Raw genomic sequence first — 115,343 nt, 5'->3', positions numbered from 1 at the left:
CGTTGTGGTTAAAAATGGCTAACCAACCGGGAAGTTTCAGGTTTTCGGCGTCATGCTTTTCCGGATCGCCGAATTTATGCGCGAATTTCGAGAAAAACCACAGTCCCAACATCTGGTTATGCGCGATGGTAAAACCGGCGTTATTGGTCACTTTGGCAATGGGTTTAACAATAAGCGTAGTTGAAAACGCCCAAAAAACCCCGGTCAATACCCCGGCAATCACAATGGATTGTACCCAACCGAACCCCAGCCAGAAGACAATTAACCACAGTACCGCCTGTGAATGTGAGACCCCGGTATTACCGGTAAGAAATATACCTTTTGCGCCGGTATAACGGCCAAATAAAACTAATATCAGGTTAGTAAAAAATGCCAGTACAAAAACGTATCCTACATAGCCGAAATTATCGCCCAGCGCTATTTGCGTCGCGGCTTTCATGGCATATGAATCCATTAAGTATCCATGCACGCCATAAGCCTTGCTGACTGCCTCTGCAACCGGTTTAAAAGTGGCTGAAAATTGAAAGCCGCCAAATAACACCATCATCAAACCGACCATCGCGCTGATCATACCGGTGATAATTTTTATAGGTGTCTTTTTATCCAGCGCATAGCCAACACCGACTAATATCCCAATTAATATTGCCGGTTCAGTTAAAAACGTTTGAATAACATCTATAAATTTGGCAAACATCGTCTGAACGCCCTCCATAAGCGTGCCTATTCGTTGTCATGATTGACCCCTTTACTGACGTTACGTATTGCTTCGCTGATGCTATTGAAATTTACCCGATAAACCACCTTGTCTAATTTTGCCTTACACGCACTGTAATAATCAAAATTAGTCATTAAAAGATTTAAAGTGATTATTTGTGATTTGATTTGCAAAAATAGGTTAATATATAACCATGATCGATCGGAGTTTTTTATCGATCGATCATGGTTATTATTATTTATGGATAATTAGATAGTTAATATAGATATTTTGTATGTCTGGCTTTTGGCGCTACAGCCTGCAAAGCAGTGTTAACACTTCATAATGCGCGGTATGCGGGAACATATCGAAAAGCTGAACACGTTGAATACGGTAGTTCGGCAGATGACGAATATCCTGCGCCATCGTCTGCGCGTTACAGCTTGAATAAATAATAAAACGCGGCGCCATTTGTGCAAGGTAATCGCACAACGGCTTGCCAATGCCACGGCGGGGAGGATTCACCAACACCAGGTCGGGCGTTTCGCCTTGTGCGGTGGCGAATTGGGTGGAATCCAACGCCTGGAAATGAAGGCGGGTCAATCCCAGCTCGGCAGCGGATTGCTTCGCGCAGGCAATCGCCTCCGGCGCGATCTCAATACCGATTAATTGCATCTGCGGCGTCGCGCAGTGCAGGCCGAATCCGCCCACTCCGCAAAAAAGATCCCACATATGGCGTACCGGCAGTTGCCCTACCCAATCGCGCGCCGTTGCATATAATCGGCTGGCGACCGTAGGGTTGGTCTGAAAGAAACTTTGCGGACGAATCCACAGCGGCACATCGTTAAAACGTTCCGCCAGCGCCTGCTGATCCGTCAGGTAGATTTCCGTCTCCCCTTCCATAATCGCCATATGTACCGGCTGGATATTTGCGGTGATCACCCTGAGCTGCGGCAGTTGCGCACGCAGCCACGGTAACGCCGCGCGAAGTTGCGTAAGTTTGGTTTCTGAACGCAACACGAAGCGTAGCATCATGCCGCCATCGAACTGACTTTCCGTCAGCAACAGGTATTTCAGTTCGCCACGTTTTCGCGCCACGTTATAAGGCGTGAGTCCGGCACGGGCAATAAAAGGTTTTAGCGCGCTGAATACGGGGGCAAAGGAGGCGGGATACAGCGGGCAGCCGCAAAGATCGACTGGCGTACCGTCGCGATGCAGCATCCCGAAGAGCGGTTTTTCTACACTACCGCTCACGACCATTTTCGCTTTGTTGCGGAAATGCTGTTCCGGGCCGCCAGTCGGCGCGCACCACTGTTCAACAGGCAGCCCGGTCAGCAAACGATGTAAATCGGCTGTTTTTGCGGAAAGTTGTTCGTTAACCGACTGCGTAATCCATTGACAGGAACGGCAGCGACCCGCGTCATAGAGTGCGCACTGCATACCAAAAAACCTTCATATTATCCGGGGCGACGATTATACACATTATTGCAGCCGGAAGAACCGACGGCTGGGAGCGGGAATAAACAGCAGAAACAGAATTAAAAGATCGGGGAGTTTTTGCATGACCAGGGAATGCAGGATATCACGCTTCGATTCTCCCGCGATGCTAAACAACTCCGGATACCCGTAGCCTAACGACGCCGCCCACAGATATCCGCTCACAATAATTTGTGTCGCCAGGTACACCCAGCGCGCCCAGCTACGGCCTTTCACCAGCGAAAACGCACAATAAATTTCAACAAAGACCAGCACTAAGCTTGCCAGAAAGACCAGGGTTAAGCTCCACGTCTGCACACTGCGATGAATAAACTCGCCCATCCCACGTATGCCGAGGGTATTCATAATCATCAGCACATCGAGACCGCGAATCAAAATAATCGCCATAGCCGCAACCTGCACCAGCGTAGGCACATTTAAACGGGCATGTGATGAGGTTGATTGCTTTATAAATCCCAATGAATGTCTTCCCTGAAAATGATGCCGCGACCCGCGCGGCAACGCATTGCCATAGTGGAAGATTTTAGTGGCTTCAGCCGCGTCTTGCACGCTGGATATCGCGAATCCGCTGTTTTTCCGCTCGCGCCATCAGGTACCAGGCAATAAATCCGACGATTCCTACCACGCCGAGGATTAACGTCGCCAGCGCGTTGATTTCCGGGTTCACGCCCATGCGCACACTGGAGAAAACCAGCATCGGTAGCGTGGTGGCGCCGGGACCGGAAACGAAGCTGGCAATCACCAGATCGTCAAGGGAGAGCGTAAAGGCCAACAGCCAGCCCGAGATCACCGCTGGCATGATCATCGGTAACGTAATGACAAAAAAGACCTTCAACGGCGCCGCGCCAAGATCCATCGCCGCCTCTTCAATCGAACGATCCAGTTCGCGTAATCGCGAAGCGATCACCACTGCCACATAGGCGGTACAGAAAGTGACGTGCGCCAACCAGATGGTCAGCATTCCGCGATCGGAGGGCCAGCCGATAGCATGACCGAGCGCGACAAACAGTAGCAGCAGCGACAGCCCGGTAATCACATCCGGCATCACCAGCGGCGCGGTGATCATAAACGCAAAGCCGTTTGCGCCGCGAAACCGTCCAAATCGCACCATCACCACCGCGGCAATGGTACCGAGCACCACCGCCATCGTCGCCGCGCAGGCGGCAATTGTCAGGCTTAGTCCCACTGCGCTCATCATGGCGGTATCCCGAAAGAGCTCGCCATACCAGCGCGTCGACCATCCCGCCCACACCGTCACCAGCTTCGAACTGTTAAACGAGTAAATCACCAACATTAACATCGGCGCATAGAGAAAAGTAAACCCCAGCACCAGAATCAGAATGCGCCAGGGCGAGCGAGCGACCGGTAAGTTATTCATCCGTGCTCCCCCACACTTTTTTGCTGATGTTTATGGAACCACATGATCGGTACTATCAGCAGCAGCAACATAATAATGGCGACCGCAGAAGCCACCGGCCAGTCGCGGTTATTGAAAAACTCCTGCCACAGGACGCGACCAATCATGATACTGTCCGGCCCGCCAAGCAGTTCCGGGATCACAAACTCGCCCACCGCCGGGATAAAAACCAGCATCGAGCCGGCGATGATTCCGCCTTTGGTGAGCGGGACAATGATGCTAAAAAATGTTTTCAGCGGTCGGGCGCCGAGATCCAGCGACGCTTCCACCAGCGAATAATCAATACGCGTTAATGCGGTATAAATGGGCAGAACCATAAACGGCAGATACGCATAAACAATGCCGATATAGACGGCCAGGTTAGTGTGCAGGATCGTCAGCGGCTGATCGATAACCCCTAGCCACAGCAACACATTGTTCAGCACACCGTTGTTTTTCAAAATGCCCATCCAGGCATAGACGCGTATTAAAAAAGACGTCCACGAGGGCAGAATCACCAACAGCAGCAGGATATTGCGCGTGGAGGGCTTGCTGTGCGCCACCGCCCACGCCAGCGGGTAGCCCAACAGCAGGCAGCAGATGGTGGAAATACCGGCAATTTGTAACGATTGCAGATAGGCTTCGAAATAAAGCGGATCGTCGGTCAGTTGCAAAAAATTGCCGAGGTTGAGCGTAATCGACAACTGACCGTCAGCCCATTCCAGCAGATCGGTATACGGCGGGATCGCCCGCGCCATTTCCGCCAGGCTTATCTTAAAGACGATAAGAAACGGCAGTAAAAACAGTAGAATGAGCCAGATATAAGGCAAAGCAATAACCAGCTTACGCCCATGTTTCATTTGCATTCGCGCCAACCATTGCGCCGCGCCGCCAGGTTTACTGATGCGTGCCGGAGGTTCAAGTGTGCTCATGTTTCCCCCTTATACCGTCAGGACCACGCAGCTATCCGCTTCCCAGCACAAACGCACTTCATCGCCCCAGGTCGGTAACCCTTTCCGGTAACGGTGCGCATTCTGCAGTTGAGCGCTGATCATCTGCCCGCTTTTTAGCCGCACATGATAAATAGACAGATCGCCGAGATACGCAATATGCGCCACTTCGCCGACGGCGAAATTATAGCCATCGGCAGGCGGCGACTCACACAGCATGATTTTTTCCGGACGTAGCGCCACATATACCGGCACATTATCAACGACAGAGGCATCTGCATCGACTTTTAACGGATGAACCAAACCAGGTGCGTCAATGACCAGACCATCCTCTTCACGCGCTTTCAGTAAGCCCTCAAAAACATTTACCGATCCGATAAATTCGGCGCTGTAGCGGGTCGTCGGATGCTCGTAAATCTCCTCCGGTTCGCCAATTTGCACAAATTTTCCACGGTTCATGATGGCAATGCGCCCCGCCATCGTCATCGCTTCTTCCTGATCGTGCGTCACCATGACGCAGGTCACGCCGACGCGCTCAAGGATATCCACCACTTCAAGCTGCATCCGGTCGCGTAATTTTTTATCCAGCGCGCCCATCGGTTCATCCAACAAGAGCAGCTTAGGACGTTTCGCCAGGCTGCGCGCCAGGGCCACGCGCTGACGCTGACCGCCGGAAAGCTGATGCGGCTTACGTTTCGCAAACTCCTGCATGTGCACCAGCCCCAGCATTTCATTGACGCGGCTGGTAATCTCCGCCTTCGGCAGTTTGTCCTGCTTCAGACCAAAAGCGATGTTCTGCTCTACCGTCATATGCGGAAACAACGCATAGGACTGAAACATCATATTAATCGGACGCTGATACGGCGGAACATGCGCCAGATCGACGCCGTCGAGCATAATTTGCCCGCTGCTCGGCGGTTCAAAACCTGCCAGCATCCGTAGCAGAGTCGATTTTCCACAACCTGACGCGCCCAGCAGGGCAAAAATCTCGCCTTTATAGATAGTCAGACTGACATCATCGACAGCATGTTGCCCGTCGAATGACTTCGTCAGGTTGCGAATTTCCAGAAGCGGCGTCAGCGCTTTACGGGTTTTCACCTGCGGGCGGTGGGGGACATCATTCACAAGGCGCTCTCCGGCATAACACAATCAAACGATACAAACGGTGGAATGCCCGATAGCGCACGCTTATCAGGCCATACCGTTAATAAATTACTTACCGCTTTTCACCTTCGTCCATGCGCGGGTGCGGACGCGATCAATCTTCGGCTCCTGCACTTTCAGGGTAAACAACTTGGCCCGCACATCCGCCGGCGGATAAATTCCCGGGTTATCGCGCACCTGCTGGCTGACCAGCGCCGTCGCCTCTTTATTCGCATTGGCGTAGAAAACGTGATCGGAAATATGGGCAATCACATCAGGGCGCAGCAGATAATTAAGGAACTGGTAGGCCTCGTCTTTATTTTTGGCGTCAGCCGGCATGGCAAACACATCAAAAAACGCCATTGCCCCCTCTTTGGGAATCGAGAAAGAGATATTGACGCCATTTTTCGCCTCTTTCGCCCGGTTAGCGGCCTGCCAGACATCGCCCGCCCAGCCGATGGCCACACAGGTATCGCCATTAGCCAGATCGTTAATGTATTGCGAGGAGTGGAAATAGCGAATGTTTGGCCGTAGCTTCAACAACAGATCGGTTGCCGGGCCGGTGTAGTCATCCGCTTTGCTGCTATTCGGATCTTTACCCAGATAGTTCAGCACGGTGGCAAAAATTTCTTCAGGCGCATCAAGGAAAGAGACGCCGCAGCTTTTTAGCTTCTCCAGATTTTCCGGCTTGAGGACTAAATCCCAGCTATTCACTGGCGCATCATCCCCCAGCACCGCTTTCACTTTATCAACGTTATAGCCAATGCCCGTCGTGGCCCACATGTAGGGCATGGCGTATTTGTTGTCAGGATCGTGCTTCGCTACCAGTTTCAGCAGTTCAGGATCGAGGTTTTTCCAGCCGGGAAGTTTGCTTTTATCCAGCGGCTGAAAAACGCCTGCGGTGAGCTGGCGCTCAAGAAAACTGGCCGATGGCACCACCAGATCGAACCCGGTACTGCCTGCCATTAACTTGCCTTCCAGCACTTCGTTAGAGTCAAAGACATCATAGATAACGTTAATCCCGGTCTCTTTTTCAAAGTTCGCCACCGTGTCCGGCGCGATATAATCTGACCAGTTATAAATGTGCAGCGTTTTTTGTTCGGCAGCGAGCGTGCCGACAGAGACGACCATCAGAGCACCCGCAACCAGACCCGATAGCCATTTTTTCTTTAAGGCGGTCATCATCGCTTTCCTTCTGAAATCCGTTAACAAATGAACCCATTAGGCGTGGTTTAAAACATGCCTGAAATGTGCATACCTTTTCATTTGATACAAATGAAGAAGAGAGGTCGCCCTCCCTGCCATCAAGCTCGCTATAGAAGCTTCGCAAGAATAACTTTAGCTAAGGTTTGAGGCTATAGCCCAGATTAAAAAACGCCTTTTATCAATTTTTTATGCAGGTTTTGTCTATGTGATAAAGCGAAATGGTCAGAAAGGAGGTGAATAATTCTTTAAATAAAGGTTAACGGCAGCATAAAAAAACGTAAACAGCAGCCGCGCTGGCAGCGACTGCCTGATTATCGGGAGGGATCAGTGAAGAAAATGGTCAACCGCGCTGGTTTTTTGCGCGTCTTCTTCCGCGTTAAACAGAAGCTGATGCGCCCCGGCCTCAAGGATCACCATAGAAATCTGCTCTTCACTTTGGCGAACAAACCATTCGAACTGTTCGTAGGTGACGCCTTGCATAACGGATAAAGACTGGCACACAACCAGTTTTGGCAGATTATCATCCTGCATATCGAGAAAGGCTTTTACCGTCAACGAACTGGCGTTAATAGCAGAGAGATCGGCCGCCAGCGGCAGCAACGCGGAAGGCCTGACCTCCGCCATCGCGGAAAAAAGAACGGTGTTGTCCACCAAATCGATTTTAGCATCGTAGACGCCGTCAAAATTCTGCATATGCGGCAAATGCAGCGCCTGGCAGGTATCACATTCGAAGAAATTCATGCCCAGGTCGTCGAGCCATTGACGCAACGTATCCAGAGTGGGAACGACCAGTGATATCATAATAATGTGCTACCTCTTACGATGACGATGAAAAAATTACCGGCACAGCTTACGCAAAAAGCGTGCTTCGTACTACGGCGGAATCCATGATTGCGATTAGCCGCCGATTTTAAGGCAAAATTCAGGCGTAGCGTGACGTTCTATCCACTGAATCATTCGCCCCGCGATATCCACGCCCGTGGTCTTTTCGATACCTTCCAGTCCCGGCGAGGCATTCACCTCCATCACCAGCGGCCCGCGCGCGGCGCGTAAAATATCGACGCCCGCCACATCCAGCCCCAGCGTTTGTGCGGCTTTGATGGCGATATCCCGTTCACGGGGCGTGATCGTCGCGATGCTGGCCACCCCGCCACGATGAAGATTGGAGCGAAAATCACCGGCTTTCGCGCAACGCTCAATCGCCGCCACAACCTCATTGCCGACGACCAGACAACGAATATCGCATCCTTTAGCTTCGGCAATGTATTCCTGAACCAGGATATGGGCATTCAGCCCCCGAAACGCATCAATAACGCTTTCAGCAGCCTGACGCGTCTCCGCCAATACCACGCCGATCCCTTGCGTGCCTTCTACCAGCTTCACGACCAGCGGCGCCCCGCCAACCATCTTAATAAGATCGCTGGTATCATCCGGCGAATGGGCGATCCCGGTAATGGGGAGATCGATCCCCTGGCGCGCCAGGAGTTGTAGCGATCGCAACTTATCGCGCGCGCGGGTAATGGCGACGGATTCATTCAGCGGATAGCTACCCAGTAGCTCAAACTGACGTAGCGCAGCGGTACCATAAAAGGTAATGGCCGAACCAATACGGGGAATAACGGCGTCAAAATGGGGCAGACGACGCCCCTTGTAATGGATCGACGACGCAGCCGGATTAATATTCATATAGCAGGAAAGAGGATCGAGTATCTCGACCAGATGGCCGCGCCGCATCGCCGCTTCGCGCAGACGTTTGCAAGAATAGAGCGTTCCATCCCTGGACAATATGGCAATTTTCACCCTGCACCTCGCTGAAAACCCTGAAAAGCCCGCGTATCATACACTGGCCCGCAGGTTTTAGCGCGTCGCCCAGCCCTGTTTATGCAAATATTCAAGGATAAATGGGCGATTTTCTTTAATCAGGGTGCGACGGATATGATCGCTCCAGGTATCGCGTCGCGTATTACTGCCTCGGGTCAGATAATACTCAGCCAACTGCTCGTCATAGCGCGCCAGCAGCTTTTCATCAAGCGGTTGATACTGGTTCTCATGAACCACAAGCTCTGCAGGCAGGCGCGGTTTCAGATCCGGATTATCCGCAGGCCATCCCAAACACAGGCCAAAGAGCGGCAATACATGCTTCGGCAATTTTAACAGTTCGGTAACAGATTCAATATTGTTACGAATACCGCCGATATACACGCCGCCTAACCCCAGTGATTCCGCCGCCGTCAGCGCATTTTGCCCCATCATCGCCGTATCGACGACACCGAGCAGCAGTTGTTCGGCAAGCCCCAACTGCGCGTCAGGGCAGATCTGCAAATGACGATTAAAATCGGCGCAAAATACCCAGAACTCAGCGGCCTGCGCCACATGCTTTTGCCCGCCCGTCAGGGGCACTAACGCCTCGCGCAGCGCCCGATCGGTAATACGGATAATAGAGCTGCACTGTAAAAAACTGGAACTGGACGTGCTGCGCGCGGCGGCAATAATGGCCTCTCGCTGCGCGTCAGTCACGGGTTCATCGGTGAAATGGCGAATAGAACGATGGCCACAAAGAAGTTCAATGGTCGGACTCATTATGCTTTTCTCTATCTGAACGGGAAGAAATGTCGGGTGGACGTTTCATCAACTGCGGCGCCAGTAACTGCGCAATACGCCACATCATCGCCACCGCGGCGGGGAGGATCAACACGACGCCGAGGAAAACCATCAATACGCCAGCCAGCGGCGTATTGAACGGCGCGGGCAGCGTAAGGTAATGATTAAGCGATAGCAGAGCAAGCGCCAGCAAAATCATACCGAGGCATTCCAGTATCAGTACGCTTTTGGGTAACACGCCAATCGTGCGCATATCAAGCCTCCCGGTAAACTGACGCACAGTGTAGAACGTTCTGGTCCGGCGTGCTTAACAGATATAGCCCTGGGTTATCAAAGGAACAGGCGTAACCTGCTTTTCATCTGCCGTAAATCGCGGCATGATAACACCTGTTCGCCGTCTGGCTTTATGTTCGAGGAGAGATATGTTTACTGTTATTTTTGGCCGCCCAGGGTGCCCTTATTGCGTGCGTGCAAAAGAGTTGGCGGAAAAACTGAGCAAAGAACGCGACGATTTTAACTACCGCTATATTGATATCCATGCCGAAGGCATTACTAAAGCGGATTTGGAAAAAACCGTAGGTAAACCTGTAGAAACCGTACCGCAGATTTTTGTCGATCAAAAACATATCGGCGGCTGTACGGATTTTGAAGCATGGGCAAAAGAAAATCTGAATCTTTTCGCCTGATTGCTCTGGCAACGCCCTCTACCGGAGGGCGCTACCGGCGTTTTTTTCGCCGGTGGCTAAACAGGCTGCTAATAAACAAATAACAGAGCGCGCCTAACGCACACCAGAATACGGCGCTAAATAACCACGCCAGTTCTTGCCAAAACGATCGGGTAGGCATAAATACCACGCGCATTAACACCAGGCAAAACGGCGCCGCCAGCATCGCCCCGATCAGCGGTCGGATCACCTCGCGTCGGTGAGAACAAAAACTGGCCACCGCACCAGGCAACGTAAAAAATAACAGTCCAATCTCAGGATGCCCTGCCGCGCGAAAAGCGCCTTGTACATGCATAGTTAATGAAAGACACACCACAATAAAGAGTACAAAGCAGCAGACAACGCTTGCCCACCCGTGTTTATGTTTCAATCGTTCCTCCTGACACTCTCTATCGAACACGCTTTCCGCCGTGAGGCATCCAGTCAGATAAAGTCATGTGGCATTCCATGCCAAAAACACACCTGCACGATTCTTATAGCCGTTAGTACGCAATAAGCTTAAACTAGCAGGATATATTGTTGTGTTGTTTTTATTTGGATGCTGTATGCAATACGATTGCACCCTTAATTCATGATAAAAACAGTAGCGTAAATTACCATTTCTTTCAACAGCTTACTCGTAAACAAGAAGTTAGTCTCCGTGAATATAAACGTCGCAGATTTGTTAAATGGGAATTACATCCTGTTATTATTTGTGGTCCTGGCTCTTGGCCTGTGTCTTGGCAAGTTACGTCTGGGTTCAGTCCAACTTGGTAATTCCATTGGCGTTTTAGTGGTCTCTCTATTATTAGGGCAGCAACACTTTAGTATTAACACCGACGCGCTAAATCTGGGATTTATGCTGTTTATTTTTTGTGTCGGCGTCGAGGCTGGCCCCAACTTTTTTTCGATTTTTTTTCGCGACGGTAAAAACTATCTGATGCTTGCCCTGGTCATGGTCGGTAGCGCTCTGCTAATCGCCTTAGGCCTTGGTAAGCTATTCGGCTGGGATATCGGCCTGACGGCCGGTATGCTGGCCGGCTCAATGACATCCACGCCCGTGCTGGTTGGCGCAGGCGATACCCTGCGACATTCCGGCATCGCCAGCACCCAACTCTCCTCCGCTCTTGATAATCTGAGCCTGGGCTATGCCCTGACCTATCTGATTGGGTTGGTCAGTCTGATCGTGGGCGCGCGCTACTTGCCTAAACTACAGCATCAGGATTTGCAAACCAGCGCCCAGCAAATTGCTCGCGAGCGCGGTCTGGATACCGATGCTAATCGCAAGGTTTATTTGCCGGTTATCCGCGCCTATCGGGTTGGCCCGGAGTTGGTGGCCTGGACTGACGGCAAAAACCTGCGCGAGCTGGGTATTTACCGTCAGACAGGCTGCTATATCGAACGTATTCGCCGTAACGGTATTCTGGCGAACCCGGATGGCGATGCGGTGCTGCAAATGGGCGATGAGATTGCGCTGGTCGGCTATCCGGACGCGCACGCCAGGCTCGATCCCAGCTTCCGTAATGGTAAGGAAGTGTTTGATCGCGATCTGCTTGATATGCGCATCGTGACGGAAGAAATTGTGGTGAAAAACCACAATGCGGTCGGTCGCCGCCTCGCTCAGCTCAAGCTGACCGATCATGGCTGTTTCCTTAACCGCGTCATCCGCAGCCAGATCGAAATGCCTATCGACGATAACGTCGTGCTGAATAAAGGCGATGTGTTACAGGTGAGCGGCGACGCCAGACGCGTAAAAACCATCGCCGATCGCATTGGTTTTATTTCGATCCATAGCCAGGTGACGGACCTGCTCGCCTTCTGCGCTTTTTTTATCATCGGGTTAATGATCGGGATGATTACCTTCCAGTTCAGCAATTTTAGTTTCGGCATCGGCAACGCGGCCGGATTGCTGTTCGCCGGGATCATGCTCGGTTTCCTGCGCGCTAACCATCCTACCTTTGGTTATATTCCGCAGGGCGCGCTTAACATGGTGAAAGAATTCGGCTTGATGGTATTTATGGCAGGCGTTGGTTTAAGCGCCGGCAGCGGTATCAGCAACGGTCTGGGCGCGGTCGGCGGACAAATGCTGATCGCCGGGCTTGTCGTCAGCCTGGTACCGGTGGTGATCTGCTTCTTGTTTGGCGCTTATGTGCTGCGCATGAACCGGGCGCTGCTGTTCGGCGCCATGATGGGCGCGCGTACCTGCGCCCCGGCGATGGAAATCATTAGCGATACGGCGCGCAGCAATATTCCAGCGCTGGGTTATGCGGGGACTTACGCCATCGCCAACGTTCTGCTAACGCTGGCGGGGACGCTTATTGTCATCATCTGGCCGGGGTTAGGATAAAACTGAAGTTTGCCTTTAAGTGAAAAAATTTTGCCAATAGGTCGAACTTTTCGTTAAAGCATCAGTCATACCTATTGCCACTGCTTTTCTTTGATGTCCCCATTTTGTGGAGCCCATCAACCCCGCCATTTCGGTTCAAGGTTGGTGGGTTTTTTGTTGCCTGACGCAGAGTGACACGACATTGACTCTCCGGCGATTCGCTTTACCATCTGTAAAATCGCTTCACGCGCCAGCGGCGTTCGATCCGTTACAAAATGCAGCGTCATCCCCTCGATAAACGCATCCAGCGCGCGGGCAGTCTGCGCGTCAAACCACTGCGCCAGCGTATTCTGGCTACGCTGCATCCAGTTTTGCATGACTATTTTTAACGCTGGCTTATCGCTGGCATAGGCATATAACTGATACATTAACGTCATATTATCCGGCGTCGTAACCTGCGAGCCGTAAATCATTTCCGTTATCGCCTGGCACGCCCCCTCCGCATCCGTCACCTGCGCAAAAAAGTCCTGGTATTGACGCGACATGTTCTCGGTGAAAAGTGTAAAAGCTTCACTCAATAACGCATCCATACCGGCAAAATAGTAGGTCATCGAGCCAAGCGGCACCTGAGCGATAGCGGCGATTTTCCGGTGCGTCACGGCATGAACGCCATAGGTCTTTACCGCTTCCAGTGTGGCCTGAATTATTTTTTCCCGTCGCTTAGGATCATTGGCGCGTCTTACGGCATTTTCTTTCATGATGAGTTCCACATCTCATTCAGGATGCAGGCTATAGTAGCCTGCCGCTTACGCTGAAAAAACAGACAGTAAAAACTGTCTGCACAACGAAGTATGACGACGATATGTACAAATGTACACAAGCTTGCTAATGTTTACCTCTCGCTTCTATTTTCTGGCCTGACGCTATGACCGTCCTCTCCTCACGTAACGCCTTAAAACGCCGTACCTGGGCGCTGTTTATGTTCTTCTTTTTACCCGGACTGCTGATGGCCTCCTGGGCAACCCGAACGCCTGCTATTCGGGATATTCTTTCCGTCTCTACCGCGGAAATGGGGGCGGTCTTATTCGGGCTTTCTATCGGTTCAATGAGCGGTATTCTTTGTTCCGCCTGGCTGGTGAAACGATTTGGCACCCGAAAGGTTATTCGCACGACGATGACCTGCGCAGTAACCGGGATGGTTATTCTTAGCATCGCGCTGTGGTGCGCCTCGCCGCTGATTTTTGCCCTTGGATTAGCTGTTTTCGGCGCCAGTTTTGGCGCCGCCGAAGTGGCGATTAATGTCGAAGGCGCGGCGGTCGAACGCGAGCTGAATAAAACCGTTCTGCCGATGATGCATGGTTTCTACAGTTTCGGCACGCTGGCGGGCGCTGGTGTCGGCATGGCGTTAACCGCATTAAGCGTCCCGGCTAACATCCATATCATCCTCGCGGCTGCCGTGGCGATCGCGCCCATTTTTATCGCCATTCAGGCGATCCCTGACGGTACGGGTAAAAACGCATCGGAAGATGCTCACCTTCAGGAAAAAGGATTACCTTTTTATCGGGACATCCAGCTTTTGCTTATTGGCGTGGTGGTGCTGGCAATGGCATTCGCCGAAGGCTCTGCGAATGACTGGCTGCCGCTACTGATGGTAGACGGACACGGTTTTAGCCCAACCTCCGGCTCTCTGATCTACGCCGGTTTCACGCTAGGTATGACCGTTGGCCGCTTTACCGGCGGCTGGTTTATTGACCGCTATAGCCGGGTGACGGTTGTTCGCGCCAGCGCGTTGATGGGAGCGCTGGGCATTGGTCTGATTATTTTTGTCGATAGCGACTGGGTTGCCGGCGTCTCGGTCATTCTTTGGGGCTTAGGCGCTTCGCTCGGCTTCCCGCTGACCATTTCCGCCGCCAGCGATACCGGTCCCGACGCGCCGACGCGCGTGAGCGTTGTCGCCACGACCGGCTATCTGGCGTTTTTGGTCGGGCCGCCGCTGTTGGGCTATCTGGGAGAGCATTATGGATTACGCAGCGCCATGATGGTTGTGCTGGCGCTGGTTATTCTGGCGGCGCTGGTGGCGAAGGCCGTCGCCAAACCTGTATCGACTCCGCAACCGGTGATGGAGCATAACGCATGAGTATCAAATTAATCGCCGTCGACATGGACGGCACTTTTCTGAGCGATCAAAAAACCTATAACCGTGACCGGTTTATGGCGCAGTACCAACACATGAAGCGGCAAGGCATTCGCTTTGTCGTGGCCAGCGGCAACCAGTATTACCAGTTAATCTCCTTCTTTCCGGAAATTGCGCACGAAATCGCTTTTGTCGCGGAAAACGGCGGCTGGGTGGTCAGCGAAGGAGAGGATATTTTTAACGGCGAGCTGACAAAAGCCGACTTCCAGACGGTTGTCGAACACCTGCTCACACGCGCCGATGTGGAGATTATCGCCTGTGGAAAAAACAGCGCCTACACGCTGAAACGGTACAACGATGCGTTAAAAGCCGTTGCGGCAATGTATTATCATCGTCTGGAGTTTGTGGATAATTTCAACAATATCAACGATGTTTTTTTCAAATTCGGCCTTAATATTACCGATGAACGGATACCGGAAGTACAGGCGGCGCTGCACGACGCCATTGGCGATATCATGGTCCCCGTTCATACCGGCTATGGCAGTATTGATTTAATAATTCCCGGCGTGCATAAAGCCAACGGCCTGCGTCTGTTACAGCAGCGCTGGGGCATTCATGATAGTGAAGTGGTGGTATTCGGCGACGGCGGCAACGATATTGAGATGCTGCGTCAGGCCGGGTTTAGTTTTGCCATGTCGCACGCCAGCGAGGCGGTCGCGGCGGCGGCGAAATACTGCGCCGGATCGAACAACCAGGAAGGCGTGCTGGATATCATCGACAGCGTATTAAACAACGAGCCGCCGTTCAACGTCTAGCGGATGCCTCTCTATGCCTGATAACAGAAAGCTTATCAGGCGTAGCCGCTCTCTCAGACTGTTTGCAAATTCCCCGTCCGCTTATCTTTTAAGAAGACCAGCATCAGCAGTAGCCAAAGAATACCGTTTGCCAGATTAAACAGGCTAAATAGCCCATTGCCGCCGCTTAACCAGGCGTGTTTACTGACTTCAATGCCAACGGTAAAAATCAGCATTTGTAGCATTCCCATCGCCGCCGAGACCGTTCCTTTACTCATATCGCTGGAAAAGAGCGTCAGACGCACCAGTCCGGCATTCGCCAGCCCAATGCCAAAAGCGTATACGCTTAATCCCGCCGTCATCCATAAATAAGCATGGGATGAAACCACCGTCGCCGCCGCGGCGATGATCAGCCCCGCGACGATAGGCCAGCCGCCCATCACGATCAGCGAGCGAACCGTACGTCGGGAGGTTAAACGCGCCAACACCAGATTACCGGCAATGAGCGCGCCAAAAACGGGCACCTGCAGCAGACCATATTCATAGCTGCTGAGCTGTTCGCCGCTAATGATGATAATCGGCGACTGCGCAATCCAGGCCAACAGCGGCAGGCTGACAAATCCCAGCGCTAACGCCCCTGCGACGAACCGCCGGTTTTTTATCACCAGCCGATAATCCCGGCCCAGCGCCTTAAATGACAACGTTTCGCCCCGCCGCGTGGCGGTCTCCGGCATTGCGCGCTGTAGCCCGAAAAAGGCGATAGCGGCCAGTGCGGCAAATAAAATAAACATTCCCTCCCACGGCAGAACATGCACCCATGCCGCCCCAACCAGTGGTCCCAGTAGCGGCGCGATTAACGCCACGTTCGCCATCAGCGCGGTAATTTTTATACACACCGCTTCCTCAAAGGATTCCTGAATCGCGGCATACCCTACAGCGCCGATAAAACACAGGCTAATCCCTTGCAAAAAACGCAGGAATGTAAATTGTTCGATGTTTTTCGCCAGTAACGTCGCCAGGCAGGTGACAATAAACCACACGACGCCCGCCAGCATCACGGGACGACGGCCAATCCGGTCAGACAACGGGCCAAGCAGCCACTGTAAGAACATACCGCCCGCCAGATAAGCGGTCATGGACGTCGGAACCCAGTCCAGGCCCGCTTGATACTGCTCAACCACCGCCAGCATACCCGGCTGGATCATGTCGTTGCCAATATAAGTAGAAAACTCGTACAGCACCAGACAGAGAGGAAAAAGCAGCGCCTGACGTCCCAGCCTGCCGCCTGATTGTAAACGATTCTGCATACCATCTCTTCGCCAATAAAAACCGCGCAGAGTGTAATGAAAGTCGGGGAACTGAGATAGCGAATTATGAGGCTGCAAGGGAAATAGCGCACATTTTTACAGAAAGCCGCTTAGCGCTTGCATACTTTAAGGTTAATTTAAGTTTGCGCCGTTATCATCAACGTTATTTTATGCCATTGTCTTAAATCTCTTCATGTTGCCGCCAAATAAGACAATACTGCTTTTCCTCTCTGTTACGCTGCATTTATGCTCAGTTTACACGGGGATGAGCTGGCTATCCCTTTTGATTTCATTGCTCCGAGCCTGGATGTTATGCTGGAAAACCTTAACAACTCGCTGTTTAATTTTATTAACGCCACGCCTGATTCCGCGCAGTGGACAATTTCGCTCGCTATCTTTATCGCCAAAGATCTTATCAACATCGTCCCGCTCTTAGCCGTTGTACTCTGGCTGTGGGGTCCCCGCGATCGGGTCTGCGCCCAACGTCAGCTGATCGTTAAAATCGGCATCGCGCTGATTATCAGTCTGGCGGTATCCTGGACAATGGGACACCTTTTCCCGCACGACCGTCCATTTGTCGATCATATCGGCTATAACTTCCTGCATCATGCCGCCGATGACTCGTTCCCCAGCGATCACGGTACGGTGATTTTTACCTTTGCGCTGGCGTTTTTGTTCTGGCACCGCCTCTGGTCAGGCATCGTGATGATGGCGATAGCCATTACCATCGCCTGGTCGCGCGTCTATCTCGGCGTACACTGGCCGTTAGATATGATTGGCGCGCTGCTGGTAGCGATGCTTGGCTGCCTGAGCGCACAGCTGATCTGGCAATGGTACGGCGCGCCGCTCTACCAGGCGCTGCAACGTTGTTACCGTTTCTGTTTCGCGTTGCCCATTCGAAAAGGCTGGGTACGTGACTAAACAGCGAAAAAAAGAGTAATATTAAGCGCTCTGTATGGTGCGGAGCGCTTATTTAACTCTCCAGGGGAACTATGGAAACGCGACGCGACGAGCGTATTGGTCAATTGCTGCAGGCCTTAAAACGCAGCGATAAACTTCATCTTAAAGAAGCCGCGACCCTGTTGGGCGTCTCTGAAATGACCATTCGTCGCGACCTGAACCATAAAAGCGCGCCTGTCGTGTTGCTGGGCGGCTATATCGTACTGGAGCCCCGCAGCGCCAGTCATTATCTGTTAAGCGATCAAAAATCTCGTCTGGTGGAAGAAAAACGCCGAGCCGCTCAGTTGGCTGCGGGCCTGGTACAAGCGCATCAGACGGTATTTATTGACTGTGGCACCACCACGCCGTGGATCATTGAAGCCATTGATAATGACCTTCCCTTTACGGCGGTGTGCTATTCACTTAATACCTTTCTGGCGCTGCAGGACAAACCCCATTGCCGCGCCATTCTCAGCGGCGGGGAGTTTCACGCCAGCAACGCCATTTTCAAACCGCTTGATTTCCATGAAACGTTAAACAATATTTGTCCGGATATCGCGTTTTATTCCGCCGCCGGCGTTCATACCAGTAAAGGCGCTACCTGCTTTAATCTGGAAGAGCTGCCGGTAAAACATTGGGCCATGACAATGGCCCAGAGCCATGTACTGGTGGTGGATCACAGTAAATTCGGCAAGGTACGTCCGGCGCGGATGGGGGAATTATCACGCTTTGATACGATTATCAGCGACCGCCGTCCCGATGAGGCTTTTGTGGCCTACGCTAAAGCGCAACAAATTACTCTGATGTATTAACCGCAGGTTGCCGGATGCGACGCGCACCCGGCAACGGGGTTATTTTACGAGAACCAACTGCCAAACCACTGATGGAGTTTCATCAGCACAAAATCCCACATCCGGCTGAAAAATCCCCCCTCCTCGACGTTTTCCATCACCATTAACGGGCGTTGCTCAATGGATTTTCCGTTAAGCTGGAAATCGATGGTGCCGACAACCTGCCCTTTCTTCAACGGCGCCGTGAGCTGTGGTTCGTTCAACGTAAAGCTGGCCTTCAGGTTTTTAAGCTGCCCACGCGGAATCGTCACAGACCCCGCATCGCCCGCCCCCAAATTGACCTCACGCTTATCGCCAAACCAGACCCGTTGCGTCACGAATGTCGCGTCAGGTTTAATCGGCGTGACCGTTTCAAAGAAGCGGAAACCCCAGGTCAACAGTTTTTCTGACTCATTAAAACGAATACGGTCCGTTTTCGCCCCCAGCACGACAGAGATCAGGCGCATATCGCCCTGGGTGGCGGAGGCGACAAGGTTATACCCAGCGCCAGCCGTTGTCCCCGTTTTCATGCCGTCGACATGCAGATTGGTGCTCCACAACAGGCGGTTGCGGTTCGGTTGACGAATATTATTAAAAGTAAATTCTTTCTCTTTATGAATGGCGTATTCGTCAGGCACATCGTGAATCAGGGCCTTGCCGAGTAGCGCCATATCGCGAGCGGTACTGAACTGCCCTGGAGCATCAAGGCCGTGTACCGTCTGGAAGGTTGTATTGGTTAACCCCAGTCGTTTCGCATAGGCGTTCATCAGGCCGATAAAGGACTCCTGGCTTCCGGCGACGTAGTCGGCAAGCGCGATACAGGCATCATTACCTGACTGAATGATGATGCCTTTATTAAGATCCGCAACCGACACCTGATCGCCTGGCTTCAGAAACATCACCGACGACCCACGTAGCGCCGGGTTCCCCGTCGCCCAGGCATCTTTGCCCACCGTCACCATATCGGTCAGCTTGATTTTCCCTGCCTTCAGCGCCTGGCCCACCACGTAGCTGGTCATAATTTTTGTCAAACTGGCAGGGTCGAGTTTCTCATCGGCATTGCCTTCCGCCAGTACTTTACCGCTGGCGTAATCCATTAAGATCCAGGCTCGCGCATCAACGCCCGGCGGCGCGATCGTTTGTTCCTCTGCCTTTACAGGCGAAGCGAAAAGGAATAAGAGAACCGAACCTGCCGCGAGGCTACGAAGGGAAGAAGCGTATTGCGTCATAGTACCACCCGAGTATCCATTCCAAAAACACACGTCACACCACCGTGTAATAAGTGCGGTGAGTAATAACGCACTCACGACGTTAAAGAAACCGTAACTTGGTAAAGTTTTTAAAGTTTATGCAATAACATCCCGTTACGCTTCCTTCATAACGATTTTTTTACAGACCATTGTGTAAATGTTAGGTTTATCTCACGGTAGGCCGATTACTGTCATCATCCTGATAAAACGGAAGGGGTTAATATGATTACGCTGTGGGGCCGGAACAACTCGACTAATGTTAAAAAAGTGTTGTGGACGCTTGAAGAGCTGGAACTGCCATACGATCAAATTCTGGCAGGCGGAAAATTCGGCGTTAACCAGGATGCCGACTATCTGGCGATGAATCCTAATGGGCTGGTGCCGCTGCTTAAAGATGATGAAACCGACCTGTTATTGTGGGAATCCAATGCCATTGTCCGCTATCTGGCGGCGCAATACGGCCAGAACCGGCTATGGGTTGATAATCCGGCGCGGCGTGCGGAGGGCGAAAAATGGATGGACTGGGCGAATCAGACGTTAAGCCCGGCGCACCGCGTGATCCTGATGGGACTGGTCAGAACCCCGCCGGAAAAACGCGATCAGGCGGCAATTGAAGCCGGTATCGAAAAGTGTGACAGCCTGTTTGCGCTGCTTGATGATGCGCTGGCCCACCAGCCGTGGTTCTCCGGGGATAACTTTGGCACCGGCGATATCGCTATTGCGCCTTTCGTCTATAACCTGTTGAACGTGGGTCTGAAGTGGACGCCGCGCCCGAATCTGGAGCGCTGGTATCAGCAGCTTACCGAGCGCCCTGCTTTTCGCAAAGTGGTGATGATCCCGGTGACCTAACGCGTGGCTGCAGGACTTACCTTGAGTAACTGCCCGTCGGACTCATCGGTTAACACATATAAGTAGCCGTCAGGTCCGACACGCACATCCCGAATACGCTGCTTTCTGTCACCCAGAATACGGCCTTCTTCCGTCACCGTATTGCCATCGACGCGCATCACAATGACCTCTTTATCTTTTAGCGCGCCGATAAACAGTTTGTGCCGCCACGGCGCAAAAACGTCGCTGGCATAAAAAGCCATCCCGCTGATCGCCGGAGAATCCTTCCAGTAGTAAACCGGTTGCTCCGTTCCCTCGACAATTTCACCTTTGGCTTCCGGCACTTTCAGACCACTATAGTTGACACCCCATGTGGCCAGCGGCCAGCCATAATTTTTGCCTTTTTCCGGGATGTTAATTTCATCGCCGCCGCGCGGACCGTGTTCATGCAGCCATAGCGCGCCGCTCCAGGGATTGATGGCCAGCCCCTGCGGATTACGAATACCGTAAGACCAGATTTCCGGACGCGCGCCCGCCTGATGCACAAACGGATTATCCGGCGGAATTTCGCCCTGCCCGGTCAGGCGCACCAGCTTACCCTGTAATTTATCCAAATCCTGCGCGGTAGCGCGCTGGTTATTTTCACCCAGGGCAATAAAAAGAAACCCTTGCGCATCGAATACCATACGTCCGCCGAAATGGTTGCCGGTAGACAGCTTAGGCATCTGGCGAAACACGGTACGAAAATGCTCCAGACGCTGAAGATCGTCGCTCAGCCGTCCAAAACCGACTGCCGTACCGGCGTTTCCTTCGCGGTCAGCTTCAGCATAGCTCAGCCAGACGCGGCGCGACTGGGCAAAGTCAGGCGCCAGCACGACGTCCAGCAAACCTCCCTGCCCGTTTGCCCACACTTTCGGTACGCCAGCCAGCGGATCGGAAAGTCCCCGCCCCGCCTGCCAGTGGCGCAGTTGTCCCCCTTTCAGGGTAATGAGCATCCCACGGTTATCCGGCAAAAAAGCCAGCGACCACGGGTGATCGAGTCGGGTTTGCAGCACCTCAACGTTCACCGGCGCAAGATTGGCGTTCGCCCATGAAGAGAAAAGAGAGAATGAAACTATCGCGAGAAGTATTCGACGCATACCGCCTCCTTCAGGGCTCTGCGTTAAAGCGTAGTCAGCATCGCAAGAGGTCGGGTTTATTTTTACAAAACATTAAGCGGCGCGGTCCGGTAAAAAGGGGGAGTCGCCTCCCCCTTATTCAGACCTGTGTAAGCGGTGAATGTGCTTTCAGACTCTGAATACTCAGCGTCAAAGTTGTCAGACAGTTTTCAAGTTTATCTGCGTTGACGGCAATAAAGGTCGGACAATCATGGTGTCCGCTCATTAAACAAACGGCGGCGGCTGCAAGCGCGCCTTCGGCACGGCGCAGCGCGTTCCACTCTTCCTGATCGAGATGCAGTCCCTGCCGTAAAGCGTGATCGTGGAGCTCGCGATTCAGTTCAAAAAAATTGTCACGCAGAGTGTCACTTTCGCTGACTGACATATACCCCTTCGCTTTTCGCAATTGCAGATAAGCGGCAAGATCGATACGCGCGTTTATCAGCTTGTTGAGAAGATCGGTTCTCAGTCTGTCAACGACCATACCTTTTTTCCTCCTCTTTTCTACCAGGGTTCAACTTAATAGTATGGTCGTTTTTTAGACAAAGGGGTGTCAGAGATCAAGAATTTTCTTAGAATTGCCCTTTTTCACCTTTTGCTGACAACCACAACGGTTGATGCCGCCGCTCCTGATGAGATTGCGATACAATTTTTGTTCGGATATCTGTAGAATCCCTGCCCTGACCATTCCAATAAATGAACACTTTTTAAGCTATGAGTAATGTAACCCACCAGCCAAAGATCGGCTTCGTTTCCCTGGGCTGTCCGAAAAACCTCGTTGATTCGGAACGCATCCTGACTGAGCTGCGTACCGAAGGCTATGACGTTGTGCCACGCTATGACGATGCGGATATGGTTATCGTTAATACCTGTGGCTTTATTGACAGCGCGGTACAAGAGTCGCTGGAAGCCATTGGCGAAGCGCTGAACGAAAACGGTAAGGTAATCGTCACCGGCTGCCTGGGCGCAAAAGAAGATCAGATCCGCGAAGTGCATCCGAAAGTACTGGAAATCACCGGGCCGCATAGCTATGAGCAAGTTCTGCAGCACGTACATCATTACGTACCGAAGCCGAAGCACAATCCATTTTTAAGCCTCGTACCGGAACAGGGTGTAAAACTGACGCCGCGCCATTATGCGTATCTGAAAATTTCTGAAGGCTGTAATCACCGCTGCACGTTCTGCATCATCCCGTCGATGCGCGGGGATCTGGTCAGCCGTCCGATTGGCGACGTATTAAGCGAAGCGAAACGTCTGGTTGATGCCGGGGTCAAAGAGATTCTGGTGATTTCGCAAGATACCTCCGCCTACGGCGTAGATGTGAAGCACCGCACCGGATTCCATAATGGCGAACCGGTGAAAACCAGTATGGTGAGCCTGTGCGAACAGTTATCAAAACTGGGCGTCTGGACACGTCTGCACTACGTCTACCCCTACCCACACGTTGATGATGTGATTCCGCTAATGGCGGAAGGCAAAATCCTGCCCTATCTGGACATTCCGCTGCAACATGCCAGCCCGCGGATTCTTAAACTGATGAAACGTCCCGGTTCCGTTGACCGCCAACTGGCGCGCATTAAGCAGTGGCGTGAAATCTGCCCGGAACTGACCCTACGCTCCACCTTTATTGTCGGCTTCCCCGGCGAAACAGAAGAAGACTTCCAGATGCTGCTCGACTTCCTGAAAGAGGCGCGCCTCGATCGTGTAGGCTGCTTCAAGTACAGCCCGGTGGAAGGCGCAGGCGCGAATGACCTGCCGGATCAGGTGCCGGAAGAGGTGAAAGAAGAGCGCTGGAACCGCTTTATGCAACTGCAACAGCAAATCTCCGCTGAGCGCTTGCAGGAAAAAGTGGGCCGCGAAATTCTGGTGATCGTCGATGAGGTTGACGAAGAAGGCGCTATCGGGCGTAGCATGGCGGATGCGCCGGAAATTGACGGCGCGGTCTATTTGAACGGCGAAACCAACGTCAAGCCGGGCGATATCGTGCGCGTGAAAGTGGAAAACGCCGACGAATATGATTTGTGGGGCAGTCGGGTTTAACGCCACCTCCCCCGGCGCGGGTGCCGGATGTGTTACCCCACCTGGCGAGCCCGTTCCAGGCCCGCCAGGCGTCAACGCCACCGGGCTGGCTTACCCCTTAATCTTCGGGTCCAGCGCATCGCGCAACCCGTCGCCTAACAGGTTAAACGCCAGCACAGTCAGGAAAATCGCCACCGCCGGGAAGAGCGCTACGTGCGGCGCGATGACCATATCCGCCCGCGCTTCATTGAGCATCGCTCCCCACTCCGGCGTTGGCGGCTGCGCGCCTAATCCGAGAAATGACAGGCTTGCCGCGGAAATAATTGACGTACCGATACGCATCGTAAAGAAAACCACAATTGACGAGACCGTTCCCGGCAAGATATGGCTAAACAAAATCGTCGTGTCGCTGGCGCCGATACTGCGGGCAGACTCAATAAACGTCTGCTGTTTTAAGACCAGGGTATTTCCGCGCACCAGACGTGCAAACGCCGGAATAGAGAAAATCGCCACCGCAACGATCACATTAGCAATACCGCTGCCTAACACCGCCACAACGGCAATCGCCAGCAAAATGCCGGGGAAGGCGAACAGCACATCGCAAATGCGCATAATGAAACGATCCCACCAGCCTTCATAATATCCCGCCAGCAATCCCAACACCGTGCCGATTATCGCGCCGATAAATACCGCGAACACGCCCGCCGCCAGTGAGATCTGCGCCCCAACGAGAACCCGGCTAAAGATGTCTCTTCCCAGCGAGTCAACGCCAAACCAGTGCTGCAAAGAGGGGCCATTGTTCAGGCTATCGTAGTCAAAATAGTTTTCCGCATCGTAGGGCGTCAGCCAGCGGGCAAAAATCGCCACCAGAATTAACGCCAGTACGAATCCCCCGGCGACCAACGCGACATGCTGGCGGCGAAAACGACGCCAGAACTCCCGCCATGGCGTGCGTATCTGGTCGGGTTTTACCACCGGCATAGCATGTAAAATCGCCTGACGGCGCCAGTTAAATAATCGCATCCTTACTTATACCTGATAGCCGGATTAATGGCGGCATAGAGGACATCCACCACTAAGTTGATAAGAATAAATTCCAGAGAAAACAGCAGCACTTCCGCCTGAATCACGGGGTAGTCGCGCATGTCGACCGAGTCGACCAGTAATCGCCCAAGCCCCGGCCAGTTAAACACTTTTTCGACGACGATCGATCCGCCAAGCAGAAAGCCAAATTGCAGTCCCATCATGGTGACGACCGGGATCATCGCATTGCGCAGGCCATGTTTTAACACCACCCACGTTTCACTGACGCCTTTCGCCCGCGCGGTCCTCATGTAATCCTCGCTCAGGACATCGACAAACGAGGAGCGCGTAAAACGCGCCATGACTGATGCCACCGCCGCGCCAAGCGTCAGGGAGGGTAAAATATAATGTTGCCAGCTATCCGCCCCCACGGTCGGTAGCCAGCCCAGATCCACGGAAAAAATCTGCATTAACAACATTCCCAGCGCAAAAGCCGGGAAAGAAATGCCGGTCACGGCAAGCGTCATTCCTACCCGGTCAGGCCAGCGATTACGCCACACGGCGGCGGCGATGCCGATCGCCATGCCAAACAGAACCGCCCATATCATACTGGTTATCGTCAGCCACAGCGTCGGCAAAAAGCGGCTGGCGATCTCCTCAGAAACCGGGCGGCGGGAAACCATTGACGTACCGAAATCGCCTTGTAAAACATGGGTGATGTAACGCCAAAACTGGACATGAAGCGGCTGATCAAGCCCCAGCTGCTGACGAACCAGCGCAATCACCTGCGCGTCGGCTTCTGGTCCGGCTATCAGCCGCGCCGGGTCGCCGGGCAACAAATGAACAAATAAAAACACCAACACTGCCACAATCAACAGCGTAGGAATTAATCCCAGCAGGCGCTTGAGAACATAGTTAAGCATCACACGAACCTTTTACCGGATGGCGGACAACGCGCGCGCCATCCAGCCCCATCGCATTACTTACTTCAAATCCGCATCGTCAAAGCTGAAACCGGTATCCGGCATAATCCAGAAACCGGTCAAATTTTTACTGTGCGCAGAAACCAATTTCTCCACCACCAACGGTATCCAGGGCGACTCTTTCCAGATAATATCCTGCGCCTCTTTGTATAATCGTGTTTTCTCCTGCGGATCGTTGGTCTTTAAGGCCGCCGCCAAATCGCTGTCGACCTGCTTGTTGCTGTAAAAAGCGGTATTAAACTGCGTCGGCGGCCAGTTTTGTGATGCGAAGAGCGGCGATAACGCCCAGTCAGCTTCGCCCGTCGACGCCGACCAGCCGGTATAGAACATTCGCACGCCGCTCTCTTTTTGCCCTTTGCCCTCAACTTCCGCGGCGCGCTGGCCGGCGTCCATCGCGGTTATCCGGGCTTTAATGCCAATCTGCGCCAGTTGCTGTTGGGTAAACTGCAACACTTTTTGCGCGGTGCTATGGTTGTGCGATGACCACAGCGTGGTACTGAAACCGTCTGGATACCCCGCCTCTTTCAACAGTTCGCGCGCTTTAGCCGGATCATAGGGCCACGGCTGATAGCTTTGCGCATAGGCTATCGACGGCGGCACCACGCCCGTCGCCGGCGTGGCGTATCCGGCAAACGCCACTTTAACCAACGCCTGACGATTGATAGCGTAATTCAACGCCTCACGCACCTTAGGATTATCAAACGGTTTCTGCGTCACATTCATACTGATATAACGCTGCATAATGGACGGGCTGGCGACCAGTTCGAGGTTTTTATTTTTCGCCAGTAACGCGGCCTGCTCATAAGGGATAGGAAAAGCAAATTGCGCTTCGCCGGTTTGCAGCATCGCCGCGCGGGTATTGTTGTCAGTAACCGGACGCCAGGTAATAGAATCCAGCTTGGGTAAACCCTGCTGCCAGTAACCGGCGAACTTTTTCACTTTGACAAAGTCGGTCTGATTCCAGGTTTCAAGCTGATATGGACCAGTGCCGACCGGATGAAAACCAATATCCTTGCCATATTTTTCCAGCGCTTGCGGCGAGATCATCGCCGTCGCCGGGTGCGCCAGAATATTAATGAAAGCGGAGAACGGCTGTTTCAGGGTAATTTTTACCGTTGCCGGATCGACGACCTCCGTTTTTGCGATATTTTTATACAGGTTATAACGCTTGAGGTGGTTATCCGGATTGCTGGCGCGATCGAGATTCGCTTTCACCGCCGCCGCATCAAAATCCGCGCCGTCCTGAAATTTCACCCCCTGCCGTAGGGTAATGGTGTAGGTCAGACCGTCATCAGAAACGGTGTAGCCCTCCGCCAGGACGTTTTTTACCTTCATGTCTTTATCCAGGCCAAACAGCCCCTGATAAAATGACTTCGCCACCGCCTGCGAGAGCGTATCGTTGGCGTCATACGGATCGAGCGTGGTGAAATTAGACCCTACCGCCACCACCACATCTTTGGCCGCCAGGGCCGGAAAAGCCGCAATGGATGAGGCCAGTCCCAGCGCCGCCAGCCATTTATGCGTAATAAATTGCGTCATGTTGTTCTCCTGAAACCCTGCCTGTCTGAATGTTATAAGCGCGAGAGCGCATTATCCTGCAGCGGCCGCGCAACATAATGTCCCGGCCCGACCAACTGTAATGAAACGGCGGGCGTCTCTTCGCCACGTTTATGAATATTGCTGGGTATATCATCTGATAGCAGAACGCGCCGCGGCCGGTGTCTGGAAGGATCGGCAACCGGCACCGCCGCCATCAATTTACGCGTATAAGGATGCTGCGGATTTTCAAAAACGGCGCGCCGCGGCCCCATTTCAACAATTTGACCAAGATACATCACCGCCACGCGATGGCTAATTCGCTCCACGACCGCCATATCATGCGAAATAAACAGGTAGGCTATCCCCATTTCCCGTTGTAAATCGAGCAGTAAATTAATGATCTGTCCGCGAACGGAAACATCCAGCGCGGATACCGCCTCATCAGCAATAATCACTTTAGGATTCAATGCCAGCGCGCGAGCAATGCAGATGCGCTGACGTTGACCACCGGAAAACTCATGCGGATAACGCCAGGCATGTTCAGGACGTAATCCGACACGCTCAAGCAACCAGGCCACGCGCTTTGCCGCAGCGTCCCCCTGCCCCAGACCATGAATCCGTAAAGGTTCCATAATGGAATACCCCACGGTCTGGCGCGGGTCGAGCGAGGCGTAAGGGTCCTGGAAAATACACTGAATATCGCGGCGCAACGGCTGGAGTTTACCCGCAGACAGCGTGTCAATGCGCTGGCCGTTAAAGATAATCTCCCCCTGCCGGGATTCAACCAACCGCAGCAGCGCGCGTCCGGTCGTCGATTTTCCGCTACCGGACTCGCCCACCAGCGATAGCGTTTCGCCCGGCCAGAGATCGAAACTGATATTCTCAACGGCATGAACTTCACGCGTAACGCGGTTAAAGAGACCGCTACGCAGCGGGAATCGCGTCACCAGTCCCCGCACCTGGAGAATAGGCTCGCCTTCCACCACCGTGTCTTGCTCAATCTGCGATTCATAAAGGGCTGGTTCGTCAGCGGAAATCAACGGGAAACGGCGTGGCAGCGAGTGGCCGCGCATCGCGCCAAGCTGAGGGACGGCGGCCAGTAACGTTTGGGTATAAGGATGCGTCGGCGCATGGAAAATCTGCTCTACGCTGCCGGTTTCCACGGCCTCGCCCTGATACATCACCAGTACGCGATCGGCGATATCCGCCACGACGCCCATGTCGTGGGTGATAAAAATCACGCCCATCGACATCTCTTGCTGCAACACTTTGATAAGTTGCAAAATTTGCGCCTGGATAGTGACATCCAGCGCCGTGGTGGGTTCATCGGCAATCAATACCGCCGGACGGCAGGATAGCGCCATCGCGATCATGACTCGCTGGCGCATCCCGCCGGAAAGCTGATGCGGATAACGCGATAAAATCGCCTGCGACTCCGGGATCCGTACCTGATCGAGCATACGTTTCGCTTCCGCCAGCGCCTCTTCGTGGCTGGCGCCCTGATGCAAACGAATAGATTCGGCAATTTGCTCGCCGACGGTAAATACCGGGTTGAGCGAGGTCATTGGCTCCTGGAAAATCATGGCGATATCCGCGCCGCGCACACGCCGCATCTGCGCGTCACTCTGCTCAGACAGCTCAATCACCTGGCGATTACGCCGACGCAACAGCATTTCGCCGCAGCGCACGTTCGCGCCCGACTGCTCAATCAGCCGCATTAACGCCAGCGCCGTCACCGATTTTCCCGATCCCGACTCGCCGACAATCGCCAGAGTCTCTCCACGCTTCAGGCGTAATGACACATTACGCACGGCGTCTATCTGTTGCCCTTCGTGGTGAAACGCGATATTCAGGCCACTGACGGACAGAACATCGCGGCTATCCAGTTCATCGCTGTGCGGCACCTGCGGCTCCTTATTCCCGGTAAATTCCTGTGGTAGGCGTATCCCCGGCATATCCCCAGGCGCGATACATCCCTTCGCTGTTAAACGGCAACGCGACATTACCTTCGTGATCAACAGCGATTAATCCACCGCTGCCGCCCAGCGCCGGTAATTTTTCCATCACCACGCGCTCACAGGCGTCGGCAAGGCTGAGTCCGCCATATTCCATCAATGCGGCGATATCGTAAGCCGCGAGCGTGCGAATAAAGACCTCTCCCGTTCCGGTACAGGAAACGGCGACGCTGGCGTTGTTGGCATAACACCCGGCGCCGACCAGCGGGCTGTCGCCGACGCGCCCGGGCAATTTATTGGTCATCCCGCCGGTAGACGTTGCCGCCGCCAGATTGCCGAATTTATCCCGCGCCACCGCGCCGACTGTACCCATTTTTTTCGTTTCGTCCAGCGGCGCGCCGCTGTGATCGAGCGCCATTTCGCCCGCCGCACGCGCGGCCAGTAATTGCTCGTAACGCGCCGGGGTGGAAAAGATATCCGGCGAAACGCGCGCCATCCCCTGTGAAAAGGCAAAGTTTTCCGCCCCTTCCCCCACCATGAGTACATGCGGGCTGCGCTCCATCACCAGTCTGGCGGCGAGCACAGGATGGCGAACATGACTCACGCCCGCGACGGCTCCGGCTTTCAGGGTATTGCCGTCCATCACGCAGGCATCCAGTTCATGAGTTCCGTCTCGGGTATAGACCGCGCCGATACCCGCATTGAAGAGCGGACACGCTTCCAGCAGGCGCACCGCTTCCGTCACTACATCAAGCGCGCTGTCACCCGCTTCCAGCATCTTTTGCCCGCTTTCGACAATCTCTGACAGCGCCTGGATATAGCGTAGCTCCTGCTCATGGCTCATTTGCGCGCGAGCAATCGCGCCTGCGCCGCCGTGAATCGCAATCACTGCTTTATTCATTTTTAGGGTCCATTAACGGTGGCACACAACTTTTACTATAACTATCAGAATTGTTGTGAGTTATTCATTCGATTTTTGAATATAGAAAGATGCGTAAGGTATGTAAAGGCGCAAGGCCGTCTCTAAGACCGAGGTAGCATACTGCCCGCCACTGTTTTCTGACATAATAGCCGGATTCGATTTTGCCTCGCAGGAGTATGTTCATGGAATTTTCCGCCGGATTGATGCCGCTTGAAACGGCGCTGACCCAGATGCTTTCACGTATTACCCCGCTCACCGCCGTAGAAACGTTGCCGCTGGTGAACTGCTTTGGCCGCATCCTGGCGACCGATATCGTTTCTCCCCTCGATGTCCCCGGCTTTGATAATTCAGCTATGGATGGTTATGCGGTACGCGTGGCGGATTTGTCCGCCGATAAGCCGCTGCCCGTCGCCGGCAAAGCATTTGCCGGTCAGCCCTACCAGGGAGAGTGGCCTGCGGGAACCTGCATTCGCATTATGACCGGCGCCCCGGTACCGGCAGGTTGCGAGGCGGTAGTCATGCAAGAGCAGACGGAACAAACCGATGACGGCGTGCGTTTTACCGCCGATGTTCGTTGCGGACAAAACATCCGCCGCCGCGGCGAGGATATTCGCCAGGATGCGGTGGTCTTTCCGGCCGGTACGCGCCTGACTACTGCCGAACTGCCAGTGCTGGCGTCGCTGGGAATTGCCGATGCGCAGGTTGTACGTAAAGTGCGCGTAGCGCTGTTCTCGACCGGCGACGAGCTCCAGCTTCCGGGCCAACCGCTGGAGGCGGGACAAATTTATGACACTAACCGTCTAACTATACATTTGATGCTGCAACAGCTTGGCTGCGAAGTGATCAATTTAGGCATTATTCCTGACGATCCCGGTAAGCTTCGCGCCGCGTTTATCGACGCCGACAGCCAGGCCGATGTAGTGATAAGCTCCGGCGGCGTCTCGGTTGGTGAAGCGGACTATACCAAAACCATCCTTGAGGAGCTGGGCGAAATCGCCTTCTGGAAGCTGGCTATCAAGCCAGGCAAACCGTTTGCCTTCGGCAAACTCAGTAATAGCTGGTTCTGTGGCCTGCCGGGGAATCCAGTCTCTGCGGCGCTCACGTTTTATCAACTGGTTCAGCCTTTACTGGCGAAGCTTGGCGGCAACACGGCAAGCGCTGTACCGCCGCGCCAGCGTGTACGCACAACATCTCGCCTGAAGAAAACGCCGGGGCGTCTCGATTTCCAGCGCGGCATCCTGCAACGTAGCGCCAACGGCGAACTGGAGGTCACGACCACCGGACACCAGGGCTCACATATTTTCAGCTCGTTTAGTCTGGGCAACTGCTTTATTGTGCTGGAGCGTGAACGCGGCAATGTTGAGCCGGGAGAATGGGTGGAAGTCGAGCCGTTTAATGCTCTGTTCGGAGGCCTGTAATGGCGGAACTTAGCGACCAGGAGATGCTGCGCTATAATCGACAAATTATTCTGCGCGGCTTCGATTTTGAAGGGCAGGAAGCGTTAAAAGATGCGCGGGTATTAGTGGTCGGGCTGGGCGGACTCGGCTGCGCGGCAACGCAGTATCTGGCCGGCGCTGGCGTCGGGCAACTGACGCTACTCGATTTTGATACCGTTTCCGTTTCCAATCTCCAGCGTCAAACCTTGCACAGCGACGCCACGGTCGGGCAGCCAAAGGTTGAGTCCGCCCGCGACGCGCTGGCGCGAATCAACCCGCATATTACCATTACGCCCGTTAACGCGCGGCTGGACGACGACGCTATGACCAGCCTGATTGCCGGGCATTCGCTGGTACTGGACTGTACTGATAACGTTAGCGTACGTAATCAACTTAACGCCGGGTGCTATACCGCGAAAGTGCCGCTAATCTCCGGCGCGGCAATTCGTATGGAAGGACAAGTTACCGTCTTTACATATCAGGAAAACGAACCCTGTTACCGCTGCCTGAGCCGTCTGTTTGGCGAAAACGCTCTGACCTGCGTAGAGGCAGGGGTGATGGCGCCGCTGATTGGCGTGATCGGTTCGCTACAGGCAATGGAGGCCATTAAGCTGCTGGCGCATTACGGTCAGCCCGCTAGCGGAAAAATCGTCATGTACGATGCGATGACCTGTCAGTTCCGCGAAATGAAGTTGATGCGCAACCCCGGCTGTGAGGTCTGCGGTCAGTAGCCACTTTACGGATAAACATACCGAAGCACGGTTTATGGCCGTGCTGTATCAACAGATAATTACTGTCATCAGACGCAAAGCCAGCTTACCCAAGCTCCGACTGACGATCGGCTCAAGCAGCGCGGCATCATCTTAAACGCCATATCACAGCCTCAAACCGTGATGTTGTACCTCATTTAACGCCTCTTTATCAGAACCTCTCCATTCGTTGACGCACATCAAGATAACTTTCATTCGAAAGTAATTTAATCTTTATATGAAATAAGAGAGGCCGTTTATGATCTTCAATATTCAGCGCTATTCTACCCACGATGGCCCCGGTATCCGTACCGTAGTATTTTTCAAAGGCTGTTCGTTGGGCTGTCGCTGGTGCCAGAACCCGGAAAGCCGCGCCCGCGCTCAGGATCTGTTATACGACGCGCGGCTGTGTCTCGAAGGATGCGACCTGTGCGCGCAAGCCGCGCCGGACGTCATTGAGCGCGCGCTAAACGGCCTGCTCATCCATCGCGAGAAACTGACCGACGCCCATTTTTCCGTCCTGGCGCATTGCTGCCCCACACAGGCGTTAACCGTGTGCGGCGAAATAAAAAGCGTGGATGAGATCATGGCGACGGTACTGCGCGATAAACCTTTTTACGATCGCAGCGGCGGCGGTCTTACGCTTTCCGGCGGCGAACCGTTTATGCAGCCGGAACTGGCGGCAGAGCTGTTTAAAGCCAGCCATGACGCCGGTATTCATACAGCGGTTGAGACCTGTCTGCATGTTCCATGGAAATACATTGCGCCCTCACTGCCTTATATCGATCTGTTTCTGGCTGATTTGAAACATGTCGCCGACGGGCCGTTTAAGCAGTGGACCGATGGTAGCGCCTCGCGGGTGCTGGAAAATCTCAGGAAACTCACCGCCGCGGGCAAAAAAATGGTGATTCGCGTCCCGCTGATTCAGGGATTTAATGCCGATGAGGAGACCATTAAAGCCATTACCGACTTTGCCGCCGACGAACTGCACGTCGGGGAAATTCATTTTCTGCCCTACCACACGCTGGGCATCAATAAATACCACTTACTCAGTCAGCCCTATCATGCCCCGGATAAACCACTGGATGCGCCGGCGTTACTTGATTTTGCCCAGAAGTACGCCTGTCAAAAAGGTTTAACCGCGACCCTACGAGGATAATTATCATGACCCAACTGAAACTGGACACGCTCAGTGACCGCATTAAGGCGCACAAAACCGCGCTGGTACATATCGTGAAACCGCCGGTCTGTACCGAACGCGCGCAGCATTATACCGAAATGTACCAGCAGCATCTGGATAAACCGATTCCGGTACGCCGTGCGCTGGCGCTGGCCCATCACCTGGCGGAACGCACTATCTGGATAAAACACGATGAACTGATCGTCGGCAACCAGGCAAGTGAAGTCCGCGCCGCGCCGATTTTCCCGGAATATACCGTCTCGTGGATTGAAAAAGAGATCGACGACCTGGCGGACCGGCCCGGCGCAGGTTTTTCCGTAAGTGAAGAAAACAAACGTATTCTGCACGACGTCTGTCCGTGGTGGCGAGGTCAAACCGTCCAGGATCGCTGCTACGGCATGTTTACCGATGAACAAAAAGGGCTTCTGGCGACTGGCATTATCAAAGCCGAAGGCAATATGACCTCCGGTGACGCGCACCTGGCGGTGAACTTCCCGCTGCTGCTGGAAAAAGGGCTTGATGGCCTGCGCGATAAAGTCGCCGAGCGCCGCTCACGCATCAACCTGACCGTGCTGGAAGATCTGCATGGCGAGCAGTTCCTGAAGGCGATTGATATAGTGCTGGACGCGGTAAGCCAGCACATCACGCGCTTTGCCGCGCTGGCGCGCCAGATGGCAGGCGAAGAGTCCCGTGAAAGCCGTCGTAAAGAGCTACTTACCATCGCGGAAAACTGCGAGGTGATCGCCCACCAACCGCCGCAGACCTTCTGGCAAGCACTGCAATTGTGCTACTTCATCCAACTGATTCTACAAATTGAGTCTAACGGGCACTCGGTGTCTTTTGGTCGTATGGACCAGTATCTTTATCCCTATTATCGTCGCGATGTCGAACTAAACCAGACGCTGGATCGTGAGCACGCCATTGAACTGCTGCACAGCTGCTGGCTGAAACTGCTGGAAGTAAACAAGATCCGTTCCGGTTCGCACTCTAAAGCTTCCGCGGGCAGCCCGCTGTATCAAAACGTCACCATTGGCGGTCAGAATCTCATCAACGGTCAGCCAATGGACGCAGTGAATCCGCTGTCTTACGCCATTCTGGAGTCCTGTGGACGTCTGCGTTCTACCCAGCCCAACCTCAGTGTGCGTTATCACGCCGGAATGAGTAACGATTTCCTTGACGCCTGCGTCCAGGTCATCCGCTGCGGCTTTGGGATGCCGGCGTTTAACAATGATGAAATCGTCATCCCGGAATTTATCAAGTTGGGGATCGAACCGCAGGACGCTTACGATTACGCGGCGATCGGCTGTATCGAAACCGCCGTCGGCGGGAAATGGGGTTATCGCTGCACCGGCATGAGCTTTATTAACTTCGCCCGCGTCATGCTGGCGGCGCTGGAAGGCGGTCGCGACGCCACCAGCGGCAAAGTATTTCTGCCGCAGGAAAAGGCGCTCTCCGCAGGCAACTTTAACAATTTTGACGAAGTGATGGCCGCCTGGGATACCCAAATTCGCTACTACACGCGCAAATCGATCGAAATTGAGTATGTGGTCGACACCATGCTGGAAGAGAACGTCCACGATATTCTCTGCTCAGCGCTGGTAGACGACTGTATTGAGCGAGCGAAAAGTATCAAGCAAGGCGGCGCGAAATATGACTGGGTATCCGGTCTGCAGGTCGGTATCGCCAACCTGGGCAACAGCCTCGCCGCCGTGAAAAAACTGGTCTTCGAACAGGGCGTTATCGGTCAACAGCAGCTTGCCGCCGCGCTGGCCGATGACTTCGACGGTCTGACTCACGAGCAGTTGCGCCAGCGTCTGATTAACGGCGCGCCGAAGTACGGCAACGACGATGACAGTGTCGATACCCTGCTGGCGCGCGCTTATCAGACCTATATTGATGAGCTGAAGCAATATCATAACCCGCGCTATGGTCGTGGCCCTGTCGGCGGCAACTATTACGCCGGTACGTCCTCTATCTCAGCAAACGTGCCATTTGGCGCCGCGACCATGGCTACCCCGGACGGTCGCAAAGCGCATACACCGCTGGCGGAAGGCGCAAGCCCTGCATCAGGTACGGATCATCTCGGCCCGACGGCGGTGATTGGTTCCGTAGGCAAATTACCTACCGGTTCCATTCTCGGCGGCGTGCTGCTCAACCAGAAACTGAACCCAACGACGCTGGAAAACGAATCCGACAAACAGAAACTGATGGTTCTGCTACGGACGTTCTTTGAGGTGCATAAAGGCTGGCATATTCAGTACAACATCGTGTCACGCGAAACGCTGCTGGATGCGAAAAAACATCCGGACCAGTACCGCGATCTGGTCGTGCGTGTGGCAGGCTACTCCGCCTTCTTCACCGCGCTGTCGCCGGATGCGCAGGACGATATCATCGCCCGTACCGAACATATGCTGTAATTTGCCCTGGCGCCATCGGCAATATGTCCGAATTGCCTGATGGCGCTACGCTTAACAGGCCTGCGCAGGCCTGTTAATCAGAAGGGATCGGTGCCGTCAAGCACGGCCTGAATGACGTTGAGCGCGCCTTGATGGTTATTATCATCAGTGTGATAGCGTGAAAGCGCTTTGATATTGTCTGCAGCATTGCCCATGGCAAAAGAGTAATGCGCCATTTTCAACATTTCCGCATCATTACCGCTGTCGCCAATGGCGACGACATTCTGTGGCGACCTGTTCCAGCGCTTTAACAGACGACTGATGCCATTCGCTTTATGCAGTCCCGGGATAATCAGGTCGATAAAACCGAAGCCGCTGGTGACGGGCTTCATGATGCCATCCAGAGATACGTGCAGTTTGTCGATAACCAGCGGAATTTGTTCATCAGGCAAATTCAGGGAGAACTTAAACAGGATATCGTCAATGTCGTGATAATCGTTTACCGGCTGCAGGCGGTGATAATGTTTGGCCATCAGCGCCACGAAAGTCTCGGGAGCGTTTTTGCTGACATAAGCGCTTTTCAGACCACAGGCGACAAAATTAAGTTGCTTATCCTTCAGCAGTTCGCCAATCACAATACGCGATTCATGTTGGGTTAGCTCCCCGTGAAACAACTGCTTGCCATGTTCATACACCAGCGCGCCATTTTCTGCGACAAAGGAAATTTCGTCTTTCAGCTCGGGGAAGAAGGAGATCAACTGGTAGTACTGATTACCGCTGGCGACTACAAATTCGATATTACGTTTTTTCAGTTCCTGGTATTGCGCCATGAAGCGTACACGATCGTACTGCTTGGCATCGTCGAGAAAAGTGCCGTCCATATCGGTAACGACAACGTTAACGGTCATACTTAAGCTCCTGGCTGTAACTGCGACCAGAAACATTTTAATAACAATGTGAGCAGAACCACAAATTTATTTCGAATGAAAAGTGGCTGAACGAAAGGAATAGCCGCATAAGACATTAAGGCGTCCTGGCCACCTTACGTTTTCCTCTCGCTTCCCTCTTTGTGCGCTCCTGCAATATTTTAAACTTGCATTAACCTTATTTTAACTTAAAGTATCAGATGTAACTAATTTTACTTTCGAACGAAAGATGGTGAGGTTGATATGACAACTCCTTTTACCCACGAAACGCTGCCCGCCGACCCAAAAGCGGCCATTCGTCAGATGAAGCAGGCGCTACGCGCGCAAATCGGCGACGTACAGGCGGTGTTCGACCGTTTGAGCGCCACCATAGCAGCCCGGGTGGCGGAAATTAACGATCTGAAGGCGCAGGGACAGCCGGTATGGCCAATTATCCCTTTTAGCGAACTGGCGATGGGCAACATTAGCGATGCCACCCGCGCCGAGGTTAAGCGCCGCGGGTGCGCGGTGATTAAAGGTCATTTTCCACGCGAACAGGCGCTGGCATGGGACCAGTCGATGCTCGACTATCTGGACAAGAACCATTTTGACGAGGTGTATAAAGGACCGGGGGATAATTTTTTCGGTACGCTGAGCGCCTCCCGGCCTGAAATCTATCCTGTCTACTGGTCGCAGGCGCAAATGCAGGCCCGCCAAAGTGAAGAGATGGCGCTGGCGCAGTCGTTCCTCAACCGTCTGTGGCAGGTAGAGCACGACGGCAAGCGATGGTTTAATCCGGATATCAGCATCATTTACCCGGATCGCATCCGTCGCCGCCCGCCGGGCACCACATCCAAAGGACTGGGAGCGCATACCGACTCCGGCGCGCTGGAACGCTGGCTGCTGCCAGCCTATCAGCAGGTATTCGCCAGTGTGTTTAACGGCAACGTCGAGCAGTACGATCCGTGGAATGCGGCACACCGTACCGAAGTTGAAGAGTATACGGTGGATAACACCACAAAATGCTCGGTATTTCGCACTTTCCAGGGCTGGACCGCGCTCTCCGATATGCTGCCCGGTCAGGGGTTGCTTCATGTCGTCCCTATCCCGGAGGCGATGGCGTATATTCTGCTGCGCCCGCTGCTGGATGATGTCCCGGAAGATGAATTATGCGGCGTCGCGCCGGGCCGGGTGCTGCCGATTTCTGAACAGTGGCATCCTTTACTGATGGCGGCGTTAACCAGCATTCCGCCACTGGAAGCCGGGGATTCCGTGTGGTGGCATTGCGATGTCATCCACTCCGTCGCCCCCGTCGAAAATCAGCAGGGCTGGGGCAATGTGATGTACATTCCTGCCGCGCCAATGTGTGAGAAAAATCTGGCCTATGCGCGTAAGGTGAAAGCGGCGCTGGAGACAGGCGCATCACCGAGCGATTTCCCGCGCGAGGACTATGAAACCACCTGGGAAGGGCGCTTCACGCTGCGCGATCTGAATATTCACGGCAAGCGGGCATTAGGTATGGACGTTTGACGGTCGTACCGCCCTTCCCGCTCACCTGCGGTGTGCCCTTTGCCTGGGCGCACCCGTCTTACCGAACCTACGCGCCAGGATACGTAGGCCCGGTAAGCGCAGTGCCACCGGGCGTCAGTGTTTAGCTTTCAATCCCTTTACTACGCAAATAATCGTCGTAGTTGCCGCTGAAGTCCACCACGCGCTCCGGCGTAATTTCAATGACGCGGGTTGCCAGCGAGCTGACGAACTCACGGTCGTGCGAAACAAAGATCAGCGTGCCCTGATACAGCTCCAGCGCCATATTCAGCGATTCGATCGACTCCATATCCAGGTGGTTAGTCGGTTCGTCCATAATCAGGATATTCGGCTTTTGCATCATCAGTTTGCCGAAAAGCATACGGCCCTTCTCGCCACCGGAAAGGACTTTCGCAGGCTTTTTGATATCATCCTGGCTAAATAGCAGGCGGCCCAGAATACTGCGCACTGCCTGCTCGTCGTCGCCTTCCTGCTTCCACTGACTCATCCATTCAAACACCGTCAGGTCATTTTCGAATTCATATTCGTGGTCCTGCGCGTAGTAACCAATACGCGCGTTTTCCGACCATTTAACGGTGCCATGATCGGCGTCCAGATCGCCAACCAGCGTCTTCAGCAGCGTAGATTTACCCACGCCATTGGTGCCGAGTACCGCCAGCTTCTCGCCGACTTCGAGCAGCAAATTGACATTTTTAAACAGCGGACCGTTATCAAAACCTTTCGTCAGCGCTTCCACTTCCAGAGCGTTACGGAACAGTTTTTTATCCTGCTCAAAACGGATGAACGGGTTCTGACGGCTGGAGGCTTTCACCTCTTCCAGCTTGATTTTATCAATCTGCCGCGCGCGCGACGTTGCCTGACGCGATTTAGAGGCATTGGCGCTAAAACGGCTAACAAAAGATTGCAGCTCGGCAATTTGCGCTTTTTTCTTCGCATTATCGGCCAACAGACGTTCACGCGCCTGAGTCGCCGCCGTCATATACTCATCATAGTTACCCGGATAGACGCGCAAGTCGCCGTAATCCAGATCCGCCATATGCGTACAAACCATGTTCAGGAAGTGACGGTCGTGCGAAATGATGATCATCGTGCTATCGCGCTCGTTCAGCACCTGCTCCAGCCAACGGATAGTATCAATATCCAGGTTGTTGGTCGGTTCGTCGAGCAACAGGATGTCCGGATTAGAGAATAACGCCTGCGCCAGCAGCACACGCAATTTCCAGCCTGGCGCGACTTCACTCATCAGACCGTAATGCTGCTCCAGCGGGATGCCCACCCCCAACAGCAGTTCGCCCGCGCGCGCCTCAGCGGAATAACCGTCCATCTCGCCGTATTTTACTTCCAGATCGGCGACTTTATAGCCGTCTTCTTCGCTCATTTCCGGCAAGGCGTAGATACGGTCGCGCTCCTGCTTGACTTCCCACAGTTCGCCATGCCCCATAATGACAGTATCAAGTACGGTGAATGCTTCAAAAGCGAACTGGTCCTGACGCAGCTTACCGATGCGCTCATTCGGATCGAGGGAAACGTTGCCCAGCGTCGGCTCCAGGTCGCCGCCGAGGATTTTCATAAAAGTGGACTTTCCGCTACCGTTGGCGCCGATCAGGCCGTAACGGTTGCCGCCGCCAAATTTGACGGAAATGTTTTCGAACAGCGGCTTACTGCCGAACTGCATGGTAACGTTGCTGGAAACTAACACAGGCTTATCCTGAAAAAAGATGTGACAAACCGCTTATTATGCCACAAGTCTGAAATAAGATCGCGCCCTGTACAAAGGGCTACACTGAACCGTAAGGGAAAAAAACGTGATTTCGTACACATCTGAATTCCCTGTTTACTGGAATGCACCTATAATGCGCTCCCAACATGACAGAATTCTCAACCTACTAGCCTGCTTGGCACAGAATCTCGCATAACATGAATATGAAATTAACAACGCTTTTCGCGGCGGCTTTCGCTGTAGTTGGTTTTTGTAAAACAGCCTCAGCAGTCACTTACCCGCTGCCTACCGATGGTAGCCGTTTAATTGGGCAAAATCAGGTCATCACCGTTCCGGAGGGCAATACCCAGCCGCTGGAGTATTTTGCCGCGGAGTATCAGATGGGGCTCTCCAACATGCTGGAAGCCAACCCGGGCGTGGATACCTTCCTGCCGAAGGGCGGTACCGTGCTGAATATTCCGCAGCAGCTGATCCTGCCGGATACCGTACACGAAGGCATTATCATCAATAGCGCGGAAATGCGCCTCTATTACTACCCGAAAGGCACAAACACCGTTATCGTCCTGCCGATTGGGATCGGTCAGTTAGGTAAAGACACGCCTATCAACTGGACGACCAAAGTTGAACGTAAAAAAGCCGGTCCGACCTGGACGCCTACGGCAAAAATGCACGCTGAATATCGCGCCGCCGGCGAGCCGCTGCCTGCCGTCGTGCCTGCGGGCCCGGATAACCCGATGGGCCTGTACGCGCTGTACATTGGTCGCCTGTATGCTATTCACGGCACCAACGCCAACTTCGGCATCGGGCTTCGCGTGAGCCACGGCTGCGTGCGTCTGCGCAACGACGATATCAAATTCCTGTTTGAAAATGTGCCGGTCGGCACCCGCGTGCAGTTTATCGATGAACCGGTAAAAGCCACCACCGAGCCGGACGGTAGCCGTTACATTGAGGTGCATAACCCGCTGTCAACGACGGAAGCGCAGTTTGAAGGTAAGGAAGCGGTGCCGATCACGCTTAATAAGAGTATCCTGGCCGTCACCAACGAGCCTGACGTTGATCAGACCGTCGTACAACAGGCAGTTCAGGATCGTTCCGGGATGCCGGTTCGTCTGAACTGACAGACTCTGCCTGCGAAGCCCGATAGACACTATCGGGCTTCTCTTACGGCATCAGTTGCAATAATCCATATCCCACCAGCGCCGCCCATGCCAGCATCGGCAGTGAATAGAAATGAAATCGCCACCAGATTCGGCGATCGTTCGCCATCCGTAAAGCAATAAGATTTGCCAGCGACCCCGGCAGCAGACCAAACCCGCCGATATTCACCGCCCACGCCAGCAGCGTCGAGGCCGGTACATAGTTCAGCAGGAGAATGGTACTGGGCACATTACTGATAACCTGAGACAAGCCGATAGCGGTTAGCCAAAGTCCCAGGTGAGACAGTGCGCCAACCTGGTTGAAAACGCCCTGCAACGCCGGCAATTGCGTTAGCAGATGGACATCAATAAACATCGCCATAAATACCAGCAGCAGCGTCCAGTCCACGCTGACTATCACCCTGCGCGCCAGCACAATAAACCCAGCCGCCACCAACACCAGTCCCCATAACTCTTGCCTGAGCTCCAGCGCGGTAAGAAAAACGACATATAATCCCAGGCAACTCCACACCAGACGGGGCTGCCACTGCGGCGAACGCGTACCGGTATGGTACTGTAACGCCCTACCCGGAAAACAAAACCAGCACAGGAGCAGTAACGTCAGCATCATCATGACGGCAAGCGGCGCCATTTGCCCGCTAAATTCAGCAAAGGTTAAGCCGGAGCGTCCCCACAACAGAATATTTTGCGGATTACCGACAGGCGTCAGCAGCGAACCGGCGTTCACCGCCAACGCCTCAAAAATAATCAATCGGTTGACCGGAATCGCACACAGTTTTTTCAACGTTATCGTCAGCGGCACAACGATAAACAGCGCGACATCGTTTGTCAGAAAGGTCGACAGCACCGCCGCAGCCAGCACCAGGAACATCGCCAGTTGCCGCTCGGTATGAAATCGGCGCGTCATCTTGCGTCCCAGCACATCGAAATAGCCGCTCAGCTCAACGCCTTTAGTGAGCAACATTAACCCACTGAGGGTAATAATGGTGTGCCAGTCAATCGCGCCAGGCCAGGCGCGGGGCGCAAAAGGAACAAACAGGCTTAACGCCATCCCCACAATGATCAACAACTGAAAAAAACGGTCACGCCGCAGCGCCCGTAAAAAGGCCAGATTCATTCTACAGATGTTCCATGCTGCTGCGTGAAGGCCAAAAAGGCATCCAATGTCTCCTGGCTGACATGGTGTTCCATCCCTTCCGCATCACGACGCGCGATCTCCGGACTTACGCCTAATACCAGTAAAAAATTTTCGACAATTTGATGCCGCTCGCGGCTTTCCTGCGCCAGCTTCTCCCCTTCCGGCGTCAGAAAAACGCCGCGCCAGGGGATCATTTGAATAAATCCTAACGATGCCAGGCGCTTAAGCATTTTGGCCACAGTCGGCTGGGAGACGCCGAGCCGCGCCGCCATATCCACCTGACGCGCTTCCCCTACCTCAATAATTAAATCGGAAATCAGCTCAACGTAATCGTCTATCAACTCACGGCGATGCGCCTCTCTGACCTGACGAAATCCTTCAACGTGTTCTTCTACGTTCACCAATTGCGTCACTTTTTTTGTTGTTGGCGTACCTGCGCGACGACCCATTTTGCTTCCTCGTTTCTGTGACGCGTTAACGCGTCAGCTGACAGAGCGCTCATTGTAAACCAGAGTTGTCCGGGCACAAAAAATTAACGTTTTAGCAATAGCTATAAAACATAGCCTGTGCTATATCTGTATGTAATGCAGACATCCCTCACGGATCGATGGGATAGAAACATCAGGAGGTTTATATGAACGAATTTAAGAGGTGTATACGCGTGTTCAGTCACTCTCCCTTTAAAGTCCGGTTAATGCTGCTCTCTATGTTGTGCGATATGATCAACGGCAAACCGGAACAGGATAACCCTTCCACGAAATAACGCGGCAGTGCGGTACGCCGCTTTATTTTGCATCCTCAACGGAAATGGCGCCCATTTCCCCTGTTTTTTGTGGTTTTGCTATTCTCTTCGCAAAACATTTTCTTTCCGGCGGTTGACCTTCTTACCCGCACGCTCTATCTTCTGGCAGCCCTGAATATTTTGCGACTCGCCGTTGCGAACCCAATACCTTTTTTACGCATAATCAGGCAGGTAATGACCCTTCGCGCCAGGGTTAGCACATGGCGTTTTTGCAATAGTGGCATATGAATTCAACCCTTATCGATTCACTTCTCGCCCGTCGTCGGGCTGTAAGCCCGTGGGCGGGCCTCTACTTTTTACAGTCGCTGCTGATTAACCTCGCGCTCGGCTACCCCTTTAGCCTGCTTTATACCGCGGCGTTTACCTGCCTGTTGCTGCTGCTCTGGCGCTACCTGCCCCGCGGACAAAAAGCACTGCTCGGCATTTGTTCGCTGGTAGCCGCTTGCTATTTTCCCTTTGGCCAGGCTTACGGCGCGCCGAACTTTAATACGCTGCTGGCGCTGCACTCCACCAATATGGAAGAGTCGAGCGAAATCCTGACCATCTTCCCGTGGTATAGCTACCTGACCGGACTTTTTATTTTTGCGCTGGGTATTATTGCGCTTCGCCGCCGAAAAGAAGAGGCCAGGCCGCGCTGGAATAGCCTCGACAGCCTGTGCCTGCTGATTAGCGTCGCGGCATTTTTCGTAGCGCCGGTACAAAATCTGGCCTGGGGCGGCGTTTTTAAGGTTATTGATACCGGCTATCCGGTTTTTCGCTTCGCTAAAGACGTTATCGTCAATAACAACGAAGTCATTGAAGAGCAGCACCGTATGGCGCAGCTATCCGGCATAAAAGATAGCTGGACGGTTACTGCGGTGAAACCCAGATATCACATCTATGTCGTGGTGATTGGTGAAAGCGCGCGACGGGATGCCATGGGCGCTTTCGGCGGCCACTGGGATAATACCCCCTTCGCCAGCCATGTGAATGGCGACTTCTTTATGGATTACATCGCCGCCAGCGGCTCAACGCAAAAATCGCTTGGTTTAACGCTCAATCGCGTGGTGGATAACAAACCGCAGTATCAGGATAACTTCGTCACGCTGGCTAACCGCGCCGGTTTTCAGACATGGTGGTTTTCCAATCAGGGGCAAATCGGCGAATACGACACGGCCATCGCCAGTATCGCCAAACGCGCCGATGAAGCGCATTTCCTGAAAAACGGCGATTTTGAAGCAGATAAAAATACTCGCGACGACGCGCTGTTAACCATGACGGCGCAGGTATTGGCGACAGAACGCACGCAACCGCAGTTGATTGTGTTGCATTTAATGGGGTCGCATCCCCAGGCCTGCGACCGCACTCAGGGAAAATACGCGACGTTTGTCCAGTCGAAAGAGACGTCTTGTTATTTATACACCATGACGCAAACCGACGATTTGCTCCGTCAGCTCTATACTCAGCTTCGTCATAGCGGCGACAGTTTTTCGCTCGTCTATTTCTCCGATCACGGGCTGGCGTTTAAAGAGCGCGGCAAAGCGGTACAGTACCTGGCGCATGACGACAAATTCCAGCAAAACTTCCAGGTGCCGTTTATGGTGCTATCCAGCGACAGTAAAGCGCATCGGATCATTAAAGCTCGCCGTTCCGCGAACGATTTCCTGAGTTTTTTCTCGCAATGGACAGGAATTAGCGCTAAAGAGATCAAAAATCGCTATCGTTTTATTTCGGAGCAGAAAGCCGGGCCCGTTTATATCACCAATTTCAAATTACAGAAAGTGGACTATAACCATCTGGGCAGCGATATTTTTTCACTAAAATAATGCACGTTTCAGGCAAAAAAAATCCGCCCCGAAAGGCGGATTTTTCATTTTCACCGACGTGATTAGAAGCGGTAACCCACGCCAGCAATCCAGGTGCCAACGTCAACGCTACGAATACGGCTCTGCTCGTAAGAGAAGTCCAGAGCAACATTTTCCATCGGGTTGAATTGCAGACCAGCGCCATAGGAGAAGCCATAATCGCTGGTGTCATGTTTGTAGGTTGGGTAATCGGTCGTCTGGAATTTACCGTAACCCACACCGACTACACCGTAGATGCTCGCCCAATCGTTCAGACGGTAAGCCGGGCCGGCAGTGATGCCGTAGTACTGACCTTTGTTGTAATCGCCCGCACCGTTAGTACGATCTTTTTCGGTGTAGGTGAAGGAACCGATTACGCCCAGCGGGTTGTCGTCCTGCTCGTAACGATACTTCAGGTTGAAACCGCTCATTTTATTCGCTACGCCCTGCGCGTCGCTCTGAGCGTAACCACCGGTAACGGTAGAAGTAGCAGCTACTGCAGTACCTGCGGAAAAGGCCAGAACAGCGGCCAGTGCTGAAAGACATGCAATTTTTTTCATAACCACCTCAAATGTGCTTCAAGTAAGTCCTAAGTTTTAAATATATCAAAAATTAATGGGAAACTCTTTGCGATTCACGGTGTCTAAGGGCGCCTTTCATGTAACAGAACGTTTCCATATCGCGCTATCTTATTCAATTAACATCACTTTTCCGGCTGATTGCACCAATAATGCGCGTGCGGCGCGATACATTCATCCAGATTATTCCTAAACTAACAGTCTATTTATCCATCAATTTAAGTTCATTTTATGGAATCCTGGAAATTTTTTTTCAACGAATCCTCAACCGCCGCGGGGAATTTCCATTACACTGCCACCTTTACTCGTACTGACATTTTTGACAGGAGAAAGGATGCCGGGGTCAACACGTAAACTACCAGTCTGGTTGCCCATTTTGGTTTTGCTCATTGCCATGTCCTCTATTCAGAGTGGCGCTTCACTAGCGAAATCGTTATTTCCTCTTGTCGGCGCGCCGGGCGTAACGGCGCTTCGTCTGGCGTTGGGAACGCTTATCCTTATCGCCTTTTTCAAACCCTGGCGTTTGCGTTTTGCCAAAGAGCAGCGGCTGCCTTTACTGTTTTATGGTCTGTCGCTGGGCGGGATGAACTATCTATTCTATCTGTCGATTCAGACGGTGCCGTTGGGTATTGCGGTCGCGCTGGAATTTACCGGTCCTCTGGCGGTCGCGCTGTTTTCATCCCGGCGGCCGGTAGATTTTATTTGGGTCGTACTGGCTGTACTTGGACTCTGGTTCCTGCTGCCATTAGGACAAGATATGTCTCACGTCGATCTTACCGGGGCCGCGTTAGCGCTCGGCGCTGGCGCCTGTTGGGCTGTCTATATTCTTACCGGCCAGCGAGCAGGCGCGGAACATGGTCCGGCCACGGTGGCGGTAGGCTCGCTGATTGCCGCCATCATTTTCGTGCCGATTGGCGCAGTTCAGGCTGGCGACGCGCTATGGCACTGGTCGATTCTTCCCTTAGGGTTAGCGGTCGCTGTGCTTTCTACGGCGCTGCCTTATTCACTGGAAATGATTGCGCTGACGCGTCTGCCAACCCGCACTTTCGGTACGCTGATGAGCATGGAACCCGCGCTGGCCGCCGTTTCCGGGATGATTTTTCTGGGCGAAACGCTTACGGGCATACAAATCATGGCCCTGTGCGCCATCATTGCCGCCTCAATGGGTTCTACCCTAACGATTCGCCGCGAACCGCAAATTAAACAAGTTGACGTAAAATAGTTTCTTATTCTGCATGATGTGCATAATCATGCAGAATATCACCTCGTTATTCACCTTTTATTATCGCGCTATTACTTCGTCATTTTTTGTCATATTTTTTCTCATTTTTTACATTAAAATGAGAATTATTACCCATCAAACAGCAAACCAGTCTAACTAATTGATTTTTAATCATAATAAATATTAAATCTTGTCTGTACTATTAAAGTGATAGGTAAATTCAAAAAAGCAAAGTTAAAAACCGGTGCTATACTTATTTTCGTTAATTACCTGGGACACAAACATCAAGAGGATATGAGATTATGAGTACCGCTAAACTGGTAAAAACAAAAGCGTCTAATCTGCTTTATACCCGTAACGATGTATCAGAGAGCGATAAAAAAGCGACGGTTGAGTTGCTTAATCGTCAGGTGATCCAGTTCATTGACCTGTCGCTGATCACGAAACAGGCCCACTGGAACATGCGCGGTGCTAACTTTATTGCCGTTCATGAGATGCTGGATGGCTTCCGTACCGCACTGACCGATCATCTGGATACTATGGCCGAGCGCGCCGTACAGCTTGGCGGTGTGGCGTTAGGCACCACGCAAGTTATCAACAGCAAAACTCCGCTGAAAAGCTATCCGCTCGATATCCATAACGTGCAGGATCACTTAAAAGAACTGGCCGATCGCTACGCTGTTGTCGCTAATGATGTTCGTAAAGCTATCGGTGAAGCCAAAGATGAAGACACTGCCGATATCTTTACCGCCGCATCACGCGACCTCGATAAATTCCTGTGGTTTATCGAATCCAACATCGAATAAATCTATCTCTACCCTGAATACTTCGAGTTGCAGGAAGGTACAAACGCAGCGAATCCGCAGAAGCCTGACTTCCGTCGGTAACTGAAGCAAACGCACCTGCAACTTGATGTACACAAGTATATAAGTCATCCCTATACCCCTGCCTGGCACAGGGGTTTTGCACTTAAATAGTGCACACGTCTTGTACTCCCCTCCGATAAAAGTGAATCATTTGTAATAATTACATCACACAATCGTTAATTAAAGATTGTTTTAACAACAATTTTTACGCTAAATAGACCCTGTATCTCTACTTTGTTATTCATGCACTAAATCAGTGCCCCAAAACGGTGCGGCATACTGGTTTTGCCCGACTTATTGTGCACAGGAATGATTCACGCTTCTGTTAAAACAATGAGTTACATAATTGGCATGATTTTTTCATTACGCTACATGTTCTCGCAGGGGATCGCCCCGTGGATAGAAAAGGAAATGCTATGAAGTCTCTATTAAAAGTTTCACTGGCTGCACTTACCCTGGCTTTTGCGGTGTCTTCGCACGCCGCGGATAAGAAACTCGTTGTGGCAACCGATACGGCGTTCGTTCCGTTTGAATTTAAACAGGGCGACAAATACGTCGGTTTTGATGTTGATCTGTGGGACGCTATCGCGAAAGAACTGAAGCTGGACTACACCCTGAAACCGATGGATTTCAGCGGCATTATTCCGGCATTACAAACCAAAAATATCGATCTGGCGCTGGCGGGTATTACGATTACGGACGAACGTAAAAAAGCGATCGACTTTTCCGATGGCTATTACAAAAGCGGTCTGCTCGTGATGGTGAAAGCCAACAATAACGATATTAAAAGCGTTAAAGACCTCGATGGCAAAGTCGTTGCCGTGAAGAGCGGAACCGGGTCGGTGGATTACGCGAAAGCGAATATCAAAACCAAAGATCTGCGTCAGTTCCCGAACATTGATAACGCGTACATGGAATTAGGCACCAACCGCGCAGACGCCGTTCTGCACGATACGCCGAACATCCTGTACTTTATCAAAACCGCAGGCAACGGCCAGTTCAAGGCGGTAGGTGAATCGCTGGAAGCACAGCAATACGGAGTTGCCTTCCCGAAAGGCAGCGATGAACTGCGCGAGAAAGTCAACGGCGCGCTGAAAACGCTGCGTGAGAATGGCACCTATAACGAAATCTACAAAAAATGGTTCGGTACAGAACCTAAATAAAACGACCTGATGTTGGCTTGTGGCCCGGTAGTGAGGACGCTCACCGGGCCTACAGCTCTTTTCCGTGACGGATAAGACACTTTCACGCCATTTCCGCGCCGGATAGAACATTTGACTATTTACACCACGGTAACAGGAACGACATATGCAGTTTGACTGGAGCGCCATCTGGCCCGCCATTCCGCTTTTGCTTGAGGGCGCTAAAATGACCCTGTGGATCTCGGTCCTCGGTCTGGCTGGCGGCCTGGTTATTGGACTGGCGGCAGGTTTTGCCCGTACGTTTGGCGGCTGGTTCGCCAACCATATCGCCCTGGTTTTCATTGAAATTATTCGCGGCACGCCCATCGTTGTCCAGGTCATGTTTATCTACTTTGCCCTACCGATGGCATTTAATGATTTGCGTATTGATCCGTTCAGCGCAGCGGTCGTGACAATTATGATTAACTCCGGCGCTTATATCGCGGAAATTACTCGCGGCGCAGTACTATCCATTCACAAAGGTTTTCGCGAAGCGGGTCTGGCGCTGGGCCTTTCTCGCCGGGAAACCATCCGCCATGTTATTTTACCGCTTGCTCTGCGCCGTATGCTGCCGCCGCTGGGCAACCAGTGGATCATTAGCATCAAAGACACCTCGTTGTTTATTGTTATCGGCGTAGCCGAGCTGACCCGTCAGGGCCAGGAAATTATTGCCGGTAACTTTCGCGCCCTGGAAATCTGGAGCGCCGTGGCCGTCTTCTATTTGATCATTACGCTGGTGCTGAGCTTTATTTTGCGTCGTCTTGAAAGAAGGATGAAAATCCTGTGATTGAATTTAAAAACGTCTCCAAGCACTTTGGCCCCACCCAGGTGCTGCATAACATTGATTTAAACATCCGTCAGGGCGAAGTGGTTGTGATTATCGGCCCTTCCGGTTCGGGTAAATCCACGTTATTACGCTGTATCAATAAACTGGAAGAGATCACCTCCGGCGATCTGATTGTCGATGGTCTGAAAGTCAACGATCCTAAAGTAGACGAACGGCTGATTCGCCAGGAAGCCGGCATGGTGTTTCAACAGTTTTATCTGTTCCCGCATCTGACCGCGCTAGAAAACGTAATGTTCGGTCCTCTACGCGTACGCGGCGTAAAGAAAGAAGAAGCGGAAAAACAGGCGAAAGCTCTGTTAGCGAAAGTTGGACTGGCGGAACGGGCGCATCACTACCCCTCCGAGCTTTCCGGCGGTCAACAACAGCGCGTCGCCATTGCCCGAGCGCTGGCCGTGAAGCCGAAAATGATGCTCTTTGACGAGCCAACCTCCGCTCTGGACCCTGAACTGCGCCATGAAGTGCTGAAAGTCATGCAGGATCTGGCGGAAGAAGGCATGACCATGGTCATTGTCACTCACGAAATCGGCTTTGCCGAAAAAGTCGCCTCACGGCTGATTTTCATCGATAAAGGCCGTATTGCCGAAGATGGCAGCCCGCAGGCGTTGATCGAAAACCCGCCAAGCCCACGTTTACAGGAATTTTTACAGCACGTCTCCTGAGATATCGCCCTTCCTGCCCTGCGGCAGGGAGGGCATCATGGAATAGTCCCATTTCATTTTCCCTTCCCTGCGCCATCTATACTTAGTGTTTTGCGTCTCTTTTCTCACTGGAGGAGTCATGCGGTGGACCCTGTTCATCCTTTTTTGTCTACTGGGCGCGCCTGCCCATGCGGTCGCCATACCCGGCGTGACCACGGGGACATCAACCAGCCAGCAAGCAGCGCCAGAGCCCAGTCCTGAACAAAAAAAAGCGGCCTATGCGGCCCTGGCTGACGTACTGGAGAACGAGGCTTCACGTAACGAATTAATAGCGCAACTCCGCGAAGCCTCAACCACGCCGCCGACCGAGCCAGCGCCAGCGCTTGCGCCGCCTGCGGCCAAAGATGAGAAAACGGTACTGGAGAACGTCACCACCGTTACCCGTCAGTACGGCGATGCTTTCGCTACCCGTTTCGCCCAGCTTTATCGCAACATCACCGATGCGCCGCACAAGCCGTTTAACTCGCAAACCTTCACCAACGCGTTAACCCACTTTTTATTTCTGGCCGTCGCGGTATTTGGTTTTTATAGCGTGATACGGCTTTGCGCCCTGCCGTTATATCGAAAAATGGGCCTGTGGGCACGCAAGAAAAACCGTGAACGCAGCAACTGGTTACAGCTCCCGGCGATGATCGTCGGCGCGTTTATTATCGACCTCCTGCTACTGGCGCTCACCTTATTTATCGGTCAGATGCTCAGTGATAATTTCCATGCGGGAAGTCGAACTATCGCTTTTCAGCAAAGCCTGTTCCTGAATGCCTTCGCGCTAATAGAGTTCTTTAAAGCGATTCTGCGGCTTATTTTTTGCCCTAATGTACCGGAATTACGCCCATTCGCGATTCAGGATGCGACAGCGCGTTACTGGAATCGCCGTATGAGTTCGCTTAGCAGTTTGATTGGCTACGGGCTGATTGTTGCCGTTCCGATTATTTCCAATCAGGTGAATGTTCAGGTTGGCGCGATGGCTAATGTGGCGATCATGCTCTGCATCACCATCTGGGCGCTGTACCTGATCTTTAAAAACAAAGCGGAGATTACGCAACATTTATTAAGCCTGGCGGAACGATCATTAGCCTTTTTTAGCCTGTTTATCCGCGCCTTTGCGCTGGTGTGGCACTGGCTGGCCAGCGCTTACTTTATCGTGCTGTTTTTCTTCTCGTTATTCGACCCAGGCAATAGCCTGAAGTTTATGATGGGCGCGACCGTGCGCAGTCTGGCGATTATTGGCATCGCCGCGTTTATCTCCGGTATGTTTACCCGCTGGATAGCGAAAACCATCACCCTGTCGCCCCATACGCAGCGCAATTACCCGGAATTACAAAAGCGGCTTAACGGCTGGCTCTCCTCGGCGCTAAAAGTCGCACGCTTTTTGACCGTCTGCGTCGCCGTTATGCTGTTGCTCAACGCCTGGGGATTATTCGATTTCTGGCACTGGCTACATTATGGCGCGGGGGAAAAGATGGTCGATATCCTCATCCGTATCGCGTTAATCTTATTCTTCTCCGCCGTGGGATGGACGATTCTCGCCAGTCTGATTGAGAATCGCCTGGCCTCCGATATTCATGGCCGCCCGCTACCCAGCGCCCGCACGCGCACGCTGCTGACGCTGTTCCGCAATGCGCTGGCAGTGATTATCAGTACCATAACCATCATGATCGTGTTATCGGAAATCGGCGTCAATATCGCGCCATTGCTGGCTGGCGCGGGGGCGTTAGGTCTGGCTATCTCTTTCGGTTCGCAAACCCTGGTGAAAGATATTATTACCGGCGTCTTTATTCAGTTTGAAAACGGGATGAATACCGGCGACTTAGTCACCATAGGCCCGCTGACGGGGACGGTCGAAAGAATGTCGATTCGTTCCGTCGGCGTGCGGCAGGATACCGGGGCATACCATATTATCCCGTGGTCCTCGATCACCACTTTCGCCAACTTTGTGCGCGGTATCGGCTCAGTTGTCGCCAACTATGACGTGGATCGCCATGAGGATGCGGATAAAGCGAATCAGGCGCTGAAAGACGCGGTAACGGCGCTGATGGAGACGGAGGATATTCGCGGGCTGATTATCGGCGAACCCACATTCGCCGGTATTGTCGGTTTAACGAACACGGCGTTTACTTTACGCGTATCGTTCACCACCCTACCGCTCAAGCAGTGGACGGTGCGTTTTGCCCTTGATAGCCAGGTGAAAAAGCATTTTGATCTGGCCAATGTGCGCGCGCCGGTGCAAACGTATCAGGTTCTGCCCGCCCCCGCCGGCGGCCCGTCGCCTGATTCACTGCCGCCGCGCGAACCGACGATTTAGCGTTTACGGGTGATAAAACGGCGACGCTGGTCGTCATCCATAAAGGTCCAGGCAATAAAGCGGCTTTGCTTTTGCCCCTGGGCCATCTCTTTTTTCACCACTTTCACCGCGCCAGCCTCCGTCAACGCCCGGTAAAGCGGCGGTAAATTCTCGCCGCGCGACACCAACGTCGTAAACCACAACACCTGACGGCGGAAGGTTTGGCTTTCAGCAATCATTTTTTTAATAAAGGCGACTTCGCCGCCTTCGCACCATAGCTCCTGCTGTTGACCGCCAAAGTTCAGCGCATCATCTTTATTCTGCCCCAAATTGCGGCGCTTACGCTCGCTGCCCGCGCGGGCTGCGGCGGCGGAGTCGTGAAAAGGCGGGTTACAAAGCGTTGCGTCATAAAATTCATTTTTATGAATAATACCGGTAAAAATGGCCGCCGAATCTTTTTGCCGACGCAGACGAATGGCGCGGCTTAACCCCGTATTAGCCTGAATGATAGCCTGCGCGCTGGACATCGCTGCGTCGCTGACTTCACTACCGGTAAATCGCCAGCCATATTCATGGACGCCGATAAGCGGATAAATACAATTGGCGCCCACGCCCACGTCCAGAATAGTTGCCTGCGCCGGAATACTCCCTGTTGTTTCGCCAAGCAGATCCGCCAGATGATGGATATAATCCGCACGACCAGGCACCGGCGGACATAAAAACCCTGGCGGAATGTCCCAGTGTGTGACGGCATAAAAATGCGCCAGCAACGCCTTATTGAGCGCTTTTACCGCTTGCGGATTAGCAAAATCAACGCTCTGTTCACCTGCGGGCGTGCGGATAAGAAAGGACGTCAATTCCGGCGTGGTCTGACACAGTGCGGCGAGATCATAACGGTGTTGGTGGCGGTTGCGCGGGTGTAACCCCGGTTTCTGGGCGGACATGGCATTCTCCTTTTAGCAGCGGCGTAAGATACCCGTATAACGCCACGGGGTAAATATACCACCGCGAATTCCCTGCCTCGCTCGTTTGATCGGATATCTGAATGACATTGGTTCTGCTCATGGTCTGAAAAGATCGCGCGATGCGATTTTTTCACCTGACGGCGCTACACTTAACCTCAGGTACCCTAAAATCAGGAGAGCGTGATGGCATCCGGCTGGGCAAATGACGACGCAGTGAATGAACAAATCAACAATACCATTGAAGATGCCGTTGCCCGCGCTCGCGGCGAACTTCCTCACGGCGAAAGTCGCGATGAATGCGAATCTTGCGGCGACCCTATCCCTGAAGCGCGGCGTAAAGCCGTACCGGGCGTTCGGTTATGCATATCCTGCCAACAGGAGAAAGATTTACATAACGCAACATTTTCAGGATATAATCGCAGAGGTTCAAAAGACAGCCAGTTACGCTGACTTTTCTTTACCGAAACCGCCAGTATCATCCATTCCTTTACGCTCATGCTTTTTAGCGTTCTGCGTCGCAGAATGTGCCGTTAACCTCGACTCTGTAAAGCCAGATGACAAGAACGGTAAATTCCACCGTTGAATTAATTAATAATCAATAGGTTATTTGTCATTCAAAATTTTTGAGCAAGGCCGTCAATTCTATTCGATTTTATCTTTCGCAAAAAACCGTGATACTCATCACATCGACGGAACATCGTCCCATAAACAGAATAACCTGCGAGAGATTAATCATGAAAACCATTAAATATGCTGTTGCAGCCATCGCGCTTTCCACCCTTTCTTTTGGCGCTTTTGCCGCAGAACCGGTTAGCGCGTCTCAGACGCAAAACTTGCATAAAATCGGCGTAGTGTCTGCCGATGGCGCCACCACGCTGGATGGCCTGGAAGCTAAACTGGCTGAAAAAGCCGCCGCTGCTGGCGCAAGCGCTTATAACATCACCTCCGCCGTAGGTAATGACAAAATGAGCGGCACTGCGGTGATTTATAAATAATTTACCTGCCCGCCAGATTTCAGGCTGTAACATCGCTGTTGTTTGAATTCTGACGGGTATTACCCTCGTCTGTTTGCCAACAGACCCACTGCTCCAACCCTCATTAACCCTGTTTGTTACCCTTATTTGCCCGTTCGTCACTGGACGGGCTTTTTTTATTCGCTAAAAGCCTGTTCGACTCGCGCAAGCCCGTCTTCTAACGTCGCTGCCTCTCCCGTCGCAACCAGACAACAGGCCATTTGCGTTTTTAATGATTGCGGCACCGGCTCGCGGCCGGCAAGGCAGCGCTCAATCCAGCGCGCGGTGATTTCAGGATCTTTAGTCGCAGGCAGTGAAAGCGGCTCGTCGTGCGTGTCGCTCTGACGCTCATGCAGTACCTGCACGCCACGGCTATCAATCAGGCTGATTTGCGGACAGCGTTGCGGGTTGGCATAGACTTCGCCTTCGGTACCATGCATCAGCAAAGCCCGCCCGCCAATGCGGCTAAAAAAGGTCGCCACACGCGGGACATATTCAGGATGAGAAACGCTTGATAAACGCAGCGCGGCATCCTCAGCAAATGGCGTTGCCAGCTTGGCCAGTGAATGCGCGCTGTTGCGCACGCCCATCCGCCAGCGCATCGCCAGCTGTTTTTCCAGCGGCGGGCAGAGCGCGCTCACCGGGATAAACACCGGCTGGTGCCCGTCCAGTTTGGCCTGCGCTTGTCCGCCGTGTAGGGTGGGGACAATCCCCATCAGCTCAAATATTGTTTCCGTCAGTACGCGGGTCGGATCTTCACTGACGCCGTGTACTACAACTGGAAAGCCCAATTTATGCAGCAGGATAGCCAGCAGCGGCGTTAAATTCGCCTGTTTACGCGCGCCGTTATAGCTGGGAATAACGACCGGCAACGGCCTATCTGCGGGCGGTGTCAGTTTGATGGTATGATTCTGCATGGCTTCATAAAAGCCCAGCATTTCGGCTTCGCCTTCGCCTTTAATACGCAGCGCCATCAATATACTGCCCATTTCCAGGTCGGGGATGTCGCCATTCAGCATTCGGGTATACAAACCGCGCGCGGTATCCAGATCCAGATCGCGGGCGTGATTTTTACCTCGCCCGATCTCTTTGATGATCTTGCGATAATCCATTGAAAGCTCCTTGAAGTGTGCTCACAGCATTAACGCCGTCGGCGGCGTGCAGGTTTTGCTTTTGGTTTTACTATAACGTCTGGCACGGCAGGCTGCTCTATCGGAAAAACAGGTAAGGCATTCAGTAAACGCTGTCCGTAGTTTTTGGTCAACAACCGCTTATCATAAATGACCACTTCTCCCCGACAGGCATGGCTACGGATCAATCGCCCTACCTGCTGAATTAAATTAAAAGACGCGCTTGGTAAGCTTTGTACCTCAAACGGATAACGATTCAGGCTTTTTAGCCATTCGCCTTCGGTGATCACAACCGGGCTGTCGATCGGCGGGAAGGCAATTTTATGGATATGGACCTGCGTCAGCAGCTCGCCTTTAAGATCCAGCCCTTCGGCAAAAGACTGAAGCCCAACCAGCACGCTGCGTTCGCCGCTCTCCACCCGTTTACGGTGCAGCTCCACCAGCCGGTAACGCGGCTGGTCGCCCTGGACCAGGAGGAGTAAGCGCACATCAGCGACATGCTCCAGAAAACGCTGCATCGCCCGCCCGCTGGCGAACAGTACCAGCATACCATGATGTTTTTTGCTCTCCAGTTGCTCACGAAAATAGGCCGCCATTTCGGCAATATGCTGCTCTTCGTTATCAATGGTGGGTTCGTAGCGCATTTGAGGAATCACCAGTTTCCCCTGTTCCACATGATTAAACGGCGAATCCAGCGCCACAAAGCGGTCGCCGGCTTTTTCTTTTAAGCCGCTCATTTCCTGCAGACGCGAAAAGCTATTGAGCGAGCGCAGTGTCGCCGAGGTGACAATAATGTGCGGTACGCTGCGCCATAACAATCTTTCCAGCTGATCGCTGACGCGGATACCGACACAATGGAACCAGACGTGGAGTTGCCCTTCGCGTATTTCACGCGTCGCCCATTTGGACACCGGCGCGCCTGAAGACTGCGCCATCGAAGCCAGCCGCCATAATTTACTTTGCGCCTCGAACATTCCCAGCGCCCGGTTCATCTGTAAAATCACCCGATGCAAACGCACAATATCGTGCGACCCGGTTTTTTCGCTGAGATCGTTGAGAAAGGATTCCGCCAGCCCACGCAACGTCTCGGTCAGCTTCGCCAGTCGCTGGCAGATTTCCATGACCTCATCAGGCAACTCGCCCATTGCAAAACGGTGCTCCGCCTCCTGCGCTGCGGGCATATACAGATTAAGAATGGCATTGAGCGAGGCGATCAGTTCGTATACCTCCTCACAATGGGCATTAAGTCGCTCAGGATTCGCTAACGGCGGCGTGGTTTTAGGGCGAAATTGCTCCATGCAGGTCGCCACCAGTTTGCTGAACAGATCCAGTTGCAAGCGATACCAGGAGGCGGTAATTTCCGCGCTCATCTCCAGCGCATCGCGAGCGACATCGGGCAGATGATGACCTTCATCCAGTACCAACAGCAGATGCTTTGGCTCCGGCAGTACGGCTTCACTTTCCATCGCCGCCATTACCAGCGCGTGATTCGCCACCACGACTTCTGCTTCCTGTATTTCACGTCGGGCGACAAAGAATGGACATTCGCGGTAATAGTGACAGTTGCGGTTCAGACAACTGGCTTTATCGGTACTTAATCGCCGCCACAGATCGTCGTCAATAGCAATGTCGGTATGATCCCGCAGACCATCCCATTTGTAACCGTCAAGATCCCCTTTCAGCCTGGCGCAGCGCTTTTGCTCTTCCTGGTTGTTAGGCGTCAGTTCGTCATCAAGAAAGGCGAGCAGATCCTGCTGCGTAGGCTCGCTACTGGCTAGCGCCGCCAGGTTTCGCGGACACACGTAACGCCCGCGGCCAAAGGCGGCGGTAAAGCGCAGATCGGGGATGATTTTTCGTAGCAGCGGCAAATCTTTGCTAAAGATCTGATCCTGTAACGCCACGTTAGCGGTACTGACCACCAGTGTTTTTTGCTCTTCCCGGGCAATGGCGATACCGGGAATAAGATAGGAGAGGGTTTTCCCGACGCCGGTCGGCGCTTCAATAGCCAGATGTCTCCCTTCTTCCCCGGCCAGCGTTCTGGCGACGTCAGCAATCATCTGCCGCTGCGGCGCACGGGGAATAAAGTCGGGAATCTGGTCCTGAAGCGCCTTATACCAGGCGGCGATTTGCGCTTTCAGCGCAGCGGTCAATGCCATGAGAAAACCTGAAGTACTGTATAAACAGCCACTATTGTGTCACATTTCAGGGGCGGGAAGTACCTTTTTTACCGGTTCTGGAAGGCGGCTCGCAACGCGATGTGTATTTTGCCGGATGGCGGTGCAAGCACCTTATCCGGCCTACGTATTTGCATAGTCCGTAGGCCCGGTAAGCGTCGCGCTACCGGGCATGTTGCCGGATAAAATTTACTGAGCAGGCGTGATTCTGCGCGGGCGACGCGGCGGACGTGCTTTGTCGCCAGCGGGTTTCCCCTCGCCTGTGCGCGGTTTTGGTTTCGCCTTCGCCGCCCCGCTATCCTGACGTCGCGGCTGCTGACTGCGCCCCGCTCCCCCCTGATTTTGTCCGCGTCCACGACCGCCGCCGCCGCCGCGCTGCTGACGGCCATTCTGAATCGGCTCCGCTTTAATCGACGGGTCCGGCTCATAGCCCGGCGTCGTAATGCGTGGGATCTCTTTTTTCAGCAATTTTTCGATATCACGCAACAGTTTATGCTCGTCAACACAGACCAGCGACAGCGCCTCGCCAGTTGCCGCCGCGCGACCGGTACGGCCAATACGGTGTACATAATCTTCCGGCACGTTCGGCAGCTCATAGTTGACCACGTGCGGCAGCTCTTCAATATCCAGACCACGCGCCGCAATATCCGTCGCCACCAGCACGCGAATATCGCCGGATTTAAAATCGGCCAGCGCGCGGGTACGTGCGCCCTGCGATTTATTACCGTGGATCGCCGCGCTGCGAATACCGTCTTTATTAAGCTGTTCCGCCAGATGGTTCGCGCCATGCTTGGTGCGGGTGAAGACCAACACCTGCTGCCAGTTGCCCTGGCCAATCATTTGTGACAGCAGTTCGCGCTTACGTTTTTTATCGACAAAGTGCACGTGCTGCGTCACCTGCTCTGAGGCCGTGTTGCGGCGCGCCACTTCGATTTCCAGCGGGTTGCGCAACAGCTTTTCGGCGAGCGCTTTGATGTCGTCGGAGAACGTGGCGGAGAACAGCAGATTCTGACGCTTCGCCGGCAGTTTCGCCAGCACGCGACGAATGTCATGAATGAAGCCCATATCCAGCATACGGTCGGCTTCATCCAGTACCAGAATCTCAATCTGATCCAGCTTCACGGCATTTTGATGTTCCAGGTCGAGCAGACGTCCCGGCGTCGCCACCAGCACATCCACGCCGCCGCGCAGTTTCATCATCTGCGGATTGATGCTTACGCCGCCAAATACCACCAGCGAGCGAATATTGAGATATTTACTGTAATCTCTGACGTTTTCGCCAATTTGCGCCGCCAGCTCGCGGGTTGGCGTGAGGATCAACGCACGCACCGGGCGACGACCTTTAGCGTGCGGCTGATGGGTAATCAGATGCTGCAACAATGGCAGGGTAAAACCCGCCGTTTTACCGGTTCCGGTCTGGGCGCTGGCCATCAGATCGCGGCCTTCCAGCACGGCGGGAATCGCCTGTTGCTGAATAGGGGTAGGTTCACGGTAACCCTGCTCGGCAATGGCGCGCAGGATATCAGGGTTTAATCCCAGGGAATCAAAAGACATAACTACTCCGGACCGCCCCGACCGTTGCCGGTGTAGTTTTCAGGGAGATGCTCAAATTTGGAATGACAAAAACCACAATGTCATGAAGGGGCGGAGTGTAGCAGTTTTTGTGATGCGGCGCATAAATTATCCCGGAAGGTGGCAAAGACAAATTAATCGACCACACTGGACAAGTGCCATTATGAGTCATAGTCTTAATCAATCGATTGATTAAGAATTAGGGCGTGTGATGAATATTACCACCACGACCACCAAGGGCGAGCAGGCGAAAAGTCAGCTCATTGCCGCCGCACTGGCGCAGTTTGGCGAGTATGGCCTCCATGCCACCACGCGCGATATCGCCGCGCTGGCGGGGCAAAATATTGCCGCCATTACTTACTATTTCGGCTCAAAAGAGGATTTATACCTCGCCTGCGCCCAGTGGATTGCCGATTTTCTTGGCGAAAAATTTCGCCCCCATGCTGAAAAGGCGGAACGTCTGTTTCGCCAGCCTGTCCCTGACCGGGACGCCATACGCGAGCTCATTCTGCTCGCCTGCAAGAACATGATTATGCTGCTGACGCAGGAAGACACCGTTAACCTGAGCAAATTTATTTCACGCGAGCAGCTCTCTCCCACGTCGGCCTACCAATTGGTTCATGAACAAGTTATCGATCCGTTGCACACCCATCTGACAAGATTGGTTGCCGCTTATACCGGCTGCGACGCCAATGATACGCGCATGATTTTGCATACCCATGCCTTACTGGGCGAAGTGCTGGCGTTTCGTCTCGGCAAAGAAACTATTCTGTTACGTACCGGCTGGCCGCAGTTTGATGAAGAAAAAGCGGAGCTGATTTACCAGACGGTAACCTGCCACATCGATCTTATTCTGCACGGTTTAACGCAAAGGAGTCTGGACTGATGAAAAAACCTGTCGTTATCGGACTGGCAATCGCAGCGATCGTCGCTGTGATTGCCGGTGGAACCTGGTGGTATCAAAGTCGGCAGGACGATGGGCTGACGCTATACGGTAATGTCGATATCCGTACCGTCAATATCAGCTTTCGCGTCGGCGGCAGGCTGGCGTCGCTGAATGTTGATGAAGGCGATGCCATCAAAGCCGGACAGGTGCTCGGCGAACTGGATCACGCGCCATACGAAAACGCGCTAATGCAGGCGAAAGCTGGAGTGTCGGTCGCGCAGGCGCAATATGATTTGATGCTGGCAGGCTATCGCGATGAAGAGATAGCCCAGGCCGCCGCCGCCGTCAGACAGGCGCAAGCCGCCTATGACTACGCGCAAAACTTTTATAACCGTCAGCAAGGATTGTGGAAAAGCCGCACCATTTCCGCTAACGATCTGGAAAACGCCCGCTCATCGCGCGATCAGGCGCAGGCGACGCTGAAGTCCGCGCAGGATAAACTGAGCCAGTACCGTACCGGTAATCGTGAACAGGATATCGCCCAGGCGAAAGCCAGCCTGGAACAGGCAAAGGCCCAACTGGCGCAGGCGCAGCTTGATTTGCAGGACACCACGCTTATCGCGCCTGCCAACGGAACCTTGCTCACCCGCGCGGTCGAGCCTGGCAGTATGCTGAACGCTGGCAGCACGGTATTAACGCTCTCGCTGACCCGCCCCGTCTGGGTGCGCGCCTATGTCGATGAACGCAACCTCAGTCAGACGCAACCGGGGCGCGACATTCTGTTGTATACCGACGGTCGTCCTGACAAACCTTACCACGGCAAGATTGGTTTCGTTTCGCCCACCGCGGAATTTACGCCGAAAACCGTCGAAACGCCGGATCTGCGTACCGATCTCGTCTATCGCCTGCGCATTATCGTCACCGATGCGGACGATGCGTTACGCCAGGGGATGCCAGTCACGGTGAAATTTAATGACGAGGCACGGCATGAGTGAGGCCGTTATTACGCTGCACGGTCTGACGAAGCGCTTTGCGGGAATGGATAAACCCGCCGTCGCGCCGCTCGACTGTACCATTCATTCCGGTTATGTCACCGGGCTGGTAGGGCCGGACGGCGCAGGAAAAACCACGCTAATGCGTATGCTGGCGGGCCTGCTCAAAGCCGATGGCGGCAGCGCGTCCGTATTGGGCTTCGACCCGATACAAAACGACAGCGAGCTGCACGCGGTTCTGGGCTATATGCCGCAGAAATTCGGTCTGTATGAAGATCTTACCGTCATGGAGAACCTTAATCTCTATGCCGATTTACGCAGCGTTACCGGCGAGATACGGGAAAAGACCTTTGCCCGTTTGTTGGAATTTACCGCCCTCGGCCCTTTCACTGGCCGTCTGGCGGGGAAATTGTCCGGCGGGATGAAGCAAAAACTGGGGCTAGCCTGTACGCTGGTCGGCGAACCGAAAGTGCTGCTGTTGGATGAACCGGGCGTTGGCGTTGACCCGATTTCACGGCGCGAGTTGTGGCAAATGGTTCACGAACTGGCGGGCGACGGGATGCTGATTTTATGGAGTACCTCCTATCTGGATGAAGCCGAACAGTGTCGCGATGTACTGCTGATGAATGAAGGCGAGCTGCTCTATCAGGGCGAACCTAAAGCGCTGACGCAAACGATGGCCGGTCGTAGCTTTCTGATGAGCAGTCCACAGGAAAACAATCGTAAGTTGCTACAGAGAGCGCTCAGACTGCCGCAGGTGAGCGACGGCATGATTCAGGGACGTTCGGTACGCCTGATCCTGAAAAAAGAGGCGACCGCAGCAGATATTCGTCAGGCCGAAGGAATGCCGGAAATCACCCTCAATGAGACCGCGCCGCGTTTCGAAGATGCGTTTATCGATCTGCTTGGCGGAGCGGGAACCTCGGAGTCTCCGCTGGGTTCAATCCTGCATACGGTTGAAGGCACTGCCGGCGAAACGGTGATTGAAGCGCAGGAACTGACGAAAAAATTTGGTGATTTCGCGGCCACGGACCATGTTAATTTCGTCGTACACCGCGGCGAGATTTTTGGCCTGCTCGGCCCGAACGGCGCGGGTAAATCAACCACCTTTAAAATGATGTGCGGCCTGCTGGTGCCGACATCCGGCAAGGCGCTGGTGCTGGATATGGACCTGAAAGTCAGCTCCGGCAAAGCCCGTCAGCATCTGGGCTATATGGCGCAAAAATTTTCGCTTTACGGCAACCTGACGGTTGAGCAGAACCTGCGTTTTTTCTCCGGCGTCTACGGTTTGCGGGGCCGCGCGCAAAATGAAAAAATTCAGCGTATGAGTGAAGCGTTTGGTCTGAAAAGCATCGCGTCGCATCCCACCGATGCGCTACCGCTGGGCTTTAAACAGCGACTGGCGCTGGCCTGCTCGCTGATGCACGAACCGGATATTTTATTCCTTGATGAGCCAACGTCCGGGGTTGATCCCCTCACCCGCCGTGAATTTTGGCTGCACATTAATAGTATGGTGGAAAAAGGGGTCACGGTAATGGTGACGACCCACTTTATGGATGAGGCGGAATATTGCGATCGCATCGGACTGGTTTATCGCGGGAAGCTTATCGCCAGCGGTACGCCGGACGATCTCAAAGCGCAGGCCGCCGATGAGCAACAGGCCGATCCAACGATGGAGCAGGCCTTTATCACTCTCATCAATGACTGGGATAAGGAGCATACGCATGAGTAAGTCTCTCTCCTGGCGCCGCGTGCGTGCGTTGTGCGTCAAAGAGACGCGCCAGATCGTGCGCGATCCCAGTAGCTGGCTGATTGCGGTGGTAATCCCGCTGCTGTTGCTGTTTATTTTTGGTTACGGCATTAACCTCGACTCCAGCAAGCTGCGGGTGGGGATTCTGCTTGAACAGCAAAGCCAGGAGGCGCTGGATTTCACTCATGCGATGACCGGTTCACCCTATATCGACGCGACCATTAGCGATAATCGCCATGAATTAATTGAAAAAATGCAGGCCGGACGCATTCGCGGACTGGTGGTGATTCCGGTGGATTTCGCGCAGCAAATGGCGCGCGACGGTGACAGCGCGCCGATTCAGGTGATTACCGACGGCAGCGAGCCAAACACCGCCAACTTCGTTCAGGGTTATGTTGAAGGCATCTGGCAAATCTGGCAACAGCAGCGGGCGGAAGATCGCGGCGACACCTTTGAACCGCTCATCGACGTCCAGACGCGCTACTGGTTTAACCCGGCGGCGATCAGTCAGCATTTTATTATTCCCGGGGCGGTGACCATTATCATGACGGTAATTGGCGCAATCCTCACCTCGCTGGTCGTTGCCCGCGAATGGGAGCGCGGCACGATGGAGGCGCTGCTCTCAACCGAAGTGACGCGTGTTGAACTGCTGCTGTGTAAGCTTATTCCCTATTACTTTCTCGGTATGCTGGCGATGCTGCTCTGTATGCTGGTATCGGTGTTTATTCTCGGCGTGCCGTATCGCGGTTCGCTGGTGATTCTGTTTATCATCACCAGCCTGTTTTTACTGAGTACGCTGGGGATGGGGCTGTTGATTTCCACCATCACTCGCAACCAGTTTAACGCCGCACAGGTGGCGCTGAACGCCGCCTTTTTACCCTCGATTATGCTGTCCGGGTTTATCTTCCAGATAGACAGTATGCCTGCGGTGATCCGCGCGGTGACCTATATTATTCCGGCGCGCTATTTTGTCAGCACCCTGCAAAGTCTGTTTCTGGCCGGCAATATTCCGGTCGTGTTAGGCGTTAACGTACTGTTTTTAATCGCCTCGGCGGTGATGTTTATTGGCCTGACGTGGCTAAAAACCAAACGACGACTGGATTAAATATGTGTATGGATAATTGTCGTCGTAGGCCGGATAAGGCGTTCACGCCGCCATCCGGCATTATGCCTGATGCGCTTTGCTTATCAGGCCTACAAACTGGACTGAGAGGACGGACATGTTTCATCGTTTATGGACGTTAATTCGCAAAGAACTGCAATCGCTTTTACGCGAACCGCAAACGCGCGCGATCCTGATTCTGCCGGTGCTGATTCAGGTCATCCTGTTTCCGTTCGCCGCGACGCTTGAAGTCACTAACGCGACTATCGCCATCTATAACGAAGATAACGGCAAACATTCGGTAGAACTTACCCAGCGCTTTGCCCGCGCGAAAGCGTTTACCCATGTGCTATTGCTGAACAGTCCGCAGGAGATCCAGCCGACTATCGATACGCAAAAAGCGCTGCTGCTGGTGCGCTTCCCGGCGGATTTCTCGCGAAATCTGGATACCTTCCAGCCTGCGCCGATGCAACTCATTCTTGATGGACGTAACTCCAACAGCGCGCAAATCGCCGCCAATTATCTGCAACAGATCGTCAAGGAGTATCAGCAGACATTGATGGACGGCAAGCCAAAGCCCAACAATAGCGAACTGGTGGTACGCAACTGGTATAACCCGAATCTGGACTACAAGTGGTTTGTGGTGCCCTCGCTGATCGCCATGATCACCACTATTGGCGTGATGATCGTCACTTCGCTGTCCGTCGCCCGCGAGCGTGAACAAGGCACTCTGGATCAGCTGCTGGTCTCTCCGCTCACCACCTGGCAGATTTTCGTTGGTAAAGCGGTGCCGGCGCTGATTGTCGCAACCTTCCAGGCCACGATCGTGCTAGCTATCGGCATTTGGGCATACCAAATTCCCTTCGCCGGTTCGTTAGCGCTATTTTATTTCACGATGGTGATTTACGGGCTGTCGCTGGTAGGCTTTGGCTTGCTGATATCATCGCTTTGCGCCACGCAACAGCAGGCGTTTATCGGCGTCTTTGTCTTTATGATGCCGGCGATTTTGCTCTCGGGGTATGTCTCGCCGGTGGAAAATATGCCGGTCTGGCTGCAAAACCTGACGTGGATAAATCCTATCCGCCACTTTACTGATATTACTAAGCAAATTTATCTTAAGGATGCGAGTCTGGGAATTGTCTGGGGAAGTTTGTGGCCGCTACTGGTGATAGCGGCCACCACGGGTTCAGCGGCGTATGCGATGTTTAGACGCAAAGTGATGTAGCTTTTTATCTTTCGCCAGTAGCGAGACCACGGCGGGCCCGGCCAGGATAGCCAGCCCCGCCAGAGCCAGTAAGACATTGTTTTGCAATACGCGGGATAGCAGCCAGAGGACAATCAGCGCGGTGCCGAAGTACCAGGTGGTAGTCAGCTCTTCCAGCACATCCGCCACATCGCGCCAGCGTTGCTCATGATGGCGCTGCAACGCCAGCATCAGCAGTACCGTCACGCCATAAAGCACGCATAATCCCAGGCCGACGCGCACTAATGTGCCGCTCATCCAGCCTATTACCAGCATCGCCACTACCAGTAAATGCAACATAATCTGCCAACAACCGAGGCCGGTTGCGACACGAACGCGTTGTTGCCACTTCATGGCTTTTCTCCTGAAGCATTTTTCTCTCATTATTCAGAGTACCGAACTTTACGGAAAATTCCGTAAGACCGCATCTTTTTGTGACGACGACTACACTATTTCAATCAGGATAGTGACGCGGACAGGAAGAAAATGACTCAACACACGCGAAATTTTTCATTCAAAGTGCTCACAATTAATACGCACAAAGGTTTTACCGCCTTTAATAAACGCTTCATCCTGCCGGAGCTGCGCGACGCCGTCAGAACGGTCGGCGCCGATATCGTCTGTCTGCAAGAAGTGATGGGCGCGCATGAAGTACATCCGCTGCATATCGAAAACTGGCCGGACACTACCCACTATGAATTTTTGGCCGACACCATGTGGAGCGATTTCGCCTATGGCCGCAATGCGGTCTATCCGGAAGGCCACCACGGTAACGCGGTTCTATCTCGCTATCCCATTGAACATTATGAAAATCGCGACGTCTCGGTCGGCGGTAGCGAAAAACGCGGCGTGCTCTATTGCCGCATTACGCCGCCCATGCTCAACCGCCCTATCCACGTCATGTGCGTACATCTCGGCCTGCGGGAGAGCCATCGCCAGGCACAGTTAACCATGCTGGCGGGATGGGTGAATGCCTTGCCGGAATCAGAACCGGTGCTGGTGGCCGGAGACTTTAATGACTGGCGGCAAAAGGCCGGCCCGCCATTAAACGCAGCCGGGCTGGAGGAGATATTCACCCGTGCCCATGGCCGACCAGCGCGCACATTCCCGGTGAGTATGCCGCTGCTGCGACTCGATCGTATTTACGTCAAGAATGCGAACGCCAGTTCTCCTACGGCGCTACCGCTGCGGAACTGGCGACATTTATCAGACCATGCCCCCCTTAGCGCGGAGATCCATCTATGAAATGCGGCTGGCGTGAAGGTAATCAAATTCAGCTACTGGAAAACGGCGACCAGTTCTATCCTGCCGTGTTTGAGGCTATCGCTCAGGCACAGCAAAAAATCATTCTGGAAACCTTTATCTTGTTTGAAGATGAGGTGGGTAAAAAACTCCATGCCGCTCTGCTAAAAGCCGCACAGCGCGGCGTAAAAGCCGAAGTATTACTCGACGGCTACGGCTCTCCCGATCTCAGCGACGCGTTTGTCGGCGAATTAACCTCGGCGGGCGTGATTTTTCGCTATTACGACCCCCGCCCGCGTCTACTGGGGTTGCGAACCAATATCTTCCGCCGAATGCACCGCAAAATTGTGGTAATTGATGATCGTATTGCCTTTGTCGGCGGCATTAACTACTCCGCCGAGCATATGTCGGATTACGGCCCGCAGGCGAAACAAGACTACGCGGTACGGGTCGAAGGGCCTGTTGTGGCCGATATCCTGCAATTCGAAGTCGAGAATCTGCCGGGGCAAAGCCCCGCGCGCCGCTGGTGGAAGCGCCATCACCAGGCTGAAGAAAACCGTCACCCCGGCGAAGCGCAGGCGCTGTTTGTCTGGCGGGATAATGAAGAGCACCGTGACGATATCGAACGTCATTATCTGAAAATGCTGACCCAGGCAAAGCGTGAAGTGATTATCGCTAACGCCTATTTTTTCCCCGGCTATCGCTTGCTCCACGCAATGCGTAAAGCCGCCCGCCGTGGCGTGAGCGTAAAACTGATTGTCCAGGGGGAACCAGACATGCCGATAGTCAAAGTCGGCGCGCGGTTGCTCTATAACTATCTGGTGAAGGGCGGCGTGCAGGTTTATGAATACCGACGCCGTCCGCTGCATGGCAAAGTGGCGCTGATGGACGATCACTGGGCCACGGTAGGGTCGAGTAATCTCGATCCGCTCAGCCTGTCGCTTAACCTTGAAGCTAACCTGATCATTCACGATCGTACTTTTAACCAGACCCTGCGCGATAATTTACAAGGCATCATCGTGAATGATTGTAAGCAGGTCGATGAGTCTATGCTGCCGAAACGCACCTGGTGGAACCTGACCAAAAGCGTGCTGGCGTTCCACTTTTTACGCCATTTCCCGGCGCTGGTCGGCTGGCTACCTGCGCATACCCCGCATCTGGCGCAGGTTCCCCCGCCTGCCCAGCCAGAAATGGAAACCCAGGATCGCGTTGATCCAGAAAATACAGGAGTGAAGCCCTAATGGCTAAATCGCATCCGCGCTGGCGGCTGGCTAAAAAAGTGCTGACCTGGCTGTTTTTTATTGCGGTCGTCGTTCTGCTGGTGGTTTATGCTAAAAAGGTCGACTGGGGCGATGTCTGGACCGTCATCCGCGACTATAACCGCACGGCGCTTTTAAGCGCTGTGGGACTGGTGATCGTTAGCTATCTTCTGTACGGCTGCTACGACCTGCTTGGACGGCTTTATTGCGGCCATAAACTGGCGAAGCGACAGGTGATGTTGGTATCGTTCGTCTGCTATGCCTTTAACCTGACGCTCAGCACCTGGGTCGGCGGGATCGGGATGCGTTACCGACTATACTCTCGCCTCGGGTTGCCCGGCAGTACTATCACGCGCATTTTCTCGCTCAGCATTACCACTAACTGGCTGGGCTATATTCTGCTTGGCGGCATCATTTTTACCTTCGGCATTGTCCAGCTTCCCGACCACTGGTATATCGATGAAGGCACGCTACGTATTCTCGGTATCGTTTTATTGTTGATTATCGCGGTCTATCTGTGGTTTTGCGCCTTTGCGAAGCGGCGGCATATGACGATTAAAGGGCAGAAACTGGTGCTGCCGTCATGGAAATTCGCGCTGGCGCAGATGGCGATCTCCAGCGCGAACTGGATGGCGATGGGCGCCATCATCTGGCTGCTGATGGGTCAGGATGTGAACTATTTCTTTGTGCTGGGCGTACTGCTGGTGAGCAGTATCGCGGGCGTCATCGTGCATATTCCGGCAGGCATCGGCGTGCTGGAGGCCGTATTCATCGCGTTGCTGGCGGGCGAACATACGTCGCAAGGCACGATTATCGCCGCCCTGCTCGCGTACCGCGTGCTTTACTATTTTATTCCCCTGTTGCTGGCGCTGGTGTGCTACCTGATCCTGGAAAGCCGGGCGAAGAAGCTGCGGGCGAAAAACGAGCGGGCGATGGCGAAATAAATTTAAGCAGACGCGTTTTCGCTTTCCAGCACAACGCGTTTTATCCGGTAAAAATAAACATATGCTGAGAAAAAAGACGTATTCATCTGTAAGCGGGAAAAAAGCAGCAATGACCAGCTAAACAGCAGCAGGAGCACTTCGTGAAACTCGCCCATGAATACTGATGACAGGGTACAGAACTCTGCCAACGTAACGGAAATAATGGCCAGCAATAGCGCATAGCGGTAAATAATGGCCCCGATCATATTCCCATGACAATCCGTTAATAAAATGAGAAATCAGCGCTGGCGGGCATTTCTTATTAAAATCCTCGCCGCCATTTTTAATGGCGCGAGTGACGTCTTTAGCTTCACAAAACGCTAACCAAAATTGTTTGCCACATAATTTAATCATTATACCCATCATCACCAACCTGAATAAAAACCTGCAACGCCTACGGCCTGAAAAATAATAGTATTTCCACAATCATCAAAATGATATAACGACACAGCGTAACCACAGCATTAATAATGCCAAGGTAAAGCGTCAGCGCGCCAAGTAAAGCGCAACGAGGCAGCGATGAAAACTCGCCGTGGTATAACATGCGGGCATAACCGTGAAGTGTCGATTTTTCTAGTGCTGTAATCAATGTCCACACCAATACCGTCAGCACACTGACTATCCAGACCAGAGTGCTACTGGCCACCAGGCTATTGACAACTATCGCAGCGATGATCCCGCTTACCGCCATAAAAATTAACGGCCTGAATAGACCAGAACTGATATTCAGGTAGAAAATAAATAAAGCATTAAGACTAAACATGATTCCAACAATCACGAAAATGGTCGCGCCACCTGAGAAAAGGTAAGCTAATGACACGCCGGTAAGCGTAATGATGGCAATATATATCAACGTTACGGCAACAGTGCCAAAGCGGGAAAGACAGGTAACGGCCCCATACCCCAGGCCAAGCAAAAGTGCTGATACCCACAAAACAACAACAGGTTGAACGTGGGTTATCAAAAAATGAGTATACAACGTTAACCATATAATGCCGGCGGTACACCATAGTCCCAACGCAGTATACCAATAGGTAAGGGATAACATTGTCGCGGGAATAAATGCTATTTGCCGTATACGTATTGCAGCCAGAGGGCCCACTTGTCATTTATCACTCTTCACATGATCACGGTGATAAGAATGGCAAGCGCAGGAAAACATTTCTAAGATATTAATGCTGTTTCGCCCTAAATATATTCCTAAAAAAATCCTGGCGCAGGGCCAGGATTTTAAGAGATCGCGATAATTAGCGGCGATTGCCAAAAATACGCAGTAACATCAGGAACAGGTTGATAAAGTCCAGGTACAGCGTTAACGCGCCGAGAATCGAATATTTACGCAGATTAGCGCTATCGCGGGTATCTATTTGCTCGCCGATATTCTTCAGTTTCTGCGTGTCATAGGCCGTCAGACCGACAAACACCACCACCCCGATATAGGTTACCGCCCACATCAGCGCTTCACTCTTCAGCCAGAAATTGACCAGCGAGGCCAGAACGATACCAATAAGCGCCATAAACAGCATATTGCCGAAACCGCTAAGATCGCGTTTAGTGGTGTACCCGTACAGGCTCATGGCGCCAAACATTCCCCCCGTCACCACAAACGTGCTGGCGATAGAGGAGTAGGTGTAAACGATAAAAATACTGGATAACGTCAATCCGGTTAGCGCCGAATAGAGCATAAACAGCGTCGTCGCCATTCCGGCGCTAAGTTTATGCACCAGTCCCGACAGAACAAACACCAGCGCAAGCTGGGCAATAATTAAGCCAAAGAAAGTGATCTTACTGGAAAAGACAAACATCATGACGGCTGGCGTATTAGCCGCATACCACGCGATAAACGCGGTCAGTAACAGTCCGACCGTCATCCAGCCATACACTTGCGCCATATAGGTCTGCAGGCCGGATCGCGCCTGCACTATTGAATCAGATCGTGGAAATCTGTCCATGATGAACTCCTGTGTGGAAATGATACCCTAAAGCGTATCACATTCTGCTACCAACGTTTCGCCAACTGCTGGTCGCTGTCGCGCGCTTCGACCCAGCGATCGCCTTCCGGCGTGGCTTCACGCTTCCAGAACGGCGCACGGGTTTTCAGATAATCCATAATGAACTGGCCGGCGTCGAACGCGCTACTGCGGTGCGCGCTGGTGACGCCGACAAACACAATCTCATCGCCCGGCCATAATTCGCCAACGCGATGAATCACCGTGACCCGCCCCAGCGGCCAGCGGGAACGCGCCTTCGCGACGATCTCCGCCAGAGCTTTCTCAGTCATGCCGGGATAATGCTCCAGCGTCAGCGCCTTAACGCTATCGCCCAGGTTATGATTGCGCACTTTTCCAGTAAAGGTGACGACCGCGCCGTCTTCGTCGCGCGCCGCCAGCCAGGAATATTCCTCCCCGACGCTAAACGGCGCAGGGCCGACTACAATTCGCGTTTCACGCATGTTAGCCCCCCGTGACTGGCGGGAAAAACGCCACTTCATCGCCCGCCGTCAGCGGATGGTCAAAACTTACCAGCGTCTGGTTGACCGCCGCCAACAGCTTACCGTCTTCCAGCGCCAGCGCCCAACGATCGCTCTTTGTCGCCAGATGCTGTCGCAGCGACTCAACGGTGGAAAAATCTGCTGGAAGATCCAGCGCATCAGTTCCTGTAAGCTCGCGAACCTGGGCGAAGAAAAGCACCTTAATCATGCGTATCCACCTTAAAATCCCCCGATTTGCCGCCGCTTTTCGCCAGCAGGCGCACCGGACCAATTACCATATCTTTTTGTACCGCTTTACACATGTCGTAGATGGTTAACGCCGCGACGGACGCCGCGGTTAACGCTTCCATTTCGACGCCGGTTTTACCGGTCAGACGGCACAGAGACTCGATACGCACGCGGTTATGCTCCGGCTCGGCCTGAAGCTGAATCTCCACTTTACTTAGCAGTAGCGGGTGGCACAGCGGGATCAGCTCCCAGGTGCGTTTGGCGGCCTGAATACCGGCAATACGGGCGGTCGCGAAAACATCGCCCTTGTGGTGTTTGCCATCAACAATCATCGCCAGCGTTTCACTACGCATGGTAACGAATGCTTCCGCCCGCGCTTCACGAACGGTTTCCGCTTTCGCGGAAACGTCCACCATGTGCGCTTCGCCTGCGGCGTTTATATGGGTTAATTGCGACATCGTTATTTCTTTAAATGAGGGTGAAAATTACATGGGCGTGTACGGGCATCCAACTGCGGCGCAATGATATTCTCCCATGCGGTTCTGCACGCTTTTGTGGAGCCCGGCATGGCGAAAATCAAGGTGTTATTCGCCACGCCAGCTACCGCGCGCGACTGCAGAGTTGCGGTGCCGATCTCTTCAAACGAGAGCATGCGAAACACTTCGCCAAATCCTTCCACTTCACGATCGAACAGCGGCAACAGCGCTTCCGGCGCCTGATCGCCTTCGGTCAAACCGGTCCCGCCAGTTATCAATACGACCTGCACCTCATCACTGGCGATCCAGGCGGAAACCTGGGCGCGAATCGCGTAACGGTTCTCTTTAACGATGGCTTTCGCCACCACTTCATGCCCGGCCTCCTGCGCCGAATCACGCAGATAATGACCGGAGGTGTCGTCTTCTTCGCCGCGTCGGCTGGAAACAGTAAGAATAGCGATGCGGGTCGGGATAAATTCAGCGCTGACCTGACTCATCTGAAATCTCCTTATTAAGGATTAACCGCCAATGTAAGATAAATTTTGCGTAATACCAGTATTGCTCTGGTGAAGGAAATGGGTCTGCTTTTTCTCCCGCAACGCGTCGGAAATACGTTCCTCAAGCGCGTATTGCTGCGCATCATCCTGTAACAGGTCGCGTAAACTCACGCCGCCGTCGCCAAACAGACATAAATGCAGCTTCCCGACGGACGAAACACGCAGGCGGTTACAGGTGGCGCAGAAATCTTTTTCGTACGGCATAATGAGACCAATCTCACCGGCGTAATCGGGATGACAAAAAACCTGCGCCGGGCCATCACTGCGCTGGCGGAGCTGGTGGATCCAACCGCGCTTAATCAGCTCGTCGCGTAATACCTGACCCGAAATATGATGTTTGCGGAAGAGATCGCTCCCCTCGCCCGTCTCCATAAGTTCAATGAAGCGTAGCTGAATGGGGCGAGGCTGAATCCAGGCAAGGAAGGTATCCAACTGATGGTGATTCACGTCGCGCATCAGCACGGTGTTGACTTTCACCTTTTCGAAACCGGCGTCAAAGGCGGCATCGATGCCCGCCATCACCTGGCGGAATTTGTCCTGACCGGTAATCGCATGGAACTGACGCGCATCCAGACTATCCACGCTAACATTGACGCCCGTCAGCCCCGCTTCGCGCCAGTTCGCGGCATCGCGCGCCAGTCGATAACCGTTAGTGGTCACCGCGATCTGGCGAATAGCATCATTTTCACCCACGGCGGCAATGATGTCGGTAAAATCGCGGCGTAATGAAGGCTCGCCGCCGGTAAGACGCACCTTCTCCGTGCCAAGACTGGCAAAAGCGCGCGTAACGCGACGAATTTCATCGACGGTAAGGAAACCGTTGTTAGTGACGCCGCCAGGTTTGTAGCCATCCGGCAGGCAGTAGGTGCAACGAAAGTTGCACACATCGGTAATCGACAAACGCAAGTAGTAAAACTTACGCGCGAAAGCATCGGTAAGTTGTGAAGCCATGTACACCTTTCCAAATACGGGAGGCGGAGTCATTTCTTCCTGCGCCCTGGTGGCAAACGTTAAACGTTGTCACGGCCAAAGCACCGTATCAAAAATGACCCAGGTGCAGAGGCTAGAGTGTTTACTGTGGTTACGCCGATACTAGCGTGTAAATGACAATTTCGCCATCACGCTTTCGCTATATAAACATATACATAGCGATATGATCGTGCTATTTAGCGACAGAATACGTGAAAATCACACTTTTACATTGATATATATCATTTAGCCGTGGTAACGCCCTCGCTATAAAGGGGTAGTCGGGAATAATTAATTGTCTTTTAGCCGGTCGGCTAATTGCTGAAAACCCGCGACTTGCGCTACTGTAGCGCTGCTTATTTGACTTCAGGAATTTTTATGCGCAATCGTACGCTGGCTGACCTTGATCGTGTCGTTGCCCTCGGCGGAGGGCATGGATTAGGACGCGTCCTCTCCTCGCTTTCTTCATTAGGTTCGCGCCTGACCGGCATTGTGACTACCACAGATAACGGGGGGTCAACTGGCCGTATTCGCCGCTCGGAAGGCGGAATCGCCTGGGGCGATATGCGCAACTGTCTGAATCAGTTAATTACCGAACCCAGCGTCGCATCCGCTATGTTTGAGTATCGTTTTGGCGGTAATGGCGAACTTTCTGGCCATAACCTCGGAAATTTGATGTTAAAGGCGTTAGATCACCTGAGCGTGCGGCCTCTGGAAGCGATTAATTTAATTCGTAATCTGCTTAAAGTGGACGCGCAGCTGATCCCGATGTCGGAGCTTCCGGTAGATCTGATGGCGATTGACGATCAGGGGCATGAGATTTATGGCGAGGTGAATATCGATCAGTTAGCGACTCCGCCGCAGGAGATCATGTTAACGCCAAACGTTCCGGCGACGCGGGAAGCGGTACAGGCCATTAATGACGCGGATCTGATTCTGATTGGCCCTGGCAGTTTTTATACCAGCCTGATGCCTTGCCTGCTGCTGGATGAACTGGCGCAGGCGCTGCGGCGCACCCCGGCGCCAATGGTGTATATCGGCAATCTGGGCCGCGAACTAAGTCTGCCCGCCGCCAGTTTAACGCTGGTCGATAAGCTGGCGATGATGGAGCAATATATTGGCAAAAAAGTCATTGACGCGGTGGTGGTTGGACCGCAAGTTGACGTCAGTGCGGTGAACGATCGGCTGGTGATTCAGGAAGTGCTGGAGGCCAGCGATATCCCCTATCGCCACGATCGTCAGTTATTACACAATGCGCTGGAAAAAGCGCTACAGGCGTTGGGTTAAGCCCGTTTACCGACGACGCTGCGCTTATCAGAAGCCTGTTTACACCGAAGGGTAAACAGGCTCTCTCCCCCTTCTGATAAACTGCGTTCAGCTATCGCCAGTAGGCGCTCATGAGCGAGCTCACCTCTTTTTTCAGCAATATATTCTCCATGATCCCAGTAAAGTGGGTCTGATTGATCTCTTCCATTATCCGCATCCCAGCCATGCGCTCTGCGTCAGGATCACCCGCTATTCCTAACGCTTCCAGTTCAGCATTGACCCGGCTCTGATACTCATCCGTTTCAATATACTCAGCCCTTTTAGCCATCATTTCACGCCACTCTTCTGGCGCTATACGCTCCAGCACTTTATGCCACGGCCCCCACAGCGCAAACCATTTGTGAAACTCCCTATTTTCAGCAATTTTTATCCTTAATTCCGCCTCGTCAAGGTCAGACTCAGTGATACCCGAAACGTTATAAAATCGCATATCCTGGGTCATTGTTGTCAGCGACAGCGACTCTCGTAACTGATTCTGAAAACCCAGAAATACTTCGATTTCGTCAATAAAAAACAGCCGTTTTACCTTTTCTCTCGCGAGCGATTCTATTTGCTCCAGCCGAAAGATTTCACGCCCCGCCATAATCAGTTCCGCTAAGTGGCTATCAAAGACGCCTCTTTCAGCATCATGAACCAACGTCGCTTCCTGCATTTGGTGGTATGCCAGTGTGACCCGATCTTCACAGCTTATCGTTGCATCCATCGCTATAATAAATGCGGTTTCTCTTAGTGTGCTATCATCAGCCAGGCGCATTAGCCAGGCGGAGACTTGCTCCTTAAAATCCGAATGTCGGGTGTTCTGCGTATCGCCAAGACGATCCAGAAACATGCTGAAGGCTGCCGCGTTTACTTCCGTCTCAAACGCCCGCCATTGGTTGACGTCTTCCTCCTCAAGACAGGTTAGCCAACCCTGGACAGCTTCATGCAGTGGTCGAGTTACCCGAACAATTGAAAAGTCGCCCATGGCAAACAATACCCGGGGTCCCTGATAACCCGCAGAGGACATTAGCCGCTGCATATTCTGTATCGTTCGTTCTGAAAAAGGATTATATTCTACGATTATTCTTGTAGGTTGAGGTCCTTCACCACGAAAATGGGGTAACGACTCCGGGAGACGGACCAGGCGATTGCGAGAGGCCTGCATTATTTGTAATGCCGCCGGGAGGTTTTCCGGTAGATTAATCAAAGCATTATGGGAAACATCCAGCGTTGTTATCGTGGGAGGTAGTGTTTCAGGCAGAACAGTAATCTGATTTTTACTTACATCCAGGAACTGTAATTCTGGTGGTAACGATGCGGGCAGACTGGTTAAGACATTTTCGCCGGCCTCCAGATTCTTCAGGCCCGGTGGCAATGTTTCAGGCAGAGCGGTTAACGAATTACTCTGCACATTCAAATGGGTAATCCCTGACGGAAGATGTTCTGGCAGTGTCCTTATGCTATTGTCATAAACGCTCAGGTACCGAAGTTCCTCAGGTAGATTTTCAGGTAAGCAACTAATTTTATTATGAAAAAGATCCAGCGATTGAAGCGCTGAAGGCAAACGTTCCGGCAATTCAGTAATACGGTTAATGCTCAGCTCCATTTTCTGTATGGTATCCGGTAACGTGGCAGGGATACTGGTTAGCTGATTACTGCTGGCATACAGGGTCTTTATATTTCCCTGTAAATTTTCCGGCAAACTTTTCAGTTCATTGTTATCGAGCATCAGAGTAGTTATCTGCTCAGGAATACAGGCGGGTATAGTGGTAAGTCCTAATATTTTCAGACGGAGTTCCGTCTTATTATTTTTCAGGCAGTCACGCATCCGTTGTACGGCTTCTTCACGATTTGCTGCCTCTTCCGCTGGTGCCTCTTTTACCCACTCAGACCAGATTAACTCATAATTCACAGCAACTTTGGAGCCGGAAGCGCTACTCGCCTGCTCGCTTTCTGTTACACGGGTATAGGTGACTGACTTTCCCCCTCCCTCAACGGTATAGCCCTCTGTATTAAAAATTATAGACAGAATTTCCTGACTATTTTCATTCAAAATACAGTATTGGTCTGTCCCCCCTCTATTACTCTGAATATTATCCGCATACGCCGGGAAGGCTAACTCCCTCAAACATTCAAACTTGCTTTTGATCTCTTCTGGCGAGGCGGTTTCAGGTGGATGACAAAGATAAGCGATGCAGCTTTGTGCTTCAACCTGATGTTCTGAAGAGAAAAAGGCACTTATTTTATTCCATATCTCTTCTTTTAAAGGCACCTCTGTTGATGCCTCATTGCTAATACTTTGATGCCTTGCCGTAGATTGTATATTAGTAATATTAAACATATTTTCCCTACCTGATCTGAACGTAACCTAAAGTAACAGATAAGGATATTCTCAACTTTAAACAAGAGGCCATAGTCGTCATTATTTCGGACAAATTATTCAGTATTTGCAGCGCTTGACTTATAAATGCTCGCGCTTCCATCACCTCTTTTTTAAGTAGAATGATGTAATCTGTTGCCATGACACGCTTTCAACGAACTCACATAAGATTAAAATGACGATCATAAGGATAGCTATACCGATAATACGGGGCGTTTTTTTTCATAGCCGAGGAGAGAGGGAAAATTAGCGTTGGGTTCAGCCTCAACGCTAATTTTCTTCAGTTGTGATTAAACTAGCTACCCCATTGATGTTTTGAGTTTTTCGACAATCTCGTTAGTCAAAGCCTGTCACTGTTTTTCATTCCTGACTGACTTAGCCCTTACTATTGCACTGAAATTCTCAAAAGCGAGCCATGGTAACGATGACTCGCTGGCGATCGACACATTGTCAGGACGCCGCGATAAACAACTCGCGTAACTGGTGCAACTGGTCGCGAATTTGCGCGGCTTCTTCAAACTCCAGATTTTGCGCGTGCTGCATCATTTGCCCTTCCAGTTCATGAATTTTCTGCTGCAACGCTTTCGGCGTCATATCCAGTTCGACAATTCCGGCTTTCGCCGTAGAACGGCCCTTGCCTTTCCCCTTCGCTTTGGTTTTCGCAATGTTCTGCCCCAGCGCCAGGATGTCGACCACTTTTTTGTTCAGCCCCTGCGGAGTGATACCGTGCTCTTCGTTGTACTTCTGCTGCTTCTCGCGACGTCGCTCGGTTTCTCCAATCGCCTTCGCCATCGACGGCGTGATTTTATCGCCATACAGAATCGCTTTACCGTTAACGTTACGCGCCGCGCGTCCTATGGTCTGAATCAGGGAGCGCTCGGAGCGCAGGAAGCCCTCTTTATCAGCGTCCAGAATCGCCACCAGCGAGACTTCCGGCATATCCAGCCCTTCGCGCAGCAGGTTAATCCCCACCAGAACGTCAAACTCGCCCAGACGCAAATCGCGGATGATTTCCATGCGCTCCACGGTATCAATATCTGAGTGCAGGTAACGCACGCGCTCGCCGTGCTCTTCCAGATATTCGGTCAAATCTTCCGCCATCCGTTTGGTAAGCGTAGTGACAAGGACACGCTCATTAATGGCCGCACGCTGACGAATTTCGGACAGCAGATCGTCCACCTGGGTCGCCACCGGACGCACTTCAATAATCGGGTCCAGCAGCCCGGTCGGTCGCACGACCTGATCCACCACCTCATCACCAGATTTTTCCAGCTCATAGTTTCCGGGCGTGGCGGAAACATAGATAGTTTGCGGCGCTAAGGCTTCAAACTCCTCAAACTTCAGCGGACGGTTATCCAGCGCCGAAGGCAGACGGAAGCCATACTCGACCAGCGTCTCTTTGCGCGCCCGGTCGCCGCGGTACATGCCGCCTATCTGCGGGATGGTGACATGAGACTCATCCACCACCAGCAGTCCGTCGGCGGGCAGATAATCGAACAAGGTTGGCGGCGGTTCGCCCGGCCCGCGGCCCGACAGAAAGCGGGAATAGTTTTCAATGCCTGAGCAGTAGCCCAGCTCGTTCATCATCTCTAAATCGAACTGCGTGCGCTGGCTTAATCGCTGCTCTTCAAGCAGCTTATTATTCGCCAGCAAGACCTTACGCCTGTCCGCCAGCTCATCTTTTATCTCTTCCATCGCCTGCAGAATACGCTCGCGCGGCGTTACGTAGTGCGTTTTGGGATAGATAGTATAACGTGGCACCGTTGACTCTACCTGCCCGGTTAACGGGTCGAACAGCGACAGGCGTTCCACTTCTTCATCAAATAGCTCAACGCGTAGCGCGATGTCGTCAGATTCAGCCGGGAAGATGTCGATCACTTCGCCGCGCACGCGAAAGGTACCACGCTGAAAAGCTTGATCGTTACGGGTGTATTGCAATTCCGCCAGCCGACGCAAAATCGCGCGCTGGTCAATCAGCATTCCCACCGTCAGATGCAGCATCATTTTCAGGTAGAGATCCGGATCGCCCAGACCGTAAATCGCGGACACGGAAGCCACCACCACGACATCGCGTCGCTCAAGCAACGCTTTCGTTGCCGACAACCGCATTTGCTCAATATGTTCGTTTACCGAAGCGTCTTTTTCGATAAACGTATCCGAACTTGGCACATACGCTTCCGGCTGATAGTAGTCATAGTAGGAGACGAAATACTCCACCGCGTTTTCCGGGAAAAACTCTTTCATTTCGCCGTAGAGCTGCGCCGCCAGGGTTTTATTGGGCGCAAGCACCATCGTTGGCCGCTGCAAGTCCGCAATGACGTTGGCGATGGTGAATGTCTTCCCGGAGCCGGTCACGCCCAACAACGTCTGATGCGCCAGCCCGTCCTCCAGCCCCTCTTCCAGACGACGTATAGCGTCCGGCTGATCGCCAGAAGGTTTAAAAGCGGAATTCAGTTTGAACGGTTTACTCATGAGCGGCTACCTGAAGGAGTGAGCGGGCAGGGGTGTAATTTTACTCTCGACGGTGAATATTGCCAATAAAAAATACTGGATGAAAAAACAGTAACACTCCAGTGTATAATGGCTATCGGCAGATATCCCACGCTATTTAGAGGTAAAACATAGACAGTCGCGGGGTAAAATTCCAGCAGTGTGCTGGTTATCCCCAGACCAGAGTCTTTTTTAACATTTGTCAAGTCGGATGATGAAAGTTTTATGTCAACGTATCCCCCTTCCTTTACAACCATTGATTTTATATAACTTGCTGTCTAAAAAGGGATATTTTCTCAAGCCGTCTTTCGCGCCAATTTAGTCGCAGGCCGCGTCGCCTCTCGCTTACGTTGTGTTTTCTAACTCTAATACACAAGGTTATCCACAGGAATAGTGGATAACTGCTTCCAGCCCGTATCCCCTGCCGCCTGGCAAAATCAGCCCTTGACGTTTTCGCCGGGCGATAAAAAAAAATTATCGCTATTTTTGGCAGATTATTGGCTAACGAGAAGGGAAAAATTGAGGCGTAGACGCTCACATTTTGCACATTTTTAGCATGGCGACGTCAGGAGGGTCTGGCGAAAGAACAGCAGGATCGTCAGATCCTGCAAGAAGGCGATTTTTAAGCGCGGTCAGGCGCGTTCCAGGGGGCTGAGGTCCAGATACTGTCCTGTCGCCGCCTGCGATGGAGAAATGCCCAGCCACGGGATTTCCCCTAACAGCGGGGCCGGTATGACGCGGCGAAGCGTCGCGAGATATTCACCATGACGCGCGCCCGGCGGCTGTATGTCGTTGGCTATCCATCCGACAAGTGGTAATCCGGCCTGTTCTACCGCCAGCGCCGTCAGCATGGCGTGATTAATACAGCCCAGCTTGACGCCAACAACCAGAATCACCGGCAGCTGCTCCGTCTGTACCCAGTCGGCAAACGTCAGCGTGGCAGAGAGCGGTGTAAACCAGCCGCCCGCCCCTTCTGTCAACACCCAGTCTGCCTGCGCCTCCAGCGTTCGCAATCCGCGTGATAATACCGCCGCGTCTATCGCCCGGCCTTCGTCGGCGCTAACGATGTGGGGAGAGGTAGGCTCGGCAAAAGTATAAGGATTGATAGCGGAATAAGGTTGCGGCAGGCTGCTGTTACGCTGCAAGGCCAGGGCATCGCCATTGCGTAGCCCGTCGGTTGTCATTTCGCTGCCGGAAGCGACGGGCTTATAGCCTACGGTTTGATAACCTAACTGCGTTGCGGCCTGCAATAAGGCGCAACTGGCAACCGTTTTACCGACTTCAGTATCAGTACCGGTCACAAAATAGCGTTTAGTCACGTTCAATCACTCCCATAAAAAGATGGTACGTCAGCGGATATTTCCCCTGCCGCTGCGGCCATGCCAACTGAATCTGTCTAAGCCGGGCGCGGGTTAATACATCCGACTCCCGCCCTTCATGAAGATGGGTGGCGCCAATGCCTTTAAGCGAGCGCATCGCACTCAGGGCATCCTCAAACCACAATGTCATCGCCTGAGTATGACGAGACGCCCGCCAGCCGCGCAGCGCGTGGTCAATGGCCTCTTCCGGCAAAAAGCTATTCGCGTGAGCGCGATTATCGACGGCCTGCCATGCCTGACGCAGCTCCGGCAATGACCCCTGGCACAAGGTGGTAAACGCCACCACGCCGCCGGGCCGTACAACCCGATACAACTCGCTCAACGCATCACGTAAATCGCCGCACCACTGGACCGCCAGGTTGCTCCAGGCCAGGTCAAAAACTTCGGCGTCATGGGGAATCGCTTCGATATCCGCCAGCAAATAGTGATGCGCCGCCTGACGATCGCGCGCCTGTTGCAGCATCGGCAGCGAAAGATCCAGGGCGGTCACTTCGCTCCCCCGCTCTCGCCAGTAACGACTCATACGTCCAGGGCCGCAGCCTGCGTCCAACACACTGGCAAACTGGCGGCCTGCCAACAACGTCAGCAGCGCATCCGCGCTGTGTTGCTGCAAAGAGGCGTGCTGTTCATATTGCGATGCGGCCCGGCCAAACGCCGCCGCAATAGCCTGCTTATTCACCTGCGCCATGCAGCACCTCCAGCAGACGGTCTATATCGCACGCTTCATGCGCCTGCGTTAACGTTAAGCGCAGGCGCGCCGTGCCGACAGGCACCGTCGGCGGGCGAATCGCCGTCGCCCAGCATCCTTGTTGACGCAGCGCCTCCGCCAGGCGCAATGCACGGCTGTTATCGCCCACGATTAACGGCTGGATGGCGCTATGGGCATTCAGTAGCGTAAATCGGGACGCGTTAACGCCGGCCCGAAAGCGCTGAACCAGAGCGGCGAGTTTTTCGCGCCGTTCACCACCTTCATCGCTACGGATCACCGCCAGCGAGGCGCTTAACGCCTGCGCCTGGGCGGGCGGCATACTGGTGCTGTAAACCAGATGACGGGCGAATTGCAGCAAATAATCCGCGACGCTTTCCGAGCAGAGCACCGCTGCGCCGCTGACGCCAAACCCCTTACCGAAAGTCACCACCAGCAACTCAGGCTTCACCCCCCGTTGCCAGCAGGTGCCCCGCCCCTCATCGCCAGTCACGCCGATGCCGTGCGCGTCATCAACCAACAGCCAGGCATGATGCCTGCGGGCAATGTGCTGGATTTCCGCCAGCGGCGCGCTGTCGCCGTCCATGCTGTATACACCTTCTGTCACCACCAGTTGCTGGCCCACGCAGGGCGATTGCAGTAAACGCGACAGATGCTGCGTATCGTTATGGATAAAGCGGCGAAGCTGCGCCGGACTCAGATTGGCGGCCTCCAGCAGGGAAGCATGACTCAACCTGTCGGCCACAATCCGGTCATTTTTTTTCATTAAGGCGGTAATGACCGCCTGATTCGCCGCAAAGCCAGAGATAAACAGTAGCGCGCGCGAATATCCTAACCATTGCGCCAGTTCCTCCTCTAACGCCTGGTGCGCCACGGAATAACCGCTGATATGACCCGACCCGCCGCTGCCGACGCCAAAACGCGTCGCTGCCTGTTGCCAGGCGCGAATAATCTGCGGGTGTTGACTTAAGCCGAGGTAATCATTGCTGGAGAAGTTAAGATACTGTCGCCCGTTCGCTACCAGCCAGCGTCCGGCACCCTGCGACACCACATAGCGGCGGCGCAACGTATCCGTCGCCCGACGCGCCGTCAGCGCATCGTCGACGCGTTGTTGCCAACTCATAAGGCTGCCGCGTTGTAATAATCATCGGTGTCAGGCGTCATCAGCGTCTGCTCCAGACGTTGCTGCTGCTCGTTATCGCCCGCCAGCACCCTGGTCTGCTGCGGATTCAGCCCCAGCTTACGGAATAACTGCAGATCCTTGTCCTCTGCCGGATTTGGCGTAGTTAACAATTTGCAGCCATAGAAAATCGAGTTCGCCCCGGCCATAAAGCACATCGCCTGGGTCTGTTCGTTCATCTGTTCACGCCCTGCGGAAAGACGCACGTATGAGGTCGGCATCATGATGCGCGCCACGGCGATAGTACGAATAAAATCAAACGCATCCACGTCATCGTTATCCGCAAGCGGTGTGCCTTTCACCTTCACCAGCATGTTGATTGGCACGCTTTCCGGCGGCGTCGGCAGGTTCGCCAACTGCAACAACAGTCCGGCGCGATCGGTAACCGTTTCGCCCAGACCCACAATGCCGCCGGAGCACACTTTAATCCCTGCTTCACGGACTTTTTCCAGCGTGTCGAGGCGCTCCTGATAGGTACGGGTAGTGATGATATTGCCGTAAAACTCCGGCGAGGTATCGAGGTTGTGGTTGTAGTAATCCAGCCCGGCGTTAGCCAGACGCTGCGCCTGGCTCTCGTTCAACATGCCGAGCGTCATACAGGTTTCCAGCCCCATCGCTTTGACGCCCTGTACAATCTTCTCCAGATAAGGCATATCGCGTTCATGCGGATTCTTCCAGGCCGCCCCCATACAGAAGCGGGTCGAACCGGCGTTTTTCGCTTTACGGGCGGAGTCCAGTACCTGCTCTACTTCCATTAAACGCTCGGCTTCCAGCCCGGTTTTATAGCGCGAGCTCTGCGGGCAGTATTTACAATCCTCCGGGCAGGCGCCGGTTTTGATCGACAGCAGCGTACTAACCTGTATCTGCTGCGGATCGAAATGCTGGCGATGAATTTGCTGCGCTTCAAACAGCAATTCCAGCAGTGGTTTTTCAAATAATTCGGTTACTTGCGACAGTGTCCAGCGTGGGTGGCGAGCCATCGGGCTTCTCCAAAATATGTTGTTTGTTTTTGATATGGTGTAGACTCGTAAACCTAAATCTTTTTAATTTGGTTTACAAGTCGATTATGACAACGGACGATCTGGCCTTCGATAAACGCCATATTTGGCATCCTTACACTTCCATGACCTCGCCGCTGCCGGTATATCCCGTTGAGCGGGCCGAAGGCTGCGAGCTGGTTCTCGCCTCGGGCGAACGCCTGATTGAGGGGATGTCCTCCTGGTGGGCGGCCATTCATGGTTATAACCACCCGCAATTGAACGCGGCGATGAAAGCGCAAATTGACGCCATGTCGCATGTCATGTTCGGCGGCATAACCCATCAACCTGCGGTGAATCTGTGCCGTAAGCTGGTCGCGATAACGCCTGAGCAGCTGGAGTGTGTCTTTCTGGCCGACTCCGGTTCGGTGTCGGTAGAAGTGGCCATGAAGATGGCGCTGCAGTACTGGCAGGCGCGGGGCGAATCGCGTCAGCGTTTTCTGACGTTTCGCCACGGTTATCATGGCGACACGTTCGGCGCGATGTCGGTGTGCGATCCGGATAACTCCATGCACAGCTTGTGGAAAGGCTATCTGCCGGAAAATCTGTTCGCACCGGCACCGCAAAGCCGGATGGATGGCGAATGGGATGAAAGCGACATCGCGCCATTTGCCCGCCTGATGGCCGCGCATCGCCATGAAATAGCCGCCGTGATTCTGGAACCTATCGTTCAGGGCGCGGGCGGGATGCGCATATATCATCCACAATGGCTCAGGCGTATTCGTAACATGTGCGATCGCGAAGGCATTCTGCTGATTGCCGATGAAATAGCCACCGGGTTTGGCCGTACCGGCAAACTGTTCGCCTGCGAGCACGCCGGGATCGCGCCGGATATTCTGTGTCTCGGCAAAGCCTTAACCGGCGGCACCATGACCCTCTCAGCAACGCTCACGACACGCCAGGTTGCAGAGACTATTAGCAACGGCGAGGCGGGGTGTTTTATGCATGGCCCGACGTTTATGGGGAATCCGCTGGCCTGCGCCGTCGCCTGCGCCAGCCTGACGCTGCTGGAAAGCGGCGAATGGCGTCAGCAGGTGGCGTCTATCGAGTCTCAGTTACGCGCTGAGTTAGCCCCCGCGCAAAGTTCTCCCTGGGTGGCGGATGTGCGGGTGTTGGGCGCGATTGGGGTGGTTGAAACCACGCATCCGGTCAATATGGCGGCGCTTCAACGCTTCTTCGTCGGGCAAGGCGTCTGGATCAGGCCGTTCGGCAAGCTAATCTACCTGATGCCGCCCTACATTATTCGTCCGGATCAACTGCGCCGTTTGACCCAGGCGGTCAATGACGCGGCACACAATGAAACATTTTTTAGCCATTAATCAGCGGTAAGCGATGCTGCTTCTGGCTACACTTCTGGTGAGTCAAAAGGAGAGCGCATGAAACTTATCAGCAACGATTTGCGCGATGGAGATAAACTTCCTCATCGCCACGTTTTTAACGGTATGGGCTATGATGGCGATAATATTTCGCCGCATTTGGCCTGGGACGACGTGCCGATGGGCACCAAAAGTTTTGTCGTGACCTGTTACGATCCCGACGCGCCGACCGGCTCCGGCTGGTGGCACTGGGTGGTGGTGAACCTCCCGGCGGATACACGCGTACTGACCCAGGGGTTCGGCTCAGGCCTGGTGGCCGTACCAGACGGCGTCATTCAGACGCGTACCGATTTCGGTAAAGCGGGCTACGGCGGCGCGGCGCCGCCTAAAGGGGAAACGCACCGCTATATCTTTACGGTTCACGCACTGGACGTCGAGCGTCTTGACGTTGATGAAGACGCCAGCGGCGCGATGGTCGGCTTTAACGTGCATTTCCATTCGCTCGCCAGCGCCTCGATCACGGCGATGTTCAGTTAAACGCTGTGCCGGATGGCGGCGTAAACGTCTTACCCTGCCAACGGGTTGGGTAAGCCGAATAAGCGCCTTGCCATCCGGCAGCATTCACATAAAGTCCGGCACCAGACGCTGTAACGCGCCTTGCGCCAGCAGCGCCGTCGCACACTCAATATCGGGCGCGAAAAAACGATCCTGCGTATAGTGCGCCACCCGCTCACGCAGTGTCTGCCGCGCCTGTTCCAGTAACGGGCTGGAGGTTAACCCTTCCCGTAAATCTATCCCCTGACAGGCCGCCAGCCACTCCACGGCAATGATGCCGCGGGTATTCGCCGCCATTTCCCAGAGTCGCCGTCCTGCCGCCGGGGCCATTGAGACATGATCTTCCTGATTCGCCGAGGTCGGCAGGCTATCCACGCTGTGCGGGTGCGCCAGCGCTTTATTCTCGCTGGCGAGCGCCGCGGCGGTGACCTGGGCAATCATAAAACCGGAATTAACGCCGCCATTTTTTACCAGGAACGGCGGTAACTGCGACATATGTTTATCCATCATCAGCGCGATGCGCCGCTCCGATAGCGCGCCGATTTCCGCTATCGCCAGCGCCAGATTATCCGCCGCCATGGCAACCGGTTCAGCATGGAAGTTACCGCCGGAGATCACCTCCCCCGCCTCGGCAAAGACCAGCGGATTATCGGACACCGCGTTGGCCTCAGCCAGCAGTACCTCTTTCGTCTGACGTAACTGGGTCAGACAAGCGCCCATTACCTGCGGCTGGCAGCGAAGGGAATACGGGTCCTGAACTTTATGACAGTGGTGATGTGATTCAGCAATGGCGCTGGTATCGGTCAGCAGATGCCGGAACAACCGCGCGACGTCAATTTGCCCCTGTTGTCCGCGCGCGGCATGAATACGCGCATCAAAAGGACGGCGCGATCCCAGCACGGCTTCGGTAGTCAGCGCGCCGCAGACAACGGCGGAGGCAAATAACTCCTGTGCCTCAAACAAACCGCGCAGCGCGAAGGCCGTTGACGCCTGGGTGCCGTTAAGCAGCGCCAGCCCCTCTTTGGCCGCCAGCGCGACAGGCTCCAGTCCGGCCTTTTTTAGCGCCGTCTGCGCCGGAAGCCATTCACCCTGCCAGCGCGCTTTTCCTTCGCCAAGCAGCGTCAGCGACAGATGCGCCAGCGGCGCTAAGTCGCCCGACGCGCCAACCGAGCCTTTTGCCGGAATCAGCGGATACACGCCGGCATTCACCAGAGCGATGAGCGCTTCTATCACGCTCAACCGAATCCCGGAATACCCGCGCGCCAGACTATTGATTTTCAATACCATAATCAGACGCACCATCGCGTCATCCAGTGGGTCGCCTACGCCCGCGGCGTGAGACAGCACCAACGATCGCTGTAGATTTTGCAAGTCTTCATCAGCGATGCGCGTCTGCGCCAGCAGACCGAAACCGGTGTTGATGCCGTAGGCGGTACGCCCTTCGGCAACGATATCATTGACGCACGCGACGCTGGCGTTAATGCCGTCAATGGCGCTGGCGTCCAGCCGAAGCTGTACCGGATGACGCCAGACATCGTACAGTTGAGAGAGGCTTAACTGCCCCGGAGTGAGTGTCATGGTGTTCATATCAGCCTTTCCCCTGCGTCGCCGCAACCATCGGTAAATTCAGACCTTGCTCAACAGCGCATTCCACCGCGAGATCATATCCGGCATCGGCATGGCGCATGACGCCCGTCGCCGGATCATTGTGTAACACGCGGCGAATACGCGCGGCGGCCTCGTCAGTGCCATCACAGACAATCACCATACCGGCGTGTTGCGAAAAACCCATCCCCACCCCGCCGCCATGATGGAGCGATACCCATGTTGCCCCGCTGGCGGTATTCAGCAATGCATTTAACAGCGGCCAGTCGGAAACCGCGTCGGAACCGTCGCGCATCGCTTCGGTTTCACGGTTAGGGCTGGCGACAGAACCGGAATCCAGGTGATCGCGGCCAATCACAATGGGCGCGGATACCTCGCCGCAACGCACCATTTCGTTGAACGCCAGTCCCAGTTTTTGCCGCCACTCCAGGCCTACCCAGCAGATACGCGCCGGTAGCCCCTGAAAATGAATGCGCTCGCGCGCCATATCCAGCCAGTGATGCAGATGTTTATCCTCAGCCACTATCTCTTTGACTTTGGCATCGGTTTTATAGATATCCTGCGGATCGCCGGACAGCGCCACCCAGCGAAACGGCCCGATGCCACGACAGAACAGCGGACGAATATAGGCTGGCACAAATCCCGGAAAATCAAAGGCGTTTTCCACCCCCATCTCTTTCGCCATCTGGCGAATATTGTTGCCATAGTCAAAGGTCGGCACGCCCATTTGACTGAACGCCAGCATCGCCCGAACATGCGCCGCCATGGAACGTTTCGCTGCCTGCATCGTCCCGTGGGGATCGGATTGCGCGTTTTTCTGATACTCCTCCCAGCGCCAGCCGGAGGGTAAATAGCCATGTAGCGGATCGTGGGCGCTGGTCTGATCGGTCACCAGGTCCGGGCGCACGCCGCGATTAACCAGTTCCGGCAGGATATCCGCCGCGTTCGCGCACAGGGCGACGGACACGGCTTTCCCCTCGCGGGTGTAGCGCGTAATGCGGGCCAACGCGTCATCCAGCGTGGCGGCCTGCTCATCCACGTAGCGAGTACGCAGACGAAAATCGATACGGCTTTGCTGGCATTCAATCGTCAGCGAACACGCTCCGGCCAGCGTCGCGGCTAGCGGTTGCGCGCCGCCCATGCCGCCCAGCCCGGCGGTCAGCACCCAGCGTCCCGCCAGCGTGCCGTTATAGTGCTGACGCCCCGCCTCGACAAAGGTTTCGTATGTTCCCTGCACGATTCCCTGGCTGCCGATATAAATCCAGCTTCCGGCCGTCATTTGACCGTACATCGCCAGCCCTTTCGCATCCAGTTCGTTAAAGTGTTCCCATGTCGCCCAGTGGGGAACCAGGTTGGAGTTGGCGATTAATACCCGCGGCGCGTTGTCGTGCGTTTTAAATACGCCGACCGGTTTGCCAGACTGAATAAGCAACGTTTCGTCCGCCTCCAGCCGGGTGAGCGCATCAACAATAGCGTCATAGCATTCCCAGTTGCGCGCGGCGCGACCAATCCCGCCGTAGACCACCAGCTCATGCGGATTTTCCGCCACGTCAGGATCGAGATTATTCATTAACATCCGCAGCGGGGCTTCTGTCAGCCAGCTTTTCGCCGTTAATACCGTGCCTCGGGGCGCGCGGATAGTCTGCTGACGATACTTGCTTTCAGGCATAGCAATGACTCCTCATTATTATCGGTCTGCCATCGCCAAATAACGCTAAAACGCCACTATCAGGCACCGCCGCAGACCCACAGATAAGAATCAGACATATACTTGTCTATACAAGTAAGCACAAGAATAGAATTAACAAAAATGATACAATTTTGTTATATTGTGTCAGCAATCACGTTTTCCGGCAGCAGTCCGCTCAGGAGATAAACCGTCCCTGTAGCCGATAGCGCGACCCGGGGAAAAGTAAGCGGGCGTGAGAAACAATCCGCGACGCGGACCAGGTTGTACGACGAATGAGCAGACAAGGCTCATGCTCTTTGATAGTTAACCACGCGCACTCTTGCGCCGTGGCGCGCACCGCCTCCACAATATGTTCCCCTTCCGTTAGCGGCGCGATCCGCGACAAATAAGCGTGCGGCGTGGTCTGACGGTAATCCTGCGCCAGGTAATCCACGGCAATATCCGCGTTCACGCAGCGATCTTCAATTTGTACCGGCAGATCGTTTTCATAATGCACCATGATGGAATGGAAAATGACATCGCTCTCATTGACGTTGAGAGCGCTGGCCTGGATGGCGTTTGCCCGCACGCGCTCCAGCGTGAGCACCTCACAACGATGCTGATGACGGCGGGCGGCAATCTCCTCGGCGATACTGCGGACTTCAAACAGCGCGGACTGGCCTTTTGGTTCGGCGACAAACGTCCCCACACCCTGTAAACGCACCAGCCACCCTTCATCCGTCAACTCACGCAGCGCCCGGTTGATGGTCATTCGGCTAAAGCCATACTGGGCGACCAGTTCTGCTTCCGACGGAATGCGATCGTGCGGCTGCCAGACGCCGCCGGCTATTTTTTTACAGATGTCCTGTTTCACCGTTTCGTAAAAAGGCGCAGGCGCAGAACGGGAGCGGGATGAATACATGCGTGAAGCCTTCCTTATGCGGAGAGTGTTTTGCGGATGACAGATTAACGCCACCAGTGCGCGATTTGCCAGCCAAGCCGCGCCGCCACGCGCGCCGCTGCGCCATCGTCATCAAAGCGTGGATTAAACTCAACCAGATCCGCCGCCTGTAATTTTCCGCTGCGGCAAACCGGCTCAATTAAACGCAGAACCTGTATCAGCGGCACGCCCAGCGCTGCGGGAGCGGAGACGGCCGGCATTTCCCAGACAGGCAATACGTCGAGATCGATAGTCAGATAAATTTTATCCACCTTGTCAATAAACTGCGTCATCTGCGCCAGCGCGTCATGGCAGTCCAGATCCTCCACCACGGTAACATTCCGCCACTGCGCTTCCCGCCACAACGCCTGCGTATTCGCCGCACGGCTCACGCCGAAACAGGCATAATGAAACGCGCGGCTCTGCGCGTCGCATAGCTGCGCCAGTTGACGAAACGGCGTACCGGATGTTGCCCGGTCGGTCTGACGGAGATCCAAATGCGCATCAAGATTAATGATCCCTACGCTTTCCTGCGCAAACGCGTCCAGCACCCCCGCGCCGTGTCCAAACGCGGTTTCATGCCCGCCGCCCAGTACCAGCGTGCGCATCCCGGCCCGCAGACAGCGGCTTACCGCATTGCGCAAGGCCTGCTGCGCGCCTTCCAGATCGGGCGTCGGCGCAACCCAATTGCCTAAATCCACCAGCCGTTCATGTCCCTGGTGGCTGGCCATATTCGCCAGCGCTTTACGCAACGCGTCCGGGCCGCCTGCCGCGCCGGGACGACCTGCATTGCGTTTTACCCCCTCGTCGCAGGCAAATCCCATTAACGCGATCTTTTGCTGCCAGTTTTCGGGGGAAAAGGTCTCGCTGCGCGTGACGGTCTGAAACAGACGCCGCGCATCCGGCGCTTCTATACTGTCATCGCGCCCCTGCCAGAGCGCCGGAGAAGCCGGATACCATTGCGTCATGAGATTTGTCCTCTGTATACCCGCTGATATAAAGGGTTACGCCCCGGCTCATACACTATCTCTACCGGCTGTTCAGCATCCCACACCACAAAATCCGCCCGGTAGCCGGCCCTGATCTGCCCATGCGTCGCCTGTCTTCCCAGCGCGCGAGCGGCATGGCGCGTAACGCCCGCCCATGCCTCTTCCGGCGTCAGACCAAACTGTACGCAGGCCATATTCATCGCCAGATGCAAACTGCAAAACGGGCTGGTGCCGGGATTGAAATCGCTGGCGACGGCGACAGGCACCTGATAGCGGCGCAGCAGTTCTACCGGCGGGCGCTGCGTCTCGCGCAGAAAATAAAACGCGCCGGGCAATAATACGCCGACAGTACCGCCGTCACGCATCGCCGCGACGCCCGCTTCATCAAGATATTCGATATGATCCGCCGATAAACCCTGATAACGACTCACCAGCTGCGCGCCGCCCAACAGCGAAAGCTGCTCAACATGGCCTTTAACGGGAATACCTAACGCCTTCGCCGTCTGCAACACGCGCTCACTCTGGGCCACATTAAAGCCGACGCTCTCGCAAAAGAGGTCTACCGCATCAAATAACCCTTTTTGCCAGAGCTGCGGAATCATCGTCTCGCAGACCAGAGTGATGTAGCCGTCCGGGTCGTCACGATACTCCGCTGGCGTAGCATGAGCGGCCAATAGCGTGGGGCTAATGTCGATAGCGTTTTCGGCGGCAAGTTTTGCAGCGACGCGCAACAGCTTTTCTTCTGTCGCCAGCTCCAGGCCATAGCCGGATTTAATCTCCAGCAGCGTAACGCCTTCGCTAGCAAGGCGCATCATGCGTTCGCGCGCCAGCAGGTAGAGCGTCTCCTCCGCACAGGCGCGGGTTGCTGATACCGTCGCGTTAATGCCGCCGCCCTGAGCGCTAATATGCTGGTATGACGCGCCGTTAAGCCGCTGCTCCCACTCTGCGGCGCGGTTACCGGCAAACACCAGATGCGTGTGGCAATCGATAAGTCCCGGGGTTACCAGTCGTCCCTGCATATCATGGATATTGTCCCCACTGACAGGAAGCTGCGTCTCTGGCACGATATCGCAAATATGCCCTTCGCGTACAATCAGCGCCTGGTTATCCACCAGCCCGTACGGGGCTTGCCGCTGCGGGTCCATTGTCGCCAGCCTGATGTTTCGCCAGACAGTATCGCCCGGTAAAAGTTGCCGCATTCCTGTCGCTCTCTTGCCTGTCATGAGTTGTATAGACATTTATTTTCTTTCTGCTTCGGATTGTCAACTCAAAGCGCGAAAGTTGTTGCTTAATTGTGATAAAACTATCTGATGCTACAGGTGTTTCCAGCCTGAAAAGGAACTTTTTACCTTTTCGCCTTCCCGTTTCGTTCAACTTAGTATAAAAAAGCAGGCTTCAATGGATGTCATTTAACTTTTTCAAGCCCGGAGCAACCTGTGAATACATTATCGGTTTCCCGTCTGGCGCTGGCACTGGCTTTTGGCGTGACGCTGAGCGCCTGTAGCTCTACGCCACCCGATCAGATCCCTTCCGATCAAACCGCGCCTGGCACCGCCTCGCGCCCAATTCTGTCGGCAAATGAAGCGAAAAACTTCGTTGCGGCGCGCTATTTTGCCTCCCTGACGCCGAATACCGCCCCGTGGTCGCCGTCGCCGATTACCCTGCCCGCACAGCCTGACTTTGTGGTGGGGCCGGCAGGTACGCCAGGCGTTACGCACACCTCAATTCAGGCCGCGGTCGATGCGGCAATGGTTAAACGCACGAACAAACGCCAGTACATTGCTATTATGCCGGGCGACTATCAGGGGACCGTGTATGTTCCCGCCGCGCCGGGAAGTCTGACCCTGTACGGGACCGGTGAAAAACCGATCGATGTGAAAATTGGGATGGCGATTGATGGTGAAATGAGTGTCGCTGACTGGCGCCGCGCGGTGAATCCCGGCGGGAAATATATGCCTGGTAAACCCGCCTGGTATATGTTCGATAACTGCCAAAGCAAACACGCCGCGACGATCGGTGTGATGTGTTCTGCCGCGTTCTGGTCGCAGAATAACGGTCTGCAGCTACAAAATCTGACCATCGAGAACACGCTGGGCGACAGTGTCGATGCCGGAAACCATCCGGCGGTGGCGCTGCGTACCGATGGCGACAAAGTCCAGATTAACAAGGTCAATATCCTTGGCCGCCAGAACACCTTCTTTGTGACCAACAGCGGCGTGCAGAACCGTCTGCAAACCGATCGCCAGCCACGTACGCTGGTGACGAACAGCTATATTGAAGGCGATGTGGACATGGTTTCCGGACGCGGCGCCGTGGTGTTCGATAACACCAACTTCCAGGTCGTCAACTCCCGCACACAGCAGGAAGCCTACGTTTTCGCCCCGGCGACGCTGTCCAATATTTACTATGGCTTTTTGGCGATCAACAGCCGCTTTAATGCCTCCGGCGATGGCGTTGCGCAGCTTGGCCGCTCGCTGGATGTCGACGCCAACACCAACGGTCAGGTAGTGATCCGCGACAGCGTGATTAACGAGGGCTTCAACGTTGCCAAACCGTGGGCCGACGCGGTCATCTCGAAACGTCCGTTTGCCGGAAATACGGGAACCGTGGATGACAAAGACGAGGTGCAGCGTAATCTGAACGACACTAACTACAACCGCATGTGGGAATACAACAACCGCGGTGTAGGCAGTAAAGTGGTGACGGAACCTAAGCAGTAATCGCCGTTCCGGTTCAGGCTTATAAACGGGCCGCCGCAGCAGATGTGGCGGCCCGTGGTTTTACTGCAAGCAATGTTTATTGAACTTAATCAGGCATCCCGCCTTGATGAGCTCCAGCCCGCCGCCCTCCGGCACACAGCGCTTTAGTACGCGTTCACTACAACCCACATTGGCCCCTGGCCGACGGCATAACGGCCTTTTTCCGTCAGCAACCCCTGAGTGCCCGTAATTTCATAGACCGCGATATGATGTGATTTTTGACCCGCAGCAATCAGGTATTTTCCGCTATTGTCGATATTAAAGCCGCGCGGTTGGGCTTCCGTCGGCTGGAAGCCTTCAACGCTCAGTACGCTGCCGTCTTCGGAGACACTAAAGACGGTAATCAGACTGGCGGTGCGGTCACAGGCATACAGATGCCGTCCATCCGGCGTAATATGAATATCCGCCGCCCAACGGGTATCGGAAAAATCGGCGGGCATCATATCCAGGGTTTGTACGCACTCTATCTCGCCATGCGGATTTTTAAGCTGCCAGACATCCACCGAACTGTTCAGTTCATTGACGCAATACGCATATTGTCGATTCGGGTGGAAGACCATATGACGCGGGCCTGCCCCTTCGACTGTATTTACTTCCGCCGGCTCCTGGGCCACCAGATGGCCGTCATCGCTTAGCGTAAACAGACAAATGCGATCCTGTTTTAGCGCAGGCACCCACAGGGTACGGTTATCAGGCGTAATATTTGCCGAGTGGCAGCCGTCCAGCCCTTCCACCACATCCACCAGCTCAACCGGCAGACCATCCTGTAAGCGCGTCACGCTGACATTACCGGCGTTATACGATCCGACAAAGACAAAACGACCATGATGATCGGTAGAAATATGGGTCGGGCTACCCGGCAGGGCGGATTCGGCGGCAAACGTCAGCGCGCCATCATCCGGCGCAATACGATACGCCAGGACACGAAACTCCGGGCGCACGCCGACATAGAGGTAGCGTTTATCCGGACTGACCACCATCGGCTGAACCTGACCGGGCACATCCACGACCTGCACCAGCGTCAGCGTCCCTTCGTGGTTCAGGCTCCAGACGTGAATTTGCTGACTCTCAGGGCTGGCGGTATAGACTGTTTGTTTCATGAATACTCCTTTGCATATGGCATGTAGCTGCAATAACAGGACACAGCTTAACGTAGTCGCTTTTGACGGCGAATGCTGAATTCAGACGCAGAATTTTGTCTGCTTACCGTCCCGGTGTACCATGCCGACAGACGGAATTATTACTCTTAATCTGGAAAAAATTATGACTGCACGCGTGATTGCCCTCGATTTAGACGGAACGTTATTAACCCCGCATAAAACCTTACTCCCCTCCTCGCTTGATGCGCTATCACGCGCCAAAGAGGCTGGCTTTCAACTTATCATTGTCACTGGTCGCCATCACGTTGCTATTCATCCTTTTTATCAGGCGCTGGCGCTGGAAACACCTGCTATTTGCTGCAACGGCACCTATTTGTATGATTATCAATCTAAAACTGTCCTGGATGCCGATCCTATGCCCGTGGATAAGGCGTTGCAGTTGATTGATTTACTGGATGAGCATCAGATTCACGGCCTGATGTATGTTGATGACGCTATGCTTTACGAACACCCAACCGGTCACGTCGTGCGTACCTCCCGGTGGGCGCAGACCTTGCCGCCGGAGCAACGTCCGACCTTTACACAGGTTTCTTCGTTAGCGCAGGCGGCGCGCGACGTGAGTGCCGTGTGGAAGTTTGCGCTTACCGATGAAGATATTCCCAAGCTACAGCGGTTCGGTCAGCATGTTGAACAGGCGCTTGGTCTGGAGTGCGAATGGTCATGGCACGATCAGGTGGATATCGCGCGCAAAGGCAACAGTAAAGGCAAGCGCCTTACCCAGTGGATAGAAGCGCAGGGAGGGTCAATGAAGAATGTGATCGCTTTCGGCGATAACTACAACGACATCAGTATGCTGGAGGCGGCAGGCACCGGCGTTGCGATGGGCAACGCCGATGAGGCGGTGAAAGCGCGCGCTGACGTTGTGATCGGCGATAACACTACCGATAGCATCGCCAAATTTATTTACACCCACCTGCTATAGTCAGGCGGTGATAGAAACGCTTTTCACCTGCGCGTAAAGCCACAGGCCAGGCTTGATATTCAGCTCATCCCTGGCCCACGGGCTTATTCGCGCCCACAGCGTTCTGCCGCCTATCTCAAGCTGGACTTCCACCTGTCCGTTATCGTCATAACAATTCGCCACTTTTGCCCGCAATACGTTGCGGATACTGGTCTGCTGCGGCGGCTGTAGTACCAGCGAGACATCCGACGCCTGTATACGAATACGCAGTGTGGATTGCAGCGGCTGATTGAGTTTATTTACCCACAGGTGCTGGTCGCCAAGCGCCAGAGCGGTCATGGCATAATGCGGGTGATGCTCCAGCACGCTGACTTTCAGAATACTGCTCTGTTGCTCTTTCGGCAGCCACGGGTGCATAACGCTGCTTCCCCAGACTTCTTCCAGCGGGCCAAACGCTTTAACCTGTCCATCCTCCAGCACCATGACTTTATCCGCCAGGTGGAGAATTTCATCGAGAGAATGGCTGACATACAGCATGGGAATATTGATTTCTCGCGCCAGCCGTTGCAGGTACGGCAGTAATTCGCGTTTACGCGGGATATCCAGCGAGGCCAACGGTTCGTCCAACAGCAGCAACTCCGGGGCGGTGAGCAATGCCCGGCCTATCGCTACGCGCTGTTTTTCTCCGCCGGACAAGCTCCCCGGCAGGCGATCAAGCAACGCTTCAATTCCCAGCAGCGACACCAGCTTATCAAACTGGCCGGTCATGCTTTTCGCCATGCCGTAGCGCAAATTGCCGCGTACTTTGTAATGGGGGAACAGGCGCGCATCCTGGAAAACATAACCGATGCGGCGCTTTTCCGGCGTTAAACAGATACCGTTTTCCGCGTCATGCAACACCCGGCCATTCAGCGCGATGCGTCCTTTTTGCGGGCGAGTCAAACCGCTGATGGCATTAATCAGCGAGGTTTTTCCCGCGCCGGAGACGCCAAAGATAGCCGTGATCCCACTGGCTGGCAGCGTTTCGTTGAGGGTTAAACAGTGCGTTCCCAGCGTCTGGGAAAAATTAAGCTCCAGCATGGTTAGCGCCCCGTCCGTTCACGGCTCATCCGCGCCAGCCATTCAGAAATCAACAGCGAAATCAGCGCTAATACAATCGAAATCACGCACAGCCTCGCCGCCGCGCTCTCCCCGCCAGGCGTCTGGATCAAGGTATACATGGCGGAAGGTATGGTGCGGGTTTCGCCCGGAATATTGGAAACAAAGGTAATGGTCGCGCCAAATTCGCCAAGCGAACGGGCAAACGCCAGCACCGTACCGACAATAATGCCTGGCAGGGTAAGCGGTAAGGTGATAGTCAGAAAAACGCGCCAGCGCCCGGCGCCCAGCGTTCTGGCGGCCTGTTCGAGCTTGATATCCACCCCCTCCAGCGCCAGCCGAATGGCCCGCACCATCAGCGGGAAGGACATCACCGCCGCCGCCAGCACGGCGCCGCGCCAGCTAAAGGCAAACGTGAGACCGAACCAGTCATACAGCCACTGGCCAATAAACCCGCGTCGCCCCATCGACACCAGCAGCAGATAGCCGACCACCACCGGCGGCAGCACCAGCGGCAGATGCAGGACACTATCAAGTAAGGCTTTGCCCGGAAACCGGCATCGCACCAGTAACCAGGCAAAAAAGATCCCAAACGGCAGGCTAAACAGCACGGCCAGGGAAGACACTTTCAGGCTAAGAAGGACAGCCTGCCATTCTGGATCGGTCAGTATCATTACTTCGTCGTAAATCCATAACGTTTAAAGATTGCCGAGGCCTGCGGTCCTTTCAGGTAATCATAGAACGCGCTGACGGCCGCATTTTTATGCCCCTCCACGATAGCGATGGGGTATTCCACTTTTTTATGTGAATCTTCCGGGAACGTCGCCACCACGTTGACCCCTTTGCTGGCGACCGCATCAGAACCGTATACAATGCCCAAAGGCGCTTCGTTACGTTCGACCAGCGCCAACGCGCCGCGCACATCCTCGCCCGGCGCCAGTTTCGGTTCAAGCGTTTGCCATGCGCCCAACTTTTGCAGCGCTTCTTTGGCATAAATTCCCGCCGGTACGTGTTGCGGATCGCCCACCGCCAGACGCCCGCCGTTCAGCAGACGAATCCAGTCCGTTTTGTTGTCGATGGTAAACGGTTTCTGCTCGCTGGCTTTCGGCGCTACCACCACCAGGCTATTGCCAAGCAATGTTTCGCGCGTCGTGGTATCCACCGCTTTTTTATCGGCTGCGTAATCCATCCATTTCTGGTCAGCAGAGATGAACAGATCCGCCGGCGCGCCCGCTTCTATCTGGCGCGCCAGCGTTGAAGAGGAGGCGAATGAGGAAACCACATCCACATTTTTCTCTTTTTTATATTCTGCCGCAATGTCTTGCATCGCGTTCGTTAGCGACGCGGCGGCGAATACGGTGATCTTGCCTTCATCCGCCAGCGCATGACCAGCGATGACGAAAGATAATGTCGCCCCTGCGACCAGGCGTAACCAGGAATGCGCCATCTGTAACTCCTTGTGCGTTTCGTTATGTAATCGACAATATAACGATAATCTCAGGGGTTTCCCAGCGGTTATTCATACCCATTAACGATTAAACACAGAAAATATCGGCAGGAAAAGCAGGATCTTGAGTAAACAAAAACGCCCGACTGAGCGGGCGTTTGGGGAAATCAGCGGTTCTGTCTGGACTGGTCTTTCTGACCGATACCGGAAAAAATGTTGAACACCTCACCCAGACCGTAAATCAGACCGAGGATGATGGCCATCACTACCGGTACCATGATGACGGCGAATACCAGACTTTTTAATAACTCTAACATGGGCAACTCCAGATATAGTCCTTTTTGTATTTTAACCGCATCACACAGAAAAGCACTCCCCTTTTGTGCGGTCGGCTTTGCGCTGACGCGCTTTTCAGTCACAATAGTCTTTTTACCAGGAGCTGGTTATGCAGGCCGAAATCCTTCTTACCCTGAAACTTCAGCAAAAGCTTTTTGCCGATCCCCGACGTATCTCTCTGCTGAAACACATTGCGCTTTCCGGCTCGATTAGTCAGGGCGCGAAAGACGCGGGAATCAGCTATAAGAGCGCCTGGGATGCGATAAACGACATGAACCAGCTTAGTGAACATATGCTGGTTGAACGCGCAACGGGCGGCAAAGGCGGCGGCGGCGCGGTATTAACCCGCTATGGTCAGCGTCTGATCCAGCTTTACGATTTGCTGGGCCAAATTCAGCAAAAAGCGTTCGATGTGTTAAGCGACGATGACGCCCTGCCGCTTGACAGTCTGCTGGCCGCTATCTCCCGCTTTTCACTGCAAACCAGCGCCCGAAATCAGTGGTTCGGCACCATTACCGCCCGCGATCGCGATCAGGTGCAACAGCATGTCGATGTGCTGCTGGCCGACGGCAAAACGCGGCTCAAAGTCGCGCTGACGGCGCAAAGCGGCGAGCGTCTCGGCCTGGAGGAAGGTAAAGAAGTGCTGATCCTGCTAAAAGCGCCGTGGGTTGGCATTACCCGGGATGCAGCCGTTGCGCGCGCCGCTGACAATCAGTTGTCGGGAACGATCAGCCATATCGAGCGCGGCGCGGAACAGTGTGAAGTGTTGATGGCGCTGCCGGACGGCCAGACGCTGTGCGCCACGATACCGACTGCGGATGCCGCCACGTTAAAGGAAGGCGATGACGTGATTGCCTGGTTTAATGCGGACAGAGTGATTATTGCAACGTTGTGCTAAGCACATTGACATCCGTTGCCGAAAGACGTATCCCTGTCATTCATCGCTGCAAAAAATGGGATGCAAAATGTCATCGTTGCAAATTTCGCAAGGCACGTTTCGTCTGAGCGATACAAAAACACTTCATCTGGATTCGCTGACGCTCAATGCGGGCGATAGCTGGGCATTCGTTGGGGCTAACGGGAGCGGGAAGTCGGCGCTCGCCCGCGCGCTGGCGGGTGAACTGCCATTATTAACAGGCGAGCGCCAGTGTCAGTTTACCCGCATTACTCGTCTGTCCTTTGAACAATTGCAAAAGCTGGTCAGCGATGAGTGGCAACGTAATAACACCGATATGCTCAGTCCTGGCGAAGACGATACCGGGCGCACTACCGCGGAAATTATTCAGGATGATGTTCACCATCCTGCCCGCTGTGCGATGCTGGCGCAGCAGTTCGGCATTTCCGCTTTACTCAACAGGCGTTTTAAATACCTTTCTACCGGCGAGACGCGAAAAGCGCTGCTGTGTCAGGCGCTGATGTCTGAGCCGGAGTTATTGATCCTTGATGAACCGTTCGACGGGCTTGACGTGACCGCCCGTCAACAACTGGCGCAACGCCTGACGGCGTTGAACCAGGCGGGTATTACCCTGGCGCTGGTACTCAACCGTTTTGATGAGATCCCGGACTTCGTGCAGTTTGCCGGCGTGCTTGCCGACTGTACGCTGGCGGAGACCGGAACGACGACAGAGTTACTGCAACGGGCGTTGGTCGCTCAACTCGCGCACAGCGAGCGTCTGACCGACGTACAATTACCCGAACCGGACGAACCTTCCGCCCGCCATGCGTTACCCGATGGCGAACCACGGATCGTACTTAACGATGGCGTAGTCTCGTATAACGATCGCCCTATCCTCCACCACCTAAGCTGGCGAGTCAATCCGGGCGAACACTGGCAGATCGTCGGTCCTAACGGAGCGGGTAAGTCTACGTTGCTTAGCCTTATTACTGGCGATCATCCGCAAGGCTACAGCAACGATCTTACGCTGTTCGGGCGGCGGCGAGGAAGCGGCGAAACAATCTGGGATATCAAAAAACATATCGGCTACGTCAGCAGCAGTTTACATCTGGATTACCGCGTCAGTACCACGGTACGCAATGTCATTCTCTCCGGCTATTTCGATTCTATCGGCATTTACCAGGCCGTTTCAGACAGGCAACGAAAACTGGCGCAACAGTGGCTGGATATTCTGGGAATCGATAAGCGTACGGCGGATGCCCCCTTCCACAGTCTCTCCTGGGGACAGCAGCGGCTGGCGCTGATCGTGCGCGCGCTGGTTAAGCATCCGACAGTGTTGATTCTGGATGAGCCGCTGCAAGGGTTGGACCCGCTGAACCGCCAACTGGTACGCCGTTTTGTAGATGTATTAATTCGCCAGGGAGAGACTCAGCTGCTGTTCGTTTCCCATCATGCAGAGGATGCGCCTGCCTGTATTACCCACCGGCTGGAATTTGTACCAGAGGGCGAACGTTATAAGTACGTTTCCGGACGATGCAATAATTAAATGTATTATCAGAATGGCGCTGCGCGCCATTCTGGAACCACTCTCCTTTTATTAAGAATAATAATAACGGTCGATAAGCTTACTATCTCTTGAATCGCTGACCGCCTCATTGTCATAATAATTCTGAAATTTTCGACAATGATGTCGTATGTGAATATAAGGGATTCATTATGGCTTTTCGTTTTCCACAAATAATACTATTTTTACTGGCAGCCATGTTATTTTGCCCCAGCAGTTATGCTGAGCAAAAGCCGACCGCTGCGCAGGAAGCGCGTAAAACCGCCGTTGAGGTCGCTGTTGAAGGCATGAGTCGCGCCGCCGTTGCGGGTCCGACAAAGATTAGTTTAGGTGATAAAGCCACGCTTAATCTACCGGAAGGATTTACCTGGATACCCGCAAAAGAAGCGGCGGTATTTATGCGTGAAATTGGTAACTATGTTGACGATGAATATTTTTACGGTCTCGTATTTAAAAAGGAAATGAATGGATTTATTTCTATCGAATATGATGATTCTGGTTATGTAAAAGATGATGATGCAAAAAATTGGGATGCCGATGAATTAATGGATAACCTGCGCAAAGGCACAAAAGAAGCGAATAAAGATCGTATTGCAAAAGGCATTGAGCCGATAGAAATTATTGGCTGGATCGAGAAGCCTACCTACGATGCAACCAATCATCGTCTGATCTGGTCCGCCGCCATCCATGATATCGGCACCAACGAACCACTGAATGAACAAGGCGTGAACTACAACACCTATCTGCTGGGACGTGAAGGCTATTTTTCTTTAAATCTGGTGACCGACAGAGGTTCTGTTGACCACGAAATCCCTCTGGCGAAAAGAATTCTCAGTTCCGTCAAGTTCAACTCTGGACAACGCTACGCTGACTTCAACGAATCAACGGACAAAATAGCGGAGTATGGGCTCGCCGCGCTGATTGGCGGTATCGCGGCCAAAAAAGTAGGACTGCTTGCTATGCTCGGCATCGCGTTACTTAAATTCTGGAAAGTGACCGCCATCGGCGTCGTCGCCGTCGGGGCGCTCGCCAGGAAGCTACTCTCGCGTAAAAAAGACTGACAGCCCCTGCCCCGTCCGTTTCATTTCCAGGCGCATAACGCGCCTTTTTTTCGGATAAAAAGCAGAAGCATTCTCAAGCCAGATGATTTGTAATCATTTAATTGATATAAATGCGCAAAATCACCAGTGTGTAAACGATTCCACTAATTTATTACATGTCACACTTTTCGCATCTTTGTTATGCTATGGTTATTCCATACCATAGGCTTAACGGAGCGAATTATGAGAGTATTGGTTACAGGTGGTAGCGGTTACATTGGAAGTCATACCTGCGTACAATTGCTGCAAAATGGTCATGACGTCGTCATCCTCGATAACCTCTGCAACAGCAAGCGCAGCGTGCTGCCCGTTATTGAACGTCTGGGCGGTAAGCACCCGACCTTTGTCGAAGGCGATATTCGCAACGAAGCGCTTATAACCGAAATTCTGCACGATCACGCGATTGATACCGTGATTCACTTTGCCGGCCTGAAAGCCGTCGGCGAATCGGTCGCCAGGCCGCTGGAGTACTATGACAACAACGTCAACGGTACGCTACGGTTGGTCAGCGCCATGCGTGCGGCCAACGTTAAAAACCTTATTTTTAGCTCCTCCGCCACCGTTTATGGCGATCAGCCCAAAATTCCTTACGTCGAAAGTTTTCCTACCGGCACGCCGCAAAGCCCCTACGGCAAAAGTAAATTGATGGTAGAACAGATCCTCACCGATCTGCAAAAAGCCCAGCCGGAGTGGAGTATTGCGCTGCTGCGTTATTTCAACCCGGTCGGCGCGCACCCGTCGGGCGACATGGGAGAAGATCCGCAAGGTATTCCGAATAACCTGATGCCCTATATCGCCCAGGTCGCCGTGGGTCGTCGCGAATCGCTCGCCGTTTTCGGCAACGATTACCCGACCGAGGATGGCACCGGCGTACGCGATTACATTCACGTTATGGACTTAGCCGACGGGCACGTCGTGGCGATGGAAAAACTGGCGGACAAATCCGGCGTACATATTTATAACCTCGGCGCGGGTGTCGGCAGTAGCGTCCTGGATGTGGTCAACGCCTTTAGTAAAGCCTGCGGTAAACCCATTAATTACCACTTCGCGCCGCGTCGCGACGGCGATCTCCCGGCGTATTGGGCGGATGCCAGCAAAGCCGATCGCGAGCTGAACTGGCGCGTCACCCGCACGCTTGACGAAATGGCGCAGGACACCTGGCACTGGCAGTCACGCCATCCGCAGGGATACCCAGATTAAGGACGTTGTTATGACCCCATTTAATCCCATCGATCATCCGCATCGCCGTTATAACCCGCTTACCGGCCAGTGGGTTCTGGTTTCGCCGCATCGCGCAAAACGCCCCTGGCAGGGGGCGCAGGAAACGCCGTCTCAGCAAATGCTGCCGGCCCACGATCCGGACTGCTTCTTGTGTGCGGGCAATACGCGTGTCACCGGCGATAAAAATCCCGATTACAAAGGGACTTACGTCTTTACTAACGATTTCGCGGCGCTGATGGCCGATACGCCGGATGCGCCGGACAGCCACGATCCGCTGATGCGCTGTCAGAGCGCGCGCGGCACCAGCCGCGTGATCTGCTTTTCTCCCGATCACAGTAAAACGCTGCCGGAGTTGAGCCTGCCCGCGCTGACGGAAATCGTCAGAACCTGGCAAACGCAGACCGCCGAGTTAGGCAAAACCTATCCGTGGGTGCAGGTCTTTGAAAATAAAGGCGCGGCGATGGGCTGTTCGAACCCGCATCCGCATGGCCAGGTCTGGGCCAACAGCTTCCTGCCGAATGAGGCCGAACGCGAAGATCGTTTACAAAAAGCCTACTTCGCCGAGCAGCGCTCGCCAATGCTGGTGGATTATGTCCAGCGAGAACTGGCGGACGGCAGCCGCACCGTGGTCGAAACCGAACACTGGCTGGCGGTGGTGCCTTACTGGGCGGCGTGGCCGTTCGAAACGCTACTGTTACCCAAAACGCATGTCCTGCGCATTACCGATTTAAGCGACGAGCAGCGCGACTCTCTGGCGCTGGCGTTGAAAAAGCTGACCAGTCGTTATGACAACCTGTTCCAGTGTTCCTTCCCCTACTCAATGGGCTGGCACGGCGCGCCGTTTAACGGTGAAGAAAACGCACACTGGCAGTTGCACGCGCACTTTTATCCGCCGCTGCTGCGCTCTGCGACCGTCCGCAAATTTATGGTCGGCTATGAAATGCTGGCGGAAACCCAGCGTGATTTAACCGCAGAACAAGCGGCTGAACGCCTGCGCGCGGTCAGCGACATCCATTTTCGCGAATCCGGAGTATAAAAATGAATCTGAAAGAGAAAACGCGCGCGCTGTTTGCTGAAATTTTCGGCTACCCTGCCACCCACACGATTCAGGCGCCAGGCCGCGTCAATCTGATCGGCGAGCACACTGATTACAATGATGGTTTTGTTCTGCCCTGCGCTATCGATTACCAGACCGTAATTAGCTGTGCGCCGCGCGACGATCGTACCGTACGGGTGATTGCCGCCGATTACGACAATCAGGCGGACGAATTTTCACTGGATGTGCCGATCGTGACCCACGATAGCCAGCAATGGTCTAACTATGTGCGCGGCGTAGTGAAACACCTGCAACAGCGTAACAACGCGTTTGGCGGCGTGGATATGGTCATCAGCGGCAATGTGCCGCAGGGCGCCGGGTTAAGCTCCTCCGCCTCGCTGGAAGTGGCGGTGGGCACCGTCTTCCAGCAGCTTTATCACCTGCCGCTGGACGGCGCGCAAATTGCGCTCAACGGACAAGAGGCCGAGAACCAGTTTGTCGGCTGTAACTGCGGCATTATGGATCAGCTCATCTCTGCGCTCGGCAAAAAAGATCATGCGTTGCTGATTGATTGCCGTACGCTCGGCGCCAAAGCGGTTTCCATGCCGAAAGGTGTCGCCGTGGTGATCATCAACAGTAACTTTAAGCGCACTCTGGTGGGCAGCGAGTATAATACCCGCCGTGAACAGTGCGAAACCGGCGCCCGTTTCTTCCAGCAGCCGGCCCTGCGCGATGTCAGCCTTGAGGCGTTCAATGCCGTCGCCAGCGAACTGGACCCGGTAGTCGCAAAACGCGTTCGCCATGTATTGAGCGAAAATGCGCGCACCGTTGAAGCGGCAAGCGCGCTGGAGAAAGGTGATTTGCAACGTATGGGCCAACTGATGGCGGAGTCCCATGCCTCAATGCGCGATGATTTCGAAATTACCGTCCCGCAGATAGACACGCTGGTAGACATCGTCAAAGCGACCATCGGCGATCAAGGCGGCGTGCGCATGACTGGCGGCGGCTTCGGCGGCTGTGTTGTCGCGCTGATCCCGGAAGATCTGGTTCCCGCGGTGCAGCAGGCCGTTGCGCAACAGTACGAAGCGAAAACCGGAATCAAAGAAACCTTTTATGTATGCAAACCGTCACAAGGAGCAGGACAGTGCTAAATGAAACGCCCGCACTGGCCCCCGATGGTCAACCGTACCGCCTGTTAACCCTGCGCAACAGCGCAGGGATGGTGGTAACGCTGATGGACTGGGGAGCCACTCTTCTTTCCGCCCGTATCCCGCTGTCTGACGGCAGCGTTCGGGAAGCATTGCTGGGCTGCGCCAGCCCGGAACACTACCCTGAACAGACGTCGTTCCTCGGCGCCTCTATTGGCCGTTACGCGAACCGTATCGCCAATAGCCGCTATACGTTTGCCGGCGAAACCGTACAGTTAAGCCCAAGCCAGGGCGAGAACCAGCTACACGGCGGACCGGAAGGCTTTGACAAGCGCCGCTGGCAAATTGTGAACCAGAACGATCGCCAGGTATTATTCGCGCTCACCTCTGATGACGGCGACCAGGGCTTTCCTGGCCATCTTTGCGCCACGGCGCAATATCGTCTGACCGATGACAATAGAATCTCCATCACCTACCGAGCGACGGTCGATAAACCCTGTCCGGTGAATTTGACCAACCACGTCTATTTTAATCTGGACGGCGATCGGACCGACGTGCGCCAACATAAGCTGCAAATTCTGGCGGATGAGTATCTGCCGGTAGATGAATCCGGTATTCCACGCCAGGGGCTAAAATCGGTAGCCAATACCTCGTTTGACTTCCGGATGCCAAAAGTCATTGCCAGCGAGTTTCTCGCCGATGACGATCAGCGCAAGGTTAAAGGCTACGATCATGCTTTCCTGCTACAGACGCAGGGTGATGGCAAAAAGCCGGCGGCCCGTCTGTGGTCACAGGATGGAAAGCTACAAATGATGGTTTACACCACCGCCCCGGCGCTACAGTTTTATTCCGGCAATTATCTGGCGGGTACACCTTCCCGCGGACCGGAACCTTATGCCGACTGGCAAGGGCTGGCGCTGGAAAGCGAACTGCTGCCGGACAGCCCGAATCATCCTGAATGGCCGCAGCCTGACTGTATCCTTCGCCCTGGCGAGGAGTACGCCAGCCTGACCGAGTATCAGTTTATTCCGTTCTAACGATATGCCGCTACATGCCCGATGACGCAAGCTTATCGGGCCTACGCGCCATTGCCCTGCTCAAACCTCCACCACTTAAAGACAAAATCGCAACTCTGAGTTCACAAGAACCTTACACTGCGCCACTATTTTCGCTATGGTTATGCGTAAGCATTGCCGCCAACACCTCGCGGCAATATAATGAGAATTATTATCATTACATATGATTTATAGGAGTGAGAGTATGGCTGTAACTAAGCTGGTTCTGGTACGTCACGGTGAAAGTCAATGGAACAAAGAGAACCGTTTCACCGGCTGGTATGATGTTGACCTGTCTGAAAAAGGCGTAAGCGAAGCAAAAGCAGCGGGTAAACTGCTAAAAGAAGAAGGTTTCAGCTTTGATTTTGCCTACACTTCCGTACTGAAACGCGCTATCCATACGCTGTGGAACGTACTGGATGAACTGGATCAGGCGTGGCTGCCGGTGGAAAAATCCTGGAAACTCAATGAACGTCACTATGGCGCGTTGCAGGGGCTGAATAAAGCGGAAACGGCAGAAAAATATGGTGACGAGCAGGTTAAACAGTGGCGCCGCGGTTTTGCCGTGACGCCGCCGGAACTGACCAAAGATGATGAGCGTTATCCGGGTCATGATCCACGTTATGCCAAACTGAGCGAGAAAGAGCTGCCGTTGACCGAAAGTCTGGCGCTGACCATCGACCGCGTTATTCCTTACTGGAACGACACCATCCTGCCGCGTATGAAGAGCGGTGAGCGCGTGATCATCGCCGCTCACGGTAACTCATTGCGTGCGCTGGTGAAATACCTGGATAACATGAGTGAAGATGAGATTCTTGAGTTAAACATCCCGACCGGCGTGCCGCTGGTGTATGAGTTCGACGAAAACTTCAAGCCGATCAAACATTACTATCTGGGCAACGCTGACGAGATCGCTGCGAAAGCGGCTGCCGTGGCGAATCAGGGTAAAGCGAAGTAATCACCTTTGCCGGATGGCGGTATAACTGCCTTATCCGGCCTACGAGCAATGGGTAGGCCGGATAAGCGCAGCGCCATCAGGCAATATGTCTTAAACAGCGATCACGCCGTCCAGCACCACCTGCAATTTACCCTGCGAACAGCGCTCCACGCGTCCTCGTACCCGGTACACTTCAGCCAGACGCTCCGCAGTAATCACCGTCTCCGGCGCGCCGCTGGCGACCAGCCTGCCGTCTTTTAGCATCAGGACATGGTCACCATGACGCAGTGCAATATTAATGTCATGCGCCACGACTATCGTCACCCTATTTTGCGCCTGGGTATCCCGACGCACGAGATCCATTACGTGAAACTGATAGTTTAAATCCAGCGCGCTGAGCGGCTCATCCAGCAACAGAAGTTCAGGGCGACGAATCAGTGATTGCGCCAGCCCCACTAACTGCCGCTGACCGCCGGAAAGCTGGTCGAGATACTGCAACGCCAGATGCGTTATGCCCAATTGCTCAAGGATAGCCAGTATCTGCGCTCTGCCCTGCGCATTGTTTCTGCCGCCTGATGCCCGCAGTACCACGATAATCGACTCCAGTACATGCAGATGTACGCCCTGCGGTAATGACTGCGGCAAAAACACAACTTTCTGCGCCCGCTCGGCAAACGATAACGACATGAGATCCTCGCCATCAAGCAGCGCCTTGCCGTCGGCGTTATTCAGCCCGGCCAGCGAACGTAGTAACGTCGATTTACCACAGCCGTTCGGCCCCAGCAAAATGGTAATTTTCCCGCGCGGCAGTAAGGGAACGTTGAGATCTGCAATAACCGGCTGAGTGGAATAGCCGGCGCTAAATGAGCGGAGCATTAACCCGCGCATCAGAGACTCCCCCGATGTCGCAATACAATGCTTAAAAAGAACGGAACCCCGACCAGCGAGGTGACAATCCCCACCGGCACCATGACGCCCGGAATACTATTTTTCGCCGCAATAGAGGCCAGCGATAACACCAGCCCGCCTATCAGCACGCTGCCCGGAAGGTAGAAACGGTGATCTTCCCCCAAAAGTATTCGCGCAATGTGCGGCGCAACGAGACCAATAAAACCAATCGGCCCGACGAAAGCTACCGCCAGCGCTGATAACAAGCTGATACGTAACAATGACAGCAGGCGTAAACGGCGGACATGAATCCCAAAGCTCATCGCCCTCTCTTCGCCCAGACGTAATGCCGTGAGTTGCCAGGCGCTTCGTAACGCGCAAAAAAGCACAGCAATAAACACCACGGCCAGTACGCCCAATTTTTCCCACGACGCACGGACCAGGCTCCCCATCGTCCAGAATACCAGCCCCTGCAGCGTATCTTCATCAGCCACAAACTGCATAATGGCGACCAACGCGTTAAAGGTGAATACCAGCGCAATACCGAACAACACCACTCCGGATGCGGCGACGCCTGTCCAACGGGTAATACCGTCCAGGAGTAACGCGGATAAAAGCGCAAAGATGAACGCATTGGCCGGGATAAACCAGGCGGCAGGAATACCGGGAATACCGATCCCCAACACAATCGCCAGCGCAGCGCCAAAAGCCGCCGCGGACGATACGCCGAGGGTAAACGGCGTCGCCAGCGGATTATTTAAAATGGTTTGCATTTCGGCGCCCGCTAACCCTAACGCCATGCCTACCAGCAGCGCCATCAGGGCATAGGGTAAACGAATATCCCAGACAATAACGTATATGCCCGCATTCACCTTTTCCGGCTGGAAAAGCGCCTGCCACAGCGCACTGAGCGGTAAACCAGAAGACCCACAGGTTACATCCACCATCAGTGAAGCCATCATCGCCAACGCAATAGCTAACATGAGCACAGCCCGTTTTCGTATGATCTGGCGATAGCGCGGAATGACGAGCGTGGAAGCGAGAGCGGGGGCTAAAAGTGATTTGTCCTGACAGGTCATGGTTCGGGCTACGTTATTAATCAGAGGAGAATTATAGCGCCGAATTATTTCGTTATATATTTATTTATATTTCGATTGATGACACGGTGGCCTATCTCACCGGTTTCCAAATAAAAAACCGGCCTTACGGGCCGGTTTAAGACGTAATGAAGATTAACCACGACGGGCTTTTACCGCTGCCGACAACTGACGAAGCAGCGCATCGGTATCTTCCCAGCCAATACAGGCGTCAGTAATGCTTTTACCGTAGGTCAGCGGCTGACCGCTTTCCAGACTCTGGTTGCCTTCTACCAGATGACTCTCTACCATCACGCCAATAATCGCTTGTTCACCGCCCGCTATCTGCTGGCAGACATCGGCGCAAACCTCCATCTGCTTTTGAAATTGCTTACAGGAGTTGGCATGGCTGAAATCGATCATGACCTGCGGCGTCAGTCCCGCTTTGGTGAGGCCTTCTTTCACCTCAGCAACATGTTGCGCACTATAGTTTGGCGCTTTACCGCCGCGCAGAATGATATGGCAGTCGCCGTTGCCGCTGGTATTCACAATCGCCGAATGACCCCACTTAGTGACGGAGAGGAAGCAGTGCGGCGCACCGGCGGCGTTGATGGCGTCAATGGCGACTTTAATCGTGCCATCAGTACCATTTTTAAAACCGACCGGACAAGAGAGGCCAGACGCCAGTTCGCGATGAACCTGGGATTCAGTAGTCCGCGCGCCAATGGCGCCCCAGCTCATCAGATCGGCCAGATATTGCGGCGTGATCATATCGAGGAATTCGCCGGCGGCAGGCAGGCCGCTGTCGTTAATATCCAGCAGCAGTTTGCGCGCAATACGCAGACCGTCGTTAATCTGGAAGCTGTTATCCATGTGCGGATCGTTAATCAGCCCTTTCCAGCCGACGGTGGTACGCGGTTTCTCAAAATAGACGCGCATGACAATTTCAAGCTCGCCTTGAAGCTCATCGCGTAGCGCCAGCAAACGGGCGGCATACTCTTTCGCCGCTGCCGGATCATGAATTGAACAAGGACCGATCACCACCAGCAGACGATCGTCATTGCCTTTGAGAATTTTATGGATGGCTTTGCGTGCGTGAGCAACGGTATTTGCTGCATTTTCCGTGGCGGGAAACTTTTCCAGCAGCGCGACCGGAGGTAATAACTCGTTGATTTCTTTAATGCGTAAATCGTCGTTCTGATAATTCATGTTTATTCCAGTGTTGCCGTACTTATCCCAATGAATGCAATCCCTCCAATCTATCTCTTCAATTAAATAGTGTAAACGGGCTTTTACACTTTGAACGGAATAATCCTGGAATTCAGGAAAAAAACGCACAAATGTAGCGAAAAATGGGATCTAACCTACACTTTTTAACTGTAATCACTCTGTTTATGAATTATTGCAAGATTCTCTGCTGCGTTAACCCGCGGCGGCGAACGCTTTTTATCCCTTATTTGAGGATTTGACTGACACGTGCACTGTTGGAAGAGGTTATCCGACATATCCACCATAACAGGAGCATCTTATGAAAATGACAAAACTGACTACGCTTTTACTGACCGCTACCCTCGGCCTTGCCAGCGGCGCAGCGTTAGCTGCTGAATCTAACGCGCAATCCAGTAATGGCCAGGCGAACTCGGCGGCAAATGCCGGTCAGGTTGCCCCGGACGCCCGCCAGAATGTTGCGCCGAATGATGTGAATAACAACGACATCAATACCAACGGCAACACTAACAGCACGATGCAGCATCCAGACGGTTCAACCATGAATCATGACGGAATGACCAAGGATGAAGAGCATAAAAATACCATGTGTAAAGACGGTCGCTGCCCGGATATTAATAAAAAAGTGGAAACCGGTAATGGCGTCAATAATGACGTGAATACCAAAACCGACGGTACCACACAGTAATGCAGAAAAAAGTCTGATAACGGGAGAGCTTTCGCTCTCCTTTTTATTTTGTCAGCGAAAAATCAGTATGATGTCTACAGTATTGATGAGAATAACAAAGGAATGACGTTATGGCGCACTCACACTCTCATGCCGATTCACACCTGCCGAAAGACAATAATGCTCGTCGCCTGCTTTTCGCCTTTATCGTCACTGCCGGATTTATGCTCCTTGAGGTGGTGGGCGGGATACTCTCCGGCTCTCTGGCGTTGTTGGCGGATGCGGGACATATGCTCACCGACGCGGCGGCCCTTCTCTTTGCGCTGCTGGCGGTTCAATTTTCCCGTCGTCCCCCGACTGTTCGCCACACTTTTGGCTGGCTAAGACTCACCACACTGGCGGCTTTTGTGAATGCCATTGCGTTGGTGGTCATTACCCTTCTCATTGTCTGGGAAGCGATAGAGCGCTTTTACACGCCACGTCCGGTGGCGGGCAATCTGATGATGGTGATTGCGGTTGCGGGTCTGCTGGCGAACCTGTTTGCGTTCTGGATTCTCCATCGGGGAAGCGATGAAAAAAATCTGAACGTGCGCGCTGCCGCGCTACATGTGATGGGCGATTTGCTGGGTTCCGTCGGCGCAATAGTCGCCGCGTTGATCATTATCTGGACGGGCTGGACGCCAGCGGACCCGATTCTCTCTATTCTGGTTTCGGTACTGGTGCTACGCAGCGCCTGGCGTTTGTTAAAAGATAGCGTCAACGAATTGCTGGAAGGCGCACCGGTTTCGCTGGATATTAATGCCTTACAGCGCCATTTAAGCCGGGAAATCCCCGAAGTCCGCAACGTACACCATGTGCATGTCTGGATGGTCGGCGAAAAACCGATCATGACATTGCACGCTCAGGTCATTCCGCCACACGACCATGATGCGCTGCTGGAACGTATCCAGGATTTTCTGATGCACGAATACCATATTGCGCACGCTACGATTCAGATGGAGTATCAAGTGTGTCACGGCCCGGACTGTCATCTGAATCAGACGCCATCCGGGCATGTTCATCACCATTAACGGGAAAGCGCGCGCGATCCTCGCTCCCGCGCGCTGTTTATCCACAGGCGGCTACCGTTCACGGCGATAAATGTCAGGATCAGATATTCCAGCGACATCGCATAGACGCCCTGCAAAGCAAAAATCACCACACTGATCACGTTGATTATCACCCACAGGAGCCAGTTTTCGACATATTTGCGTGTCATCAGAATCATCGCCGCGATAGACAGCACCATCATGCAAGAGTCCCAGAACGGGAAAGCGTCTGGTTGCAGTACGGGCATTGTCACCTGTAACCCCAGCATCTGCATAATGGCGACGGCCACGCGCGTCAGGACGGCGAATACGGGATCGATATATCGCGTCATCAAACCAATGGCTATCACACATATCGCCAGCCATGCCATTGCTTTTGGCAACGGCAGCCAGCGGATTTTAAGCTCGGCTTCATTATCATTTGTTTGCCGAGACCACGCATACCAGCCATAAATATTGGCGGCAAAGAAAAAGAGTTGCAGCAACAGGCTGGCATAAAGCTGGATCTGAAAGAAAATAATCGCAAACAGAGTGACGTTAACCAGCCCAAAAAAGTAGTTGCTGATCTTCTCCAGACTGGCAAGCCAAATACAGAGCAGGCCGGCGATGGTTCCTACCGCTTCGATCCACGAGAGATCGTACCCGCCAGCGCCAATCGGAATATGAATCAGTATGTTGTGCGTACTAAAAAAATCCATTCTCTCCCCCAAAGATTTCCGTCTTTACGCCCGAAGTGTAGTCGCAAAATCCAGCATCCTGTTGAGGGGCAGTAATGCGCCCTCGCGTAGCGCCGCCTCAACCTGTATTTCATGCGCCGCGCCTCCCTGCTCCAGCCCTTCAGCAATGGCTTTCAGGCCATTCATCGCCATCCACGGACAGTGCGCGCAGCTACGGCAGGTCGCCCCCTCGCCAGCCGTGGGCGCTTCAAGCAGCTCTTTTTCAGGCACCGCCTGCTGCATTTTGTAGAAGATGCCGCGATCGGTCGCCACGATAAGCTGTCTGTGCGGCAGCGTTTCTGCCGCCTTAATAAGCTGACTGGTGGAGCCCACCGCATCGGCCATTTCGACAATGGACTGCGGCGATTCAGGGTGAACCAGAAGAGCGGCATCGGGATAGATTTTTTTTAAACGGGTCAACGCCTGGGTTTTAAACTCGTCATGCACGATACACGCCCCTTGCCAACACAGTACATCGGCCCCGGTCTGTTTTTGCACGTAATTCCCCAAGTGTCTGTCCGGCGCCCAGATAATTTTTTCCCCCAAACTATCCAGATGCTCAATCAGTTCTACGGCGATACTGGAGGTCACAACCCAGTCCGCACGCGCTTTAACAGCAGCCGAGGTGTTAGCATAGACCACTACGGTTCTGTCAGGATGCGCATCACAAAAAGCGCTAAATTCGTCTATTGGGCAGCCTAAATCCAGCGAACATTCCGCCGCCAGGGTAGGCATAAGAATGGTTTTTTCCGGGCTGAGGATTTTGGCGGTTTCCCCCATAAACCGTACGCCCGCTACCAGTAGCGTGGATGCGGCGTGCTTCGCGCCGAAACGGGCCATTTCCAGCGAGTCGGAAATACAGCCGCCGGTTTCTTCTGCCAACTGTTGAATTTCCGGATCGGTGTAGTAGTGCGCCACCATCACCGCATCCCGTTCGCTGAGGAGTCGTTTGATTTTCTCACGATAAAATTGCTTTTCATCGTCGTTCAATGGCGTTGGTTTCGGCGGGAACGGGTAAATCGTTGCTTGCGGGTCAAACATTACGCTCATCGTGGCTTCTCGTTTTACTGACTTAACGAAACAACCGAATGAAAGCGTAATAAACGCCACAATCGGTTAATTTGTTTTATATGCTAAACAAGATAGCCGATCCAATAAAGAAAGTCACAATAATTACGTAGCCCGTGTTTGATGGCGGCGTAACGTCTTATCTGGCCTACGTGAGCGGTGCCGTCTGTAGGCCTGATAAGCGCAGCGCATCAGGCAAGACCCAAACCTGCTGCAGGTTCGAATCTTCCATATCGCAGATAGCAAAAAAAGCGCCTTTAGGGCGCTTTTTTACACTGGTGGGTCGTGCAGGATGACTCGCTTCGCTCGCCCTTCGGGCCGTCGCCGCAAGCGGCTCCGTTGTCTCACTACGTGAGACCCGAACCTGCGGCAGGTTCGAATCTTCCATATTGCAGATAGCAAAAAGGCGCCTTTAGGGCGCCTTTTTACACTGGTGGGTCGTGCAGGATGACTCGCTTTGCTCGCCCTTCGGGCCGTCGCCGTAAACGGCTCCGTTGTCTCACTGCGTTCGACCCGAACCTGCGGCAGGTTCGAATCTTCCATATCGCAGATAGCAAAAAAGCGCCTTTAGGGCGCTTTTTTACACTGGTGGGTCGTGCAGGATTCGAACCTGCGACCAATTGATTAAAAGTCAACTGCTCTACCAACT

108 protein-coding genes, 2 other RNA genes, 2 pseudogenes and 1 riboswitch (1 of these 113 running past the window's edge) are annotated in these 115,343 nt (G+C 53.7%); of the genes and pseudogenes, 47 read left to right on the top strand and 65 right to left on the bottom strand.

Annotated features, from left to right (window positions below; all coding sequences use genetic code 11):
* The 11 genes from ACLD3P_RS00560 to ACLD3P_RS00510 form a co-directional block, all read right to left on the bottom strand.
* Window positions 1-712, bottom strand: the 5' portion of a protein-coding gene (locus ACLD3P_RS00560) for a PTS sugar transporter subunit IIC (protein WP_000399318.1). It extends 632 nt beyond the left edge of the window; only the first 712 of its 1,344 coding nucleotides appear in the window; its start codon is at window positions 710-712; its stop codon lies off the left edge, out of view.
* A 294-nt stretch (window positions 713-1,006) separates the two neighbouring features.
* On the bottom strand, window positions 1,007-2,134 hold the full coding sequence (rlmC, locus tag ACLD3P_RS00555; protein WP_411006526.1) for a 23S rRNA (uracil(747)-C(5))-methyltransferase RlmC: 1,128 nt from the start codon (window positions 2,132-2,134) through the stop codon (window positions 1,007-1,009).
* Between the two features lie 42 nt (window positions 2,135-2,176).
* Window positions 2,177-2,650 carry a YbjO family protein gene (locus ACLD3P_RS00550; RefSeq protein ID WP_000505788.1) on the bottom strand — a complete coding sequence of 158 codons (474 nt, stop codon included), beginning with the start codon at window positions 2,648-2,650 and terminating at the stop codon, window positions 2,177-2,179.
* A gap of 73 nt (window positions 2,651-2,723) precedes the next feature.
* Complete coding sequence (gene potI / locus ACLD3P_RS00545; protein WP_001528847.1) at window positions 2,724-3,569, bottom strand: putrescine ABC transporter permease PotI; 846 nt, start codon at window positions 3,567-3,569, stop codon at window positions 2,724-2,726.
* Window positions 3,566-4,519 (bottom strand): putrescine ABC transporter permease PotH, encoded by a 954-nt coding sequence (gene potH, locus ACLD3P_RS00540; RefSeq protein ID WP_031605173.1) that lies wholly within the window; start codon window positions 4,517-4,519, stop codon window positions 3,566-3,568. Before potH ends, potI begins: the two co-directional genes overlap by 4 nt.
* 9 nt (window positions 4,520-4,528) lie before the next feature.
* On the bottom strand, window positions 4,529-5,662 hold the full coding sequence (gene potG / locus ACLD3P_RS00535) for a putrescine ABC transporter ATP-binding subunit PotG (RefSeq protein ID WP_001000698.1): 1,134 nt from the start codon (window positions 5,660-5,662) through the stop codon (window positions 4,529-4,531).
* 87 nt (window positions 5,663-5,749) lie between these two features.
* On the bottom strand, window positions 5,750-6,862 hold the full coding sequence (gene potF / locus ACLD3P_RS00530; protein ID WP_000125769.1) for a spermidine/putrescine ABC transporter substrate-binding protein PotF: 1,113 nt from the start codon (window positions 6,860-6,862) through the stop codon (window positions 5,750-5,752).
* 348 nt (window positions 6,863-7,210) lie between these two features.
* Window positions 7,211-7,687 carry a YbjN domain-containing protein gene (locus ACLD3P_RS00525; RefSeq protein ID WP_000624814.1) on the bottom strand — a complete coding sequence of 159 codons (477 nt, stop codon included), beginning with the start codon at window positions 7,685-7,687 and terminating at the stop codon, window positions 7,211-7,213.
* A 96-nt stretch (window positions 7,688-7,783) separates the two neighbouring features.
* Window positions 7,784-8,686, bottom strand: coding sequence for a 30S ribosomal protein S6--L-glutamate ligase (rimK, locus tag ACLD3P_RS00520; RefSeq protein WP_000684361.1), 903 nt, complete (start codon window positions 8,684-8,686; stop codon window positions 7,784-7,786).
* Between the two features lie 57 nt (window positions 8,687-8,743).
* Window positions 8,744-9,466 (bottom strand): nitroreductase NfsA, encoded by a 723-nt coding sequence (gene nfsA / locus ACLD3P_RS00515; protein WP_000075300.1) that lies wholly within the window; start codon window positions 9,464-9,466, stop codon window positions 8,744-8,746.
* Window positions 9,450-9,740, bottom strand: coding sequence for a YbjC family protein (locus ACLD3P_RS00510; protein ID WP_001259131.1), 291 nt, complete (start codon window positions 9,738-9,740; stop codon window positions 9,450-9,452). The genes nfsA and ACLD3P_RS00510 overlap by 17 nt, the downstream gene beginning before the upstream one ends.
* 169 nt (window positions 9,741-9,909) lie before the next feature.
* Between ACLD3P_RS00510 and ACLD3P_RS00505 the strand changes: the two genes are divergently transcribed.
* Window positions 9,910-10,173 carry a GrxA family glutaredoxin gene (locus ACLD3P_RS00505; RefSeq protein WP_000495513.1) on the top strand — a complete coding sequence of 88 codons (264 nt, stop codon included), beginning with the start codon at window positions 9,910-9,912 and terminating at the stop codon, window positions 10,171-10,173.
* A 31-nt stretch (window positions 10,174-10,204) separates the two neighbouring features.
* Here ACLD3P_RS00505 and ACLD3P_RS00500 read toward each other — a convergent pair whose 3' ends face one another.
* On the bottom strand, window positions 10,205-10,582 hold the full coding sequence (locus ACLD3P_RS00500) for an inner membrane protein YbjM (protein WP_000680850.1): 378 nt from the start codon (window positions 10,580-10,582) through the stop codon (window positions 10,205-10,207).
* Between the two features lie 270 nt (window positions 10,583-10,852).
* Here ACLD3P_RS00500 and ACLD3P_RS00495 point away from each other — a divergent pair, with 270 nt between their 5' ends.
* Window positions 10,853-12,538 (top strand): aspartate:alanine antiporter, encoded by a 1,686-nt coding sequence (locus tag ACLD3P_RS00495; RefSeq protein ID WP_001024853.1) that lies wholly within the window; start codon window positions 10,853-10,855, stop codon window positions 12,536-12,538.
* A 116-nt stretch (window positions 12,539-12,654) separates the two neighbouring features.
* Here ACLD3P_RS00495 and ACLD3P_RS00490 read toward each other — a convergent pair whose 3' ends face one another.
* Window positions 12,655-13,275, bottom strand: coding sequence for a TetR/AcrR family transcriptional regulator (locus ACLD3P_RS00490; protein ID WP_000661881.1), 621 nt, complete (start codon window positions 13,273-13,275; stop codon window positions 12,655-12,657).
* 167 nt (window positions 13,276-13,442) lie between these two features.
* Here ACLD3P_RS00490 and ACLD3P_RS00485 point away from each other — a divergent pair, with 167 nt between their 5' ends.
* Both ACLD3P_RS00485 and ACLD3P_RS00480 read left to right on the top strand, forming a co-directional pair.
* A complete protein-coding gene (locus ACLD3P_RS00485; RefSeq protein WP_131046187.1) occupies window positions 13,443-14,654 on the top strand; it encodes an MFS transporter in 1,212 nt (403 codons plus the stop codon).
* Window positions 14,651-15,466: a Cof-type HAD-IIB family hydrolase gene (locus ACLD3P_RS00480; protein ID WP_131046188.1), complete on the top strand. Its 816-nt coding sequence runs from the start codon at window positions 14,651-14,653 to the stop codon at window positions 15,464-15,466. Before ACLD3P_RS00485 ends, ACLD3P_RS00480 begins: the two co-directional genes overlap by 4 nt.
* Window positions 15,467-15,519: 53 nt before the next feature.
* Here the strand turns inward: ACLD3P_RS00480 and ACLD3P_RS00475 are convergent, their stop codons facing one another.
* Window positions 15,520-16,752 (bottom strand): MFS transporter, encoded by a 1,233-nt coding sequence (locus ACLD3P_RS00475; protein ID WP_001181284.1) that lies wholly within the window; start codon window positions 16,750-16,752, stop codon window positions 15,520-15,522.
* 312 nt (window positions 16,753-17,064) lie between these two features.
* Between ACLD3P_RS00475 and ybjG the strand changes: the two genes are divergently transcribed.
* Both ybjG and deoR read left to right on the top strand, forming a co-directional pair.
* Entirely contained in the window at window positions 17,065-17,673 is a 609-nt protein-coding gene (gene ybjG, locus ACLD3P_RS00470) for an undecaprenyl-diphosphate phosphatase (protein ID WP_109288296.1), read from the top strand.
* Between the two features lie 71 nt (window positions 17,674-17,744).
* On the top strand, window positions 17,745-18,503 hold the full coding sequence (deoR, locus tag ACLD3P_RS00465; protein WP_000450106.1) for a DNA-binding transcriptional repressor DeoR: 759 nt from the start codon (window positions 17,745-17,747) through the stop codon (window positions 18,501-18,503).
* A 44-nt stretch (window positions 18,504-18,547) separates the two neighbouring features.
* Here the strand turns inward: deoR and dacC are convergent, their stop codons facing one another.
* Window positions 18,548-19,750 (bottom strand): serine-type D-Ala-D-Ala carboxypeptidase, encoded by a 1,203-nt coding sequence (gene dacC, locus ACLD3P_RS00460; RefSeq protein WP_000195712.1) that lies wholly within the window; start codon window positions 19,748-19,750, stop codon window positions 18,548-18,550.
* 243 nt (window positions 19,751-19,993) lie between these two features.
* On the opposite strand from dacC, the gene ACLD3P_RS00455 reads away from it, so the two are divergent.
* Window positions 19,994-20,620, top strand: a complete 627-nt coding sequence (locus ACLD3P_RS00455; RefSeq protein WP_000631907.1) for a glutathione S-transferase family protein — start codon at window positions 19,994-19,996, stop codon at window positions 20,618-20,620.
* On the opposite strand, the gene ACLD3P_RS00450 is transcribed toward ACLD3P_RS00455, so the two are convergent.
* Together ACLD3P_RS00450 and bssR are read right to left on the bottom strand one after the other, a co-directional pair.
* Entirely contained in the window at window positions 20,617-21,738 is a 1,122-nt protein-coding gene (locus tag ACLD3P_RS00450) for a PQQ-dependent sugar dehydrogenase (RefSeq protein ID WP_001252730.1), read from the bottom strand. The two genes, ACLD3P_RS00455 and ACLD3P_RS00450, sit on opposite strands and share 4 nt — an antisense overlap.
* A gap of 118 nt (window positions 21,739-21,856) precedes the next feature.
* Window positions 21,857-22,240: a biofilm formation regulator BssR gene (gene bssR, locus ACLD3P_RS00445; RefSeq protein ID WP_000259651.1), complete on the bottom strand. Its 384-nt coding sequence runs from the start codon at window positions 22,238-22,240 to the stop codon at window positions 21,857-21,859.
* Window positions 22,241-22,470: 230 nt separating this feature from the next.
* Between bssR and rimO the strand changes: the two genes are divergently transcribed.
* Window positions 22,471-23,796: a 30S ribosomal protein S12 methylthiotransferase RimO gene (rimO, locus tag ACLD3P_RS00440; RefSeq protein ID WP_000073314.1), complete on the top strand. Its 1,326-nt coding sequence runs from the start codon at window positions 22,471-22,473 to the stop codon at window positions 23,794-23,796.
* Window positions 23,797-23,886: 90 nt separating this feature from the next.
* Here the strand turns inward: rimO and gsiD are convergent, their stop codons facing one another.
* From gsiD to iaaA, 5 genes are read right to left on the bottom strand one after another with little or no spacing between them, the layout of a single operon-like run.
* Window positions 23,887-24,798 carry a glutathione ABC transporter permease GsiD gene (gene gsiD, locus ACLD3P_RS00435; RefSeq protein WP_001236024.1) on the bottom strand — a complete coding sequence of 304 codons (912 nt, stop codon included), beginning with the start codon at window positions 24,796-24,798 and terminating at the stop codon, window positions 23,887-23,889.
* A gap of 2 nt (window positions 24,799-24,800) precedes the next feature.
* Window positions 24,801-25,721 (bottom strand): glutathione ABC transporter permease GsiC, encoded by a 921-nt coding sequence (gene gsiC, locus ACLD3P_RS00430; protein WP_000936069.1) that lies wholly within the window; start codon window positions 25,719-25,721, stop codon window positions 24,801-24,803.
* A 60-nt stretch (window positions 25,722-25,781) separates the two neighbouring features.
* Window positions 25,782-27,320, bottom strand: coding sequence for a glutathione ABC transporter substrate-binding protein GsiB (gene gsiB, locus ACLD3P_RS00425; RefSeq protein ID WP_000191427.1), 1,539 nt, complete (start codon window positions 27,318-27,320; stop codon window positions 25,782-25,784).
* Window positions 27,321-27,352: 32 nt separating this feature from the next.
* Window positions 27,353-29,224 (bottom strand): glutathione ABC transporter ATP-binding protein GsiA, encoded by a 1,872-nt coding sequence (gene gsiA / locus ACLD3P_RS00420; protein ID WP_001120575.1) that lies wholly within the window; start codon window positions 29,222-29,224, stop codon window positions 27,353-27,355.
* 10 nt (window positions 29,225-29,234) lie between these two features.
* A complete protein-coding gene (iaaA, locus tag ACLD3P_RS00415; protein WP_001030503.1) occupies window positions 29,235-30,176 on the bottom strand; it encodes a beta-aspartyl-peptidase in 942 nt (313 codons plus the stop codon).
* A gap of 203 nt (window positions 30,177-30,379) precedes the next feature.
* On the opposite strand from iaaA, the gene moeA reads away from it, so the two are divergent.
* From moeA to ACLD3P_RS00395, 4 genes are all read left to right on the top strand, one after another.
* The gene (gene moeA / locus ACLD3P_RS00410) at window positions 30,380-31,615 is read left to right on the top strand and encodes a molybdopterin molybdotransferase MoeA (protein ID WP_000395792.1); all 1,236 of its coding nucleotides are present in this window, start codon (window positions 30,380-30,382) and stop codon (window positions 31,613-31,615) included.
* Window positions 31,615-32,364 carry a molybdopterin-synthase adenylyltransferase MoeB gene (gene moeB / locus ACLD3P_RS00405; RefSeq protein ID WP_000829277.1) on the top strand — a complete coding sequence of 250 codons (750 nt, stop codon included), beginning with the start codon at window positions 31,615-31,617 and terminating at the stop codon, window positions 32,362-32,364. The genes moeA and moeB overlap by 1 nt, the downstream gene beginning before the upstream one ends.
* Window positions 32,365-32,641: 277 nt before the next feature.
* A complete protein-coding gene (locus ACLD3P_RS00400) occupies window positions 32,642-33,541 on the top strand; it encodes a glycyl-radical enzyme activating protein (RefSeq protein WP_131046189.1) in 900 nt (299 codons plus the stop codon).
* A gap of 5 nt (window positions 33,542-33,546) precedes the next feature.
* On the top strand, window positions 33,547-35,979 hold the full coding sequence (locus ACLD3P_RS00395) for a glycyl radical protein (protein WP_000192661.1): 2,433 nt from the start codon (window positions 33,547-33,549) through the stop codon (window positions 35,977-35,979).
* A 77-nt stretch (window positions 35,980-36,056) separates the two neighbouring features.
* On the opposite strand, the gene ACLD3P_RS00390 is transcribed toward ACLD3P_RS00395, so the two are convergent.
* Window positions 36,057-36,866, bottom strand: a complete 810-nt coding sequence (locus tag ACLD3P_RS00390; protein WP_000217902.1) for a Cof-type HAD-IIB family hydrolase — start codon at window positions 36,864-36,866, stop codon at window positions 36,057-36,059.
* Window positions 36,867-37,127: 261 nt separating this feature from the next.
* On the opposite strand from ACLD3P_RS00390, the gene ACLD3P_RS00385 reads away from it, so the two are divergent.
* A complete protein-coding gene (locus ACLD3P_RS00385; RefSeq protein WP_303066568.1) occupies window positions 37,128-38,393 on the top strand; it encodes a DUF1479 domain-containing protein in 1,266 nt (421 codons plus the stop codon).
* A gap of 121 nt (window positions 38,394-38,514) precedes the next feature.
* Here ACLD3P_RS00385 and ACLD3P_RS00380 read toward each other — a convergent pair whose 3' ends face one another.
* The gene (locus tag ACLD3P_RS00380) at window positions 38,515-40,110 is read right to left on the bottom strand and encodes an ABC-F family ATPase (RefSeq protein WP_000961434.1); all 1,596 of its coding nucleotides are present in this window, start codon (window positions 40,108-40,110) and stop codon (window positions 38,515-38,517) included.
* Between the two features lie 218 nt (window positions 40,111-40,328).
* On the opposite strand from ACLD3P_RS00380, the gene ldtB reads away from it, so the two are divergent.
* Window positions 40,329-41,249: a L,D-transpeptidase gene (gene ldtB / locus ACLD3P_RS00375; RefSeq protein WP_001056404.1), complete on the top strand. Its 921-nt coding sequence runs from the start codon at window positions 40,329-40,331 to the stop codon at window positions 41,247-41,249.
* A gap of 43 nt (window positions 41,250-41,292) precedes the next feature.
* On the opposite strand, the gene ACLD3P_RS00370 is transcribed toward ldtB, so the two are convergent.
* Both ACLD3P_RS00370 and mntR read right to left on the bottom strand, forming a co-directional pair.
* Window positions 41,293-42,405 (bottom strand): anion transporter, encoded by a 1,113-nt coding sequence (locus ACLD3P_RS00370; protein WP_001046525.1) that lies wholly within the window; start codon window positions 42,403-42,405, stop codon window positions 41,293-41,295.
* Complete coding sequence (mntR, locus tag ACLD3P_RS00365) at window positions 42,402-42,875, bottom strand: manganese-binding transcriptional regulator MntR (RefSeq protein WP_000533543.1); 474 nt, start codon at window positions 42,873-42,875, stop codon at window positions 42,402-42,404. Before mntR ends, ACLD3P_RS00370 begins: the two co-directional genes overlap by 4 nt.
* Window positions 42,876-43,060: 185 nt before the next feature.
* Between mntR and mntS the strand changes: the two genes are divergently transcribed.
* Together mntS and ACLD3P_RS00355 are read left to right on the top strand one after the other, a co-directional pair.
* Window positions 43,061-43,189, top strand: coding sequence for a manganase accumulation protein MntS (gene mntS / locus ACLD3P_RS00360; RefSeq protein ID WP_001001755.1), 129 nt, complete (start codon window positions 43,061-43,063; stop codon window positions 43,187-43,189).
* A 263-nt stretch (window positions 43,190-43,452) separates the two neighbouring features.
* Window positions 43,453-45,033: a phosphoethanolamine transferase gene (locus ACLD3P_RS00355; RefSeq protein ID WP_023254186.1), complete on the top strand. Its 1,581-nt coding sequence runs from the start codon at window positions 43,453-43,455 to the stop codon at window positions 45,031-45,033.
* Between the two features lie 62 nt (window positions 45,034-45,095).
* Here ACLD3P_RS00355 and ompX read toward each other — a convergent pair whose 3' ends face one another.
* The gene (ompX, locus tag ACLD3P_RS00350) at window positions 45,096-45,611 is read right to left on the bottom strand and encodes an outer membrane protein OmpX (RefSeq protein ID WP_000716763.1); all 516 of its coding nucleotides are present in this window, start codon (window positions 45,609-45,611) and stop codon (window positions 45,096-45,098) included.
* A 352-nt stretch (window positions 45,612-45,963) separates the two neighbouring features.
* On the opposite strand from ompX, the gene rhtA reads away from it, so the two are divergent.
* The 6 genes from rhtA to ybiO all read left to right on the top strand — a co-directional run bounded on the left by rhtA (window position 45,964) and on the right by ybiO (window position 52,745).
* On the top strand, window positions 45,964-46,851 hold the full coding sequence (gene rhtA, locus ACLD3P_RS00345) for a threonine/homoserine exporter RhtA (RefSeq protein WP_001119555.1): 888 nt from the start codon (window positions 45,964-45,966) through the stop codon (window positions 46,849-46,851).
* 302 nt (window positions 46,852-47,153) lie between these two features.
* Entirely contained in the window at window positions 47,154-47,657 is a 504-nt protein-coding gene (gene dps, locus ACLD3P_RS00340) for a DNA starvation/stationary phase protection protein Dps (protein WP_000100805.1), read from the top strand.
* Between the two features lie 476 nt (window positions 47,658-48,133).
* Window positions 48,134-48,880 carry a glutamine ABC transporter substrate-binding protein GlnH gene (gene glnH, locus ACLD3P_RS00335; protein WP_000838671.1) on the top strand — a complete coding sequence of 249 codons (747 nt, stop codon included), beginning with the start codon at window positions 48,134-48,136 and terminating at the stop codon, window positions 48,878-48,880.
* Between the two features lie 145 nt (window positions 48,881-49,025).
* Window positions 49,026-49,685, top strand: a complete 660-nt coding sequence (gene glnP, locus ACLD3P_RS00330; protein ID WP_001159076.1) for a glutamine ABC transporter permease GlnP — start codon at window positions 49,026-49,028, stop codon at window positions 49,683-49,685.
* A complete protein-coding gene (glnQ, locus tag ACLD3P_RS00325) occupies window positions 49,682-50,404 on the top strand; it encodes a glutamine ABC transporter ATP-binding protein GlnQ (RefSeq protein WP_000569093.1) in 723 nt (240 codons plus the stop codon). The genes glnP and glnQ overlap by 4 nt, the downstream gene beginning before the upstream one ends.
* A 118-nt stretch (window positions 50,405-50,522) precedes the next feature.
* Window positions 50,523-52,745, top strand: a complete 2,223-nt coding sequence (gene ybiO, locus ACLD3P_RS00320; RefSeq protein ID WP_001267702.1) for a mechanosensitive channel protein — start codon at window positions 50,523-50,525, stop codon at window positions 52,743-52,745.
* Here the strand turns inward: ybiO and rlmF are convergent.
* Entirely contained in the window at window positions 52,742-53,668 is a 927-nt protein-coding gene (rlmF, locus tag ACLD3P_RS00315) for a 23S rRNA (adenine(1618)-N(6))-methyltransferase RlmF (RefSeq protein ID WP_131046191.1), read from the bottom strand. The two genes, ybiO and rlmF, sit on opposite strands and share 4 nt — an antisense overlap.
* 204 nt (window positions 53,669-53,872) lie before the next feature.
* On the opposite strand from rlmF, the gene ACLD3P_RS00310 reads away from it, so the two are divergent.
* Together ACLD3P_RS00310 and ybiJ are read left to right on the top strand one after the other, a co-directional pair.
* Window positions 53,873-54,139, top strand: a complete 267-nt coding sequence (locus tag ACLD3P_RS00310; protein ID WP_000146332.1) for a DksA/TraR family C4-type zinc finger protein — start codon at window positions 53,873-53,875, stop codon at window positions 54,137-54,139.
* A 284-nt stretch (window positions 54,140-54,423) separates the two neighbouring features.
* Window positions 54,424-54,684 (top strand): DUF1471 family protein YbiJ, encoded by a 261-nt coding sequence (gene ybiJ, locus ACLD3P_RS00305; protein ID WP_000849089.1) that lies wholly within the window; start codon window positions 54,424-54,426, stop codon window positions 54,682-54,684.
* Window positions 54,685-54,839: 155 nt separating this feature from the next.
* Here ybiJ and ybiB read toward each other — a convergent pair whose 3' ends face one another.
* The 3 genes from ybiB to rhlE all read right to left on the bottom strand — a co-directional run bounded on the left by ybiB (window position 54,840) and on the right by rhlE (window position 59,560).
* Window positions 54,840-55,814: a DNA-binding protein YbiB gene (ybiB, locus tag ACLD3P_RS00300; protein WP_053445658.1), complete on the bottom strand. Its 975-nt coding sequence runs from the start codon at window positions 55,812-55,814 to the stop codon at window positions 54,840-54,842.
* Between the two features lie 29 nt (window positions 55,815-55,843).
* Window positions 55,844-57,988: an ATP-dependent DNA helicase DinG gene (gene dinG / locus ACLD3P_RS00295; RefSeq protein WP_001218630.1), complete on the bottom strand. Its 2,145-nt coding sequence runs from the start codon at window positions 57,986-57,988 to the stop codon at window positions 55,844-55,846.
* Window positions 57,989-58,195: 207 nt separating this feature from the next.
* Entirely contained in the window at window positions 58,196-59,560 is a 1,365-nt protein-coding gene (gene rhlE / locus ACLD3P_RS00290; RefSeq protein WP_000007059.1) for an ATP-dependent RNA helicase RhlE, read from the bottom strand.
* A 229-nt stretch (window positions 59,561-59,789) separates the two neighbouring features.
* Between rhlE and cecR the strand changes: the two genes are divergently transcribed.
* The 5 genes from cecR to ACLD3P_RS00265 all read left to right on the top strand — a co-directional run bounded on the left by cecR (window position 59,790) and on the right by ACLD3P_RS00265 (window position 65,533).
* Window positions 59,790-60,464 carry a transcriptional regulator CecR gene (gene cecR, locus ACLD3P_RS00285; protein ID WP_024797845.1) on the top strand — a complete coding sequence of 225 codons (675 nt, stop codon included), beginning with the start codon at window positions 59,790-59,792 and terminating at the stop codon, window positions 60,462-60,464.
* A complete protein-coding gene (hlyD, locus tag ACLD3P_RS00280) occupies window positions 60,464-61,459 on the top strand; it encodes a secretion protein HlyD (protein ID WP_000743431.1) in 996 nt (331 codons plus the stop codon). Before cecR ends, hlyD begins: the two co-directional genes overlap by 1 nt.
* Window positions 61,452-63,188 carry an ATP-binding cassette domain-containing protein gene (locus ACLD3P_RS00275; protein WP_131046192.1) on the top strand — a complete coding sequence of 579 codons (1,737 nt, stop codon included), beginning with the start codon at window positions 61,452-61,454 and terminating at the stop codon, window positions 63,186-63,188. The genes hlyD and ACLD3P_RS00275 overlap by 8 nt, the downstream gene beginning before the upstream one ends.
* A complete protein-coding gene (locus ACLD3P_RS00270) occupies window positions 63,181-64,311 on the top strand; it encodes an ABC transporter permease (RefSeq protein WP_000045765.1) in 1,131 nt (376 codons plus the stop codon). Before ACLD3P_RS00275 ends, ACLD3P_RS00270 begins: the two co-directional genes overlap by 8 nt.
* 115 nt (window positions 64,312-64,426) lie before the next feature.
* A complete protein-coding gene (locus ACLD3P_RS00265; protein ID WP_000469050.1) occupies window positions 64,427-65,533 on the top strand; it encodes an ABC transporter permease in 1,107 nt (368 codons plus the stop codon).
* On the opposite strand, the gene ACLD3P_RS00260 is transcribed toward ACLD3P_RS00265, so the two are convergent.
* Window positions 65,495-65,905, bottom strand: coding sequence for a YbhQ family protein (locus tag ACLD3P_RS00260; protein WP_000871970.1), 411 nt, complete (start codon window positions 65,903-65,905; stop codon window positions 65,495-65,497). The genes ACLD3P_RS00265 and ACLD3P_RS00260 overlap by 39 nt on opposite strands.
* A gap of 132 nt (window positions 65,906-66,037) precedes the next feature.
* Here ACLD3P_RS00260 and ACLD3P_RS00255 point away from each other — a divergent pair, with 132 nt between their 5' ends.
* Genes ACLD3P_RS00255 through ACLD3P_RS00245 form a run of 3 tightly spaced genes read left to right on the top strand, consistent with a single transcriptional unit; the run spans window position 66,038 to window position 68,996 of the window.
* Entirely contained in the window at window positions 66,038-66,796 is a 759-nt protein-coding gene (locus ACLD3P_RS00255) for an endonuclease/exonuclease/phosphatase family protein (RefSeq protein ID WP_000192039.1), read from the top strand.
* Window positions 66,793-68,034 carry a cardiolipin synthase ClsB gene (gene clsB / locus ACLD3P_RS00250; RefSeq protein ID WP_000649639.1) on the top strand — a complete coding sequence of 414 codons (1,242 nt, stop codon included), beginning with the start codon at window positions 66,793-66,795 and terminating at the stop codon, window positions 68,032-68,034. Before ACLD3P_RS00255 ends, clsB begins: the two co-directional genes overlap by 4 nt.
* Window positions 68,034-68,996: a YbhN family protein gene (locus ACLD3P_RS00245; RefSeq protein ID WP_001129815.1), complete on the top strand. Its 963-nt coding sequence runs from the start codon at window positions 68,034-68,036 to the stop codon at window positions 68,994-68,996. The genes clsB and ACLD3P_RS00245 overlap by 1 nt, the downstream gene beginning before the upstream one ends.
* 2 nt (window positions 68,997-68,998) lie before the next feature.
* On the opposite strand, the pseudogene ACLD3P_RS00240 reads toward ACLD3P_RS00245, so the two are convergent.
* The 9 genes and pseudogenes from ACLD3P_RS00240 to moaA all read right to left on the bottom strand — a co-directional run.
* Window positions 68,999-69,247, bottom strand: a pseudogene (locus ACLD3P_RS00240) (hypothetical protein); the annotation flags it as partial.
* Window positions 69,204-69,407, bottom strand: a pseudogene (locus tag ACLD3P_RS00235) (hypothetical protein); the annotation flags it as partial. The pseudogenes ACLD3P_RS00240 and ACLD3P_RS00235, both read right to left, overlap by 44 nt.
* Window positions 69,408-69,429: 22 nt before the next feature.
* Window positions 69,430-70,137, bottom strand: coding sequence for a Bax inhibitor-1 family protein (locus ACLD3P_RS00230; protein WP_076935439.1), 708 nt, complete (start codon window positions 70,135-70,137; stop codon window positions 69,430-69,432).
* Between the two features lie 145 nt (window positions 70,138-70,282).
* Window positions 70,283-70,987 carry a Bax inhibitor-1 family protein gene (locus ACLD3P_RS00225; RefSeq protein WP_000373611.1) on the bottom strand — a complete coding sequence of 235 codons (705 nt, stop codon included), beginning with the start codon at window positions 70,985-70,987 and terminating at the stop codon, window positions 70,283-70,285.
* 47 nt (window positions 70,988-71,034) lie between these two features.
* Complete coding sequence (gene moaE, locus ACLD3P_RS00220; protein ID WP_001209384.1) at window positions 71,035-71,487, bottom strand: molybdopterin synthase catalytic subunit MoaE; 453 nt, start codon at window positions 71,485-71,487, stop codon at window positions 71,035-71,037.
* Window position 71,488: 1 nt separating this feature from the next.
* On the bottom strand, window positions 71,489-71,734 hold the full coding sequence (moaD, locus tag ACLD3P_RS00215; RefSeq protein WP_000598596.1) for a molybdopterin synthase sulfur carrier subunit: 246 nt from the start codon (window positions 71,732-71,734) through the stop codon (window positions 71,489-71,491).
* Window positions 71,727-72,212 carry a cyclic pyranopterin monophosphate synthase MoaC gene (gene moaC, locus ACLD3P_RS00210; protein WP_000080895.1) on the bottom strand — a complete coding sequence of 162 codons (486 nt, stop codon included), beginning with the start codon at window positions 72,210-72,212 and terminating at the stop codon, window positions 71,727-71,729. Before moaC ends, moaD begins: the two co-directional genes overlap by 8 nt.
* A 2-nt stretch (window positions 72,213-72,214) precedes the next feature.
* Complete coding sequence (gene moaB / locus ACLD3P_RS00205) at window positions 72,215-72,727, bottom strand: molybdenum cofactor biosynthesis protein B (protein WP_000084604.1); 513 nt, start codon at window positions 72,725-72,727, stop codon at window positions 72,215-72,217.
* Between the two features lie 21 nt (window positions 72,728-72,748).
* Complete coding sequence (moaA, locus tag ACLD3P_RS00200; RefSeq protein WP_000168180.1) at window positions 72,749-73,738, bottom strand: GTP 3',8-cyclase MoaA; 990 nt, start codon at window positions 73,736-73,738, stop codon at window positions 72,749-72,751.
* Window positions 73,726-73,870: riboswitch (molybdenum cofactor riboswitch) on the bottom strand. Its footprint overlaps the gene before it by 13 nt.
* 264 nt (window positions 73,871-74,134) lie before the next feature.
* On the opposite strand from moaA, the gene yvcK reads away from it, so the two are divergent.
* The gene (yvcK, locus tag ACLD3P_RS00195) at window positions 74,135-75,043 is read left to right on the top strand and encodes a uridine diphosphate-N-acetylglucosamine-binding protein YvcK (protein WP_001246031.1); all 909 of its coding nucleotides are present in this window, start codon (window positions 74,135-74,137) and stop codon (window positions 75,041-75,043) included.
* A 91-nt stretch (window positions 75,044-75,134) separates the two neighbouring features.
* Here the strand turns inward: yvcK and slrP are convergent, their stop codons facing one another.
* The 7 genes from slrP to bioB form a co-directional block, all read right to left on the bottom strand.
* The gene (slrP, locus tag ACLD3P_RS00190; protein ID WP_079982600.1) at window positions 75,135-77,402 is read right to left on the bottom strand and encodes an SPI-1 type III secretion system effector E3 ubiquitin transferase SlrP; all 2,268 of its coding nucleotides are present in this window, start codon (window positions 77,400-77,402) and stop codon (window positions 75,135-75,137) included.
* Between the two features lie 7 nt (window positions 77,403-77,409).
* Window positions 77,410-77,583 (bottom strand): hypothetical protein, encoded by a 174-nt coding sequence (locus ACLD3P_RS00185; protein ID WP_134944911.1) that lies wholly within the window; start codon window positions 77,581-77,583, stop codon window positions 77,410-77,412.
* A gap of 308 nt (window positions 77,584-77,891) precedes the next feature.
* Entirely contained in the window at window positions 77,892-79,913 is a 2,022-nt protein-coding gene (gene uvrB, locus ACLD3P_RS00180) for an excinuclease ABC subunit UvrB (RefSeq protein WP_000042502.1), read from the bottom strand.
* Window positions 79,914-80,563: 650 nt separating this feature from the next.
* The gene (gene bioD, locus ACLD3P_RS00175; protein WP_131046194.1) at window positions 80,564-81,250 is read right to left on the bottom strand and encodes a dethiobiotin synthase; all 687 of its coding nucleotides are present in this window, start codon (window positions 81,248-81,250) and stop codon (window positions 80,564-80,566) included.
* Window positions 81,243-81,998: a malonyl-ACP O-methyltransferase BioC gene (gene bioC, locus ACLD3P_RS00170; protein WP_020898567.1), complete on the bottom strand. Its 756-nt coding sequence runs from the start codon at window positions 81,996-81,998 to the stop codon at window positions 81,243-81,245. Before bioC ends, bioD begins: the two co-directional genes overlap by 8 nt.
* The gene (gene bioF, locus ACLD3P_RS00165) at window positions 81,982-83,139 is read right to left on the bottom strand and encodes an 8-amino-7-oxononanoate synthase (RefSeq protein ID WP_063809534.1); all 1,158 of its coding nucleotides are present in this window, start codon (window positions 83,137-83,139) and stop codon (window positions 81,982-81,984) included. Before bioF ends, bioC begins: the two co-directional genes overlap by 17 nt.
* On the bottom strand, window positions 83,136-84,176 hold the full coding sequence (gene bioB / locus ACLD3P_RS00160) for a biotin synthase BioB (protein ID WP_262944129.1): 1,041 nt from the start codon (window positions 84,174-84,176) through the stop codon (window positions 83,136-83,138). Before bioB ends, bioF begins: the two co-directional genes overlap by 4 nt.
* 86 nt (window positions 84,177-84,262) lie before the next feature.
* On the opposite strand from bioB, the gene bioA reads away from it, so the two are divergent.
* Window positions 84,263-85,552 (top strand): adenosylmethionine--8-amino-7-oxononanoate transaminase, encoded by a 1,290-nt coding sequence (gene bioA / locus ACLD3P_RS00155; protein WP_262961266.1) that lies wholly within the window; start codon window positions 84,263-84,265, stop codon window positions 85,550-85,552.
* A gap of 57 nt (window positions 85,553-85,609) precedes the next feature.
* Window positions 85,610-86,086: a kinase inhibitor gene (locus ACLD3P_RS00150; protein ID WP_000767403.1), complete on the top strand. Its 477-nt coding sequence runs from the start codon at window positions 85,610-85,612 to the stop codon at window positions 86,084-86,086.
* Between the two features lie 84 nt (window positions 86,087-86,170).
* Here ACLD3P_RS00150 and hutH read toward each other — a convergent pair whose 3' ends face one another.
* The 5 genes from hutH to hutI all read right to left on the bottom strand — a co-directional run bounded on the left by hutH (window position 86,171) and on the right by hutI (window position 92,506).
* Entirely contained in the window at window positions 86,171-87,691 is a 1,521-nt protein-coding gene (gene hutH / locus ACLD3P_RS00145; RefSeq protein ID WP_411006527.1) for a histidine ammonia-lyase, read from the bottom strand.
* A gap of 1 nt (window position 87,692) precedes the next feature.
* On the bottom strand, window positions 87,693-89,378 hold the full coding sequence (gene hutU, locus ACLD3P_RS00140) for a urocanate hydratase (protein WP_001115217.1): 1,686 nt from the start codon (window positions 89,376-89,378) through the stop codon (window positions 87,693-87,695).
* A gap of 196 nt (window positions 89,379-89,574) precedes the next feature.
* A complete protein-coding gene (locus ACLD3P_RS00135; protein ID WP_076935445.1) occupies window positions 89,575-90,300 on the bottom strand; it encodes a histidine utilization repressor in 726 nt (241 codons plus the stop codon).
* A 44-nt stretch (window positions 90,301-90,344) separates the two neighbouring features.
* Window positions 90,345-91,286: a formimidoylglutamase gene (gene hutG, locus ACLD3P_RS00130; protein WP_131046197.1), complete on the bottom strand. Its 942-nt coding sequence runs from the start codon at window positions 91,284-91,286 to the stop codon at window positions 90,345-90,347.
* Window positions 91,283-92,506, bottom strand: a complete 1,224-nt coding sequence (gene hutI / locus ACLD3P_RS00125; RefSeq protein WP_001249483.1) for an imidazolonepropionase — start codon at window positions 92,504-92,506, stop codon at window positions 91,283-91,285. The genes hutG and hutI overlap by 4 nt, the downstream gene beginning before the upstream one ends.
* Before the next feature lie 237 nt (window positions 92,507-92,743).
* Between hutI and ACLD3P_RS00120 the strand changes: the two genes are divergently transcribed.
* Window positions 92,744-94,027, top strand: coding sequence for a putative acyl-CoA thioester hydrolase (locus ACLD3P_RS00120; RefSeq protein ID WP_411006528.1), 1,284 nt, complete (start codon window positions 92,744-92,746; stop codon window positions 94,025-94,027).
* Window positions 94,028-94,170: 143 nt separating this feature from the next.
* On the opposite strand, the gene pgl is transcribed toward ACLD3P_RS00120, so the two are convergent.
* The gene (gene pgl / locus ACLD3P_RS00115) at window positions 94,171-95,166 is read right to left on the bottom strand and encodes a 6-phosphogluconolactonase (protein ID WP_000815468.1); all 996 of its coding nucleotides are present in this window, start codon (window positions 95,164-95,166) and stop codon (window positions 94,171-94,173) included.
* A gap of 163 nt (window positions 95,167-95,329) precedes the next feature.
* On the opposite strand from pgl, the gene ACLD3P_RS00110 reads away from it, so the two are divergent.
* A complete protein-coding gene (locus ACLD3P_RS00110) occupies window positions 95,330-96,148 on the top strand; it encodes a pyridoxal phosphatase (RefSeq protein WP_411006683.1) in 819 nt (272 codons plus the stop codon).
* Here ACLD3P_RS00110 and modC read toward each other — a convergent pair whose 3' ends face one another.
* From modC to ACLD3P_RS00090, 4 genes are all read right to left on the bottom strand, one after another.
* Entirely contained in the window at window positions 96,149-97,207 is a 1,059-nt protein-coding gene (gene modC, locus ACLD3P_RS00105) for a molybdenum ABC transporter ATP-binding protein ModC (protein ID WP_000891710.1), read from the bottom strand.
* A 2-nt stretch (window positions 97,208-97,209) separates the two neighbouring features.
* On the bottom strand, window positions 97,210-97,899 hold the full coding sequence (modB, locus tag ACLD3P_RS00100) for a molybdate ABC transporter permease subunit (RefSeq protein ID WP_023258605.1): 690 nt from the start codon (window positions 97,897-97,899) through the stop codon (window positions 97,210-97,212).
* The gene (gene modA, locus ACLD3P_RS00095) at window positions 97,899-98,672 is read right to left on the bottom strand and encodes a molybdate ABC transporter substrate-binding protein (protein WP_001522982.1); all 774 of its coding nucleotides are present in this window, start codon (window positions 98,670-98,672) and stop codon (window positions 97,899-97,901) included. Before modA ends, modB begins: the two co-directional genes overlap by 1 nt.
* Before the next feature lie 167 nt (window positions 98,673-98,839).
* A complete protein-coding gene (locus ACLD3P_RS00090; RefSeq protein WP_000891513.1) occupies window positions 98,840-98,989 on the bottom strand; it encodes an AcrZ family multidrug efflux pump-associated protein in 150 nt (49 codons plus the stop codon).
* A gap of 128 nt (window positions 98,990-99,117) precedes the next feature.
* Between ACLD3P_RS00090 and modE the strand changes: the two genes are divergently transcribed.
* The 8 genes from modE to gpmA all read left to right on the top strand — a co-directional run bounded on the left by modE (window position 99,118) and on the right by gpmA (window position 107,985).
* Window positions 99,118-99,906, top strand: coding sequence for a molybdenum-dependent transcriptional regulator (modE, locus tag ACLD3P_RS00085; protein WP_001147416.1), 789 nt, complete (start codon window positions 99,118-99,120; stop codon window positions 99,904-99,906).
* A 67-nt stretch (window positions 99,907-99,973) separates the two neighbouring features.
* Complete coding sequence (modF, locus tag ACLD3P_RS00080; protein ID WP_131046198.1) at window positions 99,974-101,449, top strand: molybdate ABC transporter ATP-binding protein ModF; 1,476 nt, start codon at window positions 99,974-99,976, stop codon at window positions 101,447-101,449.
* A 170-nt stretch (window positions 101,450-101,619) separates the two neighbouring features.
* Complete coding sequence (locus ACLD3P_RS00075) at window positions 101,620-102,528, top strand: DUF2167 domain-containing protein (protein WP_080198005.1); 909 nt, start codon at window positions 101,620-101,622, stop codon at window positions 102,526-102,528.
* Between the two features lie 222 nt (window positions 102,529-102,750).
* Window positions 102,751-103,767, top strand: coding sequence for a UDP-glucose 4-epimerase GalE (gene galE, locus ACLD3P_RS00070; protein ID WP_001265465.1), 1,017 nt, complete (start codon window positions 102,751-102,753; stop codon window positions 103,765-103,767).
* 10 nt (window positions 103,768-103,777) lie between these two features.
* Window positions 103,778-104,824: a galactose-1-phosphate uridylyltransferase gene (gene galT, locus ACLD3P_RS00065; RefSeq protein WP_000187473.1), complete on the top strand. Its 1,047-nt coding sequence runs from the start codon at window positions 103,778-103,780 to the stop codon at window positions 104,822-104,824.
* A gap of 2 nt (window positions 104,825-104,826) precedes the next feature.
* A complete protein-coding gene (gene galK / locus ACLD3P_RS00060; protein WP_023230573.1) occupies window positions 104,827-105,975 on the top strand; it encodes a galactokinase in 1,149 nt (382 codons plus the stop codon).
* Window positions 105,969-107,009, top strand: a complete 1,041-nt coding sequence (gene galM, locus ACLD3P_RS00055) for a galactose-1-epimerase (RefSeq protein WP_000931428.1) — start codon at window positions 105,969-105,971, stop codon at window positions 107,007-107,009. Before galK ends, galM begins: the two co-directional genes overlap by 7 nt.
* Window positions 107,010-107,232: 223 nt before the next feature.
* Entirely contained in the window at window positions 107,233-107,985 is a 753-nt protein-coding gene (gene gpmA / locus ACLD3P_RS00050; RefSeq protein ID WP_000301554.1) for a 2,3-diphosphoglycerate-dependent phosphoglycerate mutase, read from the top strand.
* A 90-nt stretch (window positions 107,986-108,075) separates the two neighbouring features.
* Here the strand turns inward: gpmA and ACLD3P_RS00045 are convergent, their stop codons facing one another.
* The 3 genes from ACLD3P_RS00045 to aroG form a co-directional block, all read right to left on the bottom strand.
* A complete protein-coding gene (locus tag ACLD3P_RS00045; RefSeq protein WP_115286181.1) occupies window positions 108,076-108,852 on the bottom strand; it encodes an ABC transporter ATP-binding protein in 777 nt (258 codons plus the stop codon).
* Window positions 108,852-109,931, bottom strand: a complete 1,080-nt coding sequence (locus ACLD3P_RS00040; RefSeq protein ID WP_076726297.1) for a FecCD family ABC transporter permease — start codon at window positions 109,929-109,931, stop codon at window positions 108,852-108,854. The genes ACLD3P_RS00045 and ACLD3P_RS00040 overlap by 1 nt, the downstream gene beginning before the upstream one ends.
* Window positions 109,932-110,084: 153 nt before the next feature.
* On the bottom strand, window positions 110,085-111,137 hold the full coding sequence (aroG, locus tag ACLD3P_RS00035) for a 3-deoxy-7-phosphoheptulonate synthase AroG (protein ID WP_001528822.1): 1,053 nt from the start codon (window positions 111,135-111,137) through the stop codon (window positions 110,085-110,087).
* Between the two features lie 319 nt (window positions 111,138-111,456).
* Between aroG and ACLD3P_RS00030 the strand changes: the two genes are divergently transcribed.
* Both ACLD3P_RS00030 and zitB read left to right on the top strand, forming a co-directional pair.
* Window positions 111,457-111,843 (top strand): YbgS-like family protein, encoded by a 387-nt coding sequence (locus tag ACLD3P_RS00030; protein ID WP_000784380.1) that lies wholly within the window; start codon window positions 111,457-111,459, stop codon window positions 111,841-111,843.
* A 110-nt stretch (window positions 111,844-111,953) separates the two neighbouring features.
* Window positions 111,954-112,892 (top strand): CDF family zinc transporter ZitB, encoded by a 939-nt coding sequence (gene zitB / locus ACLD3P_RS00025; protein ID WP_000951247.1) that lies wholly within the window; start codon window positions 111,954-111,956, stop codon window positions 112,890-112,892.
* Here the strand turns inward: zitB and pnuC are convergent.
* The 4 genes from pnuC to ACLD3P_RS00005 all read right to left on the bottom strand — a co-directional run bounded on the left by pnuC (window position 112,889) and on the right by ACLD3P_RS00005 (window position 115,251).
* The gene (gene pnuC / locus ACLD3P_RS00020; protein ID WP_411006530.1) at window positions 112,889-113,608 is read right to left on the bottom strand and encodes a nicotinamide riboside transporter PnuC; all 720 of its coding nucleotides are present in this window, start codon (window positions 113,606-113,608) and stop codon (window positions 112,889-112,891) included. The two genes, zitB and pnuC, sit on opposite strands and share 4 nt — an antisense overlap.
* Window positions 113,609-113,632: 24 nt before the next feature.
* Window positions 113,633-114,676 carry a quinolinate synthase NadA gene (gene nadA / locus ACLD3P_RS00015; RefSeq protein WP_131046199.1) on the bottom strand — a complete coding sequence of 348 codons (1,044 nt, stop codon included), beginning with the start codon at window positions 114,674-114,676 and terminating at the stop codon, window positions 113,633-113,635.
* 294 nt (window positions 114,677-114,970) lie between these two features.
* Window positions 114,971-115,096, bottom strand: a non-coding RNA gene (locus ACLD3P_RS00010) — RtT sRNA.
* 29 nt (window positions 115,097-115,125) lie between these two features.
* Window positions 115,126-115,251: non-coding RNA, RtT sRNA (locus tag ACLD3P_RS00005), on the bottom strand.
* Window positions 115,252-115,343 lie beyond the last annotated feature (92 nt).

Source organism: Salmonella sp. 741265073_HBA (assembly GCF_046569105.1).
GTDB lineage: Bacteria > Pseudomonadota > Gammaproteobacteria > Enterobacterales > Enterobacteriaceae > Salmonella > Salmonella enterica.
This window is presented reverse-complemented; position numbering and strand designations above follow the sequence as displayed.

Coding starts and splice junctions, on each gene's coding strand:
- rlmC (WP_411006526.1), bottom strand. CDS start 2,134: ATGCAGTGCGCACTCTATGACGCGGGTCGCTGCCGTTCCTGTCAATGG.
- potI (WP_001528847.1), bottom strand. CDS start 3,569: ATGAATAACTTACCGGTCGCTCGCTCGCCCTGGCGCATTCTGATTCTG.
- potH (WP_031605173.1), bottom strand. CDS start 4,519: ATGAGCACACTTGAACCTCCGGCACGCATCAGTAAACCTGGCGGCGCG.
- potF (WP_000125769.1), bottom strand. CDS start 6,862: ATGACCGCCTTAAAGAAAAAATGGCTATCGGGTCTGGTTGCGGGTGCT.
- ACLD3P_RS00525 (WP_000624814.1), bottom strand. CDS start 7,687: ATGATATCACTGGTCGTTCCCACTCTGGATACGTTGCGTCAATGGCTC.
- nfsA (WP_000075300.1), bottom strand. CDS start 9,466: ATGAGTCCGACCATTGAACTTCTTTGTGGCCATCGTTCTATTCGCCAT.
- ACLD3P_RS00510 (WP_001259131.1), bottom strand. CDS start 9,740: ATGCGCACGATTGGCGTGTTACCCAAAAGCGTACTGATACTGGAATGC.
- ACLD3P_RS00505 (WP_000495513.1), top strand. CDS start 9,910: ATGTTTACTGTTATTTTTGGCCGCCCAGGGTGCCCTTATTGCGTGCGT.
- ACLD3P_RS00490 (WP_000661881.1), bottom strand. CDS start 13,275: ATGAAAGAAAATGCCGTAAGACGCGCCAATGATCCTAAGCGACGGGAA.
- ACLD3P_RS00485 (WP_131046187.1), top strand. CDS start 13,443: ATGACCGTCCTCTCCTCACGTAACGCCTTAAAACGCCGTACCTGGGCG.
- ACLD3P_RS00480 (WP_131046188.1), top strand. CDS start 14,651: ATGAGTATCAAATTAATCGCCGTCGACATGGACGGCACTTTTCTGAGC.
- ACLD3P_RS00475 (WP_001181284.1), bottom strand. CDS start 16,752: ATGCAGAATCGTTTACAATCAGGCGGCAGGCTGGGACGTCAGGCGCTG.
- ybjG (WP_109288296.1), top strand. CDS start 17,065: ATGCTGGAAAACCTTAACAACTCGCTGTTTAATTTTATTAACGCCACG.
- deoR (WP_000450106.1), top strand. CDS start 17,745: ATGGAAACGCGACGCGACGAGCGTATTGGTCAATTGCTGCAGGCCTTA.
- dacC (WP_000195712.1), bottom strand. CDS start 19,750: ATGACGCAATACGCTTCTTCCCTTCGTAGCCTCGCGGCAGGTTCGGTT.
- ACLD3P_RS00455 (WP_000631907.1), top strand. CDS start 19,994: ATGATTACGCTGTGGGGCCGGAACAACTCGACTAATGTTAAAAAAGTG.
- ACLD3P_RS00450 (WP_001252730.1), bottom strand. CDS start 21,738: ATGCGTCGAATACTTCTCGCGATAGTTTCATTCTCTCTTTTCTCTTCA.
- bssR (WP_000259651.1), bottom strand. CDS start 22,240: ATGGTCGTTGACAGACTGAGAACCGATCTTCTCAACAAGCTGATAAAC.
- rimO (WP_000073314.1), top strand. CDS start 22,471: ATGAGTAATGTAACCCACCAGCCAAAGATCGGCTTCGTTTCCCTGGGC.
- gsiD (WP_001236024.1), bottom strand. CDS start 24,798: ATGCGATTATTTAACTGGCGCCGTCAGGCGATTTTACATGCTATGCCG.
- gsiC (WP_000936069.1), bottom strand. CDS start 25,721: ATGCTTAACTATGTTCTCAAGCGCCTGCTGGGATTAATTCCTACGCTG.
- gsiB (WP_000191427.1), bottom strand. CDS start 27,320: ATGACGCAATTTATTACGCATAAATGGCTGGCGGCGCTGGGACTGGCC.
- iaaA (WP_001030503.1), bottom strand. CDS start 30,176: ATGAATAAAGCAGTGATTGCGATTCACGGCGGCGCAGGCGCGATTGCT.
- moeA (WP_000395792.1), top strand. CDS start 30,380: ATGGAATTTTCCGCCGGATTGATGCCGCTTGAAACGGCGCTGACCCAG.
- moeB (WP_000829277.1), top strand. CDS start 31,615: ATGGCGGAACTTAGCGACCAGGAGATGCTGCGCTATAATCGACAAATT.
- ACLD3P_RS00400 (WP_131046189.1), top strand. CDS start 32,642: ATGATCTTCAATATTCAGCGCTATTCTACCCACGATGGCCCCGGTATC.
- ACLD3P_RS00395 (WP_000192661.1), top strand. CDS start 33,547: ATGACCCAACTGAAACTGGACACGCTCAGTGACCGCATTAAGGCGCAC.
- ACLD3P_RS00390 (WP_000217902.1), bottom strand. CDS start 36,866: ATGACCGTTAACGTTGTCGTTACCGATATGGACGGCACTTTTCTCGAC.
- ACLD3P_RS00385 (WP_303066568.1), top strand. CDS start 37,128: ATGACAACTCCTTTTACCCACGAAACGCTGCCCGCCGACCCAAAAGCG.
- ldtB (WP_001056404.1), top strand. CDS start 40,329: ATGAATATGAAATTAACAACGCTTTTCGCGGCGGCTTTCGCTGTAGTT.
- ACLD3P_RS00370 (WP_001046525.1), bottom strand. CDS start 42,405: ATGAATCTGGCCTTTTTACGGGCGCTGCGGCGTGACCGTTTTTTTCAG.
- mntR (WP_000533543.1), bottom strand. CDS start 42,875: ATGGGTCGTCGCGCAGGTACGCCAACAACAAAAAAAGTGACGCAATTG.
- mntS (WP_001001755.1), top strand. CDS start 43,061: ATGAACGAATTTAAGAGGTGTATACGCGTGTTCAGTCACTCTCCCTTT.
- ACLD3P_RS00355 (WP_023254186.1), top strand. CDS start 43,453: ATGAATTCAACCCTTATCGATTCACTTCTCGCCCGTCGTCGGGCTGTA.
- ompX (WP_000716763.1), bottom strand. CDS start 45,611: ATGAAAAAAATTGCATGTCTTTCAGCACTGGCCGCTGTTCTGGCCTTT.
- rhtA (WP_001119555.1), top strand. CDS start 45,964: ATGCCGGGGTCAACACGTAAACTACCAGTCTGGTTGCCCATTTTGGTT.
- dps (WP_000100805.1), top strand. CDS start 47,154: ATGAGTACCGCTAAACTGGTAAAAACAAAAGCGTCTAATCTGCTTTAT.
- glnH (WP_000838671.1), top strand. CDS start 48,134: ATGAAGTCTCTATTAAAAGTTTCACTGGCTGCACTTACCCTGGCTTTT.
- glnP (WP_001159076.1), top strand. CDS start 49,026: ATGCAGTTTGACTGGAGCGCCATCTGGCCCGCCATTCCGCTTTTGCTT.
- ybiO (WP_001267702.1), top strand. CDS start 50,523: ATGCGGTGGACCCTGTTCATCCTTTTTTGTCTACTGGGCGCGCCTGCC.
- rlmF (WP_131046191.1), bottom strand. CDS start 53,668: ATGTCCGCCCAGAAACCGGGGTTACACCCGCGCAACCGCCACCAACAC.
- ACLD3P_RS00310 (WP_000146332.1), top strand. CDS start 53,873: ATGGCATCCGGCTGGGCAAATGACGACGCAGTGAATGAACAAATCAAC.
- ybiJ (WP_000849089.1), top strand. CDS start 54,424: ATGAAAACCATTAAATATGCTGTTGCAGCCATCGCGCTTTCCACCCTT.
- ybiB (WP_053445658.1), bottom strand. CDS start 55,814: ATGGATTATCGCAAGATCATCAAAGAGATCGGGCGAGGTAAAAATCAC.
- dinG (WP_001218630.1), bottom strand. CDS start 57,988: ATGGCATTGACCGCTGCGCTGAAAGCGCAAATCGCCGCCTGGTATAAG.
- rhlE (WP_000007059.1), bottom strand. CDS start 59,560: ATGTCTTTTGATTCCCTGGGATTAAACCCTGATATCCTGCGCGCCATT.
- cecR (WP_024797845.1), top strand. CDS start 59,790: ATGAATATTACCACCACGACCACCAAGGGCGAGCAGGCGAAAAGTCAG.
- hlyD (WP_000743431.1), top strand. CDS start 60,464: ATGAAAAAACCTGTCGTTATCGGACTGGCAATCGCAGCGATCGTCGCT.
- ACLD3P_RS00275 (WP_131046192.1), top strand. CDS start 61,452: ATGAGTGAGGCCGTTATTACGCTGCACGGTCTGACGAAGCGCTTTGCG.
- ACLD3P_RS00270 (WP_000045765.1), top strand. CDS start 63,181: ATGAGTAAGTCTCTCTCCTGGCGCCGCGTGCGTGCGTTGTGCGTCAAA.
- ACLD3P_RS00265 (WP_000469050.1), top strand. CDS start 64,427: ATGTTTCATCGTTTATGGACGTTAATTCGCAAAGAACTGCAATCGCTT.
- ACLD3P_RS00260 (WP_000871970.1), bottom strand. CDS start 65,905: ATGAAGTGGCAACAACGCGTTCGTGTCGCAACCGGCCTCGGTTGTTGG.
- ACLD3P_RS00255 (WP_000192039.1), top strand. CDS start 66,038: ATGACTCAACACACGCGAAATTTTTCATTCAAAGTGCTCACAATTAAT.
- clsB (WP_000649639.1), top strand. CDS start 66,793: ATGAAATGCGGCTGGCGTGAAGGTAATCAAATTCAGCTACTGGAAAAC.
- ACLD3P_RS00245 (WP_001129815.1), top strand. CDS start 68,034: ATGGCTAAATCGCATCCGCGCTGGCGGCTGGCTAAAAAAGTGCTGACC.
- ACLD3P_RS00225 (WP_000373611.1), bottom strand. CDS start 70,987: ATGGACAGATTTCCACGATCTGATTCAATAGTGCAGGCGCGATCCGGC.
- moaE (WP_001209384.1), bottom strand. CDS start 71,487: ATGCGTGAAACGCGAATTGTAGTCGGCCCTGCGCCGTTTAGCGTCGGG.
- moaD (WP_000598596.1), bottom strand. CDS start 71,734: ATGATTAAGGTGCTTTTCTTCGCCCAGGTTCGCGAGCTTACAGGAACT.
- moaC (WP_000080895.1), bottom strand. CDS start 72,212: ATGTCGCAATTAACCCATATAAACGCCGCAGGCGAAGCGCACATGGTG.
- moaB (WP_000084604.1), bottom strand. CDS start 72,727: ATGAGTCAGGTCAGCGCTGAATTTATCCCGACCCGCATCGCTATTCTT.
- moaA (WP_000168180.1), bottom strand. CDS start 73,738: ATGGCTTCACAACTTACCGATGCTTTCGCGCGTAAGTTTTACTACTTG.
- yvcK (WP_001246031.1), top strand. CDS start 74,135: ATGCGCAATCGTACGCTGGCTGACCTTGATCGTGTCGTTGCCCTCGGC.
- slrP (WP_079982600.1), bottom strand. CDS start 77,402: ATGTTTAATATTACTAATATACAATCTACGGCAAGGCATCAAAGTATT.
- ACLD3P_RS00185 (WP_134944911.1), bottom strand. CDS start 77,583: ATGGCAACAGATTACATCATTCTACTTAAAAAAGAGGTGATGGAAGCG.
- uvrB (WP_000042502.1), bottom strand. CDS start 79,913: ATGAGTAAACCGTTCAAACTGAATTCCGCTTTTAAACCTTCTGGCGAT.
- bioC (WP_020898567.1), bottom strand. CDS start 81,998: ATGGCGCAGGTGAATAAGCAGGCTATTGCGGCGGCGTTTGGCCGGGCC.
- bioF (WP_063809534.1), bottom strand. CDS start 83,139: ATGAGTTGGCAACAACGCGTCGACGATGCGCTGACGGCGCGTCGGGCG.
- bioB (WP_262944129.1), bottom strand. CDS start 84,176: ATGGCTCGCCACCCACGCTGGACACTGTCGCAAGTAACCGAATTATTT.
- bioA (WP_262961266.1), top strand. CDS start 84,263: ATGACAACGGACGATCTGGCCTTCGATAAACGCCATATTTGGCATCCT.
- ACLD3P_RS00150 (WP_000767403.1), top strand. CDS start 85,610: ATGAAACTTATCAGCAACGATTTGCGCGATGGAGATAAACTTCCTCAT.
- hutH (WP_411006527.1), bottom strand. CDS start 87,691: ATGAACACCATGACACTCACTCCGGGGCAGTTAAGCCTCTCTCAACTG.
- hutU (WP_001115217.1), bottom strand. CDS start 89,378: ATGCCTGAAAGCAAGTATCGTCAGCAGACTATCCGCGCGCCCCGAGGC.
- ACLD3P_RS00135 (WP_076935445.1), bottom strand. CDS start 90,300: ATGTATTCATCCCGCTCCCGTTCTGCGCCTGCGCCTTTTTACGAAACG.
- hutG (WP_131046197.1), bottom strand. CDS start 91,286: ATGACGCAATGGTATCCGGCTTCTCCGGCGCTCTGGCAGGGGCGCGAT.
- hutI (WP_001249483.1), bottom strand. CDS start 92,506: ATGCGGCAACTTTTACCGGGCGATACTGTCTGGCGAAACATCAGGCTG.
- pgl (WP_000815468.1), bottom strand. CDS start 95,166: ATGAAACAAACAGTCTATACCGCCAGCCCTGAGAGTCAGCAAATTCAC.
- ACLD3P_RS00110 (WP_411006683.1), top strand. CDS start 95,330: ATGACTGCACGCGTGATTGCCCTCGATTTAGACGGAACGTTATTAACC.
- modC (WP_000891710.1), bottom strand. CDS start 97,207: ATGCTGGAGCTTAATTTTTCCCAGACGCTGGGAACGCACTGTTTAACC.
- modB (WP_023258605.1), bottom strand. CDS start 97,899: ATGATACTGACCGATCCAGAATGGCAGGCTGTCCTTCTTAGCCTGAAA.
- modA (WP_001522982.1), bottom strand. CDS start 98,672: ATGGCGCATTCCTGGTTACGCCTGGTCGCAGGGGCGACATTATCTTTC.
- ACLD3P_RS00090 (WP_000891513.1), bottom strand. CDS start 98,989: ATGTTAGAGTTATTAAAAAGTCTGGTATTCGCCGTCATCATGGTACCG.
- modE (WP_001147416.1), top strand. CDS start 99,118: ATGCAGGCCGAAATCCTTCTTACCCTGAAACTTCAGCAAAAGCTTTTT.
- modF (WP_131046198.1), top strand. CDS start 99,974: ATGTCATCGTTGCAAATTTCGCAAGGCACGTTTCGTCTGAGCGATACA.
- ACLD3P_RS00075 (WP_080198005.1), top strand. CDS start 101,620: ATGGCTTTTCGTTTTCCACAAATAATACTATTTTTACTGGCAGCCATG.
- galE (WP_001265465.1), top strand. CDS start 102,751: ATGAGAGTATTGGTTACAGGTGGTAGCGGTTACATTGGAAGTCATACC.
- galT (WP_000187473.1), top strand. CDS start 103,778: ATGACCCCATTTAATCCCATCGATCATCCGCATCGCCGTTATAACCCG.
- galK (WP_023230573.1), top strand. CDS start 104,827: ATGAATCTGAAAGAGAAAACGCGCGCGCTGTTTGCTGAAATTTTCGGC.
- gpmA (WP_000301554.1), top strand. CDS start 107,233: ATGGCTGTAACTAAGCTGGTTCTGGTACGTCACGGTGAAAGTCAATGG.
- ACLD3P_RS00045 (WP_115286181.1), bottom strand. CDS start 108,852: ATGCGCGGGTTAATGCTCCGCTCATTTAGCGCCGGCTATTCCACTCAG.
- ACLD3P_RS00040 (WP_076726297.1), bottom strand. CDS start 109,931: ATGACCTGTCAGGACAAATCACTTTTAGCCCCCGCTCTCGCTTCCACG.
- aroG (WP_001528822.1), bottom strand. CDS start 111,137: ATGAATTATCAGAACGACGATTTACGCATTAAAGAAATCAACGAGTTA.
- ACLD3P_RS00030 (WP_000784380.1), top strand. CDS start 111,457: ATGAAAATGACAAAACTGACTACGCTTTTACTGACCGCTACCCTCGGC.
- zitB (WP_000951247.1), top strand. CDS start 111,954: ATGGCGCACTCACACTCTCATGCCGATTCACACCTGCCGAAAGACAAT.
- pnuC (WP_411006530.1), bottom strand. CDS start 113,608: ATGGATTTTTTTAGTACGCACAACATACTGATTCATATTCCGATTGGC.
- nadA (WP_131046199.1), bottom strand. CDS start 114,676: ATGAGCGTAATGTTTGACCCGCAAGCAACGATTTACCCGTTCCCGCCG.